The sequence below is a fragment of the Mycobacterium sp. NGS51 genome, from assembly GCF_059812525.1.
On sequence record NZ_JCALCV010000002.1, the window covers coordinates 112,023 to 227,365 of the forward strand.

Sequence of the window (115,343 nt, forward strand, 5' to 3'; positions counted from 1 at the left end):
CTCGATACCCACCGACAGGCGCACCAGGTCCTCGGGAACCTCCAACTGCGAGCCGGCCGTCGACGCGTGGGTCATCGCGCCCGGATGCTCGATCAGCGATTCGACCCCGCCGAGCGACTCCGCCAGGATGAACACCTCGGTGTTGGCGCACAGGCTTTCGGCGGCCGCCCTACCGCCGCGCATCCGTACCGACACCATGCCGCCGAATCCGCGCATCTGCCGCGCCGCGACGTCATGGCCGGGATGGCTGGGTAGGCCGGGATACAGCACATCGCCGACGGCCGGATGGCCACAGAGGAATTCGGCGACCGCGGCGGCGTTTTCGCTGTGCCGCTGCATGCGCAGCACCAGCGTCTTGAGGCCGCGGATGGTCAGGTAGGCGTCGAACGGGCCCGGCACCGCGCCGGCGCCGTTCTGCAGGAAGCCGAATGCGACGTCGAGTTCCTCGTCGTTGGTGACCAGCGCCCCGCCCACCACGTCGGAGTGCCCGCCGATGTACTTGGTGGTCGAATGCAACACGACGTCGGCGCCGAGCGTCAACGGCTGCTGCAGTGCCGGCGAGGCAAATGTGTTGTCCACCAATACTTTCACAGACCGGTCGCTGGCCAGCCCAGCAATGGCGGCGATGTCGGCGATCGACAACAGCGGATTGGTCGGTGTTTCCAACCAGATCAACCTGGTATGTGGCGTGATCGCGGCGCGCACCGCGTCGAGGTCGGACAACTCGACCGGCGTGTACGCGACACCCCATTGGGTGAACACCTTGTCGATCAATCGGAACGTGCCGCCGTAGGCGTCGTCGGGGATGACGACGTGCTCGCCCGGACGCAGCAGCGCGCGCAGCGCGCAGTCGGTGGCGGCCATGCCGGAGCTGAACGCCCGACCGAACCGGCCCTCTTCGACAGCGGCCAGCGAGGCTTCCAGCGCAGCCCGAGTCGGGTTGCCTGAGCGTGCGTATTCGAAGCCGGCGCGCAGCTTGCCGACGCCGTCTTGGGCGAATGTGCTGGCTGTGTAGATCGGCGGATTGACCGCGCCGGTCGACGGGTCGGTGTGGTAACCGGCGTGGATGGCCTTGGTAGCAAGCCCGGTACGGCGCTGTTCACTCATCGACGACCAGCCTAACGAGACCGGGCCGTCACACCCGAAGCGCGGGGAACGGGCCGAACGGAAGAATGCGGATCACGAACCAAGCCGACACCACCACCAACGTCACCGGCGCCGCCCAGCGATGGCGCTGCCAACCCCAGATTCGGCGTCCGGTTACGCGCCCATAAGTCCATGCCGCGTATGCCCAACCCAGCAATACCGCCGCCGCCAGGGCTACCGCGTTGAATTTCGCCGCGGCCAGCAAGTCGCCGTGCAGCAGCGAGTACACCATCCGCAACGTGCCGCAACCGGGACAGTCGATGCCGAGCAGCAGCTTGGTCGGGCACACCGGCAGCGGGCCGCCGGGGGTAGTCGGGTCAGCCCACCACACCGCCGCGCATGCCACCATCGCCGCTGCGGCCACCGCGATGGGCGCACCGAGGCGATGCAGAGTCGGCATGCGCCGAACCTGCTGCAGCTGGGTCAAGAGGTGCCGGCTGAGAACGACACGACGTTGAACGCCAGCGCGATGATGATGACGATCACGCCGGCGACGGCCGACCAGATCGCCCACTTCTTGGCGTCCTGGGACGCCTGGTGCGCCTCGGCGTATCTGCCCTGCGCCCACAAACCCGAGACCTGGCTGGATTTCACGATCGAGACAATGCCTAGCGGCAGACAGCAGAGCACGGTGGTCAGGATGGCCCAGACGAGATATGTGTCGGGTTGCGCCGAGTAACCGGGCGGTCCCTGCGGCGGGTAGCCGCCGGAACCGGGTGGCGGTGGCGGCGGGTATCCCCCGGGAGGCGGCGGTGGGTAATTGCCCGGCGGCGGGCCAGGCGGTTGTTCAGTCATCGGCGCCTTCCTCGGTAAGGACTGGGTGTGGCGGTGCAGTACCCTACCCGAGCTGCTACCTGCGTCGTGGGCCCTCGGAGAGAAAGCCCAGCAAGTCGTGGCGGGTGATCACGCCCACCGGTTTGCCTTCTTCCACCACCATCACCGCGTCAAAGTCCCGCAGCGCCTTGGCAACCGCGCTCACCAATTCACCGGCCCCGATCATCGGCAGCGCGGCACTCATGTGCAGACCGACGGCATCGGCCAGCTTGGCCCGGCCCTCGAAGACAGCCGAGAGCAGTTCGCGTTCCGACACGCTGCCGGCCACCTCCCCGGCCATTACCGGTGGTTCGGCGCCGACGACGGGCATCTGAGACACCCCGTACTCGCGCAGGATGCCGATGGCGTCGCGCACTGTTTCCGACGGGTGGGTGTGCACCAGGTCGGGCAGTTCACCGGATTTCCGGCGCAGCACGTCTCCGACAGTGGGCTGTTCGACTGAGCCGTCGAGCCGGGTGCGCAGGAACCCGTACGACGACATCCAGCCGTCGTTGAAGATCTTCGACAGGTAACCGCGGCCGCCGTCGGGGAGCAGCACCACGACCAGTGCGTCGGGCCCGGCTTGCTCGGCCACCTTCCGCGCCGCCACGACCGCCATCCCGCAAGATCCGCCGACCAGCATCGCCTCTTCGCGGGCCAGCCGCCGAGTCATGTCGAACGAGTCGGAGTCGGATACCGCGATGATCTCGTCGGGCACGCTGGGGTCGTAAGCCTCCGGCCAGAAGTCCTCGCCGACGCCCTCCACCAAGTAGGGACGGCCGGTGCCACCGGAGTACACCGACCCTTCCGGATCGGCGCCGATGACGCGCACCGCTCCGCCGGAGACCTCCTTCAGGTAGCGGCCGGCGCCGCTGATCGTGCCGCCGGTCCCGATGCCGGCGACGAAATGGGTGACCTTGCCGTCGGTGTCGGCCCAGATCTCGGGGCCGGTGGTTTCGTAGTGGCTGGCCGGCCCCTCCGGATTGGAGTACTGGTCGGGCTTCCAGGCGCCTTCGATGTCGTGGGCCAACCGGTTGGAGACGCTGTAGTAGCTGTCGGGGTGATCCGGCGGCACGGCGGTCGGGCAGACCACGACCTCGGCGCCGTAGGCGCGCAGCACATTCTGCTTGTCCTCGCTGACCTTGTCGGGGCAGACGAACACGCACTTGTACCCGCGCGGCTGCGCGACCAGCGCCAACCCGACGCCGGTGTTGCCCGAGGTGGGCTCGACGATGGTGCCGCCCGGCTTCAGCTGCCCACTGGCCTCGGCGGCGTCGATCATCTTCGCCGCGATCCGGTCTTTGCTGCTCAGGCCGGGGTTGAGGTATTCCACCTTGGCGACCAGGCGCCCCGCTCCCGGCGGCGCGACCGAGTTCAGCTGAACCAGTGGGGTATTGCCGATGAGTTCACTGATGTGCCGCGCGATCCGCATGCCTTCATGGTCTCAGGTGCGCTCAGCGGCGGCGCGGCGAGCTATCCGGTGGCCTCGCGAATGTACTCGCCGATCTGGCGCAGCGAACGTGTCGCCTCCGGAATCACCGGCGCGGCGAGCTGGAAATCGTGAATCTGGCCGGGCCAGATCCGCACCTCGGCCGGGACGCCCACGGCCGCGAGCCGTCGGGCGGCCAACTGAGCGTCGTGCAGCAGCACTTCGGATCCTGACACGTGGATCAAGGTCCGCGGTAGCCCCGGCTCGACGTGGTCGAGCGGCTCGTAGAGCGTCTCCGGCTCTCCGTTGACGATGTGCTTGGCGGCGGCCTTGGCGACCAGTGCGATCAGCGCGTCGAAGGCCCTGGCCGGGAACATCGTGTCGACCTTGATGTTGGGGTGCGCCTGCTTGGGCTCTTTGGCCAACTGCAGCAACGGCGAGATCGCCACCAGCGCTGCCGGTTCCTCCTGCTCTTCCTGCAGCTGCTGCGCCAGCGCCAACGCCAGGTAGCCGCCGGCCGAGTCACCGGCGAGCACGATCTGCTCCGGGTCATAGCCGCGCAGCCGCAGCCAGCGATAGGCGTCCATGCAATCGTCGAGGGCCATGCCCACCGAGTGCTTGGGGATGAGCCGATAGTTGACCACCAGCACCGGCGAGTCGGCGTATCGGGACAACGCGTTGACGACCCGGCTGTGCGAGTTCACGCCGCAGGTCAGGAAGGCGCCGCCGTGCAGGTAGAGCACGACGCGCCGGTTTCCGTCGGCCGGCAGCACACCGGGAGCGCGCACCAGTTGCGCGGTGGCGTGCGGCAGACCGATCGTGGCGCGGATCGTGCCGGGAGCGGGCAATAGCACCCGCGATGCGAAGTCGACGATGCCGAACGGCCACGGCATATGCGGAACGCGGCTGCCAATGGCCAGCGTCGGGCGGACCGTCAGATACGTTGCCAGCGAAACCAATCGGGCAGGGATGCTGGGACCGGTCTCGACGACCTCGACAGGCGCGCCGTCGCTGCTGGGAAATTTTCGCGCCCGGAGCGAATCTCGGGCGCGAAGATGATGTGTCGAAGGGCTCGGAATTTCAGTCGCTGCGGTCATGCTCCCACTTCCTACGTCGGTGTAGTCAGTCGACGAAGTAGCAGAGCATCCGGTTCAGCTAGCTACTAATTGCGGTGTACCCGCGACGGCGCTCAGCCAACCTCGCTAACTTAGCTTGACACCTGTAGAACTTTCAACAATCAAAGAGTCTTATTCGATACCACATTTGGGCCAGTCCGTAATCGAGCCGTGTCGGCGATTTCAGACCGCCGTCATCTGGCGACCTAAACTGATCATGTGGACATTCGCGCGCCGCGGCGATCGATGGTGGCTTTGGCCGCGGCAGGTGCGCTGGCGTCAACGGGCACGGCCTATCTCGGCGCTCGCAACCTGCTGATCGGCCAAGCTGCGCGCGCACGCAGTGTGATCCCCAAAGCTTGGGACATCCCCCCGCGGGCCGACGGGGTGTACACCAGCGGCGGCGGCCCAGCTGAGCGATGGCAGCGCGAAACGCCGGTGGACTTCCATCTGATGGTCTTCGGTGACTCGACGGCCACCGGCTACGGCTGCAGCAATGCCGACGAGGTGCCCGGTGTGCTGATTGCCCGGGGCCTGGCCGAGCAAACCCGCAAACGCATCCGTCTGAGTACCAAAGCGATCGTCGGGGCCACGTCGAAGGGCTTGTCCGGACAGGTCGATGCGATGTTCGTGGCCGGGCCGCCGCCGGACGCGGCAGTGATCATGATCGGCGCCAACGACGTCACGGCGCTCAACGGTGTCGCGCCCTCCGCGCGGCGTCTGGGCGCGGCGGTACGGCGCCTGTGCGCCAGCGGCGCGGTGGTCGTCGTCGCGACCTGCCCCGATTTCGGTGTGATCACCGCGATCCCGCAGCCGCTGCGGTGGGCCGCGCATACTCGCGGTTTGCGACTGGCCCGGGCCCAGGCCCTCGAGGTCAAGGCGGCGGGCGGGGTGCCGATCCCGTTGGCCGACCTGCTGGCATCGAATTTTCTGCATTCGCCGGCGCTGCTGTTGTCCGAGGATCAGTACCACCCGTCGGCGGCCGGCTATGCGTTGTTAGCCGACCAGTTGCTGCCCGCACTGTGCGACGCGCTGGGAGTCGGCAGCGGCGATCTGACACCTGCGTTGCCGTCGGTGACCGAGGAACTGGATCCTGGCCCCGCCCGGGGCCGCGCCATCGTGTCGCGGCTGCTGCGACGGCACACCACCGGGGTGCCGGCGCCGGTCGTCGTACCGGCCGGGAGGTAAACGGCTCGATCCGGTTGCCCGCCTTGCCCGCTGCGGGGTGGGGCGCTCCACGGCCCGCGCCGCCACAAGGCTAGATTTGAGGTAGCCAAACCACCCGGGCGCTGCCCAGATGTCCCAGGAGGGAACCGATCGTGCCGGAAGCCGTCATCGTCTCAACTGCCCGCTCGCCGATCGGCCGCGCCGTCAAGGGGTCGTTGGCCTCCATGCGGCCCGACGACCTCGCCACCCAGATGGTGCGCGCCGCGCTGGACAAGGTGCCTGCGCTGAACCCGCATCAGATCGACGACCTGATGATGGGTTGCGGCCAGCCGGGCGGCGAGTCCGGTTACAACATTGCGCGCGTGGTCGCCGTCGCACTCGGCTATGACTTCCTGCCCGGGACCACCGTCAACCGGTACTGCTCGTCGTCGTTGCAGACCACCCGGATGGCGTTCCACGCGATCAAGGCCGGCGAAGGTGATGCGTTCATCTCCGCCGGCGTGGAGACGGTGTCGCGGTTCGGCAAGGGCAGTGCCGACGGCATGCCGGACACCAAGAACCCGGTGTTCGCCGAGGCCCAGGAACGTACGGAGGCAGCGGCGGCCGGCGCCGACGAATGGCATGACCCGCGAAGCGATCAGGCCTTGCCGGACGTCTACATCGCCATGGGCCAGACCGCCGAGAACGTGGCGCTGCTGACCGGGATCAGCCGCGAAGACCAAGACCATTGGGGCGTACGTAGCCAGAACCTTGCCGAAGAGGCGATCAAAAGCGGCCACTTCGAGCGCGAGATCGAGCCGGTCACGCTGCCAGATGGCACCACCGTCAGCGTCGACGACGGCCCGCGGCCGGGCACGACCTACGAGAAGGTCAGCCAACTCAAGCCGGTGTTCCGACCCAACGGCACCGTGACTGCAGGCAACGCATGTCCGCTCAACGACGGCGCCGCGGCAGTGGTGATCACCAGCGACACCAAAGCCAAGGAACTCGGGCTGACCCCGCTGGCCCGGATCGTGTCGACCGGAGTGACCGGGCTGTCCCCGGAGATCATGGGCCTGGGTCCCATCGAAGCGACCAAAAAAGCCTTGATGAATGCGGGCATGTCGATCGGTGATATCGACTTGTTCGAGATCAACGAAGCCTTCGCGGTGCAGGTCCTCGGCTCGGCACGCGAGCTGGGGATCGACGAGGACAAGCTGAACGTCTCCGGCGGCGCGATCGCGCTGGGACACCCGTTCGGCATGACCGGCGCCCGGATCACCGCCACCTTGCTGAACAACCTGCAGACCCACGACAAGACGTTCGGTTTGGAAACCATGTGTGTCGGCGGCGGGCAGGGCATGGCGATGGTGGTCGAGCGGCTGAGCTAATTCTGCGTTGACTCTGCGCCTACCAGGCACAAGTGCGAGTAGCGTGCCTGGTCACCGCAGAGTCAATGCATCCCAGGCGCGCCGGACCCGGTGCAGGACGTCGCAGCCGCGGTGCTCGGCCAGCACTTGGATGTGCGTCCAGCCGACCCGTTGGATGTACTCCAACCGCTCCACGTCCCACACGTACTGCGGCCTGTCGGTGCGATGTTGGTCGCCGTCGTATTCGACGGCCAGCATGATGTCCTGCCAGCCCATATCCAGGTAGTACAGCGGGTAGCCGTCCGGGCTTAACACCGGGATCTGGGTCTGCGGCCGGGGGAAGCCAGCGCCGATGAGGAGAAGCCGCAGCCACGTCTCCTTCGGAGATTGCGCACCGGAGTCGACGAGGTCGAGTGCCCGCTCCAGTTGACGCAGACCGCGGGTATGCGGATGGCGGCCAGCGAGTTCCGCGACATCGTCAACCTTGAAATCGGTGGCCCTCGCAAGCGCATCGAGTCTGGCGACCGCCTGCCCGACGGTTCCGCGCCTGGCGAGATCAAAGGCGGTGCGCTCGGGCGTCGTTACGTACAGTCCCCCAAGCTGTTGGCTTTCCTCCTCCCACAACAGCTCGTGACGAGTCTTCACACCCGTGGGCGCCCTGGCGTTGCGCCAAATCAACTCCACCATGGCGTCGTCATCCACCCACTTCGCGCCGTGGAGGGCTGATGCCGCAACGCCGGCGATGACAGCGCGGCGCTGCGACCACAACCAAGCCGCAAGAATGCGGTGCCGCAACGAGGGCTGCAATCGATTGTCCAGGTAGACGTTCGGCATGATCGCCGTGAAGTACCTGTCCAGCTCATGCCAGCTGACAACGCCGGCGGCAAGCGCCTCGGAACCGATGAACGGCTGCTTTCCCAACTCGCCCATGCGGGCATGGTGCCAACCTGCACCGACATCCTCGTTGACTCTGCGGCTACCAGGTAAAAGTGCGAGTAGCTTGCCTGGTCACCGCAGAGTCAATGCAAATAACCTAGTCGCTTTGTAGGTAACTGAGCAGACGCAGGATCTCGAGGTAGAGCCAGACCAGCGTGACGGTCAGCCCCAGCGCGACACCCCAGGCAGCCTTCTCGGGCGCCCCGGCGCGGATCATCTGGTCAGCTGCATCGAAGTCGATGAGGAAACTGAACGCCGCAATACCGATGCACACCAGCGAGAAGATGATGGCCAGCGGACCGCCGCTGCGCAATCCCATGCCCTCACCGCCGCCGACGCCGAACATCGCCAGCACCAGGTTGCCGATCATCAGGGCAAGCACACCGAACAGACCGGCCACGATCATCCGGGAAAACTTCGGAGTAACGCGGATGGCACCGGTCTTGTACACGACCAGCATCCCGAAGAACACGCCAAACGTGCCCAGAATCGCCTGCCCGATCAACACCCCGGCATTGCTGCTCGATACCGCGACGTTGGCCAGAACAAAGGAGATTGCACCGAGGAAAAGCCCCTCGAGCGCAGCGTAGGACAACACGATCGCCGGGTTGTCCTGCTTGCGCCCGAACATGGCGACCAGCACCAGCGCCAAGCCGCCGAAGGCACCGACGAAGGTGAACGGCATGGCCAACGCCATGTTGCCGGCCACCAAGAAGTAGGAGACGACGGCGACAGCCGATAGCACCGCCAGCGTGATCCCGGTCTTGGTGACCACGTCGTCAATGGTCAGCGGGCGGGAAACGGCTGCCCGTTGGTCGACATACGGAGCCGCATACGGGTCCGTCTGATGCCCGTACTGGGTCGCGGCGGCAGCCGCTCCCGTACCGAATTGCGCATACCCACCCTGCTGTTTGGGCAGCGAGCGAAATACCGGGTTGCTAGTCTCCCGCACGTCGGATCCTCTCTTGTGCTGTGACTCGAGCTGTGCGAACACCTGCTCAACGAACGGTGGTCCGGCCGAGTTCCCAGCTACCAGGTGGGCTTTGCAGCTATGGTCCGGACCTTCTCCAGCTAAACCTTACCCGCGGGCGCGCCGATACGGGTAACGATCTAGATTGCTCGTCAAGGCTTGGCCTATTTGGAAGCCGCTTCCACCGAGGGGAGACCACACGCGTGACGGGCGAATCCGATGAAATCTTGACCCGCGTCGACGACGGCATCGGCTTCGTGACCCTCAACCGCCCCAAGGCGATCAACTCGCTGAACCAGAACATGGTCACTGAGCTGCGCGCGGTGCTGACCGAGTGGGAGCGTGACGGCACGGTGCGGGCGGTGGTGCTGTCCGGGGCTGGGGAACGCGGGTTGTGCGCGGGCGGCGACGTGGTGGCGATCTATCACAGTGCGCGCGCCGACGGCGTCGCCGCGCGGCGGTTCTGGTACGACGAATATTTGCTGAACGCCCAGATCGGTCGGTTCGCCAAACCCTACGTGTCGTTGATGGACGGCATCGTGATGGGCGGCGGTGTGGGCGTCGGCTGCCATGCCAACACCCGGGTCGTCACCGACACCACCAAAATGGCGATGCCTGAGGTGGGCATCGGGTTCATTCCCGACGTCGGCGGTACCTACCTGCTGTCGCGCGCCCCGGGTTCGCTGGGTCTGCATGCGGCCCTGACCGGAACGCCGTTCACCGGCGCCGATGCCATCGCACTGGGCTTCGCCGACCACTACGTGCCGCACGACGAGCTCGACACGTTCAGCCGATCGATCGTCGCCGAGGGCGTCGAACGTGCGGTCGCCGAGTATGCCGTCGACCCGCCGCCGAGTGACCTTGCCGCACAACGCGAATGGATCGACGAATGCTACGACGGTGACACCGTCGCCGATATCGTCGCTGCGCTGCGCGGCCATGATGCCGGGCCGGCCAACGATGCCGCCAACGTGATTGCCACCCGCTCCCCCGTCGCGTTATCGGTGACGTTGGCGTCGGTGCGTCGTGCCGCGAAGCTGGACACCTTGGAAGACGTTCTGACGCAGGAATATCGAGTGTCCTGCGGTTCGCTGCGCTCACACGACCTGGTGGAGGGCATCCGCGCCCAACTGGTCGACAAGGACCGAAACCCGCAGTGGAATCCGGCGTCACTGCCCGAGGTCAGCGCCGCCGATGTCGAAGCGTATTTCCAACCCGCAGAACCTGATCTGACTTTCGAGGAGGAGCGGCGCTGATGACTTACGAGACCATCCTGGTCGAGCGCGACGGGCGTATCGGCACGATCACGTTGAATCGGCCGCAGGCGCTCAACGCACTCAACAGCCAGGTGATGAACGAACTCACTAGCGCCGCAGCCGAATTCGATAGAGATCTGGGGATCGGGGCGATCATCATCACCGGTTCGGCCAAGGCGTTCGCCGCCGGCGCCGACATCAAGGAGATGTCGGAGCTGTCTTTCGCCGATGTTTTCAGCTCCGACTTCTTCGCCGCCTGGGGCAAGCTCGCGGCGGTCCGCACGCCGACGATCGCCGCGGTGGCCGGGCATGCGCTGGGCGGTGGATGCGAACTGGCGATGATGTGCGATTTGCTGATCGCCGCCGACACAGCGAAATTCGGTCAGCCAGAGATCAAACTCGGTGTGCTGCCCGGCATGGGCGGTTCGCAGCGGTTGACCCGGGCCATCGGCAAGGCCAAGGCGATGGACTTGATCCTGACTGGCCGCACCATCGACGCCGCCGAGGCCGAGCGCAGCGGACTGGTGTCACGGGTGGTGCCCGCCGACGACTTGCTCACCGAGGCCAAGGCCGTCGCCACCACCATTGCAGGGATGTCGCTGTCGGCGGCGCGGATGGCCAAGGAGGCCGTCAACCGGTCCTTCGAATCCACCCTGGCCGAGGGGCTGCTCTACGAACGCCGGCTATTCCATTCGGCTTTCGCGACCGACGACCAATCCGAGGGAATGGCCGCGTTCATCGGGAAACGGCCGCCGAACTTCACCCACCGCTGACAAGCACGCCTGCGGCGGCCAACGCGTGATAGCCGCCGACGACGTCGGTGGCGCGGTGCAGACCCAAATCTTGCAGCGCGGCCGCGGCCAGGCTGGAGGTGTAGCCCTCCGAGCAGAGAATCACCCACTCGACGTCGTCGCCAACGGCGTGCGGTAGCCGAGCCGCACTGGTGGGGTCACAGCGCCACTCCAGCACGTTGCGTTCGATCACCAACGCTCCCGGCACGTCGCCCTCGTGCGCGCGCTGGGCCTGCGGCCTGATGTCGACCAGCACGGCGCCGCGGCGCAGCGCGCCGGGCAACTCGTCGGCGGTCAGCCGGCGCAGCCTGGCGCGAGCCGCGTCCAGCAGTCGGTCGACGCGGCTCACGAAGCCTCCGGCTGGTCGGTCAGCTCGGTGCGCTCGCGACGCAGCGTGTTGTGGCCGGTGACCTGGTAGTACGACATCACGGCCAGCGGCGGCGAATACGCATGAACGCTCAGCGTCGGCCCCGCCGGGATGTCGCTCGGCGCCCAGACCACGTCATGCACCCAACCCAGCGGGAAGCCGGCCTGATCGCCGGCGTCGAGCCGCCGGCGGCGCAACTGTTCGCCGTCCCAGCGAAATTCGTCCAGGGAGCCGGACAGCAGCGTCAATGCGCCCAGCGATCCGCCGTGGTCGTGCAGCTCGGTGGCATGGCCGGGGACCCAGCTGATCAGCCAGATGTCGAGTTCGTCGTCGCTGTGCAGGCGGGCAAACCAGCGGCCGTCGGCGGGTACGCCGCCCGGCGGCAGCACGTGGTCGTAGCAGCCGCTGAGCACGTCGTCGGCGGTGCGGTCGGTGGCGTGCAGCAGATCGGGTAGCCGGAGCCGGGTGGCTCCGGTGACGGACCGGCGTGGCAACACAGGGTCAGCAACGGAGGAAAGCATGGCAGAACACTCCAGAACGGATGGGCGGATAGGAGGCAGGGGCGGTCAGCCCCGACAACACTCCCGAAATGCAATTCGCTCCATCACGGCACACAGCCTTGCATAGATTGGCGGCGTGCATCGGTGCCCGCGTCGCCTCCTGGCGTGGGGCGCCGTTGTCGTGACGGCGGCGGTCGGCTGCTCGGCACACCACGGCACCAAAGCCCCGGCGCCGTCCGGTAGCGCGGCGTCGTTGCCGGCCGGCACTATCGCGGTGTCAGCTGCCGGAGTGACGACCGCCGTCAACGTCCCGGCCGCATCCAGCGAAGAGCAGTATTTCCAGGCCTGCCATGCCGCAAAGACCTGGATGCAGGAGCGGCCGGGCGATCGGCAGACCCTGATCGAGCCGTATCTCGCCGCCGTTCAGGCGCCCGGAGCCAGCGGGTCCGGCACCTGGAATACGGCATGGGCGCAACTGCGCCCGGCACAGCAAGCCGCGGTGATCGTCGCGGTACGCGCGGCCGCCAACGACGAATGTGGTTGATTCGGATCACGCTGTAATAAAGGGGCCGCGGGCGGCAGGACAATGAGGGAATGGCGCACACCGACGCACTACGCGCCCCGGGTTTCGGGCCGGCCGACGTTCACCGGGCGAGCGGCTCGTCGCCGACCCGGGTGGCGCTGGCGCTGGGTAGCGGCGGTGCGCGTGGCTATGCCCACATCGGGGTGATCGACGAGCTGCGCGAGCGCGGTTATGAGATCGTCGGCGTTGCCGGTTCCTCGATGGGCGCGCTGGTCGGCGGCTTGCAGGCGGCGGGGCGGCTCGATGACTTCGCCGACTGGGCCAGGGCGTTGACCCAGCGTGCGGTGTTGCGGTTGCTCGACCCGTCCATCGCCGCCGCGGGAGTGCTGCGGGCCGAGAAGATCCTCGCCGCGGTGCGGGACATCCTCGGTGCCGTCGTCATCGAGGAATTGCCGATCCCCTACACCGCGGTCACCACCGATCTGATCGCCGGAAAGTCGGTGTGGCTACAGCGCGGCCCGGTCGACGAAGCCATCCGGGCGTCGATCGCAATCCCCGGCGTGATTGCACCGCACGTGGTCGACGGACGCCTGCTCGCCGACGGTGGAATTCTCGACCCGCTGCCGATGGCGCCGATCGCCGCGGTCAATGCCGATCTGACGATCGCGGTGAGTGTGAGCGGCAGCGAGACCGAGGGCGAGCGCGAGGCCGAATCCCGTTCGGCGGCCGAGTGGCTGAACCGCATGGTGCACAGCACGTCTGCGCTGCTCGAGTTGCCGGCAGCGCGGGCTGTGCTGAGCCGGTTCGGCGGGACCAATCCCGAACCCGTGGACGAAACCGACGCTGCCGAGCCGTCTTTCGATGACGACGAGGAGCTGCCCGAGGTGCCCAAACTCGGCGGCCGGTTCGAGGTGATGAACCGCACCATCGACATCGCGCAGGCTGCGCTGGCCCGTCATATCCTGGCCGCTTATCCACCCGACCTGCTGATCGAGGTGCCGCGTTCGGTGTGTCGCAGCCTCGAATTCCATCGTGCAGCCGAGGTGATCGACATCGGCCGGACGCTGGCCGCCCGCACGCTGGACACGCTGGATTCAGCCGAGTTGGACAGCTAAGCCGGTTCGATGCGGGCTGGGACATGTTTGTGCCAGGGCGTGCCGGCGTAGGCGTCACGCCATTCGGTCGAGGTCAGCGAATTGGGGGCGACGCCCGGAGTCAGTGTTGCGCCATCGTCATCGGTGAAGTCGAGCCCATATCCGTTGGGCAGTGACGCGTGCCCGGGCAGCATGGCCTCGCTGATCTCGACGCTCGCCTCGGCACAGCCGGCCGCAGTCGTGATTCGCGCCCGGCCGCCGTCGACCAATCCGAATACTTGGGCGTCTTCGACGCTGACGCGCAAGGCTCCTTCCGCGTCACGCTTGCGCCAGGTGGGGTCGCGGAAGATGTCGTTGGCGGTAAACGGGCGGCGCTCACCTGCGGAAAGCACGATCGGGAACTCCGGAGTGGTGTAGCGGGCAGGGACGGCGCCCAGTCTGCCGATCTCCTCGAGCAGATCAGGCATCTCGAGGTGAATCTTGCGGTCCGCGTGTCTGATCAACTCAAAGTCGTCCTGGTATTCATGGACGGTGAACGTGACTCCGGAGCGGTTCTGCAGGATCGCCTCGAACAACGCGTTGCCGTCGCGGTGACCCGCGCGGCGAACGGCATCCGGATAGGCGAGCGCAACATTTTGGGCCAGCCCCCACAATGCCGCCGCACCGGCCAGGCCATCCGGCAGGGTGGGCCCGAGGGTTTCATACAGCAGATATGGCAGCACTTTTCCGAATATCGGGTTCGCGCTGACCGCCTGCATGAATGCGAGGGTGTACGCCTCGCGACCTTCGTTGGCCGCATCCCGCAGCGGTTGCAGGTCGGCGTCGTCGACGACACCGAGTGCCCGCACCAGACGAGCCCAGATCTCGGGTTCGGGCAACGTCCCGGGCAACGGCTTCAGCAACGGGTGGCGCAGATGAAAAGTGTTGTGCGGGAATTCGAGATTGAAGAACGTCGCCTCGGTCTTCTCGAACTGACTGGCCGCTGGCAGCACATAATCGGCGAGCCGGGCCGTTTCGGTCATGGCCACGTCGATGACGACCAGGAGTTCCAACGATTCGAAGGCCGTCCGGCAGGCGGCCGAGTCGGCCAGCGAGTGTGCCGGATTGCTGCTCTCCACGATCATCGCCCGGAACCGGTCGGGGTGATCCGACAGAATCTCCTGCGGCACAACATTGCTGGGCACCAGCCCACCAATCAGCGGAGCCTTGGTCACCGGTGTGCGTCCGACCTCGGTGCCATGGCGCATGAGCGGGCCAAAGCTGGAATGCAGATGCTGCCCACCGCGTTTGGCGAAGCTACCGGTCAGAATCCACAGCAGCTTGTTCAGGTAGGAGCACACCGTGCTGTTAGGCGCCTGCTGGATGCCCAGATCCTCGAACACCGCGACGCTGTCCGCACCCGCGATACGCCGCGTGGCGGCACGCAGCAGCTCGGAATCGACGCCGCAACGCTCGGCATACTCGTCGACGGGTACGTCCTTTAGCGTCTGTCGGACTGCCTCGACACCGGTGACATGGTCGGCGAGGAATTCCTCATCGCACAGACTTTCCTGGACCAGAACCGCCGCCATCGCGGCCAGGCACCAGACGTCGGTTCCCGGCCGGACCCGCAGATGAAAGTCGGCCATCTTGGCGGTATCGGTGAGGACCGGGTCAATGACGATCATCGAGCGACGTGGATCCTTGGCGATCTCGTTGAGCACTGTGCGCGCACGGGGGAAACTCTGCGACATCCACGGGTTCTTGCCCACGAACACCGACACCTCGGCATGCTCGAACTCGCCGCGGGTGTGGCCACCGTAGAGGTGAGCGTCGACCCAAGCCTCACCGGTTTTCTCTTGCGCCAATGCATTTGAGCGGTACCGAGAACCGATTGCCTTGAGGAACGCGCCGCTGTAGGCGCCACCAAGATGGTTGCCCTGCCCCCCGCCACCGTAGTAGAAGACCTTGTCTCCGCCGTAGGTGTCGCGGATGTCAGCGACGGCGGCAGCAACTTCGGTAATCGCGGTGTCCCAGTCGATTTCTTCGTAACTGCCGTCGGGGCGTCGGCGCATCGGCGATGTCAACCGGTTGCGGTTGTTCTGGTAGTGATCGAGGCGCAACGCCTTGTTGCAGGTGTAGCCCCGCGACGCCGGATGTTCTTTGTCACCGCGGATTTTTGCCAGCCGCCGGTCGTCGAGTTGCACCACGATGCCGCAATTGCATTCGCACAAGATGCACGCGCTCTGCTGCCAGTCAGTTGTCATGGGTGGATCCCGATCGCCGGATGCTATGCTATGCAACATAGCATAGTGGAGGTGGCGATGGGAACCCGTACGGACACCAGGCACAAGATGCTGCTCAGCTCGATCGAGCTGTTGCGGGAGCGAGGTGCAGGTGGAGTGACGGTTGAAGCCGTGCTGTCGCGCAGCCAGTCACCGCGCGGCTCGGTCTACCACCACTTCCCGGGCGGCCGTAACGAGATCCTTAGCGAGGCGCTGGCCCTGGCCGGGGACACCATCAGCGGCATCGTCGAGCAAGCCGCCGCCCAAGGTTCGGGTGCCGCGCTGCGCCGCTTCGGCAAGTTCTGGCACAAGGTCTTGCAGGAGTCCGACTTCAACGCCGGCTGCCCCATCGTCTCCGTCGCTGTCGGCGCATCACCCGACGAGCAACACCTGCAACCCGCCGCCGCTCAGACGTTCCAGCGGTTGCATCAGGCGCTGGTCGGGGCGATCGCCGCGGACGGGATGGACGAGCAGCGTGCGGACCGGCTGGCGACCATGGCCGTCGCCGCCATCGAAGGCGCAATCATCCTGTGCCGGGTGCAGCGATCCACCAAGCCGCTCGACGACGTCATCGCCGAATTCGAATCGTTGATTGCGTCAGCCGTTCTCTAGAAACGCGGCAACCGTTGCGGCCTCGCGGCGGCCCTGCGCACGACCGGCATGCGCCGACGCGGTCCGGCAGCGCGGATCCAGCGGATTGGAGCCGAACGCCGCCAGCGACTCGTCGTCGGCGAACACCCCCAGCGCCGCACCGCTAAACGCCGCGATCTCGGCGGCCGGTCCCGCGCCGAACGACGACGGCGCCGACGCACCGGCGGGCACCAGCACCACCGCCACTCCGCAGTCGTCGGCCACGTCCAGGTTGATCGTGCTGCCGATCCCGCCGTCCATGTAGCGGCGGTCGGCGACCGTCACCGGCGGCCAGGCCCCCGGCACCGCGCAACTGGCCGCCACCGCGTCAACCAGTTCGACGCCGCAGTCTTGGTGGAGCACGACGAGTTCGCCGGTCGCGACGTCGATGGCAGTGATCCGCAAGGGCCGGTCGGGCCAGTCATGTGACGGTAGCCGGCGGGCGATCACCTCACGGCGCACCGGTTCGGCTACGGTCTCGGTCGCCAACGCGACCGCCCCGATCCGTTGCCGCTTCTGCGCCACCGTTGTTCCCGGGTCGGCCATCGCGCTCAGGAAAAGGTCGGCGATGTCATCGATCTCGACATCGGGGTCGATCTCGGCAGAGCTCTCCTGCACCTGCCGCACAAACAGTTCGTCGAGGGAGAGCCCGCTGCTGATCTGCGCCGCGACCGCTGAACCGGCCGAGGTTCCCACTAACACGTCGGAATCCAGCAGTGCCTGAGCCAGATCCGGCGATTCATCGGCGATACCTCGCAGAATGCCTGTCTCCCAGGCAATTCCCACCACTCCCCCACCGGCGAGCACCAAGGCCCGTTTGGTTGTCACGATTATGGAGTGTGCCAGGCCCGCCGACGATATGAGCAATCAGCCCACCGGCCGCGTCGCACACGCCGATAATCGGCGCAGGAATCGACGAAAGACAGGTCAATGAAGACCAAAGCCGCTGTGCTGTGGGGACTACACCAAAAGTGGGAAGTGGAGACAGTCACCCTCGACGGGCCCAAGCCCGCGGAGGTGATGGTCCGGCTGACGGCCGCCGGTTTGTGTCACTCCGACGACCATCTTGCCACCGGTGACCTGTCCACGCCCCTGCCGGTCGTCGGCGGTCATGAAGGTGCCGGCGTAGTGGTGGAGGTCGGACCGGAGGTGACCGAGGTTGGCGAGGGCGACCATGTCGTGTTGAGCGCGACCCCGGCGTGCGGGCGCTGCAAGCCCTGCGCGCGGGGAATGAGCAACCTGTGCGACCTTGGGATGTACCAGCTGCAAGGCCCGCAGTTGGACGGCACTCATCGATTCCACGCCCGCGGTGCGGATCTGGGCCAGATGTGCCTACTCGGCACCTTTTCCGAGTACACCGTGGTGCCGATCGCGTCGGTGATCAAGGTGGACGATCACGTTCCGTTGGACAAAGCCACGTTGGTGGGCTGCGGCGTGACAACCGGTTACGGCAGTGTGGCAATCACCGGCGAGGCCCGCGACGGCAGCACGGTGGTGATCATGGGTGTGGGCGGTGTCGGGATGAACGCGGTGCAGGGCGCCCGGATCGTCGGCGCGCGCACTATCGTCGCGCTGGATCCGGTGGAAGTTAAACGCAAGTGGGCAACCGGATTCGGGGCTACCCACACGGCGGCAACCGTCGAGGAAGCACACGAACTTGTTGTGCAGCTGACGTCGGGGGCAATGGCCGACGTGTGTGTGATCGCCACTGACAATGTCGAAGCTTCGTATCTCGCACAGGCGTTGAGTCTGGTGGGTAAGCGAGGTCGGGTCGTGGTGAGTGCGGTCGGACATCCGGCCGACACCTCCGCGGACATGTCGCTGTTGGAGCTCACGCTGTCGGAAAAGCAAATTTGCGGGTCGCTTTTCGGCTCAGCCAACCCCCGTACGGACGTCTTCAAAATGTTGGATCTCTACGACACCGGTCAACTCAAACTCGACGAGCTGATCACCCACGAATACGACCTCGACGACATTAACCAGGGCTACGACGATCTGCGTGACGGACTGAACCTGCGCGGCATCATCCGATTCTGAGCTCACGCGGAGGTGTGCTGGACTGCCTGAACCGCCGGGCTCAGATCGTCGCGGCGCAGTTGGTGCTGCGGCGGGCCGGGGAGCACCACCTCGCGGCCGATCTGCAGCTCGGCGTCGACATGGACCAACTCCCCGGGACGGATCAACTGCCACCGTGGGTCGCCGTCTATCGGCTCACTGGCGTTCCGATCCTCGGCGCCAAGCAAAGCCCAGCGCCGCCGGGCACCCCGTTGATGGTGTCCCACATGATTTCCCAATTCCGATCCTCGGTGCCGAGCAAAGCCCGGCGCCGCCAGACGATCATCACAGCCACGATGGCCGTCAACAAGTGGTTCCGATCCTCGGCGCCGAGCAAAAGCCCGACGCCGCCATAGGCGTACCGGTGAAGTCCGCCTGCGTCATCTGGTTCCGACCCTCGGCGCACCGCGGAAAGCTCGGCGCCGCGCGGATGATAATGCCGAGGTGGGTCTTGATGCCGCAGCAGTTCCGATCCTCGGCGCCAAGCGAAGCCCGACGCCGCTCTTCTAGCTCATTGTATTTACGTGGAGAGTGAACACCGTCACTGCATCCGGGGTCAGTAGGCACAATGCTCGATCTCAGATGGCGATACCAGTCGCCGTCAATCACCGATTAGGGTGTGGGTGACGTCAAGTACGTCGAGACCTGCGATGTCCACATCGACTAGGTAATGGCTGAACTGCCGCGCTGGGCCTTCGACCTTGCGGGTTATCGTTACGCGGCTGAACAGCTGGTCGGGGTGACATCGTCCGTAGCGGTCACCGTGACTGAAGATGTGGATCCCCCGACATCCGGTCATGCCTCGAGATGATGACCGATCGAGTGACCACATCCGTTGCAGTGCATCCCAAAAAACTTCGAGATCACCGGCATCGAACCCGGTCTTTTCGGCCAACGACGGGGTGACAAATCCGTGTGCGGCAAACAGCGCATACGGCACAACGTGCTTCGAGCCGATCTCGCGATCCTTGCCACCTTCTCCTTGTGCCAACTTCTGAAGTTCCGACTCGTTCGTGACGGCAACGCGCGTAATCGTCAACTCCGAGGGGACGACAGGTTCAACACTTGTGGTGATACCGCTGATTTGGATTGGACCGCGAAGTTGGCCTGCCGGATGATCACCGGTCGACATCACCGCACCGAATGCGCGGACGTCGTAGTAGCGTCGGGCAACTTCGATGCCAGCTTTCACTTGTTCCGCACGCGGACGTTTCTTGTTTGGTTTCATGCCAAGAGCTTCCGATGCGGTACGGTGTCGTTCGTTCAGCGCGATGCCCTCACCGACGTAAATGTCGAATCCTTCGCGCCCAGCGTAGGCATCAGCGATGAACGAACGGACTTTACGCTTGAGCGCTACGTCGGTGACCCACGCGTCGCCAGTTTCCGGATCGGTGCGAGGGGCATTTCCGTTGTCGGGGTCGCCATTTGGGTTACCGCCCGTGACATCGAACAGCAATAGGAAATCGTGGCGCCTTCCGATATCTAGATGCGGGGCTTTCGCCATATCACTCCTCCTCGTTGGTTGCTTCGTTAGAACCTGGGCCTCGTCCTTGGAAGCGCGCTTGCCGTTCGTCCCAATAACCAAGGGCAAAGTCTGCTTGTTGCTCCATGTTGAGCGTGGCCGGGATTCCGCCTGCCTCGACCATCAACGCACAGAGCTGACCGAGGCGCCGCGAAATTGCGATCTGGGCGCCTTTTCCACGGTCTGATCTGCCCACCTTCGCGAGATGTGCATTCGCGGTTCGGAATAGACCAGGGAACACCTTGTTAGGCATCGTCGACGCGCCGGCGTAATAGCGATCGACGATTGTGCGGTTGGTGTCGCCGAGCGCACGGTACTGCGCAGCTTCCAGTTGAGCGAGTATGCGGCCGCAAAGGTCGCCAACCGACCCATCCTTTTTCATCCGGCTCTCCTTGAGGTTGACGTAGAGGTTGAGGCATGCGATACGGCCTCCTACGGAGGACCAGTCGATGTTGCGGCCGTTGTGCGGAACCGGAACGGCTCGGCAGCGGTCAATAAGCGCCGCCAACATCGAGCGCGGCAACGGCGTCCCGGCGACTGCTGCGCGAGCGAGTTCTTCGACTATCCTGTCCCTGCGCACCTTCCGGGCGTTCCCTTCACCGGGAGGAACTGCAGCGTCAGCAAGTTGCCAGATTGCTGGCCACCAGGTGGAGCCGTCTCGTCGTTGCCGAGCAACAAGTTGAAGCCAACGATGTGTATGTCGCTCAACCTCCGCCAGCGTGCTGACGTGATCGAATCGGATAACAACACGTCCCTCGGTCAAGGACAGACCAAGCAGCCGGAAGTCATCCGACGGCGAGAGTCCGGGCCGGCCGGTCCATGGCGCGGCCAGCAGAGCTGCCACGTCATCGAGGTGCGGATCTGCGATTATGTTGACGGGATCGCATGACACATCCGTAGCGAGCCACCACACAAATGTCACGCCGCCGATCCGGCGGTGGTGATGCTTATCTGCCAATAACCAGTTGAGGGCTTGGTGAGTGTGAATTGCGACTGATACAGAGACCTGCGCGCCCCCGGATTGCTTGGCGTTGTAACGTTCGGCGGCGGCAAAGTTCGCGGAGATCAGAGCTTGGGGTGTACCCCGTTTGACGGATAAACCCGGCATGATCCTCGCCAGCGGTGACTGCTTACCTGAGACTTGACACAAACCCTCAGCCTTCGCAGTAAGGTTGTCGCTGGTAACCGTTGCCCACCAGTCACGGACCGCCGACAACTCGGTTGGGTCAACCCCGTCGACCATGAACCCGATTCGAGAGCTTGCGTCGCGCAATTGACTCTTTTCGTCGAACTCGAACACGGTGCCGTGTCTGCGAAACGTGCCAACAGCCCGATCGCGATCAGAGACGAAGGCAGCGATCGCTCGGAGAGCTAATGCCGCTGAGCTATCGCTCTCCTCAAGCAGTTTCGCCGCCTCGTTGAGCCGATCGAGGAATGCAGCGCGGCGTGCATACGCTTTCGCCCTTGATTCGTCGCTGTCCCGCTGTGGGAGGCCGAGTACATACTGGCCATTGTCACAACCGATGAAAGGTGGTGGGTGCTTCCCGCTGCGTCGAATATCCGGTACGAGGCGTTCCGTCCCTTCGGGACCCGTGTCGATAATCGATAAACAATGGCCGTTTGCATCGAGTTCGACCACAAAACGGACCGGTTTACGTTGATAGCCAATCTGCGGTAACCGCTCCTCGACGACAAGTCGGTCGTAGAGATCGTTCAAACCGCGCAACAACATCATCGACTTCGCAACCGGAGAGGAATCGGGATGTCGTCCAGAACGCCGTCGGTGACGGTCGCGTTGAAGAACTCCGGTTTGGTGAAGCGTCCGTCATGGCCGTGATAGCCCAGATCGAGGCTCATCGGGCCGATCGGAATCGTCAGTCCGGAAAGAGGCTGTGTTACAGCTAGATCCACCGCAGAGAATGATGCAGCGTATTCGCGCAGGCCGAGATAAGGCGGTGAGAAAAACCCGCCGCGTTCAACCCGTCGACGGAACTGATCGCGGTACTTGGCAACAGGGTCAGAAGCATGCCGTCGAAGGGATGGTCGTGCGAAGACGACGTAGTCGACGTCCCGTAAGAAAAGGTTGTGCCGCTGCGTCCGGTCCTCCAGCACATTGATTCTGCTGTCCGGTGCGGCGCGCTTCTTGACTTCGTTGCGAGTCATCGAAACCCACCGTGGTTCGGCGAGGACCCAGATTCGAGTGACAAGCCAGTCGAATTCGGGCTTCCAGAAGATTGATGAGAGAACGCCGACGGCCGCTGGCGGTGTGATCACGGGGTAGGAAACTCGCTCGGTCGCGTACTCCGGGCGTGTGAAGCAAGCGAAGGGCCCCCACACGCGTACGGCGAGTTCGTCAGGGTGGCGGTTCACCAGATCAGCGCCTCCGTTTCCTTATCGAGGGAAAGGCCAAATAAATCGTCATATGGGCCATGCCACACCATGACTCCGCCCGCGCGTTCCTCGATGAGTTCTTTGCAGCGGTCCAACTCTCGGGCACGAAGCGACACAGTGTATGGCTGCACCTCGCGAAGCCGTGCACGCAGACGTCCGGGGTCTTCAGGGATTTCGGTCTGCCCTGGGTTGAAGTTGCCGTAAGCAACCAGCAACGGATGCGTTTCCTCGGAGATCACCCGATACCGCTCAGCAACAGTCGAGAAATTGAACAATTCACGTTCGCGTTGTATCTGAAGTTTGTCCAGTTTGTCGCTGGTGGCGCGGATTAGCCGGTCGTAGTACTGCTCCAACGTCTCGGGTGCAAGCGGGTCGGCCCCGCCACGTAAGAGATCACGACTGATCTGTGTGCCGATCTTGTATTCGTCCAGTGGCACGCGGCCGTCCTCGGGATCAGCGACGATGAGTCTTCCGCGCTCCGTGAGTCCATGCCGGTTCACGCGTCCGGCAACCTGAACAATGGCCGGGAGCGGGCCGTATGCCCGGATGGCAACCGGAAAGTCGACGTCGATGCCCGCTTCGACCAGCTGTGTCGACACGAGCGTGCACGGTTGACCGTCGTGGAGTCGTGATATCGCCGTGCGCAAGACATCGTCTCGGTGCGCCGGACATAGACGGCTCGAAAGATGCAGGAGCCCTTGGCGACTGGCCAAGCGTCGGCAAACCTCGTGAGCGTCGGCGATAGTGTTGAGCACGACCAGGCACTGGCCACGATGTCGGTTGCTCTCGGCCGTGACCAGCGACCCAAAGTCATCCCAAGACAATGGATCGCGGATTATTTCCGTGTCGGTGCGGTCAAAGATGCTAAACCAGCGAGTACCCGCCAGTTGACGCCGCTCGGCTCCAGCGACACTGCCGATCTTGTTGAACGGTGGCTGCGTCGCTGTCGATAGGACAACGGAGCATCCGTAGGATCTGACCAGTTCTCGCAGCACATCGAGTGTGGGGTCAAGCAGGCGCCACGGAAGCGACTGAACCTCATCGAGAATGATGACAGACTGCGCTAGACGATGCAGCTTCCGAGTTCGAGTGGGGCGATTGCTGAAAAGCGACTCCAATAGCTGGACGGTAGTTGTCACAATGACGTGTGCATCCCAGTTCTCTGACGCAAGTCGAGACCATAGTCCTGCGCCGACTTGCGATTCGCTGGGCGAGGACATGCCTGAGTGATGCTCAAGAACAACGTTGGGACCTGACTCATTGTCGAGCAATCTGCGGTAGACGTTCGCGACCTGCTCGGTCACAGAGATGAAGGGGACTGCGGTCACTACACGGCGATGACCATTACTCGTCGCATGGCGCAAGGCGAACGAAAGCGCCGCTATGGTCTTTCCCGAACCCGTCGGCGCGGTGAGTTCAAACCATCCTGGCGGGTCGGCAGCCCTCGACATCACCTCTTCGAACATTTCGATCCGAGCCGACGCCACAGGGTCGTTCTGTCGCTCGACCAGTTCGATTCTCCGCCGCGCGTCACACCGGGCGGCGAGGTCATCGAGGCCGCCTACTTCCAGCATTCGGCGGCGGTCACCCCGAAAGTGTTCTTCGGTATCTAGCCTGTCCGCATCGACGAGCGCCGAGAACACCATGCGAAGCCAGAACTCCATTCGCCGCCAGCCAGCCGCGTCACTCCGACTAGAGGGAACGCACTGCGGTGGAACGATCTTCAGCGCATCGGGACGCTTCAGACCGAGCTGTTCAACATGTTCAATCGCGGCGCGTTGTCCTGCTGTTGGTCCGCCCAGCATCTTGGACCGCATATCCGACGCGTTCGGTATCCCGCCGTGATGGCCCGCGATAACAAACGCACATGTCCCGATTCCCCACTCTTGGGATACAAACGCGCCTGCGTACTTGTGGTCGACCGTCGCCACCTTGCCGCCACTTGCAGCTGTGGCAAGGTAATGCTGCCACGCGGGGTCAGCCTTGCCGAGATCGTGCAGCTCCCCGACGACTCGACAAGCGTCAGCCGAACCGAACGCCTCACCGAATGCACCGGCCCGCCGTCCAGTTCCCGTCAAATGGTCGGCCAATGAATGCCAGTCTCCGCTGTCGTTGGGTGAATGTGCAGCGAGTAACGCCGGGCGTGTACTTACGCCAAGGTCACTTGGGTCTGGACGCTCCGGCGGCTCGCCATTCAGTGCGGTTGGCTGAGACACAATCGCAGCGTAAGACGAGGGACCGACACGTCGTGGCGACTCCACTGATGCGGAACAACAACGGCCAGCTCAGTGCACAGATGCCAGGTTCGTCCGCTCGCACGTCAGCCCAAAGAGTCGGCACATGGGAAGTTAGCGACTGCCCGCCAAGTGCGCCGAGAGCTCCTCGAGCGCCTGTCGCGCATAGCCCTTCCACAGCAGCCCGAACACCGGCAGCAGCGGAGCGGTCAGCACCGACCGCGGGTGGATGGTCCAACGCCAGGTGACGGTCGACCCGGTACCCGCGGACGCGAAGAGCCATTCGCCGTCCACCTTGCTGACCAGCGGCGCCATCGGGCCGGTGATGTCGGTCAGCGTGTAACCGAACGACCGTGGCGGGTCGACACTGGTCAGTTGCTCGCGCATGCTGCCGCCGCCGGTCAGCAGCACGACGCGAGCCTGCCCGGCAGCGTCCCAGTCGCCGGTCTGATCGCGGACTTGCTTGATCGGCGGGATGGGGCCGTACCAGCGACGAAACAGTGTCGGCAGCGAAAGCGGCAACGTGCCGGCAAACGCGTCGTCAACGGCCACCGGCATTGCCCGTGATTGCTCGACGACCTTCGGCGTTGCCATCAGCGGCTCAGCCCGGGAGCGGCTCGGCCGGTGATCAGCGGCAGGTCGAAGAAACTCTGAATACCCGCGGGCGCAGCACATGTCGCGGGGACAGCGTTGACGCAGTGTGCAGCGGTCGCGACGACGCCGGGGTTGCTTTTCAGGCCGGCTTCTACGCTCTCCGGCTGCCAGCCCTTGATGGTGACGAACGTATCGGGGTTGCCGCGGACCTCCATCTCATAGCGCTCCCGCGCGGGCCCGAAAGACCATGGCGGGTCGAGGTTTTCCTCGCCCATCAGCCAGTTCACCGTGATCCGGACCACCACCGTGTCGCCGACCATCGCCTCCCAGTGGAAGCGGCGTCCGGCGACCTGACCGGGCTCGATCACCCCGATCGGCGCGTCGATCGGCGCGGTCGCGACGGCCACCTCCTGCGATGCGCGGATCTCGGGGTCGGCGGCGAAGCCCAACCGGTCGACGCACAACCGCGCCGACTGGATGAAGCCGCTGTTGAGCATTTTTTGCATCGGCCCGGTCAAAGCGTTGTCCGGTGTACCGCCGAAACCCATCACGTAGCGCAGCACGTCTGGAGCGCCGTAGGTTCGTAGGTCGGAAAACTCTTCGCAGCGAACGAAAGTGACACCGGTGGACATCACCGAGAGCAGCAGCGGGAACAACTCGCTGACGGCGCCGGGCGCGATGCCGACGCCGTGCAGTGTCGCATTGCCGGCCTGTGCGGCCACTTCCAGCGGGGCGGCCGCCCGTTCACTGGGATAGACCCAGCCAACCGGAGTGACGACGTTCTTGCCTGAGCGCAGCAGCGCGGCGACCTCCTCCACGTTGCCCATCAGCGGTGCGTAGATCACCGCGTCGGCGTCCAGCGCGAGGATGTCGTCGATACTGTCGGTCGCGGTCACCCCCAGCGGCGGCGCGCCGATGATCTCGCCGACATCCTTGCCGCTCTTGGCTTCCGAGTGGACCCAGCAGCCGGCGAGTTCGAGTTCGGGATGCTCGAGCACACCCTTGATGGCGGCCACCCCCACCGACCCCGTTGCCCATTGGACGACCCGCAGGCTCATCTCACTCCATTCTGGCGGATGCCACTAATCGGCTACCTCGGTGACCTCGTAGGCGTCCTCGGCGTGCCGGGACCGGATGGTCTTCTTGTCGTACTTGCCAACGCTGGTGCGCGGAATCTCGTCGACGAACGTCCATCGTTCGGGAAGCCACCATCGAACCACCTTGTCGGACAGAAACTTCCGCAACTCACCGGCGTCCACCGAGGCGCTTTCTTTGCGAACGATGACAGCAAGCGGCCGCTCCTGCCAACGCTCGTCGGGAACACCGACGACAGCGGCCTCGACCACGTCAGGATGCGCGATCAGCGCATTCTCCAGTTCCACCGAAGAGATCCATTCCCCACCGGATTTGATGACATCCTTGGTGCGGTCGGTCAGCGTGATGAACCCGCGTTCGTCGATGCGGCCCACATCGCCGGTGCGCAGCCACCCGGATTCGAACTTGGAATCGTCGGCGCCGCGGTAGTAGGAGCCGGTGATCCACGGTCCGCGGACTTCCAGTTCACCGACGGCATCGCCGTCGTTGGGCAACACGTTGTCGTCGTCGTCGACGATACGGGCCTCCACGCCGCACACCGGTTGGCCCTGGGTTCCCCGCAGCGGCCAATGCTGGTCATCGGGGGTACCCGGTGGCGGCCAGGCCATAGTGGCCAGCGGCGACGTTTCCGTCATGCCCCACAGTTGGCGGATCTGCACGCCGTGTCTGTCTTCGAAGGTGCGCATCAACGACACCGGCACCGCCGATCCCCCGCAGGCGACCAGCCGCAACGACGACACGTCGTGGTCCGAATCCTTCTCCAGGAAGTGCATGACGTCGTTCCAGATGGTCGGCACCGCGCCCGCTACGGTGGGCCGCAGCTTCTCGACCATGTCGACCAGCGATTTGGCGTCCATGTGACGGTCGGGCAGCACTAGGTCGGCGCCGGCCATCAGGGCCGCATACGGCAATCCCCACGCATTGGCGTGAAACATCGGCACGATCGGCAGCACCCGATCACTGGAACCGATTCCGATCCCGTTGGTGGTGCAGGCGGCCATCGTGTGCAAGAAGCTCGAACGATGGCTGTAGACAACACCTTTCGGGTTGCCGGTGGTGCCGCTGGTGTAGCACATCGCGGCCGCAGTGTTCTCGTCGATGTCCGGCCAATCGAACTCGGTCGTCTCGCCTGCGAGCAACTCGGCATAGCGCAACACCGTCTTGCCCGACTTCTCCAGCACCGCCATATCGCCTTCTCCGACGGCGATCACGGTGTGCACGGTTTCCAGGCGGTCCAGCACAGGTGCCAGGAGTTTGGCGAGCGACAAGTCCACCAAGACGACCTGATCTTCGGCTTCGTTGGCGACATAGATGATCTGTTCGGCGAACAGCCGGATGTTGAGCGTGTGCAACACGGCACCCATCGCCGGTATGGCCAGGTAGGCCGCCACATGCTCGGCGTTGTTCCACATGAAGGTGGCCACCCGCTGGTCTCCGGTGACACCGAGGCGGCGTAACGCGTTCGCCAACTGCGCCACCTGGGCGCCCAACTCTGCGTAGCTGCAATGCCGGTAACCACCGCCGGTCCCAGTCGTCACGCTGCGTGCGCCGTGAACGCCGGTGGCGTGCCGCAGGATGGCAGTGATCGTCAACGGGTAATTCTGCATGGTGCTGTACATCGAGGTACAGCTTATGGTTCTCGGCGCGATGTCGCGCTGTGTTCAGCTCGCCCGTCAGGTCATGGCCGGCTCGAGCTGCAGCAGCTCGGGCATTGCCCACGCGTGCGGAGCGGTGGGCTCGTCGTCCGCCGACATCAGCAGTGCGGCGGCGGTCGAGGCGATCGTGAACACAGTGATCGACCCGGCGTAGTCGGCGACGTAAAGGTGGGTACCGTCCGGGCTTTCCACTGCACACGACGGCGCACCGGCCACGGTGATGCTGCCGGCGATGTCGTGGGTGTGCGTGCTCAAGACAGTCACGCGCTCGTCGTCGACGAGGTAGGCGCGTTCACCGTCGCGGCTGAGCGCCAGCTGCACGAGCAGACCATTGATCTCGGCGATCTTGCTGGTAGCGGCGATCATGTTGGTGCGGGTATCGACGACGTCGAGAACCGCGCCGAAGTCAGGACCGCAACTGGCCACATAGACCCGTGACCCGTCCCAACTGGGCGCGACATCGCGGATCGGCGAGCCGATCTCCACGGTGTCGACGACGCGCTGCTCGCGGGTGTCGACGACGGTGAGCTTTCCGCTCGACGCTCCGTTGGTGGCGACGTACACCCGGCGTCCGTCCGGGCTGACCCGGACGCATTCGGTGCTGGTGCCCGCGGCAGCCTCGATGCCGATCGCATCGACGCTACCGGTCCTGGTGTCCAGCACTGCCAGGTCGGCTCCGCCGGCTGCCGTTCGTCCGGCATAAACCCGCTGCCCGTCGGGGCTTACCGCGAGGTCGCGGACGCTACACGCGACAGGGTGGACCCCCACGACACGGTTGGTGTCGATGTCCAGGGCGACAATCGCGTCATACGCCGCCGTTACCGTGCTGACGTAGGCCCGCCGGCCGGCGGTGGCTATGGCGAACGGTTCATCGAGTCCGGTCAGGGACCGCACGGCAGCACCTGAACCCGCGTCGATCGACGAGACGCTGTCGGCGCCGTAATTCGTCACCATCAGCCGGCCTTCCGGGCTGACGGCGATCCCGCTGATCGGGCCGCGGGGGACGCGGATGTCGCCGACCTTTGCGAAACTCAGTGCAGTGCCGACGTCCATCGACGACTTGCCGCTGACCGGATCCCGGTCGTTGGCATAGCTGAGATCGCGCACGGTGGCACCTGCCTTTGCTCGTTCGCCCGACGTGTCTCGGACGGTGACACCAAGTGGCCTGACCGAGCGTTAAGGTTTTGCGGCCCCGATGTCATCTGTATTCGCGCCTTCCAGCGCTGCTTCGGAGCGAGTCTAGTGGCCGAATTCGGCCGTAAAAGTGTGCGTTTCGACGCACTGTCTCTTGCGTCACGCCCTTAACTCAGCCTGCGCTTAGACAAAAATTCGCGACGTATTACGAAGGCTCGATAGAGCGAACGCGACGGCGTCTTTGGCCAGGCTGTTTTGCTCGAGAAGCTAACGGCAGTCCCGGTTATGGCGCTGATTGTGCGCGACTAAGATTCTCTTAATCTTTATGCCGCAAGAGCGGTCAAAATCACATACTCCCTACGTCGACGCGCCCGGGATCGCCGGCGGCGGGCACGAACCACCGCGTTAATGCGCCGCTTAACCGATCGATGTCGTCATTTCCGCAACTGTCGCTCGCCCAGGCCACGTAACCATCGGGCCGGATCAGCATCGCAGCAGGTAACTCCGGCCCCTGCGCGACGACGACGTTGACTCGCTCGGGGCAGCACACCGCCGATTCCGCGACTGCGCCGCCGGCGAGGTCGAGCAGCACCGGACGTCCCGGGCGCATGAGTTCAGCGATCCGTTGCCCGTTCGCCAATCTCAGGTCGGGAATCAATCGTCCCGACAGCACGTGGCTGTCGCCGACGTCGTAACGCACATCCGACCCGGCCAGCAGGTGTGCGATATGCGCTGCAGTATCCGGCTTGGCCAACAATTCAGCGAAGAGCGTCCGCAGCGCACAAACCTCGGGGCCCGGCGCCATCAGGGCACTCTGGGACATCGACTGCATCATGACCCGCTGCCCCACCGGGTAGCGCTCGGAATGGTAGGTGTCGAGCAATCCTGCTGGCGCCCAGCCATTCACCGCGGCCGCCAGTTTCCATCCCAAATTGACCGCGTCCTGCAGACCAAGGTTGAGGCCGGGACCGCCCATCGCGGAGTGCACGTGCGCAGCGTCACCGACAAGAAAGACGTTACCGTCCCGATAACGCTCTGCCTGCCTGGTGTTTTGACCATCGATCCGGCGCAAGGCATGCGGACCCGGCCCCAGCGGCGGTGCGATCGGCACGTCGACTCCGAGCACCCGGCACAGGCTCTCACGCATCTCCTGCACCGTCATCGGCGTCTCGACGGCTAACGGATCGGCATCGAACTCCACGGTGCCGATCAGTGGGCGGCCGGGCTCGAATTCGGCGAAGATGAACGTCCCGCCGTCCATTCGGTTGTGCGGAAAGGTAATCCGGCCGACACCCGGTATGTCCAGACTGCCGTCGGCGGCGCGGAACTCGTCCGGTATCGACACGTGGGCCAGTCGGCCCACCACCGGCGCGGTGCTGCCGGGAAACTCGATACCCGCGTTCTTGCGCACCAGGCTGCGTCCGCCATCGGCGCCCACTAGGAACCTCGTCACAAGCCCGTAAGAGCCATGCGGCGCAGCGATATTGAGATCAATCCTGTCTTCCTGCTGGGCTAAGTCGACCAGCTCGTGGCCCCACCGGATATCAACGCCGAGGTCCCGAGCGCGCTGTTCGAGCAGCCGCACCAGCCGCGGTTGCTGAATCCCCAGCGCATACATCGGGTTGTCGGCTACCTCGCCGAAAGACACCGGTATCCCGCTGAAGATGTAGCCGGGAATCGGCTCCGGAGCATCAGGCGTACCGGGGACCATCGTGTAAAGGCCGCGCATGTCGAGTATTCGAATCACCTGGCCGACAAGCCCGTTGGCTTTTGGCTCAGCACTAGGCTCCGGAAGGGCGTCAAGGACGACCGGTCGCGCGCCGGCGAGTGCCAACTCGCATGCCACCATGAGGCCGGTCGGTCCGGCACCGGAAATGACTACGTCGGCCGGGTTTTCATGCACGGCAGAGCCTTTCAGTTCATCTCGCCACGGTCACCGGGCAGTCGACGGTGGCAGCCCGGCAACAACGCTGGAAAACCCGTTGTTCAGCAGAGTGACGACATTCACCGGTGGATCCGCATGGACATAGGTATCGAGTGCGGCTTCGACGACGGCTCGGACCACACCGGCAACCAAGCGCGGGTACATGTCTCGCAGCGGGTCGGTGCCGGTACGCTCGGCGATCACCTCGACCCAGTCCGCGAAGACCTCGTTGGAGATCGCCATCCGAGCCTCGGGCGCCAACAACAGCTTGCGCAACTCTGTCTGAAGTGCGGTGCTCGGCAGGAAATCGTCGGCACCGTCGGCTTCCAGGGGTTCCCTCACCGCCGCGCTGATCGCTGCCCAGATCGGCTCGCCGGCGGGCCGGGCCCGTAACGCGACCAAACTGCGCCGCACCCGCTCGACCTGTCGATACGCCAGCACGTCGTACTTGCCGGCGAAGTAATTGCCGAAGGTGCGTACCGACACGCCAGCCCTGGCCGCGATGTCCTCGCGGGTGACATTGTCCAAGCCCCGCTCGAAAACCAAACTCAGCGCAGCGTCGCTCAGCGCTTTGCGGGTATCGAGCTTTTTGCGGTCCCGCAGCCCTAACGACTGGCCCACAGGACCAACATAGCGACATTCTTGCCCACTAGGCAATATTGCCTAGTGGGCAGCAGACCGGTCAGGAAATCAGCACCGCGCTTCAGTGGCGCTGGTCAGAGGTGTTCAGGGCAGTAGGCGCTCGCGGCGTCCACCGCAAAGATCGCAGCATGCTGGGGGGTGAAGCCGGGGTTGGTGGTACGCACCGCGTTGACGGTGTCCATCGGCGTCAAGCCGCCGTCCATCAGCTCGCAGACCGCCCTGCCGGCCGCAATGGCCTGGCCGTTGCCGCGGTGGGAGATTCCGTGTTGGTTGAGCGCCGCGAGGAAGCTCGCATCGCCACCGCCGCCGGACTCATCGGCGTATGCAGGCGCGGCGAGCCCGACGAGGGCGGCGGCGCTGGCCAGCAGCAGGACTGTGCGTTTCATAGCCCGAAGTCTGCCGAGCAGCCGTTACAGGAGTGTTACCGATCCTTTAGGGCCCCTTGCCGAACTGTTAAATCGGCGTTACGCCCCCTTGTGGCCTCGTCGACAGTGCCCCCAGTCGGACTCGAACCGACACTGGACGGATTTTAAGTCCGCTGCCTCTGCCAATTGGGCTATGGGGGCCCGGCGGCGAATGTAGCGCGAAGCCGCACCCGCCGGCCCGGCGGTCCCTGCCGACAGCGCCAGGTGACAACGATGTGTCCTGCGACGCCACGGTGTTAAGAGTTGCGGCTCAGCGGTTACGAAGCAGTTAACCAGCTATCACTCAGGCTTGTTTTTGGGCAACTGTAGAGCCGTGAAATCGGTAGTGCGACAGCACCGTAATGGCCGCCCCTGCTTTATGGGTCGGCTCGCTTTCCTTAAGGAGGAGTCATGTCGTTCGTGACCACTCAGCCCGAGGCGTTGCTGGCTGCGGCCGGCAGCCTGCAGGGAATCGGCTCGACGATGGCCGCTCAAAACGCAGCCGTGGCAGCTCCGACCACTGGTGTGATTCCCGCTGCCGCCGATGAGGTTTCGGCGTTGACGGCCACCCAGTTCGCCGCGCACGCCACGCTGTATCAGGCGGTCAGCGCCCAAGCCGAAGCCATCCACGAAATGTTCGTCAACACGCTGGGCACCAGTGCCGGGTCGTATGCGGCGACCGAAGCCGCCAACGCGATCGCGGCCGGGTAGGAGGCCACTCCCGTGTTCGATTTCGGAGCGCTCCCGCCGGAGGTCAACTCCGCGCGGATCTACGCCGGCCCCGGCCCGGGGCCGATGATGGCCGCCGCCTCGGCCTGGAACGCGTTAGCCGCAGAGTTAAGCACCACAGCAGCCTCCTATGAGTCGGTGATCTCGGGACTGGCCAGCCAAGAGTGGATCGGCCCGGCCTCGGCATCGATGGCGACTGCGGCCACGCCCTACGTGGCATGGATGAGTCACAGTGCCGCCCAAGCCCAAAAGGCCGCCAGCCAGGCCCAGGCGGCCGCGGCCGCCTACGAGGCGGCGTTTGCGATGACGGTGCCCCCGCCGGTGATCGCGGCCAACCGGACGCAGTTGGCCACGCTGGTGGCCACCAACTTCCTGGGGCAAAACACCCCCGCCATCGCGGCCACCGAAGCCCACTACGGCGAAATGTGGGCCCAAGACGCCGCAGCGATGTACGGCTACGCGGCCACTTCGGCCGCCGCCGCACAATTGACGCCGTTCGATGCACCGACCAACAACACCAACCCGGCCGGCATCGGCAGCCAGGCCGCCGCAGTGACCCAAGCGACCGCCAGCGCGGCAGGCACGCACAGCCAAATCAGTCAACTGATGACGACGCTGCCCAACGCGTTACAGGCGATGTCCTCGCCGCTGCAGCCGGCTGCCGCGACGTCGGGGGTGTCCGGCGCGGTCTCAGGTGCGCTTTCGTCGTCGGACGCGATGGATGTGATCTTGAACGGGATCTCGTCCGGAGGCGCGACCGCGGTGATGTATATCCCTTCGACGCTGATTCCCAGCATGATTGGTTACTTCGCCGGGCCAGGCTTCAACGCCGCGGGAGGTGGCGCAGTGGGCAGCGGCCTGGGGTCACTCCTGGCTCCTGGTGGCGCGCTGGGCAACCTGGGCGCACTCGGTGGCAGCGTCGGCACCGGGATTAGTGGCGCGGGCGCGGCCAGCTCGGCGGTATCCGCGGGTGTGGGGCAAGCTACGACTGTCGGATCGCTGTCGGTTCCTCCGACGTGGGCCGCGGCCACGCCGACCGGTGCCGCCGCTCCGACCGTGCAGGGCACCGGCTGGGCTGCCGCCCCCGAGACCAATTCGGTGGCGGCCGTGCCCCCCGGGATGTCCGGGGCCGGTATGGGCAACCGCGGTTATGGCTTTGGTGCGCCGCGGTACGGGTTCAAGCCGACGGTGATGGGCCGGCCGGTGGTGGCCGGATAGGGGGAAAAGGAAAACAACATGTCACACGTTTGAAGCCACCCGTTCAACCCCAGGTCGTACCCTGGGAATAGCACGGGCCAGCACCGGCACCCAAGACTGACTTCACCCTAAGGAGACCCCAATGACCACCCGGTTTATGACCGACCCGCACGCCATGCGCGACATGGCCGGCCGCTTTGACGTGCACGCCCAAACCGTCGAAGACGAAGCCCGCAAAATGTGGGCCTCATCCCAAAACATCGCCGGAGCCGGCTGGAGCGGAACCGCCCAACTGACCTCCCACGACACCATGGGCCAGATGAACACCGCGTTTCGCAACATCGTCAACATGCTCCACGGCGTGCGCGACGGACTGATCCGCGACGCCAACAACTACGAGCAACAAGAACAAGCATCCCAGCAGATCCTGAGCAGCTAGGAGAACCCACAATGACCATCAACTACCAATTCGGTGACGTCGATGCCCACGGCGCGCTGATCCGCGCCCAGGCCGCCTCCCTAGAAGCCGAACACCAGGCCATCATCCGCGATGTGCTTGCCGCCGGCGACTTTTGGGGCGGCGCGGGCTCAGTGGCCTGCCAGGAATTCATCACCCAGTTGGGCCGCAACTTCCAAGTCATCTACGAACAAGCCAACACCCACGGCCAAAAAGTCCAAACCGCCGGCAACAACATGGCCTCCACCGACTCCGCCGTCGGCTCCAGCTGGGCCTAACTACACCCACAACCGTGGCCCGCACACCACCGGTGTGCGGGCCACACTCATGTCAGCGGCCTGATGGAGCCCGCGCACCTGGCAGGTGACAGGAAACCGTCAAGGATTGCTGCCGCAGCGTTAAGAAGACGTTAACGACTTCTCACATCGCCTTCTTCGCGGGGAACTGTGGAGACGTGGATTCGGTAGTGCGATACCACGTCAGTGGCCGGCCCTGGTATGCGAGCCGGCTCGTTTTCCGTGAGGAGAAGTCATGTCTTTCGTGACCACCCAGCCTGAAGCCTTGACGGCCGCGGCGGCAAGCTTGCAGGGAATCGGCTCGACGTTGAGCGCGCAGAACGCGGCGGCCGCAGCCCCGACCACGGGCGTGGTTCCGGCCGCCGCCGACACGGTATCTGCTTTGCAAGCAACACAATTCGCCGCCTACGGCACGCTGTACCAACAGGTCAGTGCACAAGCCACCGCGATACACGAGATGTTCGTGAACACACTTGGCACCAGCGCCGGAGCGTATGGCGCCACCGAGGCCGTCAACTCGGCCCAGGCCGCCGCCACCGGCGGCAGCGGTGGACTTCTCGGCTTGTTGACCGGGTCCGGGTCGTCCTCGTCGGGCTCGGGGTTCTTCAGCAACGTGGGAAGTGGCTTCACGACTCAGGTCGGGAATTTTGGCTCTGCCGCTTCGGACCTGCTGCAGCTCGGCAGCTCCGGTTTTCTCGCTCCGGGCGAACTGACGGGCGCTGGGGCTACGACCACCGGGGCACCCGCTCCGGGGGGCTTGGGCGCGGCGGCCCTGGCGAACGCGACAGGGCCGGCAGGCGTTGGCAGCTTCAATGGGGCGCCGGTGTCGGCAGGTTTGGGCCGAGCATCCTCCGTCGCCGGGTTGTCGGTGCCGCCCAGCTGGGCCGGTGCGGCCGCCCCGTCCAGCCCTGCCCCCACGACGTTGACGGGCGCGGGCTGGACCAGTGCCGCCCCGCACAATTCGACGGTGGCCACCATGCCGGCCGGGATGCCGTCGGCGGCTTCGGCCGGACGCGGCGGCATCGGCTTCGGCGCACCGCGCTACGGCGTCAAGCCGACCGTGATGCCCAAGCCTGCAGTCGTCTAGCGCCTCGTCAGGCAAATCGGCTACATAGGAAACGAGGTTGGAAAGAAATGGACTTCGGAGCGTTACCACCGGAAATCAACTCCGCACGCATCTACACCGGCCCCGGCGCGGCGCCGATGATGGCCGCCGCGTCCTCCTGGAGTGCGCTGGGCGCCGAGCTGGCCACTGCGGCAGCCTCCTATGAATCGGTGATCTCCGGTCTGACCAGCGAAGAGTGGCTGGGACCGGCATCGACGGCGATGGCAGCTGCGGCCGCGCCGTACGTGGGGTGGATGAACACCACGGCCGCGGCCGCCGAGCATGCCGCCGCCCAGGCAATGGCATCTGCCGCGGCCTACGAGGCGGCGTTCGCGATGACGGTGCCCCCGCCGGTGATCGCGGCCAACCGGGCTCAGCTGGCCGCATTGGTGGCCACCAATTTCCTCGGCCAAAACACCCCGGCGATCGCGGCCACCGAAGCGCTCTATGCCGAAATGTGGGCCCAAGACGCCGCGGCCATGTACGGCTACGCGGGCACCAGCGCGGTCGCCGGACGATTGCAGCCGCTGACCTCCCCGACGCCAAACAGCAACCCGGCCGGGCTGGCCGGCCGGGCCGCCGCGGTCTCGACCGCCGGCACCCAGACCGGCTTGTCGCAACTCGTCTCGACCCTGCCCGGCACGGTGCAAGGGCTGGCTTCCCCGCTGGCTGCATCACCTGGATTGGGCGGGCTCGACAACCTCCTGGGCAACGGCTTGCTAACGAATGTCATCGGCCAGGCAGGAAACATCACGGCCTGGAACATGTTCGCCGGCATATCGGCAGGGGTCGGGCTTGCAAATGCTGAGGGCGCGGGACTGGGCGGTGTCGACGGTGCGCTGGGAGCGGGCCTGGGCGGCGGCCTCGGGTCGGCGGGCGCGGCCGGCCTAGCCGGCGCTGTGGCGCCAGCAAGCTCTGCCGGCGTTGGCGGCGCGCCGGTGTTGGCGGGCGTAGGCAGGGCAGCCGCGGTCGGCGGCATGTCGGTACCGGCCAGTTGGTCGGCGGCTACCCCGGCGGGCACTGGTGCTGCGACGTTAGCGGGCACCGGGTGGACCGCCGCCGCCGAGGAAAGCACGGCGGTGGGAACCGTGCCCGCTGGGATGTCCGGGGCCGGTATGGGCAACCGCGGTTATGGCTTTGGTGCGCCGCGGTATGGGTTCAAGCCGACGGTGATGGGCCGGCCGGTGGTGGCCGGATAGGGGGAAAGGAAAACAAACATGTCACACGTTTGAAGCCACCCGTTCAACCCCAGGTCGTACCCTGGGAATATCACGGGCCAGCACCGGCACCCAAGACTGACTTCACCCTAAGGAGACCCCAATGACTACCCGGTTTATGACCGACCCGCACGCCATGCGCGACATGGCCGGCCGCTTTGACGTGCACGCCCAAACCGTCGAAGACGAAGCCCGCAAAATGTGGGCCTCATCCCAAAACATCGCCGGCGCCGGCTGGAGCGGAACCGCCCAACTGACCTCCCACGACACCATGGGCCAGATGAACACCGCGTTTCGCAACATCGTCAACATGCTCCACGGCGTGCGCGACGGACTGATCCGCGACGCCAACAACTACGAGCAACAAGAACAAGCGTCCCAGCAGATCCTGAGCAGCTAGGAGAACCCACAATGACCATCAACTACCAATTCGGTGACGTCGATGCCCACGGCGCGCTGATCCGCGCCCAGGCCGCCTCCCTAGAAGCCGAACACCAGGCCATCATCCGCGATGTGCTTGCCGCCGGCGACTTTTGGGGCGGCGCGGGCTCAGTGGCCTGCCAGGAATTCATCACGCAGTTGGGCCGCAACTTCCAAGTCATCTACGAACAAGCCAACACCCACGGCCAAAAAGTCCAAACCGCCGGCAACAACATGGCCTCCACCGACTCCGCCGTCGGCTCCAGCTGGGCCTAACCCACAACCACAACGTGGCCCGCACACCCCCCTCGGTGTGCGGGCCACAACCTTTTGCGGCTACCCCGCCATCGGCGAGTGCGGGACCACGCTGGACCGGAAGCCGATGGCCCGGACCGCACCGTCGACCTCACGCCCGGACACGCCCGGCATCACCAGCTTGGGCACGGCAGTCCCGCCCGGCGCTACCGCCGGAGCGGCGGCACCGAGATTGGTGCTCGGCAACGGCATGGCGCTGGCCGGGTGGATCGCTCCTAACGGGGCGGACCCGAACCAGTTCTGCGGCACCGACATCCCACTCAGCGAGGCCGCCTGCCCGACGCCTGCTGAGGCTCCGGCACCGCCCAAGCCGCCACCCAAGCCGCCGAGGCCGTGCAGCGGTCCTAACCCTCCTAGACCTCCGAAGCTCCCCAACGGTCCGAAGCCCCCGCCCTCGGTCAGCGTGTCGGCGCCCAGGAAATCGAGGCCCAGGCCGCCGAAATCGACGCCCAAGCCGCCGCCGTCCAAGCCGACCAGACCGACCCCGTCCTCGGCAAAGCCGGCCGTGTCCAGGGCCAGGCCAATGCCGCCCGCATTGCTTAACTCCGGCAGAGCGCCAGGCAGGGCAGCCGCCGACGCGCCCAGGCCGGCACCCTTGCCGGCACCTTTCAGGGCCCCTTTGCCCGACGCACCGGTCATCCCCGTGAGCATGCTGGCCGGCGTGGTGGCCGCCGAGGTCGCGGCGGACGTCCCGGTGCCCAGCGCCATCTGCGACATTCCGGCCGTGGACGACGTGGACTGCACCGGCTGGGCGAGCCCCTGCAGGGTTTGGGGCACATTCGACAGCGACGACGTCATGGTTTGCGCATGGGTGCCGGCCGACGTGCCGGCGGTATGGGCGACGGCGGCAGTTTGGCTGGCCAACCCGCCCGGGTTGGTGTTTTGCGGCGGCGGGGCGAACGGCGTCAACGTCGAGGCAGCCCCCGCGCTGCCCGCATAGCCGTACATCGCTGCAGCGTCCTGGGCCCACATCTCGCCGTAATGGGCCTCGGTGGCCATGATCGCCGGGGTGTTCTGACCCAGAAGGTTGGTGGCAATCAGGGTCATCAACTGAGCGCGGTTGGCGGCGATCACCGGAGGCGGCACCGTCATCGCAAACGCCGCCTCGTAGGCGCTTGCCGCCGCTTTGGCCTGAGTCGCGGTCTGTTCAGCCTGGGCGGCGGTTGCGCTCATCCAGGTCACATACGGTGCGGCCGCGGCCGCCATCGACACCGACGCGGGCCCCTGCCACGACCCGGCGGTCAACCCCGTGACCACCGATTGATAGCCGGCGGCCGCGGAATGCAGGTCGGCGGCCAGCCCGTCCCAGGCGGTCGACGCGGCCAGCAGCGGCCCCGGACCCGCGCCCGCGTACATGCGCGCGGAGTTGATTTCCGGCGGCAATGCGCCAAAATCCATCGCCTCTACCCTTTCGTTGCGTTAGCTGGCCTGCTCAAATTCGGGCCGCATTGGCGGCCTCGGTGGCCGCATACGAAGCTGCGCTGGTCTGCAGCGTGGTCACGAACATCTCGTGGACCGCGGCAGCTTGGGCACCGATGGCTTGATAGTTCCCGGCATGCGCGACAAACTGCGCCGCGGTCAACGCCGACACCACGTCGGCGGCCGCCGGTACCACCGCGCCGGTCGGGCCGGCCGCCGCTGCATTTCCCGCGGCCATCTGCGAGCCGATGCCATGCAGATGGCCGGCCGCAGCCGCCAGCGCCTCCGGGTGCGTGTTGACAAATGCTGCGAAAGACATTGATGTCTCCTAACTTTCTCCAAAACCGAAGCTGGCCACTACTCGACACTTGCCGTGCGCACACTCCGCGGCGACAGGCAATGGCCGCTTGCGGCCGCCAAAGATCGCGGCGTCAATATCAAAGCTGTTTGCGCGCAGGCGATTAGAACGGCGCACTCCGCTGTACGTCATGTCGTGGCTCAACGGCTATGCACCACCGTATTTTTCGTATAGAAGTCATATCAAGTAGGCTCATGGAATACATAGAAAACGCATATCTGCAGGTACTGGCATCGGACCGGGCGGGTGCCCGCCACATTTGAGAACTCTATGAACTCCGTGACAACCTCATGTGTGCCAGGGAGAATGTAGGAACATGACCGCAATGTCCGGTTACGCACGCGAACAGCGGCCACGCCAGGCCATCCTCGGGCAGCTGCCCCGGATCAACCGGGCCGACGGATCGCCGATCCGGGTTTTGCTGGTCGACGACGAGCCGGCGCTAACCAATCTGGTCAAGATGGCCCTGCATTACGAAGGCTGGGTTGTCGACGTCGCGCACAACGGCCGCGAGGCCGTCGCCAAGTTCGACAAGGTCGGCCCGGACGTGCTGGTGCTCGACATCATGCTTCCGGATATGGACGGACTGCAGATCCTGCAGCGGGTGCGTGGATCAGACGCCTATACCCCGACGCTGTTTCTGACCGCCCGTGATTCGGTGATGGACCGGGTCACCGGCTTGACTGCGGGCGCCGACGATTACATGACCAAACCGTTCAGCCTCGAGGAACTCGTCGCCAGGCTGCGCGGACTGCTTCGGCGGTCCAATCACCTGGCGCCGCCGGCCGAGGAGGTCCTGACCGTCGGCGACCTCACCTTGGACGGCGCCAGCCGTGAGGTCACCCGCGGTGGAACACTGATCTCGCTGACGTCGACCGAGTTCGAACTGCTGCGATTCCTGATGCGCAATCCGCGTCGCGCGTTGACCCGCACCGAAATTCTGGACCGGGTGTGGAACTATGATTTCGCGGGGCGGACCAGCATCGTCGATTTGTACATCTCGTATCTGCGGAAGAAGCTCGACTCCGGCAGAGATCCGATGATCCACACCGTTCGCGGCGTCGGATACATGCTGCGATCGCCGGAATGATCCGACGTCGGGTCACGCCGTGGTGGCGGACGCGATCCGTGCGCAGGCAGTTGGTGTTGAGCGTATCCGCCGTTGTCTGCGTGGTTTTGGTGGCAGTCGACATTGTCTCGGTGTTAAGCCTGCGTGCATACGTCACGACGATGAACGACGCCGAAGTTGTCGAATCGCTGGACGCACTGAGCCACTCGGTCACCCGCTACCGCACCGGGGAGGGAGTACACGGCGGCACACCCATCGAGACGGCGATGCTGGGTTTCACTGGCCAGACGCCCGAAAACCTGATCGCGATACTGCATGACGGCACGGTGGTCGGCTCGGCCGTCTTCTCCGAAGACGAGCCGCACCCGGCGCCTGCCGACGTAGTTCGCGCCATCGAGTCACATACCTGGGCCGACGGCCCGCCACGTACCGAACAGCTGGGCAGCTTGGGCTCCTACCGAGTCGACAGCCGCGCCGACGGCGCGGACCGTCTGCTGGTCGGGGTATCGCTGAACCTCGCCAATCGTACGATCGAACGCCGAACGGTCACCGCCACAGCGCTTCTGGCCGGAGCCCTGTTGGTCACAGCGATCCTGACGATTTGGGTAGTCGGCTACGCGCTGCGGCCGCTGCGCCGGGTGGCCGCAACTGCCGCCGAGGTCGCGGCCATGCCACTCATCGGCGACGAGCACCGCATCACCACGCGGGTGCGCCCCGACGACACCGACCCGAACAACGAAGTCGGGATTGTCGGGCACACATTGAATCGCTTGCTGGACAACGTCGATGGCGCGCTGGCGCACCGTGTCGAATCCGACCGCCGGATGCGGCAGTTCATCACCGACGCCAGCCACGAACTACGCACCCCGTTGGCGGCGATTCAGGGCTACGCCGAACTCACCCGCCAGGACAGCTCGGCCTTGCCGCCGACGACCGAGTATGCGCTGGCCCGTATCGAGTCCGAGGCACTGCGGATGACATCGCTCGTCGACGAGTTGCTACTGCTGTCCCGGTTGGGCGAAGGCGAGGATCTGGACACCGAAGAGGTTGATCTGGGCGACGTCGTCATCAACGCGGTGAACGACACGGCAGTAGCGGCGCCGACGCACCGTTGGGTCAAAGACCTACCCGAGGAACCGGTATGGGTGCGCGGAGACCGCCACCGTCTGCATCAACTGGTGAGCAACCTGTTGAGTAACGCGCACGTGCACACGCCTGCCGGAGTCACCGTGACGACGGCGATCGCGCGTGATCCTTCGGGCGCGGACGGGCCCTACGCCGAGTTGACCGTCACCGACAACGGACCCGATATCGAGCCTGCTCTGCTGCCGCACCTGTTCGAGCGATTCGTGCGCGGCGACGCGTCGCGGTCCAACGGGTCCGGCAACGGATTGGGACTGCCGATCGTCGCGTCGATCGTCAAGGCGCACCATGGGACCGTCACGGCCGAATCCGCAGACGGTCAAACAGTCTTCCGAGTCCGGCTGCCCATGAGCGCGCCGCCGACCGGTTAGCGCACAGCACCGTCAACGTCGCGGTAGCACCCGTAAAGAAAGCGTCAACGACCCCGTCGCTCGACGCCGCGCGGAGTTAGCGTCGTTGCAGCCCTGGTCGCCGAGGGCGAATTGATGCTGGGTGAACGGAGACGACATGTCTGTTGTGCTCTACCTGCTGTTGAGCGCCGCGGTGTTCGCCCTACTCGGACTGGTCGTGAAGATGGTCGACGGCCGATGAACCTCGCCAACGCTGTCGGCTTGGCGCTTGCCGTACTCGTTGCGGTGTTCCTCGTTGCGGCCCTGGTCTTTCCGGAGCAGTTCTAGTGAATAGCGCAACGGCCGGCCTGCTGTTCCTCGCGCTGCTGATCGCGGTACTGGCCGTAGTTCACGTGCCACTCGGCGACTACATGTATCGGGTCTACAGCTCCGAGAAGCATTCGCGTGCAGAACGGTTCGTCTACCGGGTGATCGGCGCCGACCCGTCCACCGAACAAGGCTGGGCGACCTATGCCCGTAGCGTGCTGGCGTTCTCGGCTGTCAGCCTCGGCTTCCTGTTCGTCCTCCAACTCGTCCAAGACCAGCTCCCGCTGCATCTTCGGCACCCGGCGACACCTATGACTCCGGCGCTGGCGTGGAATACCGCAGTTAGTTTCGTCACCAACACGAATTGGCAGGCCTATGCGGGCGAATCAACGCAGGGGCATCTAGTGCAGATGGCCGGTCTGGCGGTACAGAACTTTGTGTCAGCTGCGGTCGGTATGGCGGTCGCCGTCGCGTTCGTTCGCGGCTTTGCTCGCCGCAGCACCGCTGAACTCGGCAATTTCTGGGTGGACCTGGTCCGCGGCACACTGCGCATCCTGGTGCCGATCGCGGTCGTCGGCGCGGTGGTGCTGGTCGGGGGCGGCGTCGTGCAGAACTTCCATCTGCACGACCAGGTGATCACCACGCTGGCCGGATCGCCGCAGAGCATCACTGGCGGCCCGGTGGCCAGCCAGGAGGTGATCAAGGTCCTTGGCACCAACGGCGGCGGCTTCTACAACGCCAACTCGTCACATCCCTTCGAGAACCCGACCCCCTGGACGAACTGGGTCGAAATCTTTCTGCTGTCGGTGATCAGCTTCTCGTTGCCGCGCACCTTCGGCCGCCTGGTCGGCAACACCAGGCAGGGCTACGCGATCGCCGCGGTCATGGCGATCATCGCCGCGGTCAGCCTCACCCTGGTGATGCTGTTGCAACTGCAACACCACGGCACCGTCCCCACCGCAGTGGGCGCCGCGACAGAAGGTGTCGAGCAGCGTTTCGGGGTCGCCGACTCCGCGGTGTACGCCGGCACGACCACCCTGACATCGACCGGCGCGGTCGACTCCGCGCACGACTCCTACACCAGCCTGGGCGGGATGATGCCGCTGTTCAACATGCAGTTGGGTGAAGTGGCGCCCGGCGGCGTCGGCTCCGGCCTGTACGGCATGCTCATCCTGGCCGTCATCACGGTATTCGTCGCCGGACTGATGGTCGGGCGGACCCCGGAATACTTGGGCAAGAAGATCACGCCACGCGAGATCAAGCTTGCGGCAAGCTATTTCCTGATTACCCCGCTGATCGTGCTGCTCGGCACCGCGACCGCGGTAGCCCTGCCCGGTCAGCGTGCCGGCATGGGCAATACCGGACCGCACGGCCTCTCCGAAGTGTTGTATGCGTTCACCTCGGCGGCGAACAACAACGGTTCGGCGTTCGCCGGACTCGCGGCCGACACCGTCTGGTACAACACCGCACTCGGTCTGGCGATGCTCATCGGACGGTTCCTGCCGATGATTCTGGTACTTGCGCTGGCCGGTTCGCTGGCTCGTCAGGGCTCGACGCCGGCGTCGATCGGCACCCTGCCCACCCACAAACCGCAGTTCGTCGGGTTGGTCGTCGGTGTGACGATCATCCTGGTCGCGCTGACTTTTCTGCCAGCGCTGGCCGTTGGCCCCCTCGCCGAGGGGCTGCACTGAAATGCGCAGTCCGACAAGGAATTCAGCCGCTCACTCGAATGCGGGCGGGCTACTCGACCCACAGATGCTGCTGACGTCGCTACCCGGCGCGCTACGCAAACTCGATCCTCGCACGCTGTGGCGCAACCCGGTGATGTTCGTCGTGGAGATCGGCGCCGTGTGGTCAACGGTGCTGGCGATCGGCGAGCCGAGCTGGTTCGGCTGGCTGGTGGTGTTCTGGTTGTGGCTGACGGTGGTATTCGCCAACCTGGCCGAGGCGGTGGCCGAAGGACGCGGCAAAGCGCAGGCCGACACGTTACGCAAGTCCAGAGCCGGCACCCAGGCGCGCCGGCTGGTCGGCTGGTCACCGGCCGCTGACGGTATCGAGGAGCAGGTCCCCGCATTGCTGCTGCAGCAGGGCGACGTCGTTGTCGTCGAAGCCGGCCAGGTTATCCCCGGCGATGGTGACGTCGTGGAAGGCATTGCGTCGGTGGACGAGTCGGCCATCACCGGCGAATCGGCACCGGTGATCCGGGAATCCGGTGGAGACCGCTCGGCGGTGACCGCCGGAACCACCGTGCTCTCCGACCGCATCGTCGTCAAGATCACTCAACAGCCGGGTCAAGGCTTCGTGGACCGGATGATCGCACTGGTGGAAGGCGCCAACCGGCAAAAAACACCCAATGAGATCGCGCTGAACATCCTGCTCGCCGCCGTCACGATCATCTTCGTGTTTGCGGTGGCCACCCTGCAGCCGCTGGCGATCTACTCCAAGGCTAATAACCCCGGAGTGCCGGATACCGCTGCCCTCGACGAAAATGGCATCACCGGAATCGTTTTGGTGGCGCTGCTGGTGTGCCTGATCCCCACCACGATCGGTGCGTTGCTGTCGGCCATCGGCATTGCCGGGATGGACCGGTTGGTCCAGCGCAACGTGCTGGCGATGTCCGGGCGGGCGGTCGAAGCAGCCGGCGACGTCAACACCCTGCTCCTGGACAAGACCGGAACGATCACGCTCGGCAACCGAGAAGCCTCGGAGTTCATCCCGGTCGACGGGGTGACCTTCGAGGAACTTGCCGACGCCGCTCAGCTGGCCAGCCTGGCCGACGAAACCCCCGAGGGCCGCTCGATTGTCGTCTACGCCAAAGATGCCTACGGGCTGCGGGCCCGGTTGCCCGGTGAGCTCGATAACGCCAACTGGGTGGAATTCACTGCGGTGACGCGGATGTCAGGCGTCGACATCGACGGACGGCAGCTGCGCAAGGGCGCGGCCAGTTCGGTCGCGGAGTGGGTACGTGGTCATGGCGGCACGGTTTCGGCACAAGTCGGGCAGGTCGTCGACGGCATCTCGGCTGCCGGCGGAACCCCGTTGGTGGTGGGCCAGGTAGGCGGCACCACAGCGCGGGTGCTTGGCGTCGTCTACCTCAAAGACGTGGTGAAGCAGGGCATGCGCGACCGGTTCGACGCGATGCGCCGAATGGGCATCCGCACCGTGATGATCACCGGCGACAACCCGCTGACCGCCAGGGCGATTGCCGACGAGGCCGGCGTCGACGACTTTCTGGCCGAGGCCACGCCGGAAGACAAGCTGGTCCTGATCAAGGGTGAGCAGGAAGGCGGCCGACTGGTCGCGATGACCGGCGACGGCACCAACGACGCGCCGGCGTTGGCCCAGGCCGATGTCGGGGTGGCGATGAACACCGGAACCAGTGCGGCCAAAGAAGCCGGCAACATGGTGGACCTGGACTCAGACCCCACCAAACTGATCGAGATCGTCGAGATCGGCAAACAGTTGCTCATCACCCGCGGTGCGCTCACCACGTTTTCGATCGCCAACGACATCGCCAAGTATTTCGCGGTCATCCCGGCGCTGTTCGTAGTGCTCTTCCCCGGCCTGGACCTGCTCAACGTGATGCGGTTGCACAGCGCGGAGTCGGCGATCCTATCGGCGGTGATCTTCAACGCGCTCGTGATCGTCGGCCTGATTCCGCTGGCGCTTCGCGGAGTGCGATATACCCCGAGCCATGCGTCAAAATTGTTGAGCCGCAACCTCGCAATCTACGGGCTGGGCGGGATCGTGACCCCGTTCATCGGGATCAAGCTCATCGACCTGGTGGTCCAACTGCTTCCCGGAATGGCCTGACAATGAGTAATTCGGTCCTGGTTCGCCAGCATTGGGCAGCGCTGCGCGCGCTGCTCGTCTTCACGGTGATCCTGGGAATTGGCTACCCGCTGTTCGTTTGGCTGGTCGCGCAGTGTCCCGGTTTGCGCCCGCAAGCAGAGGGCTCGATCACCCGGATCGACGGAAAACCGGTTGGCAGCGCACTGATCGGCCAGTCGTTCACCGATGCCGCCGGTCGGCCGCTGCCACAGTACTTTCAGTCGCGGCCCTCGGCGGCCGGTGCCGGTTATGACCCGTTGAGCAGCGGTGCTCGCAATCTGGGGCCCGAAGACGTGGTGGATACGCCGACGCGGCCCAGCCTGCTCACCCTGGTGTGCTCACACAGCAAGGCAATCGGCGACCAGGAAGCGGTGGACGGATCGCGCCCGTTCTGCACGGCCGGCGGTGTCGGCGCCGTCCTGTCGGTGATCGGCCCTCGCGATGCGCGGGGCAATGTCAGCGGGCCTACTCGAGTTGTCAGCGTCAACGAACCGTGCACAACCGTGACCCGTCCATTCGTGAGCAGCTACGCCGGGGTACCTGTGCAGTGCGCACAGCCCGGGCAGGACTACTCGGCCGGCCAGATTGTGCCGGTCCGTGGTGTCGCACCCGGCGACCCGCGAGTGCCCGCCGACGCGGTCACCACGAGCGGCAGCGGTCTGGACCCGGACATCTCGCCGGCCTATGCCGAGATTCAAATCGCTCGGGTAGCCGCGGCTCGGCGTGTCGCTCCGGATCGAATCCGCGATGTGGTTCGGGCCAACAGCAGCGGCCGCGATCTCGGCATATTCGGTGAGCCCCGGGTCAACGTGCTGCGACTCAACCTCGCACTGGACCAGTCGTACCCCGGTCCTGGTGGATGATGGTTGGGTGAGTGTCGAGCACCGTCGCAAACGCGGGGAGCTGCGCATCTATCTCGGCGCGGCCCCGGGTGTGGGTAAGACGTATGCGATGCTCGGCGAAGCGCACCGGCGCCTGGAACGCGGCACCGACCTGGTGGGGGCGGTGGTCGAGACGCACGGCCGCCGAAAAACCGCCGAGCTGATTGCGGGGATCGAGATGATCGCGCCCCGCTTCCTCGACTACCGCGGCAAGCGCTTTCCCGAACTCGACGTACCGGCAGTGCTGGCCAGACAGCCGGACGTGGTCCTGGTCGACGAGCTCGCGCACACCAACGCACCCGGCAGCAAGAACCACAAGCGATGGCAGGATGTCGAAGAGCTGCTCGATGCCGGCATCACCGTGATCTCCACGGTCAACATCCAGCATCTGGAAAGCCTCAACGACGTCGTCGCCCAGATCACCGGAATCGTTCAGCAGGAAACGATACCGGATTCGGTGGTGCGGCAAGCCGCCCAGGTCGAGTTGATCGACGTCGCACCAGAAGCGCTGCGGCGCAGGCTATCTCATGGAAATGTGTATGCTCCGGAGAAGGTTGATGCGGCGCTGTCCAACTACTTCCGCAGCGGAAACCTCACCGCGCTGCGAGAGCTCGCCTTGCTGTGGCTGGCCGACCAAGTCGATGCGGCGTTGGCCAAATACCGCGCGGACAAAAGGATCACCGACACCTGGGAAGCGCGTGAACGCGTGGTCGTCGCGGTCACCGGCGGACCCGAATCGGAAACGTTGGTCCGACGGGCTTCGCGGATAGCAACGAAGTCCACCGCCGAGCTGCTGGTGGTGCACGTCTTGCGCGGCGACGGGCTCTCCGGCGCGTCGGCTCCGCGGATCAGCAAGATCCGTGAACTGGCCGTCAGCCTCGACGCGTCGATGCACATCGTCGCCGGTGACGACGTGCCCACCGCGCTCCTGGATTTCGCCCGCCAGATCAACGCCACTCAGCTGGTGATCGGGACGTCGCGCCGCTCGCGTTGGGCGCGCATCGTCGAAGAGGGCATCGGCGCCAGGGTGATCCAACTGTCGGACAAGATCGACGTGCACATCGTCACCCACGAGGAGTCCAAACTCGGAATTCGACGCACGCCGGTCTCGCCTCGCCAGCGACGCGCCGCATCATGGCTGGCGGCGGTCGTTGTGCCGTCCGCGATTTGTGCGATCACAGTCGCCTGGCTGGATCCGTTCCTGGAGACCAGCGGAGAAAGCGCAATGTTCTTCGTCGGGGTGCTGGCGGTGGCCCTGTTGGGCGGCGTCGCGCCGGCTGCGCTTTCTGCGGTGTTGTCGGGTCTGCTGTTGAACTACTACCTGACGACGCCGCGGCACAGCTTCACCATCGCCGAACCCGACGCGGCCGTGACGGAGCTGGTCCTGCTGATGATCGCCGTCGCGATCGCTGTTCTGGTCGACGGCGCGGCCAAACGCGCCCGCGAAGCCGGCCGCGCATCCCAGGAGGCAGAGCTGCTCACGCTGTTCGCGGGATCAGTGCTGGGCGGCGCCGACCTGGAAACACTTCTCGAACGGGTACGGGAAACCTACTCACAGCGCGCCGTGAGCATGGTGCGCAAGGACAGCCGCCTCGTCGCGTCAGTGGGTATGAACCCATGCAGCACAATAGATTCCGCCGACACTGCAATCGAGGTCGGCGATAACGAATTCTGGATGCTGATGGCCGGCAGGAAGCTGGCCGCCCGCGACCGCCGGGTGCTTTCGGCGGTGGCCACACAGGCCGCGGGCCTGATACGGCAGCGCGAATTGACGTTGGAGGCCGGCAGGGCCGCGGCGATCGAGCAAGCAGACGAGTTGCGGAGATCGCTGTTGTCGGCGGTCAGCCACGACCTACGCACCCCGCTGGCAGGGGCCAAGGCCGCGGTTTCGAGCCTGCGCGCCGGTGATGTCGACTTCTCTCCCGAGGACACCGCCGAATTGCTGGCCACCATCGAGGAATCGATCGACCAGCTCACCGCACTGGTCGGCAACCTGCTCGATTCGTCGCGGTTGGCCGCCGGGGTTATTCGACCTGAGCTGCGCCGGGTGTATCTGGAGGAAACCGTGCAACGGGCGCTGGTCGGTATCGGCACAGGCGCCACCGGGTTCCTGCGACCCGGCATCGACCGCGTCAAAGTCGACGTCGGCGGCACACAGGTGATGGCCGATGCCGGCCTGCTGGAGCGGGTACTGGCCAACCTGATCGACAACGCGCTGCGCTACGCGCCCAATTGCGTCGTGCGCGTCAATGCCGGCCAGGTGGGCGAGCGCGTGTTGATCAATGTCATCGACGAGGGGCCGGGTATCCCGGCGGGCAGCGAGGAAGGCCTCTTTGCGGCGTTTCAGCGGTTGGGCGATCACGACAACACCACCGGCGTCGGACTGGGGTTGTCGGTAGCACGCGGTTTCGTCGAGGCGATGGGCGGCACCATCCAAGCGACCGATACTCCGGGCGGTGGTCTGACCGTCGTCGTGGAACTGGCTGCACCAGAAGAGCGGCGCCAGTGACTCGAGTACTGGTGATCGACGACGAGCCGCACATTCTGCGCGCGCTGAAGATCAACCTGTCGGTTCGGGGCTATGAGGTGATCACTGCCTCCACCGGTGCCGGTGCGTTGCGCGCCGCCGCCGAACACCGTCCCGAAGTGGTGATCCTGGATCTGGGTCTGCCCGACATCTCCGGCATCGAAGTGCTGGCGGGGCTGCGGGGCTGGCTGAGTGCTCCGGTCATCGTGCTCTCCGCGCGCACCGATTCATCGGACAAGGTCGAGGCGCTGGACGCCGGCGCCGACGATTACGTCACCAAACCGTTTGGGATGGACGAGTTCCTCGCCCGGCTGCGTGCCGCGGTGCGCCGCAACGCCGCCGCGTCCGAAACCGATCAACCGGTCATCGAAACCGCGGCGTTCACTGTCGATTTGGCGGCGAAGAAGGTCGTCAAGAACGGCGCAGAAGTGCACCTGACGCCGACCGAATGGGGCATGCTCGAGGTGCTGGTCCGTAACCGGGGCAAGCTGGTCGGCCGCGAGGAACTCCTCAAAGAAGTGTGGGGCCCTGCATATGCGACCGAAACACATTACCTGCGTGTCTATTTGGCGCAGTTGCGGCGCAAACTCGAGGCCGACCCGTCCAGACCGCAGCACCTGCTGACCGAAGCGGGCATGGGCTACCGCTTCGAGGTGTGAACCTCGGCGGGCGCCCAACGTCGAGTTGTTGGGCCGGTATGCGGGCCGGCGGCACAACAAGTCGACGTTCGCAGTCAACATGTCGACAGCGTGATGCCTTGGCCGCCGTGGATTACATTCTGGTAAAACCTTTCTCTGACGGTACGCCCGGCGCGGGGCCGACGAAACGGCCCGCCTGAGTCTGTCTGCTCGCCGCCGGCGCAGCCGCCAGGTCGATCATGAGACGGGAAATGGCTTGTCGGAGAACCACGTTTGATTCCCTAATTGTCGGCGGAACAATTTTGCCAGCTTTCTCATCGGAAAGGTGCAGCATTTTCCCAGCAGCATGCGTTAAGTGGCTTGCGATGGACGCTGGGATTTCCCCGCAGTACAAGCCGGTGCGGGTGCCCGCTGGTCGATTTATAGTGCGACTGAACGGTGGCGCTAGAAGAGTGGGTTTCAATGACGGACGACCTAATTCGATCGCGATCGGGATTTCCCCAGTAGTGGGTCAGACATGGACCGCCACATCATTGTCAGCGGGGAAGACGCGCTCGCGACGACGATCATCGAGGAGCTGAACAACGCCGGCGCAAGCATCGTCAAGCTTGCCAATCTCGCCGACGCCGGCGTCAAGAGCGAGCTCACCTCCGCGGGGGTCACCCGTGCGGCGGCGGTGGTTTGCGCCGGTGATGACGACGCGACCAATCTCGAAATCGCCCTGCTGGCCCGCAAAGCCAACCCGAAGATCCGCGTGGTGGCGCGGCTGACCAACGACGTGCTGCGGGAAGCGGTGGCCGCCGATAACGGACCTGGCGCTATCCTCAACGTCGCAGACCTGGCGGCGCCGTCGGTCGTCGAGGCGTGTCTGGCGCACACCGTGCACCCGTTCGAGGCGGCGGGCATCAAATTCGTCGTCTCCAGCAGCCGCGCGCCGCGGGACGCAACGCAGCGTGAGGTCTACGGGAACCTGGCCCCCGTGGCGGTGATTCACCGCGAGAACTCCGCCTCCCCCGGCGAGATGGTGGTGTGTCCGGGGCGGGATCTGCCGGTGCGAGCCGGTGACTGGACGGCGATGATCGGCACCGTCGAGGAGTTGGCCGCGCGCGGCATCAAGGTTCCCCGCACCACCGGGACACGCGCACGCCAAAGTTGGCTGCGACGCGTCCTCGACGGCGCACGCACTCTGCGCGAGGACTGTGCTGGGCGAGATTTTGGGCCGCGGGTATGGCCCGACGTCAACAGGTGGCTCGACGTCCCGATTGTGATGCGAGTCTATGACCGCGCGCTCGGCTTCGAGGTGGCGCAGCGTTTCGATTTCCAAAACGTCCGCTCCACAGTCGAACTGGCCGCACCCTGGTTCATCGGCGCCGCGATGGGGCTGCAGGTGCTCGGGACGTTTTCGGTCGGGCAGAGCTCGTTCGTGGTCGGCGGAATGCACGTGGCCGCCGGCAGCGAACTCGACGGGCTGCGAATGTTCGACCTGTCCACCCACACCCGCGTCATCGCGATCACCCGGCCCAGCGAACAGGTCCGACTGCACCCGCGCCGCGATGCCCTGCTGAGCGCCGGTGACACCGTGTACCTCGTCGGCCCGTATCGGGAATTGCTGCACACGCTACGCAAAGGACAGCCGCCGCCAAGGCAGATTACCGTTGATCAGTACACGGCGCCGGTGGGTCGCGCAAATTCTGTGCGCTAGCTATTGCTCACTGCCGCGCCAAATTAAGTGCTGTTTAACGATTTGTTACCCATGCGAGGAGCCGCTGTCTGCGGACCCATAATGGATTTGCCCGCTCGGTGAGTTTCGCGATGAGGGTTCTTTTGGAGTAAAGAACGCCGTCGTTTTTTGGCGGTCTGCGGCCGTAAATGGGAATGGCCGCGAGCTGGCGACAGCGCGGGCGGGCCCGCTGTCGCCGCGACTGTTCTAAGGATTGTGCTGCAATGGATTTCGCGATTTTGCCGCCGGAGGTCACCTCCGGCCGAATGTATGCCGGTCCCGGGTCGGGAACGATGTTGGCCGCCGCGGCGGCCTGGCACACATTAGCCGCCGAGCTGCATTCGACGGCGAATTCGTATCGGTCGGTGGTGACGACACTGACCGCCGGGCCGTGGCTGGGTCCCACCGCGGCGTCGATGGGCGCGGCGGCCGCTCCCTATGCGGTGTGGATGAGCCTCACCGCTGAACAGGCCGAGCACACCGCCGCCCAGGCTCAGGCAGCGGCCGCCGCGTACCACACGGCGTTTGCCGCGACGGTGCCGCCTGCGGTCATCGCGGCTAACCGCAGTCTGCTGATGGCGCTGGTGGCAACGAATCTCTTTGGGCAGAACACCCCGGCGATCGCGATCACCGAGACGCAGTACGCCGAGATGTGGGCACAGGACGCAACGGTGATGTACGGCTATGCGAGTGCATCGGCAGCCGCGACGACGCTGACGCCGTTCAGCGCACCACCGCCGAGCGCCAGTCCGGGCGCTGCGGCAACCCAAGCCGCCGCGGTGAGCCGAGCGACGGGCACGTCCGCCAGCAAGGTGCAGGGCACAATGTCGTCGACACAGCAAGCTTTTTCGGCGGTACCTAATGCGCTATCCAGTCTTGCATTCGCGGACCCACCCGCCACGTTGACGCCATTGGACCTGCTCGACGCGGTCGGCAGCCTCAGTGGCATCTTTGTCGACCCGTCGTTGGGCGTCGTGGGCGGATCCCTGGGCACAGTGGCTCTGCCCTACGACGTTGCCGGGGCGCTGACCGGGTTCCACACCGATGACATCATCAGCGGCTGGGCCGGGCTACAGTCCTGGCCGGGGACGGCGCCGGTGCCCCCATCGCCGTTCCCGGTGGTCACGAGCGCCGGCCCGGGCCTCTCACCGGTGCCATCGGTGTCGGCAGGCCTGGGCCAGGCGCACGCGGTCGGGACATTGTCGGTGCCACCGACCTGGACCGCGGCCACCCCTGCAGTCCGCCCGGTCGCATTGGCGTTGCCGACTACCAGCGCAAGCGCCGTCGGGGCGGTAATGGAAGTCAGCTCGGAAAGCACGCTTAGCGAGATGGCGCTGGCGGGTATGGCCGGACGCGCCATGGCCGGCACCCTCGGGTCGGGCGGCGGGCGGGAGCGCGGCAAAGCTCTTACCGCCGAGCGGGCGGTGGCCACCGCTGAAAAGCACTCGGCTGCCGGTGAAGTCGCATCACAGACCTCCCCGCGCATCGCTGTCACCGGAATCGCAGCCGAGATACGTGAGCTCGCCAAACTGCGCGACGAGGGCATCCTGACCGCGGATGAGTTCACCGAGCAGAAGAACCGGCTCCTCGGGCGGTGAAGCCGCGGGCAGATCAGTCGGCGACCGAGAGCGCGATGCCGTCCAGGATGTCGTGTTCGCTGACGACCAACTCGTGTATGCCGGCGCGTTCGCGCAACGCCAATGCCAACTCCTCCACCACGATTGCGCCGGCACCGATCACGTCGGCGCGGCCCGCGTGCATCGGCCCCAGCGCCGCTCGCTGCGCGCGTGTCATGCCGATCAGTCCCTCGCACACCTGCAATAACCGCTCGATGCCGACGCGCGAAAGATGAATGTTCGCCGCGTCATACACCGCCATATCCTGGGCCAACGCCGCCAGTGTCGTCATCGTTCCGGCCACCCCCACCCAGGTACAGGCGCGCTGCACGGCGACCGCACGTAGCGCCTCGCCAAGGCGGTCGCGGACCAGCTCGCGGGCAGCGGTCACCTCGTCCGCGGTGGGCGGGTCTGAGTGCAGGCAGCGCTCGGTGACCCGCACGCAGCCGATGTCGGCCGAGAAGCTGGCCCCCACAGCATCGTCTCCGAGCACAATCTCGGTCGAGCCGCCGCCTAAGTCAACCACCACGAAAGGTGCGTCGGCAGGGTCCAATTCGTCGACCGCTCCGGTGAACGACAACGTGGCTTCTTCCGTGCCGGTGACTACTTCGGCGCTCACCCCGAGCACGTCGGTCGTCATCGCGAAAAAGTCGTCGCGATTGGCGACGTCCCGGGCCGCCGAGGTGGCCACCATCCGGATGCGGTCGACATCGTGGGCAGCGCACAATGCCGCATAGTCGACGAGCGCGGCGCGGGTGCGCGCTAACGCCTCCGGCGCGAATTCACCCGTCGCGTCGACGCCTTGCCCCAACCGCACAATGCGCATCTCGCGGTGCACGTCGCGTAGATGACCGCCGACCGGATCGGCGATCAGCAGGCGAATCGAGTTGGTACCGCAGTCGATTGCCGCGACGCGACTCACGTCCACTGCTCCTTGTCGAGAATCCCGGCCATCGCCGGCTCGGCGGCCAGCACCGCCAGTGCCTGATCGCCCAGCGGGTTCACTCCGCGGCCTTTGGCCAGTGCATGCGCGATCAACACATGCAGGCATTTGACCCGGTCGGGCATACCGCCGCCGGAGAACGTGGTGCCCAACGGCTCGATCGCATCCCGCTCCGCCAGATAGGACTGGTGTGCACGCCGGTAGCCGGCGGCCAGATCGGGGTCATGCTTGAGCCGTTCGGTCATCTCCCGCATCATCCCTGACGACTCCAGCCGGCTCGCAGCGGCGGTCAGCACCGGATGAGTCAAGTAGTACAACGTCGGAAACGGTGTCCCATCCGGCAGTTTCGGTGCTGTCTTCACGACGCCGGGCTCACCGTTGGGACAGCGGTAGGCGACCTCGAGCACCCCGCGCGGCCGGCGACCGAGTTGGCGCGCCACCGCGTCGAGGTCGGCGCGGTCAACCACCGGCCGGCGCGGGTTCCGGCGGCCCGGGTGGCGCCGGCGCCGGCGGTCCGTGCGGAGCGTCGGCGATGGTATGCCACAGCGACGTGTACCAGGGGCCGTTGCTCGTCGGGGCCGCCGCCTCCGAGCCCGGTTCGGTGGGAAGCGTCGCCGACGGCGGAAGCTGCACCTGATAGGGGACTTCTCCGGGCATCACGAACCCCAGCCGCTCGCGCGCCTGCGCCGCGATGTAGGCCGGATCAGCCAGTTTGACTTTCTGCTCCTCGAGCGTGGCGATTTGGCGGCGCAGCGCGGCTTCGGATGCGGCCAACTGTTTCATCTCGGTGCGTTGCGCGAAGTAGGTGCGCACCGGACCGGCGATGGTCAACGTCAGCACACAGACCACGGCGGCCAAGATCGCCGCCCGCCGCGCGGTCAGGCCCAGCCGCTGCTCGGACCGTTGCTCGGCCGACGCGACGATGGCGCGCCTGATCGGCTCGACCGGCTCAGGCTGCGCACGCGACCCGTTGGAAGCCCGGCGCCCCGCCGCCGACTTGCGCGGGCGGCCCGGAGCCGAATCGCCGGCCCGTCCCGGCCGCGGCGCTCGTGAGCGCCGCTTGGGATCAGGCCGTTTCGCGTCGGGCATCGCGATCGGCTATCTGGCGTCCAGCACGTAGCGCGGGAAGGCGAGATCACCGGCGTAGCGGGCCGCGTCGCCGAGCGCTTCTTCGATCCGCAGCAGTTGGTTGTACTTGGCGACGCGCTCGCTGCGCGCCGGCGCCCCGGTCTTGATCTGGCCGCACCCGGAGGCCACCGCCAGATCGGCGATCGTGGTGTCCTCGGTCTCGCCGCTGCGATGGCTCATCATGGTGCGGTAGCCACTGTGGTGGGCCAGCGCCACCGCGTCCAGTGTCTCGGTCAGCGTCCCGATTTGGTTGACCTTGACCAGTAACGCATTCGCCGCGCCCCGCTCGATTCCCTCTTCGAGCCGTTCGGGATTGGTGACGAAGAGATCGTCGCCCACGATCTGCACCCGGTCACCGATGGCGGTGGTCAGCGAAACCCACCCGTCCCAATCGTCCTCGGAAAGCGGATCTTCAATCGATACAAGCGGGTACGAGTCAAGCAGCTCGGCGTAAAACTGAGCCATCTCGTCGGCGCTGCGGGTGTTGTTCTCGAACGCATAGCCGCTGCCGTCGGTGTAGAACTCGGTAGCCGCTGCGTCGAGGGCCAACGCCACGTCCGAGCCGAGTCTGAAGCCGGCGGATTCGATGGCCAGGCCGATGACATCGAGCGCCGCCTTGGTGCCCGGCACATCCGGGGCGAAACCGCCCTCGTCACCCAGCCCGGTGCTCAGGCCCTGCTTCTTCAACTCGGCCTTGAGCGCGTGGTAGATCTCCGCGCCCCAGCGCAGCGCTTCGGAGAAACTCGCAGCGCCGATGGGCGCCACCATGAACTCCTGGATATCCACACCGGTGTCCGCGTGCGCCCCGCCGTTGAGGATGTTCATCATCGGCACCGGCAGGATGTGGGCGTTGGGACCGCCGACGTAGCGGAACAGCGGTAGTTCGGCGGAATCGGCGGCGGCCTTTGCCACGGCCAGCGACACGCCGAGGATCGAGTTTGCGCCCAACCGCGACTTGTCCGGGGTGCCGTCGAGGTCCACCAGCGCCTGGTCAACCAGCCGCTGATCGTCGGCGTTCAGACCGATGACAGCCGGGGCGATTTCGTCGAGGACGGCCTGCACGGCCTTCTTCACACCTTTGCCGCCGTACCGGTCGCCGCCGTCGCGCAGTTCGACGGCCTCGTGTTCTCCAGTGGACGCACCAGAGGGCACCGCTGCCCGCGCAAATGTCCCGTCGATGAGCGCAACCTCGACCTCGACAGTCGGGTTGCCGCGCGAATCGAGGATCTCGCGGGCCCCGACCTGCTCGATAATGGGCACTGGGTTCTCCTTGCTGGTAAAGGCAACAGACCGGGTCTAAGCCTAAAGCCTGGCTCAGAGCGGGTGACCTGCCGCATAGGCGGTGGCCCAGTCGCGCACCGCGCGCGCATACGGATCGGAATCGTTGTAGGCCCGCAGTGCGGTGATCCATCCCCTGGGCGTAGCGAGATCCTTTCCGCGCCAGCATAAGTAACCGGCGGCCGACAGCGCGGCATCGTCGATGTTGTCGACGCTGACGATTCCGTCGTTGTTGGCGTCCACCCCGTAGAGGCGCCACGTCTCCGGAATGAACTGCATCGGGCCCATCGCCCGCACCACACCGTCGTCGTCGGCTAAATCCCCCGCTTCGCTGTCGACGATGTGCAGAGTGCCGCCGCTGCCGTCGAGGCGCACACCGCGAATCGGTGGGTGCACATCGCCGTTGGGCGCCACCCGCGCGTGCCGGTAGGTGCCGTGATGGCTTTCGATTTCACCGATGCCGGCCAACGTGGTCCACGACAGATGGCATTTGGGGTTTTCCACCTCCGCAACCCGCGCCGCATAGGCGTATGCCTCCAGCGCGATCACCGGAATGTCAAGCCTCGGAGCCCGCTCGGCCGCCCAGTCGTAGAGCTGGTCGGCGGGCCGACCCTTGGCGTGGGTGTCGACCGACGGCACCGGGTCCCCGGCCGGAGGCGGCACGCCCTTGGGGATGGGCGTGCCCAGCTGCCAGGTACAACTGGAGGCCAGGAGCAGCGCGGTCGCCCCCACGACAGCGACCGCCCGTAGCCAACGCACCGGCGACACAAAGCTCCCCTTAGACTCCCCTAAACCGTCTTTCCCAGCCATGGTCGCATGGGAAGCGACTACGTCGCCGCGTCGCCGCGGCCTACGCGCGCTGGCTACTCCGATTCCACGCTATCGCGCTGGCCGGCCGGGTCTCGGTCATCCGGGCCCGACTCGCCGGGTTCGATGTCCGCGTCAGCCGCCACTTCTACGGCGTCCGACGACGGCCAGTACGTCCGCCACTCCTCCTCGGTGATCGCGCCAAGCGGTGTGACATCGAGCTCTTCGGGAACGTCTGCTCCCCGGCGCTCGGCGGCGATCAGCTTCTCGGTATCACGAACGGTATCCATGAACTCCAAAACAGCAGCGCGCAGCACGTTTTCGGCATCGGCACCGGCGGTCACGCTGATCGAGGTGATCGCTTCCGGAATCAGGTCGGTAGGAAACCCCGCCTGGTTGGCTCGTTGAATGGCCTTCTGCGCCAGCGCCAATGCCGGTTGCGCGGTGGGGACATTGTCCATCGCGGAGTTCTGCGGCTTGCCTTTCTTTTCTAACGCCTTGCCCTCTTCCCATTGAGCCAACTGCTCGTCAAGCGAAATCGCCTCTCCGGCAAGCACTCCGGGTACGCGATTGCCGAGTTTGCGCAGCAGGGTGTCGGCCACGTCGTCGATGCTGAACGGGTGTCGCGGCGCATCCTCGGCGATCCGGGCGTGGAAGAGCACCTGCAGCAGCACATCGCCGAGTTCCTCGCGAAGCTCGTCGGCGTTGCCGTTGCGCACCGCGTCGAAGAGCTCGTAGGTCTCCTCGAGTAAAAACCGGCGCAGCGAGTCGTGGGTTTGCTCGCTTTCCCACGGTCCGGCGGTGCGCAGCTTGTCCATCATGGCGACCGCATCGATGAGCCGTTCGCCGGGCTGCTGGTCGGGTGCCGATATCAGCCGGTCACCAGCGGCTAAGCGGGCGGTGACCGCCGGATGCTCGGGGTCCGATGACAGCAACACCGGGGCGTCGTGTCCGGTGTGCGCGGGGCGCGCGGTCGGCAGCGTCCAGGGCACCGCGACCGGCATCTCTTCGGTGTACTGCACCTCGCCCATCAGCAGTTCGATGGCTTCTACCGGAACCAGTGACGGGCGCCGTGGGTCGACCAAGACGACGGTCATGCGCCGCTCGCCCCCGCAAGCGGGAGGTGCCCCCGCCTCATCGCTGCGCTCTGCATCGTCGCCGGCGCGAGTCATGCGCGCCGTTCCTCGCTGGTCGCCACGGCATTGGTTATACCAACTTTGTCCTGCGGTTTTCCATCGAGCGCCGCCACCAGCTTGGCCACCATGGCGACCAACTCCACATCGCGAATGCGCGGGGCGCCGACGCCGCCGGCACGCGGAATCGGAACCTGCACCGTCGACGTGGTCGCACGGTAGTGCGCGCCCGGATACATCCGTGCCAGCCGTACCTGGGCGGAGTCCGGAAGGGTCAGCGGGGACAGCCGCACCGTCGCCGCCGAGGCGGCCGTCACTTCAGTAATCCCGGCGGCCCGGCACAGCAACCGCAGCCGGGCCACCGCGATCAGCCGCTGAGCGGGTTCGGGCAACGCGCCGTAGCGGTCGTTCAGTTCCTCGACAACGGCGTCTACTGCGGCATCGTCCGGCGCCGCGGCCAGCCGCCGGTATCCCTCCAAGCGCAGCCGGTCGCTGGGGATGTAGTCCGGCGGCAGGTGCGCGTCCACCGGCAGGTCGATGCGCACGTCTTTGGGCTCCTCGGCGGTGGTGACCAGATCGCCCCGGTAGGCCGCTCGGTATGCTTCAACGGCCTCGCCGACCAGCCGCACATACAGGTCGAAGCCCACCCCCGCGACGTGGCCAGACTGCTCCACGCCCAGCACGTTGCCCGCGCCGCGAATCTCCAGGTCCTTCATCGCCACCGCCATCCCGGCGCCCAGCTCGTTGTTCTGCGCGATCGTGGCCAGCCGGTCATAGGCGGTTTCGGTCAGCGGGGCGTGCTGCGGGTACAGGAAATACGCGTAGCCGCGTTCCCGGCTGCGCCCCACCCGGCCGCGCAGCTGGTGCAGCTGGGAGAGCCCGAACGTGTCGGCGCGCTCGACGATCAGTGTGTTGGCGTTGGAGATGTCCAGGCCGGTCTCCACGATCGTGGTGCACACCAAGACGTCGTATTCGCGGTTCCAGAACCCTTGCACGGTGGATTCGAGCAAGTCTTCTTGCATCTGCCCGTGCGCCACGACCACCCGAGCCTCCGGCACCAGCGTCCGCACCCGCGCCGCCGCCTGGTCGATGGAGCTGACCCGGTTGTGTACATAGAAAGCCTGGCCGTCGCGCAGCAGCTCGCGTCGCAACGCCGCCCCGACCTGCTTGTCGTCCTGCGGCCCGACGTAGGTCAGCACCGGGTAGCGCTCTTCGGGCGGGGTCAGGATCGTCGACATCTCCCGGATGCCGGCCAGGCTCATCTCCAGCGTGCGCGGGATCGGAGTGGCGCTCATGGTCAGCACATCGACGTGAGTGCGTAGCGACTTGATGTGTTCCTTGTGTTCGACGCCGAACCGCTGTTCCTCATCGACAACGACCAGCCCGAGATCTTTCCAGCGCACGCCGGTCTGCAGCAGCCGGTGAGTGCCGATCACGATGTCCACACTGCCGTCGGCCATGCCGTCGACCACCGCGCGCGACTCGGCGGGATCGGTGAACCGGGACAGCCCCTTGACGGTCACCGGGAACCCGGCCATCCGCTCCCGAAACGTCTCCAAATGCTGGTCTGCCAACAACGTGGTGGGCACCAGCACGGCGACCTGCTTGCCGTCCTGCACCGCCTTGAAGGCCGCGCGCACCGCGATCTCGGTCTTGCCGTAGCCGACGTCGCCGCAGATCACCCGGTCCATCGGCACCGGTTTTTCCATGTCGGCCTTGACCTCGGTGATGGCGGTGAGTTGGTCGACGGTCTCGGTGAAGCCGAAAGCGTCTTCCATTTCCGCCTGCCACGGGGTGTCGGGCCCGAACGCGTAGCCCGGCGCGGCTTGCCGCTTGGCGTAGAGCGACACCAGCTCGCCGGCAATCTCGCGGACGGCGCGACGGGCCTTGGTCTTGGTGGTGGCCCAGTCGCTGCCGCCGAGCCGGGACAACGCCGGCGCCTGCCCGCCCACATACCGTGACAGCTGGTCCAGCGAGTCCATCGGCACGAACAGTTTGTCGGTCTGTTTGTCCGCACCGCGCCGGCTTGAGGCGTACTCCAGCACCAGGTATTCGCGCCGGGCGCCGCCGACGGTGCGCTCGGTCATCTCCACGAACCGCCCGATGCCGTGCTGGTCGTGCACCACCAGGTCGCCGGCGGTCAGCGCCAGCGGGTCAACCACGTTGCGCCGCTTGGCCGCCAGCCGCTTGCCCTCGGTGGCGGTCACCCGGTTTCCGGTCAGGTCAGTTTCGGTGATGACGACGAGGTTGGCCCCCGGAAGTACCACCCCGTCATGCAGTGGACCCTGGAACACTCCGACGACGCCCTGTTTGGGTGCGACGCCCGGCTCCAGCATCGTTGCGGGCGTGTCGGCTTCGGCTAACTGCTCCACGACGCGATGGGCGGTCCCGGTTCCGGGTGCGACGACGGCGGCGTAGCCACCGGTGGCCACGTGGGCGCGCAGCATCGCGAAGATGCCGTCGATGTCGCGCTGATGGCCGCGGGCCGAGGGCGCCGAGCGAATGTCGAGTTCGATCGCCGACTCGTCGGACAGCTGGCTCAGCGTCCACCACGGGTGGCCGGCCTGTCGCGCCGCGTCCCGCGCCTCGTCGAGCTCACGGAAACCCGATCCGCCGAGCTGCTCGACGTCGATCGGTGCGTCTGCCCCCAGCGCCGCCACCGACCAGGAGGCTTCGAGAAATTCCCGGCCCGTTTTGATCAGGTCGGCGGCGCGGGTGCGGACCTTTTCCGGGTCGCAGACCAGCACCGGAGCGCCGTCGGCCAGCTGGCCGGTCAGCAGCGACAAGTCGTCGGGCCGCAGCACCGGCAGCAGCGCCTCCATGCCGTCGACGGGAATCCCTTCGGCAAGCTTGGCCAGCATGTCGGCGACGCTGCCGGTCACGGCGTTTTCTGCTGACGGGCGCTGGGCGCTGAGTTCGGCTGCCCGCGCCCGCACCGCCTCGGTGAGCAGCAGTTCGCGGCAGGCGACCGCGACCAGGCTGTCGACGTTGATCTCGGCGATCGAACGCTGGTCGGCCACCGCGAACATCCGCATTTCGCTGACTTCGTCGCCCCAGAACTCCACTCGCACCGGATGCTCGGCGGTCGGCGGGAAGACGTCGAGGATGCCGCCGCGGACCGCGAACTCCCCGCGCCGGCCGACCATGTCGACCCGGGTGTAGGCGAGTTCGACAAGTCGGGCGATCACCCCCTGGAAGTCGACCTCGTCGCCGACGGCAAGGGTCAGCGGTTCCAGCCGGCCCAGCTGCGGGGTCATCGGTTGCAGCAGGGAGCGCACGGCAGTGACCACGACCTGCAGCGGCGGCCCCAGTCTGGTGTCGGCGGGGTGGGCCAGCCGGCGCAGCAGCATCAACCGCGCGCCGACGGTGTCGACGCCGGGTGAGAGCCGTTCGTGCGGCAGTGTTTCCCAGGACGGGAACATCGCCACCGTCTCGCCGAAAACGCCGCGCAGCTCGGCGGTCAGGTCGTCGGCTTCCCGGCCGGTCGCGGTGACGACCAACAGCGGGCCCCCGCGCGCCAGCGCACTGGCGACGAACACTCGCGCGCTGGCCGGGCCGACCAGCGTCAACTCGGCGGGTCGGTCGGCTGCGTGCTCGATGAGTTGGGTAAACGTGGGCGCGCTGAGCGCTAACTCCATCAGCCCCGCGATCGGGGTTACGGTCATGATCGCGCCACGACGATGCAGAACGTAGCGATGAAGAGGAGTGGCGCCATGATTACCACCATTCTATGCGTCGCTCGATTCACGTTGCGGCACTGGCCAACCCGACGTGATCGCCACCACACGACGCGCGAGCGGCGCGGGATCTTGACCGCGCCTGCGATCGCAGCCAGCGCTATTCGTCCTGCAGACGCGGATCGGCCTCCAAACCGATCAGGCCGTTCCACATCAGGTTGACCAGATGCGCGGCGACGACCTCCTTCTTGGGCTCGCGGGTGTCGAGCCACCACTGCGCAGTCATCGACACCGAACCGACCAGCGCCTGGGCATACAGCGGTGCCAGATCAGGATCCAAACCGCGCCGGGCGAAGTCGCCGGCCAAAATCGAGCTGACCTGGCTGACGGCGTCGTTGAGCAGGCTGGAGTAGGTGCCCGAACTGATCGAGGCCGGCGAGTCGCGGATCATGATCCGGAACCCGTCGGTGCGTTCCTCGACGTAGGTCAGCAGTGCCAACGCCACCCGTTCGACGCGCACCCGCGACCGGTTGTTGGTCAACGACGACGTGATGCCATCCAGCAACGCCGACATCTCCCGGTCAACGACGACTGCGTACAGCCCTTCTTTGCCGCCAAAATGCTCGTAGACTACTGGTTTGGACACGTTGGCCCGCAACGCGATCTCCTCGATCGAGGTGCCGTCATAGCCGCGCTCGGCAAACAGAGACCGGGCGATGTCGATGAGTTGGTGCCGGCGCTCGCTGCCGGTCATCCTGGCGCGCGGCGCACGCACTTCCTTATCCGGCGCTGCCACGCCTATCAGGTTATCGGGTCGCAGACCGCCACGCGGTCTGCATCGTCGTCGGGCTGGGTTGGATTGCCCGATTCCTCCTCAGACCGCCACGCGGTCTGCATCGTCGTCGGGCTAAAGTCGTCGCTGGCATCCCGATCCGTCGTGGTGTAATCGGCAGCACATCAGATTTTGGTTCTGAGAGTTCAGGTTCGAGTCCTGGCGACGGAGCTTTTTGGCCCGCTTTTGCGGCGAGCATGCGGATAATGACACGCTGAACGGCGTGTCGGCGGACCAACACGCACACTCGCGGCAGGAGTGTCTATGACGACCCAAGGCGAAACGGCGGTCCTGGTATTGGCAGCGGGAGCTGGCACCCGGATGCGCTCCGATACCCCGAAGGTGCTGCATCCCCTTGGCGGGCGCAGCATGCTGGCGCATTGCCTACAGGCCATCGGCAAGCTGGCGCCGCAGCATCTGGTCGTGGTGCTGGGCCACGACCACGAGCGCATCGAACCGGTCGTCGCCGAGCTGGCAGACAGCCTGGGACGCCCCGTCGACGTGGCGCTGCAGGACCAGCAGCTGGGCACCGGAGATGCGGTGCAGTGCGGGCTGTCCGCGCTGCCCGCCGACTTCGCCGGCGTCGTGGTGGTCACCTCCGGTGATATTCCGCTGCTGGACGCCGATACGCTGGCCGACCTGATCGCCGTGCACGGCTCCCAACCGGCGGCCGTCACCGTGCTGACCACGACGCTCGCCGACCCCACCGGCTACGGGCGCATCCTGCGTACCCAGGACCACGAAGTCATCGCGATCGTCGAACAGGCGGACGCGACACCGTCGCAGCAGCAGATCTGCGAAGTCAACGCCGGCGTGTACGCCTTCGACGTCGCGGCCCTGCGCTCGGCGCTGGGCCGACTGTCCGCCGACAACGCCCAACAGGAGTTGTATCTCACCGACGTAATCGCCATCGTGCGGCAAGACGGCCAAGCCGTGCGCGCCCGCCACGTCGACGACAGCACGCTGGTGGCCGGCGTCAACGACCGGGTCCAGCTCGCCGAACTGGGCGCCGAACTCAACCGCCGCATCGTGGCCACCCATCAGCGAGCCGGCGTCACCGTCGTCGATCCGGCCACCACCTGGATCGACATCGACGTCGGTATCGGCCGCGACACGGTCATCGAGCCGGGCGCCCAACTGCGCGGCCACACCCGCATCGGCGGACACTGCGTCATCGGCCCGGACACCACCTTGACCGACGTCACCGTCGGCGAGCGCGCCTCGGTGATCCGCACCCACGCCACGTCGGCGGCGATCGGCGACGGCGCGACGGTCGGTCCGTTTGCCTATCTGCGGCCGGGTTCGGTGCTCGGGCCCGACGGCAAGCTGGGTGCATTCGTCGAGACCAAGAACTCCACCATCGGCACCGGTACCAAGGTGCCGCACCTGACCTATGTCGGCGACGCCGACATAGGCGAGCACAGCAATATCGGCGCATCCAGCGTGTTCGTCAACTACGACGGCGAATCCAAACAACGCACTCGGATCGGCTCGCACGTGCGCACCGGCTCGGACACCATGTTCGTCGCCCCGGTCACTGTCGGCGACGGCGCGTACACCGGGGCCGGCACGGTGGTGCGCGACGACGTCCCGCCGGGAGCGTTAGCGGTGTCGGCGGGCCCGCAGCGCAACATCGAAGACTGGGTGCAGCGCAAGCGCCCAGGCAGCGCCGCCGCCCAAGCCGCTGACAAGGCGCGCGCCGCCACCGAGCCGGAGGCGCCCAGTGAACCTTCTTGATGTCACCCCGGCGCCAAACCGGGCGATTTTGTCCTTAATATATGTAGGCCAGCCAACAGGCAGTCATCTCGATCCGAACGGCGGGGGCAGCGCGTGAGCCACGAGTGGACCGACAACCGCAAAAATCTGATGCTCTTCTCGGGTCGCGCTCATCCGGAGCTGGCCGAGGAGGTCGCCAAGCAGCTCGACGTCCACGTCACGGCGCAGACCGCCCGCGATTTCGCCAACGGTGAGATCTTCGTGCGGTTCCAGGAGTCGGTGCGCGGTTGCGACGCGTTCGTTCTGCAGTCACACCCGGCGCCGGTCAACCAGTGGCTGGTCGAGCAGCTGATCATGATCGACGCGCTGAAGCGGGGCAGCGCCAAGCGGATCACCGCGGTGGTGCCGTTCTACCCCTACGCCCGGCAGGACAAGAAGCACCGCGGCCGTGAACCGATTTCGGCGCGACTGGTCGCCGACCTGCTCAAAACCGCCGGCGCTGACCGGATCGTGACCGTCGACCTGCACACCGACCAGATCCAGGGCTTCTTCGACGGGCCGGTAGACCACATGCGGGCGCAGCCGCTGCTCACCGGATACATCAAGGACAACTACCCCAACGGCGACATGGTCGTGGTCTCCCCCGACTCCGGACGGGTGCGCATCGCCGAGAAATGGGCCGACTCATTAGGCGGCGTTCCGCTGGCCTTCATCCACAAGACCCGCGACCCCCGGGTGCCCAACCAGGTGGTGTCCAACCGGGTGGTGGGCGATGTCGAGGGCAGAACCTGCGTGCTGATCGACGACATGATCGACACCGGCGGCACCATCGCCGGGGCGGTCAAGCTGCTGCACGACGACGGCGCAGGCGATGTCATCATCGCGGCCACCCACGGTGTGCTCTCCGAACCCGCATCGGAGCGGCTGGCGGCCTGCGGCGCCCGCGAAGTGATCGTCACCAACACGCTGCCGATCGGCGAGAACAAGCGCTTCCCGCAACTGACGGTGTTGTCGATTGCGCCGCTGCTGGCCAGCACGATTCGAGCCGTCTTCGAGAACGGTTCGGTCACAGGTCTTTTCGATGGAGACGCCTAGATGCCTGACAGCGTGATCTATCACAACCCGCGCTGCTCGACTTCTCGCAAGACCCTGGAATTGTTGCGCGACAACGGTATCGATCCCACAGTGATCGAATATCTCAAAACACCGCCAAGTCGCGACGACTTGGCCAAGATGATCCGCGATGCCGGTATCGATGTGCGCGACGCGGTGCGGAAAAACGAAGACGTGTACCGACAGCTCGGCCTTGACGACGCCGGCGACGACGAGTTGCTCGACGCCATGGCCGAGCATCCAATCCTCATCCAGCGGCCGTTCGTGGTCACCGCCAAGGGCACTCGACTGGGACGGCCGATCGACGCGGTGCGCGAAATTCTGTGAGACGTTTGGTTTTCGTAACGGCAGTCATGCTGGTTACGGTCGGCTGTGGGCCGGAAACGCCTGACTACCAGTCGATCTGGACGACGACCACGACAACGACGGAGGCTCCTGCCGAGCCGCCTGTCCCATTTTCGCAGTACCTGGAGGACAGCGGCGTCGGCCAGCAGCGGGTGGCGCCCAGTGCGCTGACCGACTTGACGGTGTCGATGCCCACCCCGCCGGGCTGGGAAAAGTACACCAACCCCGCTATCCCGCCGGAAACGGAAATGATTGCCAAGGACGGCAACCTTCCGAACGCGATGCTGGTGGTTTCCAAGCTGAACGGTGATTTTGACGCCCACGAAGTGGCCAAGCATGCCAACGCCGATGCCGTGCTGGCGCAGAACTTCAAACAGCTGGACGCGTCCAACGCCGACTTCCAGGGCTTCCCCTCGTCGATGGTTCAGGGCAGCTACGACCTCAACGGCAGGCGATTGCACACCTTCAACCGAGTCGTCATCGCCACCGGAGCACCGCCGGACTCTCAGCACTACCTCGTCCAGCTCACGGTAACCAGCCTGGCCGACCAAGCCGTCGCCCAAGCCGCCGACGTCGAGGCGATCATCCGCGGCTTCACCGTCGCACCCAAGTAGCGGCCGCCGCGCGTCCGACCCGCGCATTAGTGTGTCTGCCATGACTGCCTGGACCGCCGCAGACCTACCGTCGTTCGCCGGACGCACCGTCGTCGTCACCGGCGCCAACAGCGGCCTGGGCGCGGTGACAGCCCGCGAACTGGCCCGTGTCGGTGCTCAGGTCATCCTGGCCGTCCGCAACACCGGCAAGGGCGAGGCCGCCGCTCAAAACATGCCTGGGGACGTCGAGGTGCGCCAACTGGACCTGCAGGAGCTGAGATCGGTGCGTCGCTTCGCCGACGGCGTCGATGGCGTCGACGTGCTGATCAACAATGCCGGCATCATGGCCACCCCGCATGCGGTGACGTCCGACGGCTTCGAAAGCCAGATCGGCACCAATCATCTCGGCCATTTCGCGTTGACCAACCTTTTGCTGCCCAAGCTCACCGACCGGGTGGTCACGGTGTCGTCGATCATGCACTGGATGGGGCGCCTCAGCCTCACCGATCTGAACTGGACGGCGCGGCCCTACTCGGCCTGGCAAGCATATGGGCAGGCCAAGCTCGCCAACCTGCTGTTCACCAGCGAGCTGCAGCGGCGCCTCGAGTCGGCCGGGTCGGCGCTGCGAGCCCTGGCCGCCCACCCCGGTTATTCGCACACCAACCTGCAAGGGCGTTCCGGTCATAAGTTCGGGGATGCGGTGGTGTCGTGGGGCACCCGCATGCTGGCCACCGACGCCGACTTCGGCGCCCGGCAGACGCTGTATGCGGCATCCCAGGAACTGCGGGGCGACACGTTCGTCGGGCCGCGGTTCGGCATGTTCGGCTCGACCCGGCCGGTCGGCCGCAGCCCACTGGCCAAACGCGCCGACACCGCCGGCGAACTCTGGGACCTGTCCGAGCGTCTCACCGACACCAAATTTCCGCTCTGAGGTGCTGATGCGCTAACCTGGCCGGGCGTCACGGCGAGGGTGGCTGAGGCATTTTGGCAAGCCACCGTTATCGACGGGGACCGACATTCCGGTTGTCGCGATGCTGGCCGTGCCCCGACCAACACAGGAGCGACACCATGGCTAAATCCGCGACTTCGTCCGCCAACCAGCTCAGCGTTTCCGTACGCACTGAGACCGGCAAAGGCGCCTCCCGACGGGCGCGCCGCGACGGCAAGATTCCCGCGGTCCTCTACGGGCACGGCAGCGAGCCGCAACACCTGGAGCTGCCCGGACACGACTTCGCCGCGGTGCTGCGACACGCCGGCACCAACGCCGTGCTGAGCCTCAAGATCGACGGCAAAGAGCAGTTGGCGTTGACCAGGGCGTTGGACATCCACCCGATTCGCCGCACCATTCAGCACGCTGATCTGCTGGTGGTGCGCCGCGGCGAGAAGGTGGTCGTCGAGGTCACCGTCGACGTGGAGGGCGAAGCGGTCCCGGGCACTCTGGTGACCCAGGAGACCAGCACCATCGAGATCGAGGCCGAGGCGCTGTCGATTCCCGAGCAGCTGACGGTCTCGGTCGAAGGCGCCGAACCGGGCACCCAGTTCACCGCCGGCGAGATCACCTTGCCGTCAGGCGTCAGCCTGGTGTCCGACCCCGAGATGCTGGTGGTCAACGTGGTGAACGCGCCGACTGCCGAGGAACTCGAAGGCGAGGGTGCCGGCGAGGTGACCGCGGCCGCGGAGGGCGAGGAGCCGGCCGAGGAGGCCACTGAAGAACGGGCAGCCGAAGCCCCACCCGAGTCCGAATAACAGATGGCCGAGCCGCTGTTGGTGGTCGGCCTCGGCAACCCGGGACCAAACTATGCCCAGACCCGGCACAATCTGGGGTTCATGGTCGCCGATCTGCTTGCCGCGCGGCTGGGGTCGAAGTTCAAGGCGCACAAGAAGTCTGGCACGGAGATCAGCACCGGCCGGCTCGGTGGGCGCTCGGTCGTCCTGGCCAAACCGCGCAGCTACATGAACGAGTCAGGACGTCAGGTGGGGCCGCTGGCGAAGTTCTACTCCGTGCCGCCCGGCGACGTCATTGTCATCCACGACGACCTCGACCTGGACTTCGGTCGGGTCCGACTCAAGATCGGCGGCGGCGAGGGCGGCCACAATGGGCTGCGCTCGGTGGCGTCAGTGCTGGGCACCAAGGACTTTCAGCGGGTGCGGATCGGTATCGGGCGTCCGCCCGGACGCAAGGACCCGGCGGCTTTTGTGCTGGAAAACTTCACCGCCGCCGAACGTGCGGAGGTTCCCACGATCTGCGAGCAGGCCGCCGACGCCACCGAGCTGCTGCTCGAGTTGGGTCTGGAGCCCGCTCAGAACGTCGTCCACGCCTGGTAAGTGGGCTGCCGTGGCCGGCCGCGAGCGTGCGTGTCCCCGGTCGACACGCCGCATTAATAGCCGGGTTTGCGCACACTCGCGCAGTTAGGCGCAGAAACGCTAGGTGACCAGCGTGACCGAGTTGGCCCGCCGCAGCTTGCCCGACGGGGTCTTCGGAATCGTGCCGGGGCCAAGCACCACGACGTTGCGGGGCCGGACGTCCACCTCGGCGACGACCTCGTGGGCCACCTGATGCTCGATGCGGCGGACTTCGGCCGGGCTCTCGAAGGCGTTGGACTCCACCGCGACGGCGAACGTCTCCCGCGAATGTCCGGCGTCCAGTCGCACAGCCACCGCGCAGCCCGGGCGGACCCCGTCGACGCGGCAGGCGGCACGCTCGATGTCGGTCGGATAGATGTTGCGGCCCGCCATGATGATGACGTCCTTCACGCGGCCGCACACCACGATGTGGCCGTTCTCCATCTGGTAACCCAAGTCGCCGGTGTCATACCAGCCGTGCTCGTCCTGCGCCGGGATAAAGCCGCCCATCGTGATGTAGCCGGGCGTCACCGGCTCGCCACGCAGCTCGATCACCCCGACACCGCGGGGCGGCAGCACACTGCCGTCCTCATCGATGATGCGGGCCTCCAGCCCTTCCAGCAGCGGACCCAGGGAGGCGAACCGGCGGGTATTGCCCTTGGCGGCAGGCACCGCGCGGCGCAGCGCGCCCAACAGGTCGGCGTCCACCTCATCGACCACCAGGCCGTCGCCCAGTTCGGAGAACGACACCGCCAACGTGGTCTCGGCCATTCCGTAGGCCGGCATGACCGCCTCGGGCCGCAAGCCGAACGGCTTGCCCGCCTCGATCAGGTCCTCGACGTCGGCGGGTTCGACCGGCTCGGCTCCCGAGAGCGCAAACCGCAGTGTCGACAGGTCGAACTGGCCGGGCTTGGCCTGCTTGCGCAGTCGCTTGGCGAACAGCGAGTAGGCGAAGTTGGGCGCGGCGGTCATCGTGCCCTTGTACTTGTCGATCAGCTTGGCCCACAGCAGGGTGTCGCGCAGGAAGTCCATCGGGGTGACCTTGACCAGCTCGACGCCGAAGTACATCGGTACGGTCAAAAAGCCGATCATGCCCATGTCGTGAAAACACGGCAGCCAACTGAGCATCACGTCGTTGCCGCTGGGATCCATCTTGGCGCCGATGAACATCGCCTCGGCGTTGGAGTAGATGTTGCGGTGGGTGATCTGAACGGCTTTGGGCGATCCTGTCGAGCCGGACGTCAATTGCATCAACGCTAGATCGTCTTCGTCGGTGTCGATCGGGTCGATCGGGTCCGACGCCAGCAGCTGCTCGACGGTCATGACCTTGATACCGCGCTCGGCCAGCACCGGCGCGGCCGCCATGAACGGGTCGGAGACGATGACCGCCTTGGCCTCGATCATGTCGATGACGGTGGTGGTGTCCTCCGCCCATATCACCAAGTCGGTGCGCGGCGTGGGCTGGTGCAGCATGGTCAGGCTGGCACCCCGCATCCACAGCCCCTGGGCGGTCGGCGCGATTTCCACCGGTGCGCCGGCCAGCACGCCGACCGCGTCGCCGTGGCCGATCCCCGCAGCGGCCAGGCCGCCGGCCACGCGGCGGGCACGCTCGTGGACCTCGAGCCAGGTGTGCCGGACCGGCTGGTGCGGTTCGCCGGTCACCATGCCCTTCGTGCTCTCGTGAGCGTTACGGAACAAGTTCTCGGTAAACCTGCTCACGACAACCTCCTCGGTTCCAGCGCAACGTCCCTGGATCTCAGGTTGCCCCTGTTAGGGGGTACTGCACAGGAGGCGCGCATACACAATTGGGGAGCGGTTCTGTCTCGAAGCGGTGATGAATCAGTAACCTCGCGCAACGGCGCGGCGTCGACAAGGACACGCCGTGGCCGTCGACTCAAAAACCGCCTGCCCAACCGTTCGGCAGGCGACAGAATCGGGCGCACTTCCGGACCGCTATTCGTCACCGCCGATCATCTTAAACTCCTCTTAAGTAACGTCCAAACTTCGACGTCAAAGAGGTGTCACACCTCACTAACGGGCGCCGGCACCACGCGGGCGCCGTGGACCGGCCCGCTTGCGACCCGCACCGTGCGGCAGACGCCGGCTCCCGACAGCTGGGTGCCGACGTCGACCGCGGCGGGGGCCGAGCGGCACAAGAACGCACACGTCGGCCCAGAGCCCGACACGATGCCTGCCAGCGCGCCTGCTTCCGCGCCGGCGCGCAGCACGCGCCGCAGCGCGGGGTCCAGGCTCACCGCGGCCGCCTGCAACTCGTTGCCCATCAGCGGCGCCAGTTGCTCGGGGTCGCCGGCGGCCAGCGCCGCCAGCACCGGTCCGGGCTCATCGAGCCGCGGCGGCGACCCGGCATCGCGAAGCCGGTCGAGTTCATCGAACACACCGGGGGTAGACATGCCGCCGTCGGCGAATGCCAGCACCCAGTGGAAGGTGTTGCGCGCCAGTACGGTCGCCAGCTCTTCGCCCCGGCCGGTGCCCAACGCAGTGCCGCCGTGCAGCGCGAACGGCACGTCGCTGCCCAGCTTGGCGGCCAGTGTGTGCAGGTCGCGACGCGGCACGCCGAGTTCCCACAGCGCGTTGATGGCGACCAGCACCGCGGCGGCGTCTGCACTGCCGCCGGCCATGCCGCCGGCTACCGGGATGGATTTGTTGATGGCGATCGAGACATCGGGAGCCCGGCCGACGTGCTCAGCCATCAGCTCGGCCGCCTGCCAGGCCAGATTGCGCTCGTCGACCGGCAGTTGATCGGCGCCCTCGCCGGAGAACTCCAGCGACAGCACATCGGCGTTTCGCACCGTCACCTCGTCGACCAGGGAGACGGCGTGAAAAACCGTGGTCAGCTCGTGATAGCCGTCGCCGCGGCGGTCACCGACGGCCAGATAGAGGTTGACCTTCCCGGGAACCCGGACCGTGACCGAGCCAGTGGGCACCCACTGAGCAGCGGTGTTTCCGTCCAACGGCACCGCACGAGACTATCGCCGGAACCTACGCTGTGGGCATGGTTGAGGCCGGCGAGCAGCTCGACGGCTACGTCGTCAACCAGGAGGTTGGCCGCGGCGGCTACGCCACGGTGTATCGGGCACACACCACCGAAACCCCTGAGCGGGTGGTCGCACTCAAGGTGCTCCGCGCCGACCATCGCAGCTCGGCGGAACTGGCCCGACTCAACCGCGAATTCGAATTTGCACATCGGCTGCGCCATCCGCACATCGTCACGGTGTACGAAGAAGGGCCGTTCTGGCTGGCAATGCAGTTCGTCGACGGCGGCAAGTCCACCACGTTGCAGCGGCTGGACCACCAGCTGGCGGCGCTGGCGCAAATCGCCGACGCGCTGGATTATGTGCACCACCAAGGGATCGTTCACGCCGACGTCAAGCCAGCTAATATCCTTGTCGCCAAGGACTTTTCGCGTGACGGTGCATGTTTGATCGATTTCGGCGTGGCACATGCGGTCGTCGACGATGTCTTTCGTCGGCCCAAAGACATTCAGGCGTCCCTGTCGTATGCCGCCCCGGAGGTGCTGCGGGGACAAGCGCCGACGGCTGCCACCGACGAGTACGCGCTGGCCTGCTCGGTTGTTGAGTTACTCACCGGCACAACGCCATTTCCAACCGATACTTCGGCCGAGTTGATCAGAGCGCACCTACGGGGCATCCCGCCGCGGGTATCTGGCAGGGTTGCATGGGCATCGCGGGCGTTCGACACCGTGGTCGCCAGAGCCATGGCGCGAGATCCCGAGGTGCGCTACCGATCCTGCGCGGAATTGGTCGAGCACGTCATCCGTGCTGTCGACGGCTAGCTGGCCGGGGCGTGCCGGTGCGGCGTGGGCCGATCGGCGTCGGCTTCGCCGGAACGCCGGAACAGCCGCACGAAGTCCTCGATGGTCAGCGTTTCCCCGCGCCGCGCCGGGTCGATGCTGGCGGCCAGCAGCCGGTTCGCCGACTCGTTGCCCGATCCCGCCCACTCGGCGAAGGCATTGCGAGAAGTCTTGCGCCGCTGCGCGAAAGCTATATCGATCAGTTCGAAAATGTGCTGACGGAAAGTGTCATCAGTCGGCCAGGGCGGCGTTTCGTACCGGTCGATACGCACCAGCCCCGAGTAGACCCGCGGGATCGGCCAGAACACCGTAGGAGACACCGTGCCGTGACGGCGCACGCGCCCGAAGAAGCGGACCTTCACGCTGGGCACGCCGTAGTCCTTTCCACCCGGCTCGGCGGCGAGTCGTTCGGCAACCTCGGCTTGCACCATCACCATCATGGTGCGGATGGAGGGAAATTCGGCAAGCAAATGCAAGAGCGCCGGAACAGCGACGTTGTAGGGCAGATTAGCCACCACCGCGGTCGGCTCGCCCGGTAGGTCGGCGGGACCGACAGACAAGACGTCGCGGTTGTAGACGTGCAGCCGGTGAATCTCGCTGTGCGAGTGCTCGGTGATGGTTTGCGGCAGTCGCTCGGCCAGCACCGGATCGATTTCCACCGCGCTGACCGCCGCGCCCCGCTCCAGCAATGCCAGGGTCAGCGATCCGAGTCCCGGCCCGACCTCCAGCACATGGTCGTTGCGGTGGACACCGGATGTCGCCACCACCCGGCGCACGGTATTGACGTCATGGACAAAGTTTTGGCCCAGTGATTTCCGTGGCCGAAATTCGAGTTCTTTGGCCAGCCGCCTGATCTCGGTCCGCCCGAGCAGCCGGATGGTCAGCGCCGACTCCCGCACACCGGCCAGGCTCCCCAGCCCTGGCGCGCCCGCGTCACCTCGGCGATCGCGATCTGCTCTTCCCGGGTGGCGAGGTCGGCGCGTTCCGCATACCGCAGGCCGCCGTTGCGCTCCCAGGTGCTCTGGTCGAACTGCACGCCGCCGTAGTAGCCGTTGCCGGTGTTGATGGCCCAGTTTCCGCCGGCCTCACACCTCGAGATGGCGTCCCAGACAGAGCCATTGCCGACGTCGGGAACCTCGGTTCCCGGTTTGGCGCCGACGCGCACCACGGCCTGGCGCGCAGGTGTCACCACGGTGTTGGCGACGGGCAGTCGCCCGGTCTCGACGCCGTTGACCTTGGCCACCGCGAACGTCACGTCCTGCACGCCCGGAGCACCCGGGTCCTCGACGATTTCGCGACTGATGTTCATCTCCGGGTCTTCGATGCGCTGCGCCTCGGGGGCCAGCGGAACCCGCTCGGTGACCTTCTCGATCCGGTTACGCGTCACCTGGACGTGCATGCCGTCGATCACCGGCGCGGCCGCGCCCGGACTCACCTGGTCACTCTGCTCCAACGGTGTCCCGGCGGCGGCCAGCAGTTCCCCGACGTTGGGCGCGGCCAGATGCACGTTGCGCAGGGCTCCCCCGTCGTCGATCTCCACGGACTTGGCGCTGACGACGGGCAGGGCCATTCCGGCCAGCGGAACGCGGCTGCCGCGCGAGGCCGCGGCCGGCGCGGTGTCGGTCATCGCGAGTTGCGCCAGTGCCTCGTCGACCGTGGAGGCGGTTGTCCACACCTGCTTGGTGTCCTGGCCGTCCAACGAGATCTGCAGCGGCCGGCTGCGGCGCAACACGATGGTGCCGGCATCGCGCACCTGCTCGGCGCCGGCCGGGTAGAGGTCGTCGCGTTCACCGACGTCGAAGCCGTTCTCTTTGATGATGTCGATGACCCGCGACTTCATCGTGGTCACCGTCATCGCGGTTCCATCGATGGTCAGAGTCACGGTTTTGTGGGCGGCGACCGCCATACCTCCGGCGATGCTCAATACCACCAGCAGCGCGGCGACCAAAAGTCGCAGAATCGGCGATGGGGTCTGGTGCAGTCTGGTGAGTACGTTCAATGTCTATTAATTCCCGACCTCAGCGTTACCTTCAGCAACAACCCAGTGACATAGCAAAGGGGCCACTCAGGGCCCCACCGTACGATCACAAGACGGTAACGAACCGGCCTCCTTTGAGCAACTCCGGCGCCGGGCTCTTAGTGGACTCTTAAGCACTGACACCGTAGGCCCGGCGAGCATTGGCCGTGGTGACCTGGGCCAATTCCTCGGCCGGCCGGTCAACGAGTTCAGCCAACGCTCGCACAGTGTAGGGCAAGCAATACGGCTCGTTGGGGGCGCCCCGGTACGGGTGCGGCGTCAAAAACGGCGCATCGGTTTCCACCAACAGCTGGCTGCTCGGGATCACCCTCACGGCATCGCGCAAGTCCCGGGCATTACGGAAACTCACCGTGCCGGACAGGCTGACCAGCCAGCCGGACTCGACGCAAGCCCGCGCCATGGCCGTGTCCGACGAGAAGCAATGGAAGATCACCGTGTCGGGCGCACCCTCGGCGCCCAGCACGTCGAGCACCTCGGCGTCGGCGTCACGGTTGTGGATCATCAGCGGTTTACCGATCCGCTTGGCCAAGTCGATGTGCCAGGCGAACGCCTCCCGCTGCACGCCCGGTTCCGCGCAACCCTCCAGCCGCCCGGGCCAATACAGGTCCATACCGGTCTCGCCGACCGCCACCACCCGGGGCTGGGCGGCGAGCCGCTCGATCTCGGCGCGGGCCGCGTCGGTGAGGGCCCCGGCGCGGGTGGGATGCAGCGCCACCGCCGCATAGACCCGCTCGTCCCACTCAGCGGCCCGGGTCACCCAGCGCGCCGAATCCATGTCGTCGGCAATCGTGACGACCGCTTCGACGCCGACGGCGGCGGCGCGGTCGACGATCGCGCGCACCGCTTCGGCATCGTCGGCCCCGCACGCGTCGAGGTGGGTGTGCGCGTCGACCAACGGGCTCAACGGCTCCGGGGCCGGTGGCGGCGGACGTCGGGAACCCATCCGCACACAATAGGGTGAGAGCCAATGAGGCCCTACTACGTCACCACGGCGATCACCTACCCCAACGGTGCGCCGCATGTCGGACACGCCTACGAGTACATCGCCACCGATGCGATCGCCCGGTTCAAGCGACTCGACGGCTTCGACGTGCGCTTCCTGACCGGAACCGACGAGCACGGCCTCAAGATGGTCGAGACCGCCGCGGCCGAGGGCATTGGAACCGCCGAGCTAGCGCGGCGCAATTCCGATGTCTTTCAGCGGTTGCAGGAAAAGCTCGACATCTCCTTCGACCGGTTCATCCGCACCACCGACGCCGACCACCACGAGGCGTCCAAGGCCATCTGGCGACGGATGGTCGACACCGGCGACATCTATCTCGACGCCTACTCGGGCTGGTATTCGGTGCGCGACGAACGGTTTTTCACCGAGTCGGAGACCGTACTCGTCGACGACGGGACTCGAGTGGCCACCGAAACCGGCGCACCGGTGACCTGGACCGAGGAGCAGACCTACTTCTTCCGGCTCTCGGCGTATGGCGAGAAACTGCTGGCGCACTACGAAACCCACCCGAACTTCATCCGACCCGAAGTCCGGCGCAACGAGGTGGTCAGCTTTGTCTCCGGCGGATTGCGGGATTTGTCGATCTCCCGCACCTCTTTCGACTGGGGTGTGCCGGTGCCCGAGCATCCCGACCACGTCATGTATGTCTGGGTCGACGCGCTGACCAACTACCTGACCGGGGTTGGCTATCCCGACACCGAGTGCGAGATGTTTCGCCGCTTTTGGCCGGCCGATCTGCACATGATCGGCAAGGACATCATCCGGTTCCACACCGTTTACTGGCCGGCGTTTCTGATGTCTGCCGGGATCGAGCTTCCCCGAAGGGTTTTCGCGCATGGGTTCCTGTTGAACCGCGGCGAGAAGATGAGCAAGTCGGTCGGCAATGTCATCGACCCGGTCGAGCTGGTCGAAAGGTTCGGCGTCGACCAGGTGCGCTACTTTCTGCTCCGCGAAGTACCGTTCGGCCAGGACGGCAGCTACAGCGACGAGGCGATCATCACGCGGATCAACGCCGACCTGGCGAATGAGCTGGGCAACCTGGCGCAGCGATCGCTGTCGATGGTGGCCAAGAACCTCGACGGAATCGTGCCGCAGCCGGGCCAGTTCACCGCGGACGACGCCGGGCTGTTGGCCAACGCTGACGCGCTGCTGGACCGAGTGCGCACCGAATTCGACGCGCAGGCAATGCATTCGGGGTTGGAGGCGATCTGGCTGATGCTCGGTGCGGCGAACCGCTATTTCTCCGCCCAGCAGCCCTGGGTGCTGCGCAAAAGTGAGGCCGCGGCTGATCAGGCCCGGTTCGGCACCGTGCTCTACACCACGCTGGAAGCGGTGCGGATCGCCGCGTTACTGATTCAGCCGGTGCTGCCCGAGTCGGCAGGCAGGCTCCTCGATTTGCTCGGCCAGCCCGCAGATCAGCGGACGTTCAGTGCGATCGGCACCCGGTTGGCGCCCGGCACGATATTGCCGTCACCCACTGGGGTATTTCCGCGGTATTACGCTGAGCCAGCCGGGTGAAACTACCGCCTCCGTTAGCGCAAGCGGTGAACTGACCGCCGATCACTCCTCGGACAGGTACCGCTGTAATAGCTGCTTCTCACGGCGCGGGCTCAGCGCCGCCAACCGGATGTCGCCGCCATAGTGCTCGAGCACGCGTGGGTCCATCACTCGACGCCACAGCGGAGGGATCAGCGCCAACAGCAGCATGGTGCCGTAGCCGCCCGGGAATTGCGGCGCTTCGTCGCTATGACGCAGCGCCTGATAGCGGCGCAACGGATTCGCGTGGTGATCGGAATGCCGCTGAAGATGAAACAGGCACACGTTCGCGATCACCGTGTTGCTGTTCCAACTGTGCGAGGCACGCACCTTTTCGTATCGGCCGCTGGGTAGTTTTCGCCGTTGCAGCCCATAGTGTTCCATGTAGTTGACGGCTTCGAGCAGACAGAAGCCGATTATCGCCTGACCGATCAGCCACGGCAGAACGACGACGCCGAACCATACTGCGAGCCCGGTGAATAGCGCGAGGCTCATCAACGATGCGCTGAGCACGTCATTCTCAAGTCTCCAGCGAGACTTCCCCCCGCGCGCGAGGCGTTGGCCTTCGATCCTCCAGGCCGAACGGAAGCCGCCCGTCACAGACCGTGGGATGAACGAATACAGGCTTTCACCCATTCGCGAGCTGGCCGGATCGTCGGCGGTTGCGACCCTCACGTGGTGTCCGCGGTTGTGCTCGACGAAGAAATGTCCGTAACAGCTCTGCGTGAGCGCCAGCTTGCTGAGCCGCTTTTCCGCTTGTGGTCGTTTGTGCCCCAACTCGTGTGCGACGTTGATCGCGACGCCGCCGATTATTCCGACGGTCGCCATCAGCCCCAGTTTGTCGACGACAGTCATGGTGAGCCACCCACCGCCACTCCACAACCAACAGGCGAACACTACGGAAAGGTATTGACTAGGCAGGTAGAGATAAGTGGCCCACCGGTAAAAACGGTCGTCCTCCAACTGTGCGAGAACGCTGTCCGGCGGATTCTCCGCATCCGGCCCGATGATGTGGTCGAGCACAGGAATGATCACAAACGTCACGATCGGGGCAAACCACCAGAACACAGCGAGGTCGCTGACGCGCACGACGAACCAGGATGCGGCGACAAAGCCCGGGACGATCGATCCAAGTAACCACAAGTACCGCTTCGGGTCGCGCCAGCCCGGAACAGAGCGCGGTCGGTAAACACGTGCAGGTTCCGACCAATCTGGCCGCCCGATGTCGATCCCGCGTACCTGGTCCGCGGTCGAGTCTGTGATGGGCATGCGCTGAATCCCTGTTACTGAAGTCTGATCCGCTCCTTCTGCAGGCTATCACGGACTTACTACCATGTATACAGCAGCATTCGATACTGATCGTCCGATCTGTGGTAAATAATAGGGACAGAGTTGGCGCGTTCCCCGGATGGGCGGTGTTGGAGCTGACCGGCGAACGCGGCTGACCGTCCCAGTGCAGAAAATCGAATACGACAAAAAGGGGCACGATGGCTCTCTCGCGACGACGCTTTCTGGGCACCGCTGCCCTGGCTGCCGCGTCAGCCGCCGGGACCGGAATCGTCCGCCTTGAAACCAACCGCAAACGATCCGCTACTCGCTGGCATTATGCGGCGATAGTCGTGGGTAGCGGCTACGGCGGCGGGGTGTCGGCCCTGCGACTTGGGCAGGCCGGCGTTGAAACCTTGATTTTGGAGAAGGGCAGGCTTTGGAGCACCCGTGACGAAGACGGCAAACGCTTTTCGAAGATGCTGCCGCCGGACACTCGCGCGGGCTGGTTCACTCCACATCCGCCGAGTCTGGTTCCCTCGTTTCAAGGGGTTTCAATCAACTCGGTAGCCGAGCACGTGCCGTCGCCCCAGCCGGTGCAGGCGGGCATCTGTGACAAAGTCGTGCACGGCTCGCACAACGTATTTCGCGGCATCGCCGTTGGGGGCGGCTCGATGATCAACGCGGCCATCGCTGCCATTCCCACCCCAGACCAGGTCCGGGAAAGCTTCCCCGACATCGAACCGGCCGACTTCCTTGGAAAGTATATGCAACGTGCCCGGGATGAGCTGCTGATCAACTATCGAGACATGCGGTGGTTCGAGGAGACGCCGTGTTTTCAATACGCACGAGTCGGCCGTCAGTATGCAGCGGCAGCTGGATACCCCGTCGATTACAACGGCAGCGCCTTCTCCTTTCCCTACATCAAATACGAGGAAGCAAACCAGGTCGAACGTTCAGCGCTCGCACTCGAGCAGCAGTACGGGAATAACAACGGACGGTTCGGCAGCGTCGATCAGACATATATCGGTGATGCGCTGGCGACCGGGAACGTCAGCCTGAAACCCCTCACCGAGGTAACCGACATCCGGCGCGAACCTTCCGGTGAGTACGTGCTATCTACCCGGGAGATCGACCGTTGGGGCAATGAGGTCGCGCGTGACGAATTTGGTTGTGATCAGCTGTACCTCGCTGGCGGAGTCATCGGAACCACCAAGCTCTTATTGAGGGCGCGTGAGACCGGGACACTCCCGAACCTGAGCGACGAAGTCGGCCGTGGATACGGGAATAATGGCGACATCATGGTCGCTCACACGCTGAATGAGAGCGACCCCGCGGGGACTGAGCAGTCCCTGATGGGAATGATCAACCTCGACGGCCGCAACGACCCAAATAATCCGGTGTACGCGAGTATGTTTTCACTTCCGTTGCCGGTTGAGACATTCACGCTTGGCTATTACGTGATGGTGAAGACCGGTGATCGTGCCGACATCAGTTACGACCGGCGTTCGGACTCGATCACCATCGACTGGCCGGAAGGACATACCGAGCACTTGCGCGCAAAGGCGCAGGCGGTTTTCGACAAGATAACTTACGCCAACGGCGTAGACTATCGCGACGACATATTCGAAGGAAATGTCTTCGCGCCGAACACAGTTCACCCTATGGGCGGATGCGTTCGCGGTGCCGCCACCGACAGTTACGGGCGGGTCAAGGGATACAACAACCTGTTTGTCAATGACGCGTCGCTGTTACCCGGTTACCTCGGGTGTAATCCGTTCATGTCCATCACTGCGCTCGCCGAACGCAACATCGAAGGCATCCTTCAGGATCGCCATTGACCCCGTCGCCTGAGGCTCGTAGCGATGTTCCTTGCGGTCAGCGGCCCGGTCGGCGTGGCGGCCGCCGTATTTGACACACATACCACAGGTTTGATTATCGCTTACGATACATCCTAAGGGTATGATATACTTCCCCCCGGATTTGCCAGGAGGTAAGCGAGCAGCTATGGCTACACGAACGCTTGCGGGGTTTGCCGGCGCGCGGAACGGTCACACTTCGGTGATGACCAACCATTCGAACATGGCGGATAATCGTGGGGTGGAGCGACGACGAGACGGACAGCCCGGCGAATCACCTATAGCCACCCTGCAGCAGTTGCCCGCTCTACTCGTCTTGGAGCGACTCCCAGTACCGGTGCTTGCCATTGCTCAGGATGGCACGATGCCTTTCGCGAATACGGCGTTTGCCGAGATGGTGGGCCGCACTGCCGACGAGGTGCTGGCTCTGAAATTCCATCAAATCTTCCACACCGCTCCCCTCGACGAGTCCGTGCTCTCGGTGTTCCACGCCCTCGCAAATATGGTTGTCGAATTGGCGCACAAGGACGGCTCGAGCGTGCGCGCACTCATGAGCAGGTCGGCGTTGAGGCGTTGCGATGATCAGATCGCGCTTGCGACATTTCAAGATCTGACAGCGCAGCTGTGGACTGACGAACGCTAAGACCCTGTAGTCGCGCCGCAAGGTTTCGTCTCGACCTCAGGCGGTTTTGTCGTCGCAGTTGACACGGAAGGTGTCACTCCAGCGACAAAGTTGGCTGGAGATGACGTAAGGCTTCGCGTCCAAGGAACTCGCGGACATACGGCAGCGATGCGTCAGTCACGATAGCGGGAAGCATGAGTTCCCATATCCGACTAAGCCGGCCGATGTGGTCGCCGTGGCTGGCTCGTGAGAGCAACTGGGTGCCGAACATTGCGGCGGCCAGCGCCTCGCCGACGATGTCTGGATCGATGTCAGCGCGTAGGTCGCCCTCGACGACAGCCTGTTCGGCCTGCGCGGTCATTGCCGCCAACCAACTGGCGAAGACACCTGCGGCCGTGTCGTTGAACTCCGCTAATGCAACGGTGAGTTGCTCAGCTGCCCGAGCCAACTTGTCGGCAGCCAAGAGATCCGCCACCGTGAACATGCCGTGGATCATGTTTTCTAGCGCTGGCGACGGTGATTCGCACATATTACGAAACCTGTCGAGGACGATACTGGAGCCTTCGTCGATGATGGCCGAGGCCAGCGATTCCATCGAATCGAAGTGGTGATACAAGGCACCCTTGGTCATTCCCGCCCGCTGAATGATCTCGCCACGTTCGGCCGCCGCGTAACCGACTTCGTTGAACACGTCGATAGCCGCATCCAGAATCTTTCGTCGGGTGGTCTCCGACCGAACCTGACGTGCCATCGTCTTGCGCCTTTCGGATTCCGTTGACTTATCTAAACTTTGGATCTGGAATTCAGGGACGCGAGGCGGTCCTGATTGCGAGTGCCGTGCGTCGCTTGACGAATTCTGTGAAATAAGTGATCCGGTCCGGTGGCAGGATCCCGCGCAACAGCAGGGACCAACTAGCCTCGAAGGCGGTCAGAAACCGGTCCGGTTTGTCCAGGTCGCTGGTCTGGCGAAGCCCCATATATAACGAAACAAGCTGGCGTGCAGTGCTGTTTGCATCACACTCTTCGAGAATGTCGCCTTCGGCGATAGCGCGCTGCACGATCAACGCGACGGTTTGAATCCACTCACCGAGTAGCTTTGCCTGCAACCCTTCAGTTCGGCCAACCGACTCGAGCAGATGCAGTCCCGCTCTGGCCACGTCTTGCGTGATGTCGGCGATAGCCAACTGGTAGGAGAAGTCGATAAGGGTTTCCAAACCGGAAAGCTTCTTGGTGAGTAGATCCTGAACTGCGGCAGTCGACGTCGTGGTCTGATTCTCGATGATGGCCAAAGCAAGCGCATGCTTCGAGCGAAAATGGAAATACATTGCGCCCTTGGTCAATTGCGCTTCGGCAAGGATGTCGTCGAGGCCTACCAGATAGTAGGGTCGCTTGGCGAACTGATGTGCGGCGGCGCGCAGGATCTGTTCCCGCGTCGTATCTGCACGCCTATCGGTCGGGTCGGCCATCATCGAATCCCCAAGTGGGCGTGGGCTGGCCGTAGGCGATCGTCAGCGCATCGTGGCGGCAGCGGGCCGCGCGCCGCGGTCCCAATCGTTGTCCGCCGGGCCGCACCAAGGGCATCGAGCATCGGGCCACATCCCCCGCGGGACATCTGTTGTATCCGCGCTACCCGGACCCGGGTGGTCATGACTGGCTGCCCCGGTATAGGTCGGGATCGGCGCTGGGACGAGGCTATGGCCGGATTCACGCTGGCAATCGTCTTCCTGGCATCCAATTCGCACAACTCCCGCCGTGCGTGGTAATCAACTGCCGCGGTCCGTCGGGGCTCTGGTGCCGCGTCACGTTGAGACTAGCAGCCGGTCCCTGATCCATGGTTGTAGGCGCACCGCACCCTGCTAATCAGCCACCTCGATACTAGCAGTTTTGCGGAAGGCTTCACATCATCCTAAAAGTATGTAGAATCTCGCTGACACGGGTTTGCGGTTTGTTGGACCGCTGAAGCAGCGACCGCCCTCTCTACGGGGCTCTGCCACAGCGATCTCCCTGCCGCGAAAGTTCGTCGACGTGAGGAGAAGCACATGTCATTCGTGACTACACATCCCGAAGCATTGACAGCAGCAGCCGGCAATTTGCAGGGCGTCGGCGTGGCGATGACCGCTCAGAACGCTGCGTCGGCGGGCCCCACCACGGGGGTTGTTCCGGCAGCCGCTGACGAGGTCTCGGCGCTGACTGCCGCGCAATTCGCCACCCATGCGGCGCTCTACCAGGAGCTCAGTGCTCAAGCAGCGGCCATTCACGAGATGTTCGTGAGCACTCTGGGGACGAGTGCCGGGTCGTACGCGGCCACCGAGGCGGCAAATGCCGTCGCGACCGGCTAGCAGGACACCATGTTCGATTTTGGGGCGTTGCCGCCGGAAATCAATTCCGCCAGAATGTATGCCGGCGCGGGCGGAGGGCCGATGCTGGCCGCTGCTGCGGGCTGGGATGGCCTGGCCGCTGAGCTGCAATCCGTCGCCTCCTCGTACCAGTCGGTGATCTCAGGGCTGATCAGCGAGTCGTGGCAGGGCCCGGCGTCGACGTCGATGGCAGCTGCCGCCGCTCCGTACGCCAGTTGGATGAGCGCGACCGCGTCCCAGGCCGAACAGACGGCAATGCAGGCCCGCGCCGCTGCCAGTGCGTACTACACGGCGTTCGCGATGACAGTCCCACCGCCGGTGATTGCCGCCAATCGCGTTCAGTTGGCTGCGCTGGTCGCCACGAACTTATTCGGGCAGAACACACCGGCGATCGCAGCCAACGAGGCGCAGTATGCCCAAATGTGGGCCCAGGACGCCGTGGCGATGTACGGTTACGCCGCGAATTCGGCGGCCGCGTCGACGTTGTCAGCGCTGACGCCGCCGCCGGCGACTACTAATGCGGCTGGGGCGGCCAGTCAGACCGCTACGGTAAACCAGGCTGCGGGCAACTCCGCGGGAACCGCGCCAATCTCGCTGTCATCGCAGCTGATCCCGAACGTGCTGCAAAGCCTCGCATCGCCAGGTTCGTCCGTGTCGCCCGGTTCCGGACTGTCAGGGTTCCTGAGTGGGCCTTCGACTGGGGCGACCACGACCGGACCCTTCGGGGGGATCGATTCGGGGAGCCTCATGCAGTCGATGGTCAGCGAGTATGCCTATCTCCCAGGGTTTTTCGGGTTGTTTATGGCGTCCAACGCCCTCACGCCCATTATGTCGCAGCTAGAGACCCTCCCGCCCGCAGTCGCAGCTGAGGGATTCGAGGGGGCGGCGGAGGGAGCGGCAATAGAGGGGGCGGCCGCCGCCGAAGGCGCATGGGGGGCCGAGGGTGCGTGGGGCTCAAGCTTGGGAGCCTGGGGCGGACTCGGCGAGGCGGCCTCGGTCGGGGGGTTGTCAGTCCCGCCGAGTTGGGGCTGGGCCGCGGCTCCTCCGCTGCAGATGCTGGCGCCCACGGAGTTGCCGTTGGCGTTGCCGGCCGCCGCCGACCTTGGCGTTGGGGCAGGTGTGCCACCACTCTTCATGGGCGGGCTACCGCGGGCCGCAGGGGTAGGCGCCGCGGCCGGCGCGGGCGCAGCTGCGGTCAAGTACGGGTCACGTCCTAAAGTGATGTCGCGCCCACCTGCCGCTGGATACGCGACGGGGCCGGATGCCCCACCAAGGCCGGCATATCCGGTGCCGGTCGGGCACCCGACGAATGGACACGCTCCCCCCGGATACCGGCCGGCGATCGTATACGTACCGGTCAACGGACAGGAGCCCGCGCCTGCATGACACCGCCCTTCTGCTCGCAATAATCAGCCATGAACAGGAAACAAACATAGTTAAGGAGACAAAATGACGACCCGGTTTATGACCGACCCGCACGCCATGCGCGACATGGCCGGCCGTTTTGATGTGCACGCCCAGACCGTCGAAGACGAAGCCCGCAAGATGTGGGCCTCGTCCCAAAACATCGCCGGGGCCGGCTGGAGCGGAACCGCTCAGCTGACCTCGCACGACACCATGGGCCAGATGAACACCGCGTTTCGCAACATCGTCAACATGCTCCACGGCGTGCGCGACGGGCTGATCCGCGACGCCAACAACTACGAGCAGCAAGAACAAGCGTCCCAGCAGATCCTGAGCAGCTAGGAGAACCCGCGATGACCATCAACTACCAATTCGGTGACGTCGATGCCCACGGCGCGCTGATCCGCGCCCAGGCCGCCTCCCTAGAAGCCGAACACCAGGCCATCATCCGCGATGTGCTTGCCGCCGGCGACTTTTGGGGCGGCGCGGGCTCAGTGGCCTGCCAGGAATTCATCACCCAACTGGGCCGCAACTTCCAAGTCATCTACGAACAAGCCAACACCCACGGCCAAAAAGTCCAAACCGCCGGCAACAACATGGCCTCCACCGACTCCGCCGTCGGCTCCAGCTGGGCCTAATAGCCAGCCCCAAACGCGGCAGCGCACCGGGGCCCCGGTGCGCTGCCGCGTGCCGCCGCCACCGGCGTCCGCCGACATACGAGAGTAGCGATGGAACAACAGACCACCCGCACCGTGGCTCCGAAATTGCATGTGTCAGTGGGTATTCGCGACATCCCGCCCTGCATTGGGCGTCAGCGCCTACCGTTAACGTCACCTTCTGCTCAACAGCTCAACGGTTTAGTCCGGTTAAGGCCGAAAGAGGTGATTTGGATCTCCGAAAAGTTGAGGTGGCTGACATTACCGACGTGTCGGGTCCGGATGCGGTGATGAGGCGGCGACCGACACGGCGGCGCCCATGAAGGCGCAATTCCCGTTTGGACTGGGGCTGTCGTGGGCTCGGCTCACGGCGGTCCTCCTGATCGACATAGCGGTGCTAGTTACAGCCAGTCGTTGCGCCGAGGCGTGGCAGACCGGCGATATCGCTTGGTGGGTGGGTGTCGGGATCGCTGCGGTGGCGACAACCATGGCTGTGGTCACTTATCGAGGGGTCACTTTCCCCTCGGCTTTGGCCGGATGGATTTGGGATTGGTCCGCTGACACCGAGGCGTCGTTGGCTGTCGGCTGCACGCCCGCGGTCGATCATCAACGGCGCTTTGGCCGCGAGGTGACCGGCATCCGCGAATACCGGGGTCTGCTAGTAGCCGTGGTCGCGGTTGACGCGCTAACAGACGGACAGCCAGGACGGCCGCCGGCGTCACCGGCCACCTTGTCAGTGGTGGGCGTCGCCGCGGGCCTTCGCCAGTTCGATGTACGTCTCGACGGTATCGACATCCTGTCGGTGCGAACCCGAGCGATTTCGGACGTCGCCAATGTCCCTGCGCCGGATGATTTCCGACCCGAAAGCGGTACGGTAGCCGATCAGCTCAGCACATGGCTGGTGTTGCGGATGGATCCCCAACGCAATGTTGCCGGGGTGGCGGCGCGCGACTCGCTGGCCTCGACGCTGGCGGCGGCCACCGAACGACTCGCCGACGGTCTCAATGGGAGGCACCTCGCGGCGCGACCATTGACCGGGGCCGAACTCGCCGAGGTGGACACCGTCGCGTTGGCCGGCTTGCAACCGACGGGACACCGGCCGGGCTGGCGACACTTGAAACACTTCAACGGATATGCGACCAGTTTCTGGGTCTCGCCCCAGGACATTACCTCGAAAATGCTGGATCAGTTGTGGTCAGCAGATACCGATGCCACCGCGGTGACGATTCGCCTGAGCCGCCACCGCGGCCAGACCGAGGTCTCAGCATGGGTGCGCTACCACAGCGCCGACCGGCTGGCGCGGGATGTATGGCGCGGGTTGAATCGCCTTACCGGCCGTCAACTGGCGGCGGTCCGCGCCAGTATGCCCGCGCCTTCGCGGCGGCCGCCGATGACTGTGCCGACTAGAGCGCTTGTTGACCACGAACCGTTGGTGGTGCCGCTGGAGCAACTACCTAATGACTCATTGAGCACTGCTGAAGGGTAGGAGCTACCGGTGCCGTCAACTCGTGGTCATAGTCTTTGCGACGCTGCAGATCCGCACTCGCCGGCTAACCCGCTGCGACAGCGGGTGCCGGTGATCGACTCGAAGCAACGCCTCCGCGAGTATCTGGGGGCTGACCTTGTGGCATACGGCTTGGAGCGCTGGCGACCGCACCATCGATGGACTCAACGACCATTGCACTTTCAGCGCCTGCTGCGCAGGTCCGAATACTGGGGCAACGTGCGGCGCGACCCGATTGGCCGCTTGTTGTTCATTTGGTTTCGCATTCGCGCCAGGACAGTCGGTCAATGGCTCGGTTTCGTTATTCCGCGCAATGTGTGCGGTCCTGGGCTTTCGATTGCGCACCCGGGATTCGTGGTGATCCACTACCGCGCCACGATCGGTGCGCGCTGCCGGATCCACCAGGGCGTGACGATCGGGGAAGCCGGAGAACGCTACCCGGTGATCGGTGACGACGTCTTCATTGGACCGAGCGCGGTGATCCTCGGCGCGACTCTGGGCGATCGGGTGTTCGTGCACGCCGGCGCCGTGGTGACGAAAGACGTGCCGAGCGGCGCCGACGCCATGGGCGTGCCGGCCCGGATCGTGCCGCCCTTGCGCGTCCGTGGGTCAATCGAGCCGCCGGCGTCAAGGTCAAAGGGTTGACGCGGGTCGTCGTGCAATGTCGTGCAATGTCGTGCAATTGAAACCAGCGCGGTACCGACTAACAGCCAGCCAGGAAACGATGAAACGGTGATCGACTCGAAGCAACGCTTCCACGAGTACTTGGCGGCCGACCTCGCCGCGCACAAGCTGGATCGCTGGCGACTGCACTACCGGTTAACCCAACGCGCGTTGCACTTCCAACGCCTGCTGCGCAGAGCCGAATACTGGGGCAACGTGCGGCACGACCCAGTCGGACGCGTCATGTTCGGTTGGTACCTCATGCGCGTCAAACTGCTTGGTGAACGGCTTATTCTCGTTATCCCACGCAATGTCTGCGGTCCCGGCCTCCGGCTCCTTCATCCCCATTGCGCGGGAATCCACTACCGCGCCAAGGTCGGTGCTCGGTGTTCGATTCACCAGTTGGTGACGATCGGGGAGGCGGGCGGCCGATACCCGGTGATCGGCAATGACGTCTTCATCGGACCGCATGCAGTGGTCCTCGGCGCGACTATCGGCGACCGGGCCCGCGTTCACGCCGGCGCGGTCGTGACGAAGGACGTACCCAGCGGCGTCGACGTCGCCGGAGTGCCCGCCCGGGTTATGCGGCTCTCGGACGATCCACTGGACCCGTCATTGCAACTGGCAGACCGCAACTGCTTTTGTAGTAACTCGTGCATTCGCAGAGAAGTAGACAGACCGGAGGGGTGACTCGCTAATGGCCAAGACGCTGAGGGATCGTGTCACCGACGTTGACGCCCCGACTTCGCTGTCCGGGCGTGCGCGTGCGCGCCGCTGGGCGCACTTTTCCACGGTGTTTCCAGAAATCTGCGAAATGCGCGTGCTGGATCTCGGCGGCACCCCCATGTCGTGGCAACTCGCACCAGTCCGCCCAGCCGCGTTGACGGTCGTCAACTTGTCGCCGCTGGAGAGCGACGATCCAGCGCTGACGGTGGTGCGGGCAAACGCCTGCGAACTTCCCGACTGGCTACGGCACGAGAAATTCGATCTGGTGTACTCAAATTCGCTGCTTGAGCATGTCGGCGGGCACGTGCAGCGACAACGACTCGTAGACAATATGCACCACTGCGCCGACCAACACTGGGTGCAGACCCCGTACCGCTACTTCCCGATCGAACCACATTGGTTGTTCCCGGGTTTCCAATGGCTGCCCTACAGTGCGCGAATCATGGTGTCGCAGAGGTGGAACCGCGGCCATGTCAAGACTTACACGCGCGCCGAGGCCGAAGCGCAGGTCAACGAAATCGACCTGATGTGTATCGAACAGATGCGCATGTACTTTCCCGACTCGACGATTTGGTACGAACGGTTCGCCGGCATGGTGAAGTCGCTGGTGGCGGTTCGCGCAAAACCGGTCTCGAATCTGACAGTCTGACTCGCCTCGTCGACGCGCTTCTACACAGAACCGCGTCCCCCTCCATGTTCTCAGGCCGACACCCGGCCCGCTGTCTGCTGCGCCCGCAGACAAACCGTATCCCCGCTTAGCGGTCATGTTAAGTCGAATGGTATGGCTTGAAGCTCTATGGTGTATGCTCGGTATACACGGCGACATCGCCGGCGCCACGCAACCCGCGGCCCTCTCCGGGGCGGGCCTGCTTCCATTAGGAGGAGCACATGTCGTTCGTGACGACATCACCGCCGCCAGAGATGTCGGAGACGCGTTGCATGAGCGCTGTCGAGACGCAAGTAGTCGCGCGGGTGGAAAAAGCCGTCCGCAAGTGGCCGGCTGCTAACGCGTTGACGTCACCAGACGGTGATCTGTCGTACGACCAGCTGTGGCTGCGGGCGCTCGCTTTGGCAGGGCAGCTGAATGTAGCCGGCGTGCGCCCGGGCGATCCGGTTGGGCTGTGCTTACCTCGGTCGACCGAGCTGATAGTTGGGGCGCTGGGGGTACTCGCTGCCGGTTGCTGTTACGTAGCACTGGACCCGGATTATCCCGACGACCGGCTCGAATTCATGTTGACCGACTCGGGTGTACAACTTCTGGTGGCAAAAACGGGTGTCGCCGGGCGATTTGCTGCGGCCCGCGCCATAGAGCCGATGCAACCTGCCTCCTTGGCACTTTCAGCTCCGGTAACGGTCGCGACCACAGATCCGGCTTACGTCGTGTACACCTCTGGTTCCACCGGCCGCCCGAAAGGCGTCATCATCGAGCACGCCGGCCTCTCAAACCTCGTCGATTGGCACCAGAAGGCGTTCGATATCAGCGAATCGGACCGATGCGCATTGATATCGAGTCCTGGATTCGACGCAGCCGTGTGGGAGATCTGGCCGTGCCTGGCCGCTGGCGCATCGCTGCACGTCCCACCGGAGACTGTGAAAACCGATCCCATCGCATTGCGTGACTGGCTGCTGGCCGAACGTATTACGACGACATTTCTGCCGACACCGCTGTGCGAAGCGGTCATTGCGCTCGACTGGCCCGCCACTGCCCCGTTGCGACTCCTGCTTACCGGCGGCGACCTGCTGCTCCGGCGCCCGCAAGCAGGTTTGCCGTTCCGGCTGGTCAACAACTACGGCGTTTCGGAAGCCACGGTGGTATCGACATCAGGCACCGTCGCGCCTGCCGATGCAGCGGGTGGGTGCTCGGAACTGCCAACGCTCGGTGCGGCTATCCCCGGGGTAGAGCTGACCGTAGTCGACCCCGACGGCCGGCCCCTTCCGCCCGACATCGCCGGTGAACTCGTCATCGGCGGTGTCTCGGTCGCTCGCGGTTACCTGGGACATCCAGATCTCAATCGGGCCAAATTCTTCGTCAACGGCGCGGGTCACCGCTGTTACCGCACTGGCGATTTGGTGCGACTGCGTGCCGACGGTCAACTGGTCCACCTGGGCCGACTCGACGAGCAGGTGCACATCCGGGGCCTGCGGATAGAACTCGGCGAGATCGCCGCTGTGCTCGACCAGCACCCGAAGGTCTACACCAGCGCAGTCGTGGCCGTTGGTAACAACGGCGACCAGCGGCTCAGTGCCTATGTCGTCGGCGCAGCGGGACGTACGCCCGCAACCGCGGAGTTGCGCGAGTATCTGTCAAAGCGGCTGCCTCCTCACATGGTTCCGGCTGACTGCACTGTATTGGCGGAGCTTCCCACCAATGCGAACGGCAAGATCGACCGTAAGCTGCTGCGCGAACTCGGGTCTCAGATCTCTGGCCGCGGGAACCTGGTATCGCCCCGCAATGATCTGGAGCGCATATTGGCCGAGATCGTGGCCGAGCGGCTCTGGCTGCCCGGGGTTGGAATCGATGAAGACTTCTTCGCTCTCGGCGGTCACTCGATGCTGGGCGCGCAGCTGTCCATCCGGATCGGGGAAACGTTCAACGTCGAGGTACCGCTGCGGTCGGTCTTCGAAAATCCGACGGTAGCCGACATGGCCGTCGAGGTTGAACGGCTGCTGATGGCCGACATCGAGGCCATGAGTGCCGATGAGTTGGTCCGGGCCGCTGCGCCAGCCGGAACTGAGTTACCACAGGACGAAGGAGACCCGAAACGATGACGACACGCACCAGCTCCCCGCTGAGCCTGTTTCATCTACTCGACCCCGAGGTCCTTGCCGACCCGTATCCGTTGTACGCGCGGCTGCGCCAAGAGTCGCCGGTGCTGTGGGACCGTTTCCTGCACGCATGGGTAGTCACGCGCTACGACCACGTCGCCGAGGTGCTCGGACGATTCCACGCGGACCGGACACCCACTCCCGAGAAGCTGACCGAACTCGGCATGCAGCGAATGGCACCGGTGGCCCAGGTCATGGTCAAACAAATGCTGTTCATGGACGCCCCCCAGCATCGCCGGGTGCGCGGGCTGGCCTCGACCGCATTCACCGCCCGGCGGGTAGAGCTGCTGCGCAGCCATATCCGCGATATTGCCAACGACCTGATCGACCGGGTCTTCGCACGCGGCCAGATGGACGTGATGAGTGACTTCGCCAACCCGCTGCCAGCGATTGTCACCGCCGAAATGCTTGGCGTACCAACAAAAGACCACGAGCTGCTCAAAGACTGGTCTCAGTCGTTTGCGCAGATGCTTGGCAACTTCCAGCACAACCCGGATGGCATCGACGGTGTAGTGCAGACGGTCTCAGACATGACCGGGTACTTCCGCGACGCGCTGGCACGGCACTCTGCTGCGCCCGCCGACGGCCTGATCGGCGCGTTGAGCCAGGCCCGGGTCGACGGCGACCGGCTTACCGACGACGAGGTCATCGCCAACACGATTGTGACGATGGTGGGTGGCCAGGAAACGACCACCAACCTGATCGGCAATGGGCTACTGACGGTGCTGCGCCACCCGACGGCAGTGGAGCAGTTGCGCGATGACCCGGCCATGCTGCCGGTGGCCGTCGAGGAGTTGCTGCGCTACGAAAGCCCCAGTCAGCACACCGCGCGGATCGCGCCCGCAGACCTTGTGTTGGGCGGCCAGCCGATCCAGCAGGGCCAAGCGGTCATCGCCGTGATGGGCGCTGCCAACCGGGACCCTGAGCGCTTTGCGGATCCTGATCGGCTCGACCTGGCCCGCCAGGACAATCGCCATCTGGCGTTCGCGTGGGGCCCGCATTTCTGCTTCGGCGCGCCGCTGGCCCGCATCGAGGGCCAGATCGCGTTCGATGTCCTGCTAACCCGCCTGCCCGATCTCGAGTTGGTCGACGATGCACCCCAATGGCGCGCGAATTTGGGGCTTCGTGGGCTGGCCACCCTGCCGATCCGGTGGCGAGCATGACCAGGGCAACCGACGATGCCGCCGACGTTCCTCGACTGCGCCGCGCGCTCTTCGAACAACCACTCCGGGCGGTCACCTCGACCCCAACAACCGAACCGCACGCGCGTCCGGCACTCACCGCATCCGATTACTTGCGCCAACTCGCACCGGACTTACCCGCCTACAACAAGCTGATCACTACCTACGAGGCGGCCCTCCAGCTGTCCATCGAAATCGGGGAAGCGTTCGGCGTCGAGGTACCACTGTGGTCAATCTTCGAGAATCCCACGGTGTCTGCGATGGCCGCCGAGGTTGAACGGTTGGTGATGGCCAACATCGACGCGATGAGCGTCGACGAGTTGTCCCAAGTCGTTACGACGACAGACTTGACCGAACAATGCGCGGATGCAGGTTCAAACGATGACACCCACCAGCAGCCAGCTGAGCCGGTTCGGCTGGCGATCCGGTGGCGGATATGACCGCCACCGCGGATGACGCCGCCCGCCTCACCCAAATCCGTCACGCGCTCTTCGAACAACGAGTCCAGGCGGCCGGTTCCGGCAAGGTGGCCGGACCGCGCGCGATCATTTCACGGAGGCCGTCCGGCCCGCTGCCGCTTTCGGTTTCGCAGGCCCAACTGTGGTACTTGAGCCAACTCGCACCGGAGTCGCCCGTCTATAACGAGCTGATCACCATCCATAAGGCCGGTGTGCTCGATGTGGATGCGCTGCAACAGGCGCTCACTGAAGTCGTCAGCCGACACCAGGCGTGGCGAACGACGTTTGACTATGTCGACGGTGTGCCTCACCAGATTGTGCGGGATCCGGCGAAAGTCGAACTGGCCGTTACTGATTTGTCTGGCCTAAGCCGCGAGGAGGCCCACCGCCGCGCAGTCGAGATCGCCGCCGCGGAGACCCTGCGCCCATACGACCTCACACAGGGACCACTGATCCGTCCACGATTGATCCACATCGCCGAGGACGACCATCGGCTCTATCTCGGCCTACACCATCTGATTTTCGACGGCACAACTCTGAATCGAGTCGTATTTCCCGACCTGGTGGCCCTGTACAGCAGCTACGCCACGGGCATGCCGTCGTGGCTGGCCGCCCCGCAGGCGCAATACGCCGACTACACCACCTGGGAACTCGATTGGGTCGGCGGCCCTGAGATAGCCGCCCGAATCGCGCGCTGGCGCACCCGGCTCGCCGGCAGCACGCCGACTCAGCTGCCGTTCGATCACCCCCGACCGCCACATCAGAAGTTTGCCGGGGGCACGATCCCGCTGACGATCGAACAAGCCACCGTGGATGGACTGCGTCGCGCGACCCGAAACGCGGGCGGCACCCTTTTCCACGCGTTGGCCGCCGCCTACGCCTGGTGGCTGCATCTCTACACCGAGTCCGCCGAGGTCATCTTCGGCACTCCGCATGACCTGCGCCACCGCAGCGATCTGCTGGAGGTGGCCGGCTACGGTGTCACCCCAGTGGTCGTGCGTTGCGACGTGTCGGGCCAGGAGTCGTTCGCTGCGCTGGTAGACCGGATCGGCCGCGTGGTCATCGAGGCGCTCGGCGACGTAGTGCCCTTCGAGACTTTGGTAGCCGGCCTTGGCATACCGCGAGATCCACGCCAGAATCCGCTATTTCAAACGGCATTGGCATTTGAGCCGCCGTCGACGCCCGAGGCGGATGACTGGACCCTGCATTTGATGGAATCCGATGTTAGCGACGCGGTGGGATCGGCGAAGTTCGACATCAGTATCGAGCTGGACGAACGGCCCGAGGGACGAATCGTAGGACGGTTCTTTTTCAGCACCGATTTGTTCGACCGAGAGACGGCGCATGAGATGGCACGGCACCTGTGCCGATTGCTCGATGTCGTCGCGGCAGCGCCCGGAATACCGATGGACGAACACGATCTGGTTACCCCGACTGAGCGCCGGCGACAGTTGGGCTGGAACCGTGCGGCGCCACAAGGTATCTCAGCGCAGTGCATACACGAGGTCATCAGCTCACAGGTCGACCGCACACCCGACGCGATAGCCGTACAGGTCGGCAGCGCGACCCTGACCTATCGCCAACTGGACGACCGCGCGACTGCGATCGCATCGAGGTTGGTGGCCACAGGCGCGGCGCCCGGCACAGTGGTGGCCGTGCTTCTGGACCGCACGCCCGATCTGGTGGCGGCACTGCTCGGGATCCTCAAGTCCGGTGCGGCGTATCTGCCACTGGATCCTCGCCAGCCGGCCGCCCGGAACAACTACTGCATCAGCGACGCCGCCGCGAACATCATTGTCGTCGATCGTCAGCTGCCAACTGACATAGCGGTCGACACAGCGAGTGTGATCAGCCTCGCCGAATCCTGGCCATCCGCGAATTGTCACGTCGCGGTATCCCCCGCCGATCTGGCCTACGTGATGTACACCTCCGGCTCCACCGGCCGTCCCAAGGGTGTGGTCGTCGAACATCGCAACGTCGTGAACCTGATGCACAGCATGTTTCGCGAGTTCGGAGTCACGGCAACCGATACGGTGCTCTCGGTAGCCGCCGTCACTTTCGATATGGCGGTCGGCGACATCTTCTGCGCCTTGGCGTGCGGTGCACGCCTGGTACTCGCGACCGGCGAGCAGGCGATGAACCCCGCAGCACTGTGCCGCCTGATCGCGGATGCCCACGTGAGCTACCTCATGGCAACCCCGACGACCTGGTCGGCGCTCATCGCCGCAGGCTGGAGTGGAGATCGGAATCTGACCGCGGTACCTGCCGGCGAAGCACTCAGCGATGCGCTTGCCGGAGCGCTCCGGCAGAGATGCCGGGCAGTCTGGAACGCATGGGGTCCCACGGAAACGACCGTGGTCGCTGCAGCCGCTCGGCTGGCCGACGGCGACATGATCACCGTGGGAACTGCATTGCCGGGCGTACGGGTATACATTCTGGACGCTCGGGGGCGGATCCAACCGATCGGAGTCCCTGGTGAAATCGCCGTCGGCGGAGCTGGTGTCGCGCGTGGCTATCTCAACCAGCCAGGCGAGCATGCGCGGCGGTTCGGAGAAGACCCATTCCAACCGGGCGAACGCATCTATCGCACTGGCGATCGTGGCAGGGCTTTGCCCGATGGCCGAATACAACACCTAGGCCGCTACGACGACCAGCTCAAGATCCGCGGCTTTCGCATCGAACCGGGCGAGATCGAGTCCACCCTGTGCGAGCACCCAGACGTGGGATCCTGTGCAGTAGTCGCTCGCCAGACGCCCAACGCCGAACGGCAGTTGGTCGCATACATCGTGGGCGAGTCGGGGCACCCTAGCCATGCCGAGGCGCGCGATTGGCTACGGTGCCGACTGCCCGAATATATGGTCCCCAGCGCATTCGTGCATCTGAGCGCGCTCCCAACGACCGCCAGCGGGAAACTCGACAAGGCCGCACTGCCCGCCCCGTCGCAGCCGGCAACAGGTCACGCCGGCGCTCAATCTCCACGCACCGATATGGAAAGGCGCGTCGCGAAGCTGTGGGCTGCTCTGCTGGATACTCCCGTAACCGACGTCAACTGCGACTTCTTTGACATCGGTGGTCATTCGCTGCTGGCGGCCCGGCTGATCTTCGAAGCGCAACGCACATTCGGTGTGCCGGTGCCGCTGGCGGCGTTCGTCGACAGCGGCAGAACAATTGCAGGGCTTGCCGCTTTGCTCGGAGCAGCCAACTCAACCACAACCGAAGTCAGCAGCTCCGAATCACCACCAGTGCATTTCATTTTCCCCGACCCTGCATCGGCGATGAGCCTGAGACACTTTGCGGCGCAGTGGGGTGCCGTGCAGCCGGTCCATGTGCTGATCCCTGACCAGCCAGACGGACGGTTCGATCGATCCGTTTCCATCGAGCAACACGCCAGCCAAGCCTTTTCGATAATCCAAAACCGGCAGCCGGAAGGCCCACTTGCGCTGGCGGGTTATTCGATGGGTGGACTCGTGGCCTACGAAGTTGCCCGTCAGGCTGTCGATTCCGGCCGGCAAGTCAGCTGGCTGAGCATCCTCGATGCTCTGGCACCGACGTTGACGGAACGGCGGCGGGCACAGCTGTCACAGCTGACACTGCGTGGGCGGCATGAACGGTTACGCGAACTCCCGCTGCGTCAGCGGTGGACCAAGTACGCCGACGCCCTGCTTCGGGTACTTAAAAGTGGCCCCAGTGTGCTGCGGCCACCACCATCACTGAACGACTTCGATATGCGCGGTGCTCTGGAAATCGCATGCCTATACCGGCAGCCTGGACACGAGGTACCGATTCAGCTGTTCGTAAGCGAGGACAGCGCAGCCGAAATGGAGGCGGATCTATTGGGATGGGACGACTTTCACAACGGGACTCTGACGGTCGAACGTCTCACCGGACACCACGCCACCTTGCTCCAGCTGCCCGAGGTAGCGCAGCTGGCACGGTTGATGCTGGAATCCCTGGATCAAGAACGAGCAGCGACACGCACCGGATAACCCAGGGCGGATCCGCGGGGATGCGCGGTGAAGTGCGTGACCCGTCGACGTATCGCTGTTTCAGCAGCGACAACACCGCCGGCGGTGCACCGCAGATCATCGCAGCTGTTGCAGCGGCGGCCCCGGGGCAGGCACCGCCGTATGGAGCCGACAGTTGGACCTTGAGCGCACAGTATCGCATCAGCGAGATCTTTGAGCGCGACGTCGATTTGCTCCCAGTTTCCAGCGGCTCGGCGGCGAACGCATTGAGCCTGGCCACCCTGACACCGACGTGGGGCGCAGTTTTGTGCCACCGTGACAGCCATATCAACAACGACGAATGCGGCGCACCGGAGTTCTTCACCGGAGGTGCCAAACTCATTGTCCTCGGCGGTGACAACGCCAAGATCGACACCGACGAGTTGCAGACGGCGGTACACCGCAAGGCCGGAGACGTGCACAGCGTGCAACCCTCCGTGCTGAGCGTCACCCAGGCCACCGAGACGGGCGCGGTATATACGCCCACCGAGATCAGCCACCTGGCCGCCATTGCAAAGCGCGCGGGCCTGCGCGTGCATATGGACGGCGCTCGGTTCGCCAACTCCGTCGCCGCATTGGGCTGCAGCCCCGCCGAACTGACCTGGCGGGCTGGCATCGACATGTTGTCGTTTGGCGCCACCAAGAACGGGGCCATAACCACCGATGCGATCGTCGTCTTCGACTCCTCCATCACCAGGGAACTCCGCTTCAGGGCTAAGCGAGCCGGTCAACTCGCCGCCAAGATGCGTTTTGCCGCCGTGCAACTCGATGCCTACCTCACCGATGATCTGTGGCTGCGCAATGCCGGCCACGCTAATGCCATGGCAGCGCGACTCGAAGAGGGACTGCAATCCATTGCCAACATCGGCCTTCTCGGAACTCCACAAGCGAACATCCTCTTTTGCCACCTGCCACAGCAGGTCATCAACGAACTTATCGACGAGGGTTTCGATTTTTACCACGGCCGTTGGGAACCGAGCGTCGTGCGCTTCGTCACCTCCTTTGCGACGACGACGGACGATGTCGACGAGTTAGTTCAGGCGGTCCACCGCCTCACCGCGGCCGCGACCGACAAAAGCCGGACCCGAGTGGTTGGACGCCAAGGGGCCTGACTCATCGTCCCCGCTACTGCAGGCCTTGCCCACCGAGATGGCTCCGCAGATCGACAGTACTCCCGGTATTTACCGCTGGATTATTCAGTCGTTCTGACTGTATAATCGCTACTTATGTCGATGGCTAGTTTGTCTCGTACGACACCGTTGTCGACGGTCCCGGCCAATCAGCCCGGAACATCCGGCTCAAACACATCGAGGCCCCGCTCGAGACCAGGCAGGTCGACGAGCGCACGTTCTGGAAGGGGAGCTTGAGTGAAGTACACGCCTACAGCGGTAGCGGGAGTGACGATCGTCGACATCGAAACCCACCGCGATCATCGTGGCTTCTTCTCACGTGCGTTCTGTGCCGACGAATTTTCGGACTACGGACTGAATTCCACCGTGGCGCAGACGAACATCTCCTATAACTATGCGCGGGGCACCCTGCGGGGGCTGCACCGGCAAAAGCCGCCCCACGCCCAGGCCAAGCTGGTTCGCTGCACCCGAGGCGCCATTGTTGACGTGGCCGTTGACTCCCGTCCCGAGTCGGGGACCTACGGCAAGCACGTGAAGGTGGAACTGAGCGCCGATAACCACCGGGCATTGTTTTTGCCGCCGTATGTGGCAAACGGCTTCCAGACGCTCATCGACAACACCGAAGTCCTCTACCAGGTCAGCGCCCCCCATGTGCCAGCTGGCGAGGAGGGATTCCGTTGGGACGAGCCAGCATTCGGTATAGTTTGGCCGCTGCCTGTCATGGTGATCTCTGAGTTGGACGCCAGTTGGCCGCCGCTGGCATCGATCAGGAGTGCGGCATCATGCTGACGGGAGTCGACAAGCTACTGGCCCACCGAGCCGCGCAAGGCAGCCCGATACGGGTCGCGATCGCCGGATGCGGGTTCATGGGACGCGGATTGGTCAATCAGATCGTCAACAGCTCGCCCGGGATCACACTGGCTGCCATTGCGGTGCGCAGCCCCGATAAGGCATTCAAAGCACTCATCGATGCAGGCGTGGATGACGCGACCGAAGCCAACAGTGCGTCTGCGCTGAATCTCGCTATCCGCCAGGATATTACAGCGGTCACCGAGGATTTTCGTGTCATCACCCAGGCTGACGGCATCGATGTGGTGATCGACGCGACCGGTGCCGTCGAATTTGGCTGTCATCTGGCGCTCGATTGCTTCGCCGGGGGAAAGCACTTGGTACTGATGAATGTCGAAGTGGACGCGACCGTTGGCAGCGAGTTGGGCCGACTCGCCGACAGCGCGGGCGTGGTGTTTACCGGCTGTGCTGGCGACCGCCCCGGGGCGCAGATGAGCCTAATCCGGTTGGTACGCAGCATCGGAGTCAGGCCATTGGTCAGCGGCAGCGTCAAAGGTCTGCACGACCCATACCGCAATCCCACCATCCAGGAGGGGTTCGCCCGGCGTTGGGGGCAGGAACCGTGGCTGGCCACCAGCTACGCCGACGGCACCAAGGTGAGCATCGAGCAGTCGATTGTGGCGAACGCCACGGGGATGTCGGTACATCAACGCGGCATGCTCGGCCGCAATCATGGCGGACATGTCGACGACTTGACCCGCTGCTATAGCGTCGACGAGCTCTACACCCTCGGCGGAGCGGTCGACTATGTCGTGTACACCAAACCTGGCCCCGGCGTCTACTGCCTTGGCGCTCACGATGATCCGAAGCAACAGCACTATCTGGAACTGTACAAGCTGGGCAAGGGCCCGCTGTACAGTTTTTACACCCCGTTTCATCTGTGCCACTTCGAGGTCCCGATCACCGCAGCGCGGGCTGTTCTGATGGGCGACGCAGCAGTGCGGGCGTTGCCGACCCGCCATGTCGAGGCGGTCGCAACGACCAAAACCAACCTTAAGGCCGGCACGGTGCTGGACCGACTCGGCGGCTATCACTACTACGGGCAGGCCGAGAAGGCTCACATCGCGCGAGATCAACGACTGCTGCCGATCGGCGCCGCCGAAGGGTGCACGTTGACCCGTGACGTTCCCGGGGATTCGACGCTGACCTACGACGACGTCCGCGTGCCGCCCGGCCGATTGGTGGACCGACTACTCGAGGCACAGAGCCTGATGCCGGTCGACGTCCCGCCCGGCGTGGCGGCCACCACCTAAGTCGACCCGCCATGACCACGTCGTCGCTTTCCCGCCAGAACGGCCATACGCCGGTCGTTTTGCAGCCGTCCTTGCCCCGGCATGACACCGCTCGGCGTTGGCAGCAACGGTATTCGGCACACCTGTGCATCAGCGACTCAGTGATCGTTTTCGCATCCGTGATGCTGGCTCAATTCGTCCGGTTTGGGGAAAACCTCACCACGTCGGGATATTCGGCTCCGGTCATGACGTCGTTCTCCCTCCTGTTCGTGGTGCTCTGGATGTCCTTCCTAACGGTCTTCCACACCAGATCGGCGCGGATCATCGGTGCAGGGATCGACGAATACCGGCGCATCGTGAGCGCGTCGTTTTGGACGTTCGGGACCATCGGAATGACAACGCTGCTGGCCAGAATCTTCTTGGCCCGAGGCTATTTAGCGGTTGCGCTACCGGTAGGCACCGTGGCGTTATTGGCCAGCCGGGCGTTGTGGCGACACCACATTTCCGAGAAGCGCGCACTGGGCAAGTACCAAACGAAGGTGCTGGCGATTGGCGATCGAAGGGCGGTGTCACACCTTGCGCAAGAACTGACCCGAAACCCGAAAGACGGCTATGTCCTGGTGGGGGTCGGCATCCCCGGATATGGGCCTTCCCGCGGCAAGAAGCTTTTGGTGCATGGCCGTGAGATCCCGATCCTCGGAGACGAGACGCACGCGCTGGCCGCGATCGGCCGTTGCGGTGCGGACACCGTGGCGGTGACTGGGACAGAACGCTTCGGTGTACAGGGAATCCGGCAACTGATGTGGCAATTGGAGACGATGGATGTCGACCTCGTCGTCGCGCCGGGGGTGATGGATGTCGCCGAAGGGCGGCTGGCGCTGCGGCCCGTCGCAGGGTTTCCACTACTTCATGTCGAAAAACCGCAATATCAAGAGGCTAAGCGCTTCCAGAAACGGGCCTTCGACTTCTGCTTCTCGCTGGCCGCCCTCATCGGGACCTCACCGCTGCTCATCGCATCAGCTATCACGATCAAGTTGACGAGCAAAGGACCGGTTTTTTACCCATCCGAACGTATCGGCATCGAAGGCAAGCCGTTCACGATGTTCAAGTTTCGGACGATGGTCGACGGGGCGGACAAAGACATCGACCGGCTGCTGCCGCTGAATGAAAGCACCGGCGGAATGCTGTTCAAGATGCGTGACGATCCCCGAGTCACGCCGATCGGCAGGATACTCCGCCGATTCAGCATCGATGAATTGCCGCAATTCATCAACGTTTTGAAGCGGGACATGAGCGTGGTTGGCCCGAGACCGCCGTTGATGCGCGAAGTGGCGAAATACAACGGTGACGTCAAGCGGCGAATGTTGGTCAAGCCGGGAGTTACCGGCTTATGGCAGGTAAGCGGCCGGTCAGATCTGTCGTGGGACGAATCGGTGCGGCTGGACCTGTCCTACGTCGACAACTGGTCGATGGCAGGCGATCTACTCATTATCGCAAAGACAATACGAGCTGTCTTGATGCGCGACGGAGCGTACTAAGTGACCGCGGGTTACGACGCACGGGTGGCCGCGAAACCGACCTCAGGACCGCTGCCAACGTCGGTGGCACTTCCTATCTCGCATCAGCGAATAGCCCATGCATTCGCGGTCCAAGTGGTCTGCCGGGTGCTCGGGATGCTGGCCTCGATGGTGTCGGTTGCCATCACTGCACACCACTTGGGCCCCGACCGCTACGGCCAGCTCACGATCGCCATCGTCTTCATCGGTACCTGGGCCAGCCTGGCCGACCTCGGTATTGGCGATGTGATCGTGCGGCGCGTGACTGACGGCCGCGGTAACCTCGAACGCCTGGTGCGGGTAAACAGCGGCTTGTCGCTGGTGTACTGCGTTCCGCTGGCGGTGTTGGCGGTCGGGTCAGGATTGCTCGTCTACCGCGACTCCGACGTACGAACGATGCTGGTGGTGCTGTCCGGGCAGCTCCTGATGATGACGATGACAGCACGGTTCGAGCCGGTCTTCCTCGCCAGCGTCCGATTCTTTGCCGTCGCGTTCTCCGATGTCGCCAGCCGGCTGGCCACACTGGCCGCGATCGCCTGGCTGGTCGCGACCCAAGCGGACATCGTCTGGTTTGCGGTGGCTCAACTCATTCCGCCCACCCTGCAACTTCTGATCCAGGGCGCGGCTGCGGCACGGAACATCTCGTTGCGCCCAATCTTTTCCTGGCGGGAAACCGCCGACTTGTTGCGGGAAGCCTCTCCGGTGATCGGTGTGGTCGTGCTCGCAACCGTGTACTGGCGCTGCGACGGCGTTGTCTTGTCGTTGGTGAGTAGCCATTCCGAGGTCGGGGTGTATGCGTTGGCCTGCACGGTCGCACTCAACACCGTGATCCTGTCGCTCTTCTTCCAGAAAGCGACCCTGTCGACGGCCACCGAGCTGTTCTCGCGTGATGTCGCTGCATTCGCCCGGTTCATGCGCCGGAGTGTGGAACTGATGTGGTTTCTGGCGGTCCCGGTTGCGGTTATCGGGGGTCTCCTGTCCGGCTCCCTGATCGGGCTCTTCGGCGATGCGGCGTTCGTCGATCGAGGTAAAGTGGCGCTGGCACTGTTGTGCACTGCTGCGGCACTGCGATTCGTCGGCAGCACTCTCAGTCAAGGTTTGTTCGCCTGCCACCAACAGACGTTCCTGTTTCGGATGTCCATCGCGGAACTGGTGCTACTGGTCGGGCTCAACGTCGCTCTGGACGGACGGTTCGGAGCCGTTGGCGCCGGCGTCGCGGTGGTGTGTACCGAGTTGGCGCGTTTGGCGATCGCCAGTTGGTGGCTGCAACAGCAGTGCGCCTACCGGACGCCGGTGATGTTCTTGTTGCGGTTGCTGCCCGGAACTGCGGCCAGTGTCGTTGTGGCGCTGCTGTTGTCCGAACAGCACGTGCTGGTTGTGCTGACCGCCGCATTTGCGGTCTACCTGGCGGCCGGCATGGCATTCGGGCCCGTTAAGTGGTCGACGCTGGCCGCCCTGCGCAGACAGCAGGTGACGATGTGAGCCGCGAAAGAGACCGGGCCTATCTGAAAACGCCATCCCGTCACGTGTCCCCTCTCCGATCTGGTCGGCAGCTCGCGGTGCTGATCGTGGCGGCTGAAAACAACGACCGGCTCGATCGATGTCTCGCCAGTGTTGCCGAGCATTTGCCCGAGCTTCCCGTCTACATCTCCGAGAACGGCGACAGCGCGAGTTCCGGCCGGGAAGAGCTGGCCACGCTTTACCCCGAGGCGAATTGGGTTGTTGGACCGGCGAAGTCCGGTTTCGCGGCAGCATTCAACGCATTGGTCGAGCACACCCCGCCGGAGACTGATCTGCTGATGCTCACTGCTGGCGCCCGGCTTCGCGGATCGCTGGCTCGCACCCGCGAACTGATTCGCCAACCGGGCGTCGCGGCCGTTTCGCCGCTGTGGCGTCCCAGCGCTGGTCGTGCTCCGGCGCCGTGGGACACCGGGACGCGGCGCTTCACGCTGATCCGCGCGTTGATCGCCGCGGCCGGCTCCTCACATCCTTGCGGCCGACAGCCGGTCGAATTACCCACCACCGCGGGCTATGCCGGCGATACCTGCCTGGCGATCAACCGAGCGGCGTGGAACAGCATCGGCGGCTTCGATGAGGAGTTCTTCTGCTACGGCGATAAGGTCGACTGGCAGGCCCGGGCGCGCAGCGCGGGCTGGCGCATCCTGTTGGCCGACGAACTGGCCGTCCACCACCACGTCCCGCGCGGGGATGCCGAAGAGGTTTCAGCCGCCGAAGGCATCCGGAGCCGCGACCTGCTGCGCGCCGACACCGCGCTGCTGATCGAACACCAGCAAAGCGTCCACCACGCCGATGCGTATCTGGCCGCAACGACGCTCCTGGGCCGGATGCACTGCTCCCGGCGACACGCGCGCAGCGGTCCACCTACCGACCTACCAGCGATCGTGATCACCACCAACCGCCTGGTGTACGGCGGCGCCGAACGTCAAAAGGTCTTGCTCGCAGGTGAATTGAGCCGTCGTGGCTACCCGGTCACGCTCGTCTGCGTGCAGCGCTTCGGCCCATTGATCACGGAGATCCCGCCGGGTGTGCGCGTGATGCGTCAACCCTGGTGGGCACCGGTCCTCGACCTTCCCGACGGCCCGGCGGTGTTGATCAGCGGCGACACCAACACCGAAACCGGTTTCGCCACACTGTGGCGGGCCGGCGGGACCGGCCGACGCTGGCTGGTCGCGCCGCACACCCCGCCACAGGAGGACCGGCCGATCTACTCGCGGCCGTTGGCCGCCGCGATGCGCCGCGCAGACGGTTTCATTGTGCTGGCGCAGCGACATTGGGACATGCTGGCAATACACCACCGCCTCGACGGACGGCATTTCGTGGCTCCGAACGGCGTAGCACTCGAGCTTGAACCACGTCCCCGGCTGCGCCTGGCCGGCGATCCGCTGCAACTGGTGATGCTCTCGCGAATTGTCGAGCACAAGAATCCGTTGCTGCTGATCGAAGCGCTACTCGGGCTGACCGATCTCCCGTGGACGCTGTCGATCTTCGGTGACGGTCCCGACCGGGAGCGGCTGCAGGCCCGCACCCCCACCGAGTTACGCGATCGGGTGCACTGGCGTGGTTGGGCGGCAGGACCGAAACCTGCGCTGGCCAAAGCGGACCTGCTCTGCGTGCCGAGTCGCTCGGAGGCATTTCCAATGGCCATTCTCGAGGCGATGGTCCGAGCGGTGCCCGTTGCGGCGTCCGCGATCTGCGCTGTTCCGGAAATGCTGGATTTCGGGCGGGCGGGATTCGTCGTGGAACCGGTCTCCGTAGACGGATGGCGCGACCAGTTAGCCCGCATCATCGCCGACCCGGGCGCGCTGCCGGGGGTCGGTCAGCGCGGCTTCGAGCGACTGCGAACTCATTACACAGTGACGGCGATGACCGATGCCTATCTCGAAGCGATCGGCGCGGTGCTGTGAAAGCCCCTCGGGTACTGTGGCTTTCGCCGTGGATGCGTCCGCTGGCCCGGGTGCAGGTCGAGGCGCTGCGGCGCCGTGGCATCGACGTACTGCTGGTGACGTCCGACTTGCACCCGGAGTCGGATGTCGCCCGCGACTACGAGCTGGTGCTAGACCCCGGAGTCCGCACGGCGTCAACCTGGCCCACCACCCTTGCTGCCTGGCGACGGATACGGGCTTACCGGCCGCACGTGGTGATCACCGAACTGGTACGCGATCTGCGCTGGATCGCGTTGGCTGGACGGGTACCGCGCATCCAATTGGTGCACGACGACCGCGCTCACGACGCTGCCGAATTGCGACCGGCCTACGAGTCCGCGGTGTTCGACCGTTGGGGCGCCGGTTCGACGGCCACCATCACCTACAGCGACCACGTCGCAGCTAGCGTCACGAACCGGCGCGACGTGGCCGGCACCCCGATACGAGTGGTTCCGCTGACCAGCGACCTGGACACCGCGCAGGTTCCCGCACTGGTCGGCGCGGATGGGCGGCACGACTTCGTGATGGTAGGCCGGCTCAATCCCTACAAGAACGTCGATGTGGTGTTGGAAGCTTGGCAGCGGCACGTCGACGGCGGTGGCTGGCGCGGCGACAACCTGGTCTTCATCGGTGACGGCCCGATCATGGAGCGCTTGCTGCCCAAGCACACGACGTGGCGCCGGGGCAGCTACCGCTACCGCGACGTGGTGACCACCCTGGCGGCTGCAAAGGGCTCGATCGCGCACTACCGCCGCGCTTCGCAAAGCGGTGTGCAGGTGCTGTCGATGCAATTGGGTGTCATGCCGGTGGTTTCCAATGTCGGAGGCCCGCCTGAATATCAGCCACCGGGCTGCCCACCGGTGGGCGTCGACGATGTCGACGGCCTAGCCGCGGTTTTCGACCGGCTGGCCAACCCGGTGACGGCGGCGCAGCGCGGAGCGGAGGCGGCGCGCTACTACGCGCGACGGTGCAATGTCGACCGCGCCGGAGAACAGTTGCTGGAGGTCATCTTCCAGGTTGCACGCGGAGTAACAGGGAGAATCTAATGCGCAGAGTTGTCCGGATCGTCGGAATCGATGTGGTGGACCAACAAATGCATGAGGCGGTTGCCGAATTGCAGGCGATCATCCGTGACCGCGCAGCCTGCCGTTCATTGTTCTTCGTCAATGCAAACACCCTGAACTTCGCTGTGGAGGACCGAGACTATGCGTGCGTGCTCAATGGGTCCGACTTGGTATACGCCGACGGGACCGGGGTGCGCTGGGCAGCACGTCTGCGCGGCTTGCGCTTGCAGGGCAATCTGAACGGTAGTGACATGATGCCGGCTTTGCTCGCCACGACACCCGGACTCCGTGTCTTCCTGCTGGGCGGTATCGACGACGTCAATGCCGCGGCGGCGGCCGCTGTCGCGCGACAATTCGACGTCGAGGTCGTCGGACGACACCAAGGCTGGCTTGATGACGACGAATACGGTCCGGTGATCGAGCTGATCAACGCTGCCGCACCGGATCTGCTATTGGTCGGGTTCGGCAACCCGCGGCAGGAGGAATGGATCGCCCACCATCGTGCGGCATTGCGGGTGCCCCTGGTCGCGGGGACCGGCGGGCTGTTCGGTTTCTGGGCAGGCACTCGGGTGCGAGCCTCGATGTTGACCCGACGGATCGGTATGGAATGGGTCGACATCATGATTCGCGAACCTCACAAGGTGCCTCGATATATGTTGGGGAATCCGAAATTTCTGTACCGAATGGTGCGGTGGCTACCTGCCGACCGCGCGGGCGGCGATCGTAGTCGAATCACAGGTCGTGCAACCACGCCGTCGCGCATCTCGGCTTGAGCTACCGACGAATACAACGCATTTCGGCTCTAGCTATGAGGTTGCCGCCGCCATACGGGACAGTTCATCACCGTCGCGCTCGCCGCCGCTTTCATACCGTCGCTTGAGCCTCAACAGGGGCGTCTCGAAAAAGCGGAAGCTGAGGTAGGCAACGGCAATCACTGTGCCGAGCGTGGCCACGAACACCTCGATCCCGAATTGCTCATGGAGAACACCTCGAACGAGGTTGGCAGACAACATGTGCAACAGGTAAACCGCGTAGCTGATCACTCCTACGAACACCAATGGCTTGCACCGCAGTACCGGGTGCAGCGGGGTCCGCTCGGCCAAACAGACACTCACTACGACCGAAACCATGAGGATCCCGATGATCGGCCGTGCAGCGTTCATTCCGATTGCAAACACCAATACAACTGCTGTGACGGGCCCAGACCAAACCCGGCCGAGAGCCGGGCTCACCAATTCGAACCCACGCCGTCTGCTGACGATGAGCGCCGCGGCGGCGCCGAGCAGGATCGGAAGCGCCAAACTCGCCGGGATACTCCATGGCAATACCGTGGTATCCGCGACCGCGGAGACCGCCTGCGATATCACCACCAACACCCCCAGCGCGCACAGCGAGGGCCAAATCCGTTTCCCCTTCGTGACGCTCAACGTGGCCACCAGCACTGGCGGCCACAGCAGGTAGAACTGTTCCTCGGTCGCCAATGACCAAGCGAAATAGAACGGCACGGAATTGCCGTGGCCGAGGTCGACGAACCAGTTGGACGTGTACGTCGCGAATGTCGGCAGATTGCGCAGGAATTGGGTGCCTTCAGGAGTGTGGCGACGAGTCGCGATCACCAACACGATGTAGCAGCCCAGCGTCACGTAGTACAGCGGAAAGATCCGCAGTGCCCTGCGGGCATAGAACTTTCGCAATGAGATCGCCTTTGTCGAATGCTGTTCACGTACCAGCAGCGTCGTGATCAAGAACCCACTGATGGCGAAAAAGAAATCCACGCCGAGGTAGCCCTTGTCCGAGATCGCAGGACCCGGGGTCCCCGAGGTGTGATGCCACACCACTGCGATCACACTCAGCGCTCGTAACCCGTCCAGTGCAGCGAACCGTCTCATCGCCGCGAATCGGCCGAAGTCTGCTCCCGACGCATGCACGGTCTGCGAAGTCCCAAACTGGCCACCCATAACACTTCGATAGTACATCCTTATGGTATGTTTAGACAGACGCTGAATACTTTTAGTATTCCGACTCAGGGAGGCGTGCCAGTGGCCGAAACCGAAGAGTACGCCCGGCGGTACTTCGACGAGCAACTTGACTCCAACAGAGAGTATTGGCGGCGGTTCGGGGGGCCGCCCGACTGGGACAGCAAACGTGTCCTTGAGGTCGGCTGTGGCCATGGAGCGATGTCCATCGAGATCGCCCAGGCGGGAGCTACGGTGCTGGGCGTCGACTTGGACGAATGTCGCATCGACTTCGCCAAACGTAACCTAGTGCAGCGATTTCCCCACCTGGTAGATCGGGTGACATTCCAGGCAATCGACGCGGCTTCCCTTGCGCAGCAACAATTGTTCGATGTCATCGTCTCCAAAGACACCTTCGAACATGTCGAGGATCTGGCGTCGCTGATGAAGGAACTCGGCCAGCGATTGGCACCGGGCGGACAAATCTATGCAGGTTTCAGCCCGCTGTATTACAGCCCTTACGGGGACCATGGGCGCACAGGCCTCAAAGTGCCGTGGGCACACGCCGTTCTGCCCATGCGCGCAGTGTGCGCGGCTGCAGCTCGCCACAACGGTCATCCCGTGCGTTCTTTGGTAGACATCGGACTCAACGGCAATACCCCGGGCCAGTTCCGGGCTGCATTCGAAAACAGCGGACTGCGGCTTCGTGCCATTGCCTACAACCGGGGCGACAAGTGGTTGCTGTCTGTTCTCGAACGGGTTCGCGGCTACTTTCGTCGATTCGAGCGGTTCACCACCGTCAGCATCTACGCCGTTTTCGAGGCCGGATAAGGCTTTCGGCGAATGCTGCAGTGTGACTTCTGTCAGGCCGGCGCCGGCAGGAAGACGAAGTTGTTCACGTAGGTCACGCCCGTTAACCATCCGTCGAGGTTCGCTGGGTTCTGATGCTCGGTGAGGTCGAACTCCTCAAGCGGCCGGCGGACGCCGTCGACTTCGAAGTATCCCGTGTATTCGAGCCCGGCCAGGAATTCTGCGATTCCGGCGACGGCGCGGGGGTGATGACGTTCCTCAGCCTCGATGAACAATGCCGGCCGATTGCGTTTGAGCGTGTCGGCGGCACCACGCAACACCGCAAGTTCGTGGCCCTCGACGTCGATCTTGACGAATCCGATCTGGTCCAGCTGCAGATCATCGAGCCGCACCACTGGTACATCGATGTTGGCGACCCGACTGCCGCCGGCGTCATTCAACGGGTTGTGGGCGTCGATGGTGCTGCGGCCGGGCGCCGACTCCACCACCCGCATCGTCGTCACCCCGGGTGCGTCCGACACCGCCACCGCCTCGACGCGCACCGCTGCGCCGACCGCGCCGAACATCGCGGCCAGCGAACTGGCCTGCCTGGGCCGCGGTTCGAAGGCGATCACCGAGCGCGATGAGCCCAGCATCGCGATCGCGAATTCGCCGACATCGGCGCCGATGTCCAGCGACACCCGATTAGGGTCGCACAGTGATCGCACCAGCTGCATCTCCGTGTGGCAATTTCCGAGATCCCGCAGGATGCGGTATTTGCGTCGCCAAAACCAGCGTGGTGCAACGCTTTTTGCCAGCGGCGCAAGTCGACGCTTGAGAGAAACGACGAGTGAACCCGAGTGTCCGGTGGCCAGCGGGTGTCCACTTAGCTCGATCCACATGTCGACCAGCTGTTCATACCAGCTGTCCAAGCCGAAATCGCAAGCGCGACAATGCGCGGCGGCGCCCAGACGCATCCGCAGCGGCTCGTCGCCGACCAACGCGGTCAACGCGTCGGCGATCTGATCAGGGCGGCTAGGCCGCACCAACAGCCCGGTGGCGCCGTCGCTGACCACTTCCGCAATGCTGCCCACCGCCGTAGTTACCGGCACCAGTCCGCGCGCCATCGCCTCCAACAGCGCCATCGGCAGGCCCTCGTCTTGACTGGGCAACAAAAAAACATGCGCGGTTGACAACAGCGCATCGCGCTCGGCGGCATCAAGCCACCCCACCACATTGACGGTCCGACTCAGACCGGCCGCGGCGACGGCCGCACGCACCTCGTCGACCTCGCCGTCGCCAGCGAGAGTCACCCGCAGTCGGCTGCGGACTGTCTCGTGAAGTGCGGCGACCGCTGCGATCACGTCATAACTGCCCTTGCGCACTCCCAGCCGGCCAAGCGCCACCGCATGCACCCGGTCGACATCGAGTTGGACCACCGCGTCATCCGGAATCGGAACGGCGTTGCGCAGCACCCGGATCCGGGTATCGGTCAATCGCAGCCGGTTGGCGTACTCGGTGACATGACGCTCGCCCAACACCGCCCAGTAGTCGGCGACTAGCGTGCGGCGCACCATGGCCTGGCCCACCGGCGGCAACCGGTCGAACCAGCCACCGAAGTCATAGCTGTGCCCGTGTACCACACTCGGCACCTTCGCCAGCCGCGCCGCCCACAGCGGCAGTGCCTTGCGGACCACGCTGCCGCCGTGCGCCAAGTTAATGTGCAGGACATCGACGCGCCCGCTCAGAACCAGCCAGCTGGCCCGCAGCATGCCACTCATGCCCACCAGCAGCCATCGCCACACCGAACTGTCCACGAATGTCGGCACCACCGCTACCCGGATCCGCGGGTCGGGATGCGCTGCCATCTGCGCGGCAACCGTTGCCATGCCACCACGGCTGATCGGCCCGGCCGGAGCCGGCCCGACCACAAGCACCCGCAGGGGGGCATCGGCCGAACTCATACCGGCGCTTCCACCGCTACCGGCGCGTCGATCACTTCGGACGGACTCGGATCTCGCAACGCGTTGGCTTCGCGCCGCACACGCCGGCTCACTACAGCGAACTGCAGCGCCGCGCCAAGCGTCAGGCCCAGTACCAAGGCGTCGGCAGGGTCTTCTGGTATCGGGTCAACCGTGCAATTCACGAGTAAGGCCACGCTGAGTGCCGCAGCGATCTTGGCCGGCGTCGAAGTACTGAACAGCCCCCGCGCTATCGGTATCAGCGCGAGCAGCAAAAAAGCCGCCATGCCGACCACACCGGCTTTGGTCAGCCACCACAGGTAGAAGTTGTGCGCGTAGGTAGTGCCCAACGTCGCCGAGAAAGAGTCGGGCTCACCGTACGCCAGTTGGTAGGGGTATCCGAGCCCGTGGCCGAACACCGGGGCTTCGCCGATGGCACGGGAGAGCTTGGTATTTTCGGCCTGCCTGGACAGGATGGAGGGGTCCATGGCGAACCTGCTGCTCGAAACGTTGTTCAGCACCCGGTTGTTGAACGTGGTGAATTGATCGCCAAGCCAGGCCCCGGCCGATGAATGTTTCAGCAACAGCAGCGACCCGGGTATCGCCACCGCGAAGATTGCCGCACCAACCACGCCGGCCACGGCCGTCCGGCGCAGGGCTTGCCAACCCAGGCTGGCGATGAACGCCACGAGCGCGGCCACCGCCATCAAGAGCAGAGTGTGGCGCGCGAACGCCAGCAGCGCGATGATTACCGCGGGTGGTGCGAGCAAGAGATACGTTGCCAGTCTCACGCGGCCGACGATGGGAGCGATCACCAGAGCGGTCAGGACGACGATGGCCAGGTTTTGAGTATTAGTGACCAACCGGGTAGCTTCTGCCGCGCCCAGCCCCTTTTCCAGTTCTTCGGTCCGACCAGCCAGCACGACGACGTGGAAAGATGCGGCAACGAGCATGCCCGCCGAGAACCACAACGTGACGGCGATAGCCTGCATCGTCTCTTTGACGTAGCCGGCGTCGATGATCAGCATGGCCAACACAAAGCCGCTGACCAATTCGAACAGAATCAGGAATTCGCGCAAGGTCCGATCGATAGGATTCCCGACCGCGTATCCCACCACCGCACAGCACACCATCGTCGCGAAAAACATTGCCGGCAGAGCGTAGGAGGACCGCCGCACCCGCGAGCCGGGCACCAAAAAGTAGATCGCCGCCAACACGGTAGCCACCTGGTAGAGGTAGATCGTCACCACGCCGATGTCTTTTCCGATGTGCAGGCTTTCGGGCAGCGACGCGAACGCCAAGAACAGTGCGAACCACACCATTCGCTGCGGCTTGGTCAAATACACGACCAGGCAGAACAGCAGACAGATGAGCATTTCCCCGATCGTGGTGTCGCGGCAGGAGAAAATTCCGATGGTGAAGCAGCCGAATACGAAGGCGGCCGCCATGGCTCCGGCCACTGCGAAACGCCGACGGCCCGCGACGTAGTAGGTGCTCACGCTGCCCCACTGAGCTTAGCCCGGTAGGTGCGCGCAGCGACCTTGGTGCGCCGGGACACTCGGGCACCGGTCAGCACGGCGCCAACGACGTGGGCGCCGGCCGAGACCACCGCGTGCAGCGCGTCTTTCACTTCCTCGGCCGTGGTGCGCCCCGAACGCACCACCAACACCGTGGCTTGCGCCGCGCCGGCCAGCACCCCGGTTTCCGCGGTAGCCAGCACGGCTGGGGCATCAATCACCATCCGGTCGAAGCCCACCGACAAGCGGTCCAGCACCTCGGGCAGGTTGGCACTCGACGGCAAGGTGGCGGTGCGGCGCGCCTGCCGCGACGCCACGACGAAGAGGTTCGGCACAGCCGTCCCCCACACCGCTTCCGCGGCGAGACTTTGGTCGGTCAGCACGTCAGCCAGTCCCAGACCCGACTTGACCCCCATCATGGGTGCGATCGCGGATCGACGGGGGTCCCCCTCGACGAGCAGCACCCGCTCGCCGAGCTCGGTGAAACAACGTGCCAAGTTCAGCGCCGTCGTGGTCGTTCCCTCGCCACCGAACGGCGCCGTCACCAGCACCGTTTTCACCTCGGGTCCTATAGTCCGAAGCAGTCGGGTGCGAAGAGTGCGCATGGCGTCATCAAATAGAGCATCGGTTCCGAACCGCGGTGTGTCGCCGCGCCGTCCGGGCAACTCAGCCAGCGTCGGCAGGTCCGTAAGCCGCCCCAGCGTGGCGGCGCCGCGGACGGTTCGGTCCGCGGCCTCCCTGATCAGGGCCGCCGCGCTGCCGAGGAGCACGCCCGCGACTAGTCCCAGAGCCATGTTCCGCTCAGGGACGGGCTGGACTGGAAAGTCGGGTACGCGGGGCCGCTCTACCACCACTCCGGTCGCCAGAGGCAACGGTGGCCGTGCTGGGTTGAGTAATTGCTCGCTCGGCACCGGGGTTTCTTGGACCGCTGTGGCTTGGGATAGCTCCGCGGCGTCTTGGCCGTCCGCGTCCGGTCGTGGAGGCGGCGGTACGGCAGGCGCGCCGGCCACCGGTGTTGCCGGCTGCGCGCCCACACCGAGCGTGGGGATCACAGCAGCGAATTGATCGGCGATCGCAGTGGCCAGGGCGGCGACCCGCGTCGGGTCGGTGTCGCTAACCGTCAACTGGAAGACCGTGGAATCGGGCGTGTACACCACCTTCGTTCTGCTCACCAGCTCGTCGGCGCTCATCGGGATGTGCAGCTGATCGACCGCACGTTGAGCCACCATCGGCCCGCCGGCGATCTGGGCGTAGGACGATAACCGCTGCTGCGAGGCGATGCTGGCGTACTCGACGTCGGTGAGGGTCGTCTGCCCGGAGAACGACATCAGAACCGTGGCAGATGACTGATAGACCTTGGTCTGGACGGCGGTGATAAAGACCGCGCCGATCATGCAGACCAGCATCGCGGGCACGGCGATTTTCCACCGGGCGGCGAGCGTTCGGATGAAGGTACGGAAATCCAACGACTGACCTCTCTGAGAAAGAGTGGCTAGCTATGTCGAGTTTGTATTACCTCGATGTGCATACACACAGTATCATTAATTCGCGTAAATATACTAGTGGTATGCGACTTAGACATGGTCAGCGGTGGGTCGTGGCACGTCGAACGTCGCGATCGGGTACCGACCGGAGCCGTCGCGGCCATCGCGCGCCAACTGCATGGGGGGGTAGTCCACCACGTGGGACGCGTTAGGTTTGTGCTGTTGCCACCCGACTGACGCCCGAAGCGTGTAGTGCCCCGGCTCCAACCCGGCCAAATCGACGTGCACAGTCTCAGTAGTCGACGCCGGCAACGGGATCTCACCGGTGTCATCGCCAGAATCGTCGACGAGAGTCTTCAGCGTCACCATCGAGGGAATCGAGCGAATCGCCTTGCCGGTGAAGTCCACCACTTGATAGCCGGGAATCCATTTCTCGGTGGCCGCGGCCGAACCATAGTTGGTCCACGTGACCTCGATGGTCGGGTGACCATCGCGCAACTCCTGTGTTCCTTCGTTGGCCTGCACCGAATACCGGTAGCCGGCAAAGACGTTGGCCCGCAGCCATAATTCGTAGAGGCTGGGATCCATGGGCGTGTTCGAGTCCGCGTCCGGGAAGTTGATGCTCGACGTCATCGACACGTGGTACTTGACGACGTCGCGGAGCCCCTTCACGTAGTAGGCCCTCATGTTGGTCCCGTACTGGCACCACTCGGTAATCACCGGCACCGACTTAAGCCGCTGCCGAAATGCGGTAACCAGCGGATCATTGATCATCACGTATCGGGACCGGCTGTTCTCGGCCCAGTCCTGCAACGGCGAATACACGCCGAGGCAGTCGGAACGAAAACCCACCGGCGCGGCCAGCCTGCTGGTGACGCTGTCGGCCATCAACTGTCGCACGATCTCCGGGTTCTGCGGGGTCACGA

The 115,343-nt window shown here is 65.0% G+C and carries 104 protein-coding genes, 2 tRNA genes and 2 pseudogenes (2 of these 108 cut by a window edge); 61 read left to right on the plus strand and 47 right to left on the minus strand.

The annotated features are described in order from the left end of the window. The 5 genes in view from AC5Y5W_RS03205 to AC5Y5W_RS03225 are tightly spaced (at most 55 nt apart) and all read right to left on the minus strand, a layout consistent with a single transcriptional unit that may run on beyond the window. A protein-coding gene (locus tag AC5Y5W_RS03205; RefSeq protein WP_500010663.1) for a cystathionine gamma-synthase crosses the window boundary here: on the minus strand, nucleotides 1-1,107 show its 5' portion. 48 nt of this gene lie to the left of the window's left edge; the window shows 1,107 of its 1,155 coding nt (coding positions 1-1,107); the start codon lies at nucleotides 1,105-1,107; the stop codon falls past the left edge of the window. A 28-nt stretch (nucleotides 1,108-1,135) separates the two neighbouring features. After that, a complete protein-coding gene (locus AC5Y5W_RS03210; protein WP_500010662.1) occupies nucleotides 1,136-1,546 on the minus strand; it encodes a DUF2752 domain-containing protein in 411 nt (136 codons plus the stop codon). Nucleotides 1,547-1,569: 23 nt separating this feature from the next. After that, on the minus strand, nucleotides 1,570-1,941 hold the full coding sequence (locus AC5Y5W_RS03215) for a CD225/dispanin family protein (RefSeq protein ID WP_500010661.1): 372 nt from the start codon (nucleotides 1,939-1,941) through the stop codon (nucleotides 1,570-1,572). 55 nt (nucleotides 1,942-1,996) lie between these two features. Then, a complete protein-coding gene (locus AC5Y5W_RS03220; RefSeq protein ID WP_500010660.1) occupies nucleotides 1,997-3,391 on the minus strand; it encodes a cystathionine beta-synthase in 1,395 nt (464 codons plus the stop codon). A 41-nt stretch (nucleotides 3,392-3,432) separates the two neighbouring features. Then, nucleotides 3,433-4,485 carry an alpha/beta hydrolase gene (locus AC5Y5W_RS03225; RefSeq protein ID WP_500010659.1) on the minus strand — a complete coding sequence of 351 codons (1,053 nt, stop codon included), beginning with the start codon at nucleotides 4,483-4,485 and terminating at the stop codon, nucleotides 3,433-3,435. 237 nt (nucleotides 4,486-4,722) lie between these two features. Here AC5Y5W_RS03225 and AC5Y5W_RS03230 point away from each other — a divergent pair, with 237 nt between their 5' ends. Continuing rightward, a complete protein-coding gene (locus AC5Y5W_RS03230) occupies nucleotides 4,723-5,691 on the plus strand; it encodes an SGNH/GDSL hydrolase family protein (RefSeq protein WP_500010658.1) in 969 nt (322 codons plus the stop codon). A 131-nt stretch (nucleotides 5,692-5,822) separates the two neighbouring features. Next, a complete protein-coding gene (locus tag AC5Y5W_RS03235) occupies nucleotides 5,823-7,040 on the plus strand; it encodes an acetyl-CoA C-acetyltransferase (RefSeq protein WP_499886692.1) in 1,218 nt (405 codons plus the stop codon). 51 nt (nucleotides 7,041-7,091) lie between these two features. Here AC5Y5W_RS03235 and AC5Y5W_RS03240 read toward each other — a convergent pair whose 3' ends face one another. Together AC5Y5W_RS03240 and AC5Y5W_RS03245 are read right to left on the minus strand one after the other, a co-directional pair. Continuing rightward, nucleotides 7,092-7,949, minus strand: coding sequence for a type IV toxin-antitoxin system AbiEi family antitoxin (locus AC5Y5W_RS03240; RefSeq protein ID WP_500010657.1), 858 nt, complete (start codon nucleotides 7,947-7,949; stop codon nucleotides 7,092-7,094). Nucleotides 7,950-8,052: 103 nt separating this feature from the next. Beyond that, on the minus strand, nucleotides 8,053-8,907 hold the full coding sequence (locus AC5Y5W_RS03245; protein ID WP_500010656.1) for a Bax inhibitor-1/YccA family protein: 855 nt from the start codon (nucleotides 8,905-8,907) through the stop codon (nucleotides 8,053-8,055). Nucleotides 8,908-9,128: 221 nt separating this feature from the next. On the opposite strand from AC5Y5W_RS03245, the gene AC5Y5W_RS03250 reads away from it, so the two are divergent. Continuing rightward, nucleotides 9,129-10,181 carry an enoyl-CoA hydratase/isomerase family protein gene (locus AC5Y5W_RS03250; protein ID WP_500010655.1) on the plus strand — a complete coding sequence of 351 codons (1,053 nt, stop codon included), beginning with the start codon at nucleotides 9,129-9,131 and terminating at the stop codon, nucleotides 10,179-10,181. Continuing rightward, nucleotides 10,181-10,954, plus strand: coding sequence for an enoyl-CoA hydratase (locus tag AC5Y5W_RS03255; protein ID WP_500010654.1), 774 nt, complete (start codon nucleotides 10,181-10,183; stop codon nucleotides 10,952-10,954). The genes AC5Y5W_RS03250 and AC5Y5W_RS03255 overlap by 1 nt, the downstream gene beginning before the upstream one ends. On the opposite strand, the gene AC5Y5W_RS03260 is transcribed toward AC5Y5W_RS03255, so the two are convergent. After that, nucleotides 10,941-11,321, minus strand: coding sequence for a rhodanese-like domain-containing protein (locus AC5Y5W_RS03260; protein ID WP_500010653.1), 381 nt, complete (start codon nucleotides 11,319-11,321; stop codon nucleotides 10,941-10,943). The two genes, AC5Y5W_RS03255 and AC5Y5W_RS03260, sit on opposite strands and share 14 nt — an antisense overlap. Next, nucleotides 11,318-11,860 (minus strand): cysteine dioxygenase, encoded by a 543-nt coding sequence (locus tag AC5Y5W_RS03265; protein WP_500010652.1) that lies wholly within the window; start codon nucleotides 11,858-11,860, stop codon nucleotides 11,318-11,320. Before AC5Y5W_RS03265 ends, AC5Y5W_RS03260 begins: the two co-directional genes overlap by 4 nt. Before the next feature lie 115 nt (nucleotides 11,861-11,975). Here AC5Y5W_RS03265 and lpqV point away from each other — a divergent pair, with 115 nt between their 5' ends. Further along, the gene (gene lpqV, locus AC5Y5W_RS03270; protein WP_500022054.1) at nucleotides 11,976-12,383 is read left to right on the plus strand and encodes a lipoprotein LpqV; all 408 of its coding nucleotides are present in this window, start codon (nucleotides 11,976-11,978) and stop codon (nucleotides 12,381-12,383) included. A gap of 131 nt (nucleotides 12,384-12,514) precedes the next feature. Beyond that, the gene (locus tag AC5Y5W_RS03275; protein ID WP_500022139.1) at nucleotides 12,515-13,477 is read left to right on the plus strand and encodes a patatin-like phospholipase family protein; all 963 of its coding nucleotides are present in this window, start codon (nucleotides 12,515-12,517) and stop codon (nucleotides 13,475-13,477) included. Here AC5Y5W_RS03275 and AC5Y5W_RS03280 read toward each other — a convergent pair. Then, nucleotides 13,474-15,702: a molybdopterin-dependent oxidoreductase gene (locus AC5Y5W_RS03280; RefSeq protein WP_500022055.1), complete on the minus strand. Its 2,229-nt coding sequence runs from the start codon at nucleotides 15,700-15,702 to the stop codon at nucleotides 13,474-13,476. The two genes, AC5Y5W_RS03275 and AC5Y5W_RS03280, sit on opposite strands and share 4 nt — an antisense overlap. 57 nt (nucleotides 15,703-15,759) lie before the next feature. Here AC5Y5W_RS03280 and AC5Y5W_RS03285 point away from each other — a divergent pair, with 57 nt between their 5' ends. Beyond that, on the plus strand, nucleotides 15,760-16,332 hold the full coding sequence (locus AC5Y5W_RS03285; protein ID WP_500022056.1) for a TetR/AcrR family transcriptional regulator: 573 nt from the start codon (nucleotides 15,760-15,762) through the stop codon (nucleotides 16,330-16,332). Here the strand turns inward: AC5Y5W_RS03285 and AC5Y5W_RS03290 are convergent. Next, a complete protein-coding gene (locus tag AC5Y5W_RS03290; RefSeq protein ID WP_500022057.1) occupies nucleotides 16,318-17,178 on the minus strand; it encodes a patatin-like phospholipase family protein in 861 nt (286 codons plus the stop codon). The two genes, AC5Y5W_RS03285 and AC5Y5W_RS03290, sit on opposite strands and share 15 nt — an antisense overlap. A gap of 102 nt (nucleotides 17,179-17,280) precedes the next feature. Here AC5Y5W_RS03290 and AC5Y5W_RS03295 point away from each other — a divergent pair, with 102 nt between their 5' ends. Then, nucleotides 17,281-18,387, plus strand: a complete 1,107-nt coding sequence (locus AC5Y5W_RS03295) for an NDMA-dependent alcohol dehydrogenase (protein ID WP_500022058.1) — start codon at nucleotides 17,281-17,283, stop codon at nucleotides 18,385-18,387. Nucleotides 18,388-18,401: 14 nt separating this feature from the next. After that, a complete protein-coding gene (locus AC5Y5W_RS03300) occupies nucleotides 18,402-18,761 on the plus strand; it encodes a hypothetical protein (protein WP_500022059.1) in 360 nt (119 codons plus the stop codon). Nucleotides 18,762-19,006: 245 nt separating this feature from the next. On the opposite strand, the gene cas7c is transcribed toward AC5Y5W_RS03300, so the two are convergent. The 12 genes from cas7c to AC5Y5W_RS03360 form a co-directional block, all read right to left on the minus strand. Continuing rightward, nucleotides 19,007-19,909: a type I-C CRISPR-associated protein Cas7/Csd2 gene (cas7c, locus tag AC5Y5W_RS03305; protein WP_500022060.1), complete on the minus strand. Its 903-nt coding sequence runs from the start codon at nucleotides 19,907-19,909 to the stop codon at nucleotides 19,007-19,009. Nucleotide 19,910: 1 nt separating this feature from the next. Beyond that, nucleotides 19,911-21,662, minus strand: coding sequence for a type I-C CRISPR-associated protein Cas8c/Csd1 (gene cas8c, locus AC5Y5W_RS03310; protein ID WP_500022061.1), 1,752 nt, complete (start codon nucleotides 21,660-21,662; stop codon nucleotides 19,911-19,913). Then, on the minus strand, nucleotides 21,659-22,297 hold the full coding sequence (gene cas5c / locus AC5Y5W_RS03315; protein WP_500022062.1) for a type I-C CRISPR-associated protein Cas5c: 639 nt from the start codon (nucleotides 22,295-22,297) through the stop codon (nucleotides 21,659-21,661). Before cas5c ends, cas8c begins: the two co-directional genes overlap by 4 nt. Then, entirely contained in the window at nucleotides 22,294-24,534 is a 2,241-nt protein-coding gene (gene cas3 / locus AC5Y5W_RS03320) for a CRISPR-associated helicase Cas3' (protein ID WP_500022063.1), read from the minus strand. The genes cas5c and cas3 overlap by 4 nt, the downstream gene beginning before the upstream one ends. Before the next feature lie 132 nt (nucleotides 24,535-24,666). Next, nucleotides 24,667-25,146 carry an SRPBCC family protein gene (locus AC5Y5W_RS03325; protein WP_500022064.1) on the minus strand — a complete coding sequence of 160 codons (480 nt, stop codon included), beginning with the start codon at nucleotides 25,144-25,146 and terminating at the stop codon, nucleotides 24,667-24,669. Beyond that, nucleotides 25,146-26,204 (minus strand): NAD(P)H-dependent amine dehydrogenase family protein, encoded by a 1,059-nt coding sequence (locus tag AC5Y5W_RS03330; protein ID WP_500022065.1) that lies wholly within the window; start codon nucleotides 26,202-26,204, stop codon nucleotides 25,146-25,148. Before AC5Y5W_RS03330 ends, AC5Y5W_RS03325 begins: the two co-directional genes overlap by 1 nt. A 24-nt stretch (nucleotides 26,205-26,228) precedes the next feature. Further along, the gene (locus AC5Y5W_RS03335) at nucleotides 26,229-27,860 is read right to left on the minus strand and encodes a long-chain fatty acid--CoA ligase (RefSeq protein ID WP_500022066.1); all 1,632 of its coding nucleotides are present in this window, start codon (nucleotides 27,858-27,860) and stop codon (nucleotides 26,229-26,231) included. Between the two features lie 54 nt (nucleotides 27,861-27,914). Beyond that, on the minus strand, nucleotides 27,915-28,949 hold the full coding sequence (locus tag AC5Y5W_RS03340; RefSeq protein ID WP_500010760.1) for a YncE family protein: 1,035 nt from the start codon (nucleotides 28,947-28,949) through the stop codon (nucleotides 27,915-27,917). Between the two features lie 427 nt (nucleotides 28,950-29,376). Further along, nucleotides 29,377-30,933, minus strand: coding sequence for an FAD-dependent monooxygenase (locus AC5Y5W_RS03345; RefSeq protein WP_500010644.1), 1,557 nt, complete (start codon nucleotides 30,931-30,933; stop codon nucleotides 29,377-29,379). 30 nt (nucleotides 30,934-30,963) lie between these two features. Further along, nucleotides 30,964-31,575, minus strand: a complete 612-nt coding sequence (locus AC5Y5W_RS03350) for a TetR/AcrR family transcriptional regulator (RefSeq protein WP_500010643.1) — start codon at nucleotides 31,573-31,575, stop codon at nucleotides 30,964-30,966. 95 nt (nucleotides 31,576-31,670) lie between these two features. Next, nucleotides 31,671-31,982 carry a DUF732 domain-containing protein gene (locus AC5Y5W_RS03355; RefSeq protein ID WP_499886711.1) on the minus strand — a complete coding sequence of 104 codons (312 nt, stop codon included), beginning with the start codon at nucleotides 31,980-31,982 and terminating at the stop codon, nucleotides 31,671-31,673. A 106-nt stretch (nucleotides 31,983-32,088) separates the two neighbouring features. Next, nucleotides 32,089-32,162, minus strand: a tRNA-Leu gene (locus AC5Y5W_RS03360). Between the two features lie 249 nt (nucleotides 32,163-32,411). Between AC5Y5W_RS03360 and AC5Y5W_RS03365 the strand changes: the two genes are divergently transcribed. The 9 genes and pseudogenes from AC5Y5W_RS03365 to AC5Y5W_RS03405 all read left to right on the plus strand — a co-directional run bounded on the left by AC5Y5W_RS03365 (nucleotide 32,412) and on the right by AC5Y5W_RS03405 (nucleotide 37,697). Next, on the plus strand, nucleotides 32,412-32,711 hold the full coding sequence (locus AC5Y5W_RS03365; protein WP_500010642.1) for a PE family protein: 300 nt from the start codon (nucleotides 32,412-32,414) through the stop codon (nucleotides 32,709-32,711). 12 nt (nucleotides 32,712-32,723) lie between these two features. Further along, entirely contained in the window at nucleotides 32,724-33,947 is a 1,224-nt protein-coding gene (locus AC5Y5W_RS03370) for a PPE family protein (RefSeq protein ID WP_500010641.1), read from the plus strand. A gap of 121 nt (nucleotides 33,948-34,068) precedes the next feature. Next, nucleotides 34,069-34,365, plus strand: coding sequence for a WXG100 family type VII secretion target (locus AC5Y5W_RS03375; protein WP_499883910.1), 297 nt, complete (start codon nucleotides 34,069-34,071; stop codon nucleotides 34,363-34,365). A gap of 11 nt (nucleotides 34,366-34,376) precedes the next feature. Next, entirely contained in the window at nucleotides 34,377-34,661 is a 285-nt protein-coding gene (locus AC5Y5W_RS03380) for a WXG100 family type VII secretion target (RefSeq protein WP_499883909.1), read from the plus strand. A gap of 253 nt (nucleotides 34,662-34,914) precedes the next feature. Beyond that, nucleotides 34,915-35,208, plus strand: a pseudogene (locus tag AC5Y5W_RS03385) (PE family protein); the annotation flags it as partial. A gap of 294 nt (nucleotides 35,209-35,502) precedes the next feature. Continuing rightward, nucleotides 35,503-35,766 carry a PE/PPE C-terminal domain-containing protein gene (locus AC5Y5W_RS03390; protein ID WP_500022140.1) on the plus strand — a complete coding sequence of 88 codons (264 nt, stop codon included), beginning with the start codon at nucleotides 35,503-35,505 and terminating at the stop codon, nucleotides 35,764-35,766. A gap of 47 nt (nucleotides 35,767-35,813) precedes the next feature. Continuing rightward, nucleotides 35,814-36,983 carry a PPE family protein gene (locus AC5Y5W_RS03395; protein WP_500010640.1) on the plus strand — a complete coding sequence of 390 codons (1,170 nt, stop codon included), beginning with the start codon at nucleotides 35,814-35,816 and terminating at the stop codon, nucleotides 36,981-36,983. 121 nt (nucleotides 36,984-37,104) lie between these two features. Continuing rightward, a complete protein-coding gene (locus AC5Y5W_RS03400) occupies nucleotides 37,105-37,401 on the plus strand; it encodes a WXG100 family type VII secretion target (RefSeq protein WP_499883910.1) in 297 nt (98 codons plus the stop codon). An 11-nt stretch (nucleotides 37,402-37,412) separates the two neighbouring features. Beyond that, nucleotides 37,413-37,697: a WXG100 family type VII secretion target gene (locus AC5Y5W_RS03405; protein WP_499883909.1), complete on the plus strand. Its 285-nt coding sequence runs from the start codon at nucleotides 37,413-37,415 to the stop codon at nucleotides 37,695-37,697. A gap of 60 nt (nucleotides 37,698-37,757) precedes the next feature. Here AC5Y5W_RS03405 and AC5Y5W_RS03410 read toward each other — a convergent pair whose 3' ends face one another. Beyond that, the gene (locus AC5Y5W_RS03410) at nucleotides 37,758-39,134 is read right to left on the minus strand and encodes a PPE family protein (RefSeq protein WP_499886718.1); all 1,377 of its coding nucleotides are present in this window, start codon (nucleotides 39,132-39,134) and stop codon (nucleotides 37,758-37,760) included. A gap of 34 nt (nucleotides 39,135-39,168) precedes the next feature. Continuing rightward, nucleotides 39,169-39,474 (minus strand): PE family protein, encoded by a 306-nt coding sequence (locus AC5Y5W_RS03415; RefSeq protein ID WP_499886720.1) that lies wholly within the window; start codon nucleotides 39,472-39,474, stop codon nucleotides 39,169-39,171. 355 nt (nucleotides 39,475-39,829) lie between these two features. Here AC5Y5W_RS03415 and AC5Y5W_RS03420 point away from each other — a divergent pair, with 355 nt between their 5' ends. The 10 genes from AC5Y5W_RS03420 to AC5Y5W_RS03465 all read left to right on the plus strand — a co-directional run bounded on the left by AC5Y5W_RS03420 (nucleotide 39,830) and on the right by AC5Y5W_RS03465 (nucleotide 53,576). Continuing rightward, complete coding sequence (locus AC5Y5W_RS03420) at nucleotides 39,830-40,603, plus strand: response regulator transcription factor (protein WP_500010639.1); 774 nt, start codon at nucleotides 39,830-39,832, stop codon at nucleotides 40,601-40,603. Further along, nucleotides 40,600-42,096, plus strand: coding sequence for a sensor histidine kinase (locus AC5Y5W_RS03425; RefSeq protein WP_500010638.1), 1,497 nt, complete (start codon nucleotides 40,600-40,602; stop codon nucleotides 42,094-42,096). Before AC5Y5W_RS03420 ends, AC5Y5W_RS03425 begins: the two co-directional genes overlap by 4 nt. 216 nt (nucleotides 42,097-42,312) lie before the next feature. Continuing rightward, nucleotides 42,313-42,402 (plus strand): potassium-transporting ATPase subunit F, encoded by a 90-nt coding sequence (locus AC5Y5W_RS03430; RefSeq protein ID WP_500010637.1) that lies wholly within the window; start codon nucleotides 42,313-42,315, stop codon nucleotides 42,400-42,402. Next, nucleotides 42,402-44,072: a potassium-transporting ATPase subunit KdpA gene (gene kdpA, locus AC5Y5W_RS03435; RefSeq protein WP_500022067.1), complete on the plus strand. Its 1,671-nt coding sequence runs from the start codon at nucleotides 42,402-42,404 to the stop codon at nucleotides 44,070-44,072. Before AC5Y5W_RS03430 ends, kdpA begins: the two co-directional genes overlap by 1 nt. Before the next feature lies 1 nt (nucleotide 44,073). Beyond that, complete coding sequence (kdpB, locus tag AC5Y5W_RS03440; protein ID WP_500022068.1) at nucleotides 44,074-46,194, plus strand: potassium-transporting ATPase subunit KdpB; 2,121 nt, start codon at nucleotides 44,074-44,076, stop codon at nucleotides 46,192-46,194. A gap of 2 nt (nucleotides 46,195-46,196) precedes the next feature. Continuing rightward, entirely contained in the window at nucleotides 46,197-47,075 is an 879-nt protein-coding gene (locus AC5Y5W_RS03445) for a potassium-transporting ATPase subunit C (protein ID WP_500022069.1), read from the plus strand. Continuing rightward, nucleotides 47,065-49,602, plus strand: a complete 2,538-nt coding sequence (locus AC5Y5W_RS03450; RefSeq protein ID WP_500022141.1) for a DUF4118 domain-containing protein — start codon at nucleotides 47,065-47,067, stop codon at nucleotides 49,600-49,602. Before AC5Y5W_RS03445 ends, AC5Y5W_RS03450 begins: the two co-directional genes overlap by 11 nt. Then, nucleotides 49,599-50,279: a response regulator gene (locus AC5Y5W_RS03455; RefSeq protein WP_499886733.1), complete on the plus strand. Its 681-nt coding sequence runs from the start codon at nucleotides 49,599-49,601 to the stop codon at nucleotides 50,277-50,279. The genes AC5Y5W_RS03450 and AC5Y5W_RS03455 overlap by 4 nt, the downstream gene beginning before the upstream one ends. 496 nt (nucleotides 50,280-50,775) lie before the next feature. Further along, nucleotides 50,776-51,960: an NAD-binding protein gene (locus AC5Y5W_RS03460; RefSeq protein ID WP_500010633.1), complete on the plus strand. Its 1,185-nt coding sequence runs from the start codon at nucleotides 50,776-50,778 to the stop codon at nucleotides 51,958-51,960. Nucleotides 51,961-52,202: 242 nt separating this feature from the next. Next, nucleotides 52,203-53,576, plus strand: coding sequence for a PPE family protein, SVP subgroup (locus AC5Y5W_RS03465; protein WP_500010632.1), 1,374 nt, complete (start codon nucleotides 52,203-52,205; stop codon nucleotides 53,574-53,576). Between the two features lie 13 nt (nucleotides 53,577-53,589). Here the strand turns inward: AC5Y5W_RS03465 and AC5Y5W_RS03470 are convergent, their stop codons facing one another. The 8 genes from AC5Y5W_RS03470 to AC5Y5W_RS03505 all read right to left on the minus strand — a co-directional run bounded on the left by AC5Y5W_RS03470 (nucleotide 53,590) and on the right by AC5Y5W_RS03505 (nucleotide 63,314). Beyond that, on the minus strand, nucleotides 53,590-54,516 hold the full coding sequence (locus tag AC5Y5W_RS03470; RefSeq protein WP_500010631.1) for a Ppx/GppA phosphatase family protein: 927 nt from the start codon (nucleotides 54,514-54,516) through the stop codon (nucleotides 53,590-53,592). Continuing rightward, nucleotides 54,513-55,004, minus strand: coding sequence for a DUF501 domain-containing protein (locus tag AC5Y5W_RS03475; protein ID WP_500010630.1), 492 nt, complete (start codon nucleotides 55,002-55,004; stop codon nucleotides 54,513-54,515). Before AC5Y5W_RS03475 ends, AC5Y5W_RS03470 begins: the two co-directional genes overlap by 4 nt. Further along, nucleotides 54,997-55,626 carry an FtsB family cell division protein gene (locus AC5Y5W_RS03480; RefSeq protein ID WP_499886740.1) on the minus strand — a complete coding sequence of 210 codons (630 nt, stop codon included), beginning with the start codon at nucleotides 55,624-55,626 and terminating at the stop codon, nucleotides 54,997-54,999. Before AC5Y5W_RS03480 ends, AC5Y5W_RS03475 begins: the two co-directional genes overlap by 8 nt. 9 nt (nucleotides 55,627-55,635) lie before the next feature. After that, nucleotides 55,636-56,925 carry a phosphopyruvate hydratase gene (gene eno, locus AC5Y5W_RS03485; RefSeq protein ID WP_499886742.1) on the minus strand — a complete coding sequence of 430 codons (1,290 nt, stop codon included), beginning with the start codon at nucleotides 56,923-56,925 and terminating at the stop codon, nucleotides 55,636-55,638. Between the two features lie 54 nt (nucleotides 56,926-56,979). Then, on the minus strand, nucleotides 56,980-57,711 hold the full coding sequence (locus AC5Y5W_RS03490; protein ID WP_499886743.1) for a lytic transglycosylase domain-containing protein: 732 nt from the start codon (nucleotides 57,709-57,711) through the stop codon (nucleotides 56,980-56,982). A gap of 95 nt (nucleotides 57,712-57,806) precedes the next feature. After that, nucleotides 57,807-58,847 carry a nucleoside triphosphate pyrophosphohydrolase gene (locus AC5Y5W_RS03495; protein WP_500010629.1) on the minus strand — a complete coding sequence of 347 codons (1,041 nt, stop codon included), beginning with the start codon at nucleotides 58,845-58,847 and terminating at the stop codon, nucleotides 57,807-57,809. 71 nt (nucleotides 58,848-58,918) lie between these two features. Then, nucleotides 58,919-62,548, minus strand: a complete 3,630-nt coding sequence (gene mfd / locus AC5Y5W_RS03500) for a transcription-repair coupling factor (protein WP_500010628.1) — start codon at nucleotides 62,546-62,548, stop codon at nucleotides 58,919-58,921. Between the two features lie 172 nt (nucleotides 62,549-62,720). Further along, on the minus strand, nucleotides 62,721-63,314 hold the full coding sequence (locus tag AC5Y5W_RS03505; RefSeq protein ID WP_499887250.1) for a TetR/AcrR family transcriptional regulator: 594 nt from the start codon (nucleotides 63,312-63,314) through the stop codon (nucleotides 62,721-62,723). 177 nt (nucleotides 63,315-63,491) lie between these two features. Between AC5Y5W_RS03505 and AC5Y5W_RS03510 the strand changes: the two genes are divergently transcribed. The 8 genes from AC5Y5W_RS03510 to pth all read left to right on the plus strand — a co-directional run bounded on the left by AC5Y5W_RS03510 (nucleotide 63,492) and on the right by pth (nucleotide 69,484). Next, a tRNA-Gln gene (locus tag AC5Y5W_RS03510) sits at nucleotides 63,492-63,563 on the plus strand. Nucleotides 63,564-63,656: 93 nt separating this feature from the next. After that, a complete protein-coding gene (gene glmU / locus AC5Y5W_RS03515) occupies nucleotides 63,657-65,129 on the plus strand; it encodes a bifunctional UDP-N-acetylglucosamine diphosphorylase/glucosamine-1-phosphate N-acetyltransferase GlmU (protein ID WP_500010627.1) in 1,473 nt (490 codons plus the stop codon). Nucleotides 65,130-65,222: 93 nt separating this feature from the next. After that, entirely contained in the window at nucleotides 65,223-66,203 is a 981-nt protein-coding gene (locus tag AC5Y5W_RS03520) for a ribose-phosphate diphosphokinase (RefSeq protein WP_499886749.1), read from the plus strand. Continuing rightward, nucleotides 66,204-66,548 (plus strand): arsenate reductase (glutaredoxin), encoded by a 345-nt coding sequence (gene arsC, locus AC5Y5W_RS03525; protein WP_500010626.1) that lies wholly within the window; start codon nucleotides 66,204-66,206, stop codon nucleotides 66,546-66,548. 26 nt (nucleotides 66,549-66,574) lie between these two features. Then, on the plus strand, nucleotides 66,575-67,180 hold the full coding sequence (locus tag AC5Y5W_RS03530) for an LpqN/LpqT family lipoprotein (protein WP_500010625.1): 606 nt from the start codon (nucleotides 66,575-66,577) through the stop codon (nucleotides 67,178-67,180). Between the two features lie 40 nt (nucleotides 67,181-67,220). Further along, on the plus strand, nucleotides 67,221-68,090 hold the full coding sequence (locus tag AC5Y5W_RS03535; RefSeq protein WP_500010624.1) for an oxidoreductase: 870 nt from the start codon (nucleotides 67,221-67,223) through the stop codon (nucleotides 68,088-68,090). A 137-nt stretch (nucleotides 68,091-68,227) separates the two neighbouring features. Next, a complete protein-coding gene (locus AC5Y5W_RS03540) occupies nucleotides 68,228-68,905 on the plus strand; it encodes a 50S ribosomal protein L25/general stress protein Ctc (RefSeq protein ID WP_500010623.1) in 678 nt (225 codons plus the stop codon). Nucleotides 68,906-68,908: 3 nt separating this feature from the next. Further along, on the plus strand, nucleotides 68,909-69,484 hold the full coding sequence (gene pth / locus AC5Y5W_RS03545; RefSeq protein ID WP_499886759.1) for an aminoacyl-tRNA hydrolase: 576 nt from the start codon (nucleotides 68,909-68,911) through the stop codon (nucleotides 69,482-69,484). A gap of 99 nt (nucleotides 69,485-69,583) precedes the next feature. On the opposite strand, the gene AC5Y5W_RS03550 is transcribed toward pth, so the two are convergent. Both AC5Y5W_RS03550 and AC5Y5W_RS03555 read right to left on the minus strand, forming a co-directional pair. Next, complete coding sequence (locus AC5Y5W_RS03550) at nucleotides 69,584-71,221, minus strand: fatty acyl-AMP ligase (protein WP_499886761.1); 1,638 nt, start codon at nucleotides 71,219-71,221, stop codon at nucleotides 69,584-69,586. Nucleotides 71,222-71,523: 302 nt separating this feature from the next. Then, nucleotides 71,524-72,480, minus strand: coding sequence for a 4-(cytidine 5'-diphospho)-2-C-methyl-D-erythritol kinase (locus AC5Y5W_RS03555; protein WP_500010162.1), 957 nt, complete (start codon nucleotides 72,478-72,480; stop codon nucleotides 71,524-71,526). A gap of 35 nt (nucleotides 72,481-72,515) precedes the next feature. On the opposite strand from AC5Y5W_RS03555, the gene AC5Y5W_RS03560 reads away from it, so the two are divergent. After that, the gene (locus AC5Y5W_RS03560) at nucleotides 72,516-73,316 is read left to right on the plus strand and encodes a serine/threonine-protein kinase (protein ID WP_500010161.1); all 801 of its coding nucleotides are present in this window, start codon (nucleotides 72,516-72,518) and stop codon (nucleotides 73,314-73,316) included. Here the strand turns inward: AC5Y5W_RS03560 and rsmA are convergent. The 3 genes from rsmA to AC5Y5W_RS03575 all read right to left on the minus strand — a co-directional run bounded on the left by rsmA (nucleotide 73,313) and on the right by AC5Y5W_RS03575 (nucleotide 76,315). After that, entirely contained in the window at nucleotides 73,313-74,242 is a 930-nt protein-coding gene (gene rsmA, locus AC5Y5W_RS03565; protein WP_500022142.1) for a 16S rRNA (adenine(1518)-N(6)/adenine(1519)-N(6))-dimethyltransferase RsmA, read from the minus strand. The genes AC5Y5W_RS03560 and rsmA overlap by 4 nt on opposite strands. Then, nucleotides 74,215-75,333, minus strand: a complete 1,119-nt coding sequence (locus AC5Y5W_RS03570) for a resuscitation-promoting factor (protein WP_500010160.1) — start codon at nucleotides 75,331-75,333, stop codon at nucleotides 74,215-74,217. The genes rsmA and AC5Y5W_RS03570 overlap by 28 nt, the downstream gene beginning before the upstream one ends. 148 nt (nucleotides 75,334-75,481) lie before the next feature. Next, nucleotides 75,482-76,315: a TatD family hydrolase gene (locus AC5Y5W_RS03575; protein WP_499886767.1), complete on the minus strand. Its 834-nt coding sequence runs from the start codon at nucleotides 76,313-76,315 to the stop codon at nucleotides 75,482-75,484. Between the two features lie 24 nt (nucleotides 76,316-76,339). On the opposite strand from AC5Y5W_RS03575, the gene metG reads away from it, so the two are divergent. After that, nucleotides 76,340-77,893, plus strand: a complete 1,554-nt coding sequence (gene metG, locus AC5Y5W_RS03580; RefSeq protein ID WP_500022070.1) for a methionine--tRNA ligase — start codon at nucleotides 76,340-76,342, stop codon at nucleotides 77,891-77,893. A gap of 42 nt (nucleotides 77,894-77,935) precedes the next feature. On the opposite strand, the gene AC5Y5W_RS03585 is transcribed toward metG, so the two are convergent. Continuing rightward, on the minus strand, nucleotides 77,936-79,180 hold the full coding sequence (locus tag AC5Y5W_RS03585) for an alkane 1-monooxygenase (RefSeq protein ID WP_500022071.1): 1,245 nt from the start codon (nucleotides 79,178-79,180) through the stop codon (nucleotides 77,936-77,938). Between the two features lie 218 nt (nucleotides 79,181-79,398). Between AC5Y5W_RS03585 and AC5Y5W_RS03590 the strand changes: the two genes are divergently transcribed. Next, a complete protein-coding gene (locus AC5Y5W_RS03590) occupies nucleotides 79,399-81,018 on the plus strand; it encodes a GMC oxidoreductase (RefSeq protein WP_500022072.1) in 1,620 nt (539 codons plus the stop codon). A 298-nt stretch (nucleotides 81,019-81,316) separates the two neighbouring features. Further along, the gene (locus AC5Y5W_RS03595) at nucleotides 81,317-81,679 is read left to right on the plus strand and encodes a PAS domain S-box protein (RefSeq protein ID WP_500022143.1); all 363 of its coding nucleotides are present in this window, start codon (nucleotides 81,317-81,319) and stop codon (nucleotides 81,677-81,679) included. Between the two features lie 73 nt (nucleotides 81,680-81,752). Here AC5Y5W_RS03595 and AC5Y5W_RS03600 read toward each other — a convergent pair whose 3' ends face one another. Continuing rightward, the gene (locus AC5Y5W_RS03600; protein ID WP_500022073.1) at nucleotides 81,753-82,409 is read right to left on the minus strand and encodes a TetR family transcriptional regulator; all 657 of its coding nucleotides are present in this window, start codon (nucleotides 82,407-82,409) and stop codon (nucleotides 81,753-81,755) included. Nucleotides 82,410-82,461: 52 nt separating this feature from the next. Further along, complete coding sequence (locus tag AC5Y5W_RS03605) at nucleotides 82,462-83,127, minus strand: TetR family transcriptional regulator (protein ID WP_500022074.1); 666 nt, start codon at nucleotides 83,125-83,127, stop codon at nucleotides 82,462-82,464. Between the two features lie 570 nt (nucleotides 83,128-83,697). Here AC5Y5W_RS03605 and AC5Y5W_RS03610 point away from each other — a divergent pair. The 20 genes from AC5Y5W_RS03610 (at nucleotide 83,698) to AC5Y5W_RS03705 (ending at nucleotide 107,484) form a co-directional block, all read left to right on the plus strand. Continuing rightward, the gene (locus tag AC5Y5W_RS03610; RefSeq protein ID WP_500022075.1) at nucleotides 83,698-83,997 is read left to right on the plus strand and encodes a PE family protein; all 300 of its coding nucleotides are present in this window, start codon (nucleotides 83,698-83,700) and stop codon (nucleotides 83,995-83,997) included. Nucleotides 83,998-84,006: 9 nt separating this feature from the next. Continuing rightward, nucleotides 84,007-85,401 carry a PPE family protein gene (locus tag AC5Y5W_RS03615; protein ID WP_500022076.1) on the plus strand — a complete coding sequence of 465 codons (1,395 nt, stop codon included), beginning with the start codon at nucleotides 84,007-84,009 and terminating at the stop codon, nucleotides 85,399-85,401. A 63-nt stretch (nucleotides 85,402-85,464) separates the two neighbouring features. Further along, a complete protein-coding gene (locus AC5Y5W_RS03620) occupies nucleotides 85,465-85,761 on the plus strand; it encodes a WXG100 family type VII secretion target (RefSeq protein ID WP_499883910.1) in 297 nt (98 codons plus the stop codon). An 11-nt stretch (nucleotides 85,762-85,772) separates the two neighbouring features. Then, nucleotides 85,773-86,057, plus strand: a complete 285-nt coding sequence (locus tag AC5Y5W_RS03625; RefSeq protein WP_499883909.1) for a WXG100 family type VII secretion target — start codon at nucleotides 85,773-85,775, stop codon at nucleotides 86,055-86,057. A gap of 337 nt (nucleotides 86,058-86,394) precedes the next feature. Beyond that, nucleotides 86,395-87,561 carry a type VII secretion protein EccE gene (gene eccE / locus AC5Y5W_RS03630; RefSeq protein WP_500022077.1) on the plus strand — a complete coding sequence of 389 codons (1,167 nt, stop codon included), beginning with the start codon at nucleotides 86,395-86,397 and terminating at the stop codon, nucleotides 87,559-87,561. Nucleotides 87,562-87,570: 9 nt separating this feature from the next. After that, on the plus strand, nucleotides 87,571-88,224 hold the full coding sequence (locus AC5Y5W_RS03635; RefSeq protein WP_500022078.1) for a serine acetyltransferase: 654 nt from the start codon (nucleotides 87,571-87,573) through the stop codon (nucleotides 88,222-88,224). 87 nt (nucleotides 88,225-88,311) lie between these two features. Then, entirely contained in the window at nucleotides 88,312-88,932 is a 621-nt protein-coding gene (locus AC5Y5W_RS03640; protein ID WP_500022079.1) for a serine acetyltransferase, read from the plus strand. Nucleotides 88,933-88,939: 7 nt separating this feature from the next. After that, nucleotides 88,940-89,617, plus strand: coding sequence for a class I SAM-dependent methyltransferase (locus AC5Y5W_RS03645; protein ID WP_500022080.1), 678 nt, complete (start codon nucleotides 88,940-88,942; stop codon nucleotides 89,615-89,617). Between the two features lie 239 nt (nucleotides 89,618-89,856). Continuing rightward, a complete protein-coding gene (locus tag AC5Y5W_RS03650) occupies nucleotides 89,857-91,737 on the plus strand; it encodes a non-ribosomal peptide synthetase (protein ID WP_500022081.1) in 1,881 nt (626 codons plus the stop codon). Then, the gene (locus tag AC5Y5W_RS03655) at nucleotides 91,734-92,957 is read left to right on the plus strand and encodes a cytochrome P450 (RefSeq protein ID WP_500022082.1); all 1,224 of its coding nucleotides are present in this window, start codon (nucleotides 91,734-91,736) and stop codon (nucleotides 92,955-92,957) included. Before AC5Y5W_RS03650 ends, AC5Y5W_RS03655 begins: the two co-directional genes overlap by 4 nt. Continuing rightward, entirely contained in the window at nucleotides 92,954-93,415 is a 462-nt protein-coding gene (locus AC5Y5W_RS03660) for a hypothetical protein (protein ID WP_500022083.1), read from the plus strand. The genes AC5Y5W_RS03655 and AC5Y5W_RS03660 overlap by 4 nt, the downstream gene beginning before the upstream one ends. Next, the gene (locus tag AC5Y5W_RS03665; RefSeq protein WP_500022084.1) at nucleotides 93,412-97,419 is read left to right on the plus strand and encodes a non-ribosomal peptide synthetase; all 4,008 of its coding nucleotides are present in this window, start codon (nucleotides 93,412-93,414) and stop codon (nucleotides 97,417-97,419) included. Before AC5Y5W_RS03660 ends, AC5Y5W_RS03665 begins: the two co-directional genes overlap by 4 nt. 20 nt (nucleotides 97,420-97,439) lie before the next feature. After that, nucleotides 97,440-98,549, plus strand: a complete 1,110-nt coding sequence (locus AC5Y5W_RS03670) for a threonine aldolase family protein (RefSeq protein WP_500022085.1) — start codon at nucleotides 97,440-97,442, stop codon at nucleotides 98,547-98,549. Between the two features lie 255 nt (nucleotides 98,550-98,804). Further along, complete coding sequence (locus AC5Y5W_RS03675) at nucleotides 98,805-99,356, plus strand: dTDP-4-dehydrorhamnose 3,5-epimerase family protein (RefSeq protein ID WP_500022086.1); 552 nt, start codon at nucleotides 98,805-98,807, stop codon at nucleotides 99,354-99,356. Further along, nucleotides 99,350-100,669 carry an NAD(P)H-dependent oxidoreductase gene (locus AC5Y5W_RS03680; RefSeq protein WP_500022087.1) on the plus strand — a complete coding sequence of 440 codons (1,320 nt, stop codon included), beginning with the start codon at nucleotides 99,350-99,352 and terminating at the stop codon, nucleotides 100,667-100,669. Before AC5Y5W_RS03675 ends, AC5Y5W_RS03680 begins: the two co-directional genes overlap by 7 nt. A gap of 11 nt (nucleotides 100,670-100,680) precedes the next feature. After that, the gene (locus tag AC5Y5W_RS03685; protein WP_500022088.1) at nucleotides 100,681-102,186 is read left to right on the plus strand and encodes a sugar transferase; all 1,506 of its coding nucleotides are present in this window, start codon (nucleotides 100,681-100,683) and stop codon (nucleotides 102,184-102,186) included. 51 nt (nucleotides 102,187-102,237) lie between these two features. Next, nucleotides 102,238-103,686 carry an oligosaccharide flippase family protein gene (locus AC5Y5W_RS03690; RefSeq protein ID WP_500022144.1) on the plus strand — a complete coding sequence of 483 codons (1,449 nt, stop codon included), beginning with the start codon at nucleotides 102,238-102,240 and terminating at the stop codon, nucleotides 103,684-103,686. Then, nucleotides 103,683-105,629, plus strand: a complete 1,947-nt coding sequence (locus AC5Y5W_RS03695) for a glycosyltransferase (protein WP_500022089.1) — start codon at nucleotides 103,683-103,685, stop codon at nucleotides 105,627-105,629. Before AC5Y5W_RS03690 ends, AC5Y5W_RS03695 begins: the two co-directional genes overlap by 4 nt. Nucleotides 105,630-105,661: 32 nt before the next feature. Further along, entirely contained in the window at nucleotides 105,662-106,693 is a 1,032-nt protein-coding gene (locus AC5Y5W_RS03700; protein ID WP_500022145.1) for a glycosyltransferase family 4 protein, read from the plus strand. Continuing rightward, complete coding sequence (locus tag AC5Y5W_RS03705; RefSeq protein ID WP_500022090.1) at nucleotides 106,693-107,484, plus strand: WecB/TagA/CpsF family glycosyltransferase; 792 nt, start codon at nucleotides 106,693-106,695, stop codon at nucleotides 107,482-107,484. Before AC5Y5W_RS03700 ends, AC5Y5W_RS03705 begins: the two co-directional genes overlap by 1 nt. A gap of 33 nt (nucleotides 107,485-107,517) precedes the next feature. Here the strand turns inward: AC5Y5W_RS03705 and AC5Y5W_RS03710 are convergent, their stop codons facing one another. After that, on the minus strand, nucleotides 107,518-108,669 hold the full coding sequence (locus tag AC5Y5W_RS03710; RefSeq protein ID WP_500022091.1) for an acyltransferase family protein: 1,152 nt from the start codon (nucleotides 108,667-108,669) through the stop codon (nucleotides 107,518-107,520). Nucleotides 108,670-108,750: 81 nt separating this feature from the next. Here AC5Y5W_RS03710 and AC5Y5W_RS03715 point away from each other — a divergent pair, with 81 nt between their 5' ends. Then, the gene (locus tag AC5Y5W_RS03715) at nucleotides 108,751-109,497 is read left to right on the plus strand and encodes a class I SAM-dependent methyltransferase (RefSeq protein WP_500022092.1); all 747 of its coding nucleotides are present in this window, start codon (nucleotides 108,751-108,753) and stop codon (nucleotides 109,495-109,497) included. Nucleotides 109,498-109,529: 32 nt separating this feature from the next. On the opposite strand, the gene AC5Y5W_RS03720 is transcribed toward AC5Y5W_RS03715, so the two are convergent. From AC5Y5W_RS03720 to AC5Y5W_RS03740, 5 genes and pseudogenes are all read right to left on the minus strand, one after another. Further along, a complete protein-coding gene (locus AC5Y5W_RS03720) occupies nucleotides 109,530-110,357 on the minus strand; it encodes an FkbM family methyltransferase (protein ID WP_500022146.1) in 828 nt (275 codons plus the stop codon). 66 nt (nucleotides 110,358-110,423) lie between these two features. Then, a pseudogene (locus tag AC5Y5W_RS03725) lies at nucleotides 110,424-111,419 on the minus strand (glycosyltransferase family 4 protein); the annotation flags it as partial. Then, nucleotides 111,416-112,915, minus strand: a complete 1,500-nt coding sequence (locus AC5Y5W_RS03730) for an O-antigen ligase family protein (RefSeq protein WP_500022093.1) — start codon at nucleotides 112,913-112,915, stop codon at nucleotides 111,416-111,418. The gene AC5Y5W_RS03730 and the pseudogene AC5Y5W_RS03725, both read right to left, overlap by 4 nt. Then, nucleotides 112,912-114,399, minus strand: coding sequence for a tyrosine-protein kinase domain-containing protein (locus tag AC5Y5W_RS03735; RefSeq protein ID WP_500022094.1), 1,488 nt, complete (start codon nucleotides 114,397-114,399; stop codon nucleotides 112,912-112,914). Before AC5Y5W_RS03735 ends, AC5Y5W_RS03730 begins: the two co-directional genes overlap by 4 nt. A 108-nt stretch (nucleotides 114,400-114,507) precedes the next feature. Further along, on the minus strand, nucleotides 114,508-115,343 hold the 3' portion of the coding sequence (locus AC5Y5W_RS03740) for a hypothetical protein (RefSeq protein WP_500022147.1). Its footprint extends 841 nt past the window's final position; 836 of the gene's 1,677 nt are visible here — the last part of the coding sequence; the start codon falls outside the window, past its right edge; its stop codon occupies nucleotides 114,508-114,510.

What these genes read in the sequence shown, in the direction of transcription:
- AC5Y5W_RS03210 (WP_500010662.1), bottom strand. Translation starts at nt 1,546, where the DNA reads ATGCCGACTCTGCATCGCCTCGGTGCGCCCATCGCGGTGGCCGCAGCG.
- AC5Y5W_RS03215 (WP_500010661.1), bottom strand. Translation starts at nt 1,941, where the DNA reads ATGACTGAACAACCGCCTGGCCCGCCGCCGGGCAATTACCCACCGCCG.
- AC5Y5W_RS03220 (WP_500010660.1), bottom strand. Translation starts at nt 3,391, where the DNA reads ATGCGGATCGCGCGGCACATCAGTGAACTCATCGGCAATACCCCACTG.
- AC5Y5W_RS03225 (WP_500010659.1), bottom strand. Translation starts at nt 4,485, where the DNA reads ATGACCGCAGCGACTGAAATTCCGAGCCCTTCGACACATCATCTTCGC.
- AC5Y5W_RS03240 (WP_500010657.1), bottom strand. Translation starts at nt 7,949, where the DNA reads ATGGGCGAGTTGGGAAAGCAGCCGTTCATCGGTTCCGAGGCGCTTGCC.
- AC5Y5W_RS03255 (WP_500010654.1), top strand. Translation starts at nt 10,181, where the DNA reads ATGACTTACGAGACCATCCTGGTCGAGCGCGACGGGCGTATCGGCACG.
- AC5Y5W_RS03265 (WP_500010652.1), bottom strand. Translation starts at nt 11,860, where the DNA reads ATGCTTTCCTCCGTTGCTGACCCTGTGTTGCCACGCCGGTCCGTCACC.
- AC5Y5W_RS03280 (WP_500022055.1), bottom strand. Translation starts at nt 15,702, where the DNA reads ATGACAACTGACTGGCAGCAGAGCGCGTGCATCTTGTGCGAATGCAAT.
- AC5Y5W_RS03285 (WP_500022056.1), top strand. Translation starts at nt 15,760, where the DNA reads ATGGGAACCCGTACGGACACCAGGCACAAGATGCTGCTCAGCTCGATC.
- AC5Y5W_RS03295 (WP_500022058.1), top strand. Translation starts at nt 17,281, where the DNA reads ATGAAGACCAAAGCCGCTGTGCTGTGGGGACTACACCAAAAGTGGGAA.
- cas7c (WP_500022060.1), bottom strand. Translation starts at nt 19,909, where the DNA reads ATGGCGAAAGCCCCGCATCTAGATATCGGAAGGCGCCACGATTTCCTA.
- cas8c (WP_500022061.1), bottom strand. Translation starts at nt 21,662, where the DNA reads ATGATGTTGTTGCGCGGTTTGAACGATCTCTACGACCGACTTGTCGTC.
- AC5Y5W_RS03325 (WP_500022064.1), bottom strand. Translation starts at nt 25,146, where the DNA reads ATGGCAACGCCGAAGGTCGTCGAGCAATCACGGGCAATGCCGGTGGCC.
- AC5Y5W_RS03330 (WP_500022065.1), bottom strand. Translation starts at nt 26,204, where the DNA reads ATGAGCCTGCGGGTCGTCCAATGGGCAACGGGGTCGGTGGGGGTGGCC.
- AC5Y5W_RS03335 (WP_500022066.1), bottom strand. Translation starts at nt 27,860, where the DNA reads ATGTACAGCACCATGCAGAATTACCCGTTGACGATCACTGCCATCCTG.
- AC5Y5W_RS03340 (WP_500010760.1), bottom strand. Translation starts at nt 28,949, where the DNA reads ATGGACGTCGGCACTGCACTGAGTTTCGCAAAGGTCGGCGACATCCGC.
- AC5Y5W_RS03355 (WP_499886711.1), bottom strand. Translation starts at nt 31,982, where the DNA reads ATGAAACGCACAGTCCTGCTGCTGGCCAGCGCCGCCGCCCTCGTCGGG.
- AC5Y5W_RS03365 (WP_500010642.1), top strand. Translation starts at nt 32,412, where the DNA reads ATGTCGTTCGTGACCACTCAGCCCGAGGCGTTGCTGGCTGCGGCCGGC.
- AC5Y5W_RS03375 (WP_499883910.1), top strand. Translation starts at nt 34,069, where the DNA reads ATGACCACCCGGTTTATGACCGACCCGCACGCCATGCGCGACATGGCC.
- AC5Y5W_RS03380 (WP_499883909.1), top strand. Translation starts at nt 34,377, where the DNA reads ATGACCATCAACTACCAATTCGGTGACGTCGATGCCCACGGCGCGCTG.
- AC5Y5W_RS03395 (WP_500010640.1), top strand. Translation starts at nt 35,814, where the DNA reads ATGGACTTCGGAGCGTTACCACCGGAAATCAACTCCGCACGCATCTAC.
- AC5Y5W_RS03400 (WP_499883910.1), top strand. Translation starts at nt 37,105, where the DNA reads ATGACTACCCGGTTTATGACCGACCCGCACGCCATGCGCGACATGGCC.
- AC5Y5W_RS03405 (WP_499883909.1), top strand. Translation starts at nt 37,413, where the DNA reads ATGACCATCAACTACCAATTCGGTGACGTCGATGCCCACGGCGCGCTG.
- AC5Y5W_RS03410 (WP_499886718.1), bottom strand. Translation starts at nt 39,134, where the DNA reads ATGGATTTTGGCGCATTGCCGCCGGAAATCAACTCCGCGCGCATGTAC.
- AC5Y5W_RS03415 (WP_499886720.1), bottom strand. Translation starts at nt 39,474, where the DNA reads ATGTCTTTCGCAGCATTTGTCAACACGCACCCGGAGGCGCTGGCGGCT.
- AC5Y5W_RS03420 (WP_500010639.1), top strand. Translation starts at nt 39,830, where the DNA reads ATGACCGCAATGTCCGGTTACGCACGCGAACAGCGGCCACGCCAGGCC.
- AC5Y5W_RS03425 (WP_500010638.1), top strand. Translation starts at nt 40,600, where the DNA reads ATGATCCGACGTCGGGTCACGCCGTGGTGGCGGACGCGATCCGTGCGC.
- AC5Y5W_RS03430 (WP_500010637.1), top strand. Translation starts at nt 42,313, where the DNA reads ATGAACCTCGCCAACGCTGTCGGCTTGGCGCTTGCCGTACTCGTTGCG.
- kdpB (WP_500022068.1), top strand. Translation starts at nt 44,074, where the DNA reads ATGCGCAGTCCGACAAGGAATTCAGCCGCTCACTCGAATGCGGGCGGG.
- AC5Y5W_RS03445 (WP_500022069.1), top strand. Translation starts at nt 46,197, where the DNA reads ATGAGTAATTCGGTCCTGGTTCGCCAGCATTGGGCAGCGCTGCGCGCG.
- AC5Y5W_RS03460 (WP_500010633.1), top strand. Translation starts at nt 50,776, where the DNA reads ATGGACCGCCACATCATTGTCAGCGGGGAAGACGCGCTCGCGACGACG.
- AC5Y5W_RS03465 (WP_500010632.1), top strand. Translation starts at nt 52,203, where the DNA reads ATGGATTTCGCGATTTTGCCGCCGGAGGTCACCTCCGGCCGAATGTAT.
- AC5Y5W_RS03480 (WP_499886740.1), bottom strand. Translation starts at nt 55,626, where the DNA reads ATGCCCGACGCGAAACGGCCTGATCCCAAGCGGCGCTCACGAGCGCCG.
- AC5Y5W_RS03495 (WP_500010629.1), bottom strand. Translation starts at nt 58,847, where the DNA reads ATGACCGTCGTCTTGGTCGACCCACGGCGCCCGTCACTGGTTCCGGTA.
- mfd (WP_500010628.1), bottom strand. Translation starts at nt 62,548, where the DNA reads ATGACCGTAACCCCGATCGCGGGGCTGATGGAGTTAGCGCTCAGCGCG.
- AC5Y5W_RS03505 (WP_499887250.1), bottom strand. Translation starts at nt 63,314, where the DNA reads ATGACCGGCAGCGAGCGCCGGCACCAACTCATCGACATCGCCCGGTCT.
- glmU (WP_500010627.1), top strand. Translation starts at nt 63,657, where the DNA reads ATGACGACCCAAGGCGAAACGGCGGTCCTGGTATTGGCAGCGGGAGCT.
- arsC (WP_500010626.1), top strand. Translation starts at nt 66,204, where the DNA reads ATGCCTGACAGCGTGATCTATCACAACCCGCGCTGCTCGACTTCTCGC.
- AC5Y5W_RS03530 (WP_500010625.1), top strand. Translation starts at nt 66,575, where the DNA reads ATGCTGGTTACGGTCGGCTGTGGGCCGGAAACGCCTGACTACCAGTCG.
- AC5Y5W_RS03535 (WP_500010624.1), top strand. Translation starts at nt 67,221, where the DNA reads ATGACTGCCTGGACCGCCGCAGACCTACCGTCGTTCGCCGGACGCACC.
- AC5Y5W_RS03540 (WP_500010623.1), top strand. Translation starts at nt 68,228, where the DNA reads ATGGCTAAATCCGCGACTTCGTCCGCCAACCAGCTCAGCGTTTCCGTA.
- pth (WP_499886759.1), top strand. Translation starts at nt 68,909, where the DNA reads ATGGCCGAGCCGCTGTTGGTGGTCGGCCTCGGCAACCCGGGACCAAAC.
- AC5Y5W_RS03560 (WP_500010161.1), top strand. Translation starts at nt 72,516, where the DNA reads ATGGTTGAGGCCGGCGAGCAGCTCGACGGCTACGTCGTCAACCAGGAG.
- AC5Y5W_RS03575 (WP_499886767.1), bottom strand. Translation starts at nt 76,315, where the DNA reads ATGGGTTCCCGACGTCCGCCGCCACCGGCCCCGGAGCCGTTGAGCCCG.
- metG (WP_500022070.1), top strand. Translation starts at nt 76,340, where the DNA reads ATGAGGCCCTACTACGTCACCACGGCGATCACCTACCCCAACGGTGCG.
- AC5Y5W_RS03585 (WP_500022071.1), bottom strand. Translation starts at nt 79,180, where the DNA reads ATGCCCATCACAGACTCGACCGCGGACCAGGTACGCGGGATCGACATC.
- AC5Y5W_RS03590 (WP_500022072.1), top strand. Translation starts at nt 79,399, where the DNA reads ATGGCTCTCTCGCGACGACGCTTTCTGGGCACCGCTGCCCTGGCTGCC.
- AC5Y5W_RS03600 (WP_500022073.1), bottom strand. Translation starts at nt 82,409, where the DNA reads ATGGCACGTCAGGTTCGGTCGGAGACCACCCGACGAAAGATTCTGGAT.
- AC5Y5W_RS03605 (WP_500022074.1), bottom strand. Translation starts at nt 83,127, where the DNA reads ATGATGGCCGACCCGACCGATAGGCGTGCAGATACGACGCGGGAACAG.
- AC5Y5W_RS03610 (WP_500022075.1), top strand. Translation starts at nt 83,698, where the DNA reads ATGTCATTCGTGACTACACATCCCGAAGCATTGACAGCAGCAGCCGGC.
- AC5Y5W_RS03615 (WP_500022076.1), top strand. Translation starts at nt 84,007, where the DNA reads ATGTTCGATTTTGGGGCGTTGCCGCCGGAAATCAATTCCGCCAGAATG.
- AC5Y5W_RS03620 (WP_499883910.1), top strand. Translation starts at nt 85,465, where the DNA reads ATGACGACCCGGTTTATGACCGACCCGCACGCCATGCGCGACATGGCC.
- AC5Y5W_RS03625 (WP_499883909.1), top strand. Translation starts at nt 85,773, where the DNA reads ATGACCATCAACTACCAATTCGGTGACGTCGATGCCCACGGCGCGCTG.
- eccE (WP_500022077.1), top strand. Translation starts at nt 86,395, where the DNA reads ATGAAGGCGCAATTCCCGTTTGGACTGGGGCTGTCGTGGGCTCGGCTC.
- AC5Y5W_RS03645 (WP_500022080.1), top strand. Translation starts at nt 88,940, where the DNA reads ATGGCCAAGACGCTGAGGGATCGTGTCACCGACGTTGACGCCCCGACT.
- AC5Y5W_RS03650 (WP_500022081.1), top strand. Translation starts at nt 89,857, where the DNA reads ATGTCGTTCGTGACGACATCACCGCCGCCAGAGATGTCGGAGACGCGT.
- AC5Y5W_RS03655 (WP_500022082.1), top strand. Translation starts at nt 91,734, where the DNA reads ATGACGACACGCACCAGCTCCCCGCTGAGCCTGTTTCATCTACTCGAC.
- AC5Y5W_RS03660 (WP_500022083.1), top strand. Translation starts at nt 92,954, where the DNA reads ATGACCAGGGCAACCGACGATGCCGCCGACGTTCCTCGACTGCGCCGC.
- AC5Y5W_RS03665 (WP_500022084.1), top strand. Translation starts at nt 93,412, where the DNA reads ATGACCGCCACCGCGGATGACGCCGCCCGCCTCACCCAAATCCGTCAC.
- AC5Y5W_RS03670 (WP_500022085.1), top strand. Translation starts at nt 97,440, where the DNA reads ATGCGCGGTGAAGTGCGTGACCCGTCGACGTATCGCTGTTTCAGCAGC.
- AC5Y5W_RS03680 (WP_500022087.1), top strand. Translation starts at nt 99,350, where the DNA reads ATGCTGACGGGAGTCGACAAGCTACTGGCCCACCGAGCCGCGCAAGGC.
- AC5Y5W_RS03685 (WP_500022088.1), top strand. Translation starts at nt 100,681, where the DNA reads ATGACCACGTCGTCGCTTTCCCGCCAGAACGGCCATACGCCGGTCGTT.
- AC5Y5W_RS03700 (WP_500022145.1), top strand. Translation starts at nt 105,662, where the DNA reads ATGCGTCCGCTGGCCCGGGTGCAGGTCGAGGCGCTGCGGCGCCGTGGC.
- AC5Y5W_RS03705 (WP_500022090.1), top strand. Translation starts at nt 106,693, where the DNA reads ATGCGCAGAGTTGTCCGGATCGTCGGAATCGATGTGGTGGACCAACAA.
- AC5Y5W_RS03710 (WP_500022091.1), bottom strand. Translation starts at nt 108,669, where the DNA reads ATGGGTGGCCAGTTTGGGACTTCGCAGACCGTGCATGCGTCGGGAGCA.
- AC5Y5W_RS03720 (WP_500022146.1), bottom strand. Translation starts at nt 110,357, where the DNA reads ATGTGGATCGAGCTAAGTGGACACCCGCTGGCCACCGGACACTCGGGT.